This is a genomic window from Paenibacillus dokdonensis, from assembly GCF_004916975.1.
Classification (GTDB): domain Bacteria; phylum Bacillota; class Bacilli; order Paenibacillales; family Paenibacillaceae; genus Paenibacillus_AQ; species Paenibacillus_AQ dokdonensis.
In genome coordinates this window covers 3,426,711-3,542,053 of the sequence record NZ_STGQ01000001.1, presented here as the reverse complement: position 1 = coordinate 3,542,053, position 115,343 = coordinate 3,426,711, and the positions used below count along the sequence as shown (strand labels likewise).

The 115,343-nt window shown below is 48.2% G+C and carries 108 protein-coding genes, 2 pseudogenes and 1 other annotated feature (2 of these 111 cut by a window edge); of the genes and pseudogenes, 89 read left to right on the top strand and 21 right to left on the bottom strand.

From position 1 onward, the window contains the following. Window positions 1–463, top strand: partial view of an NADP-dependent phosphogluconate dehydrogenase gene (gndA, locus tag E6W40_RS16365; protein ID WP_136606430.1) — the 3' portion only. Its footprint begins 950 nt before the window's first position; only the last 463 of its 1,413 coding nucleotides appear in the window; the start codon falls outside the window, past its left edge; the stop codon is at window positions 461–463. 23 nt (window positions 464–486) lie between these two features. Here the strand turns inward: gndA and E6W40_RS16360 are convergent, their stop codons facing one another. Further along, window positions 487–795 carry a hypothetical protein gene (locus tag E6W40_RS16360; protein ID WP_136606429.1) on the bottom strand — a complete coding sequence of 103 codons (309 nt, stop codon included), beginning with the start codon at window positions 793–795 and terminating at the stop codon, window positions 487–489. Between the two features lie 194 nt (window positions 796–989). On the opposite strand from E6W40_RS16360, the gene E6W40_RS16355 reads away from it, so the two are divergent. After that, window positions 990–1,505, top strand: a complete 516-nt coding sequence (locus tag E6W40_RS16355; protein WP_246073026.1) for a shikimate kinase — start codon at window positions 990–992, stop codon at window positions 1,503–1,505. A 98-nt stretch (window positions 1,506–1,603) separates the two neighbouring features. Here the strand turns inward: E6W40_RS16355 and E6W40_RS16350 are convergent, their stop codons facing one another. Further along, the gene (locus E6W40_RS16350; protein WP_136606428.1) at window positions 1,604–1,912 is read right to left on the bottom strand and encodes a rhodanese-like domain-containing protein; all 309 of its coding nucleotides are present in this window, start codon (window positions 1,910–1,912) and stop codon (window positions 1,604–1,606) included. Between the two features lie 128 nt (window positions 1,913–2,040). Here E6W40_RS16350 and aroA point away from each other — a divergent pair, with 128 nt between their 5' ends. The 8 genes from aroA (at window position 2,041) to E6W40_RS16310 (ending at window position 10,704) form a co-directional block, all read left to right on the top strand. Then, window positions 2,041–3,333 carry a 3-phosphoshikimate 1-carboxyvinyltransferase gene (gene aroA / locus E6W40_RS16345; RefSeq protein WP_136606427.1) on the top strand — a complete coding sequence of 431 codons (1,293 nt, stop codon included), beginning with the start codon at window positions 2,041–2,043 and terminating at the stop codon, window positions 3,331–3,333. Window positions 3,334–3,380: 47 nt separating this feature from the next. Then, entirely contained in the window at window positions 3,381–3,818 is a 438-nt protein-coding gene (locus tag E6W40_RS16340) for a CoA-binding protein (protein WP_136606426.1), read from the top strand. Window positions 3,819–4,016: 198 nt separating this feature from the next. Further along, on the top strand, window positions 4,017–5,903 hold the full coding sequence (locus E6W40_RS16335; protein ID WP_136606425.1) for a glucose PTS transporter subunit IIA: 1,887 nt from the start codon (window positions 4,017–4,019) through the stop codon (window positions 5,901–5,903). Beyond that, window positions 5,900–7,675 (top strand): phosphoenolpyruvate--protein phosphotransferase, encoded by a 1,776-nt coding sequence (gene ptsP / locus E6W40_RS16330; RefSeq protein WP_136606424.1) that lies wholly within the window; start codon window positions 5,900–5,902, stop codon window positions 7,673–7,675. Before E6W40_RS16335 ends, ptsP begins: the two co-directional genes overlap by 4 nt. 228 nt (window positions 7,676–7,903) lie before the next feature. Then, window positions 7,904–8,341: a hypothetical protein gene (locus E6W40_RS16325; protein WP_136606423.1), complete on the top strand. Its 438-nt coding sequence runs from the start codon at window positions 7,904–7,906 to the stop codon at window positions 8,339–8,341. 107 nt (window positions 8,342–8,448) lie between these two features. Then, window positions 8,449–8,793, top strand: a complete 345-nt coding sequence (gene ytxJ, locus E6W40_RS16320; RefSeq protein ID WP_136606422.1) for a bacillithiol system redox-active protein YtxJ — start codon at window positions 8,449–8,451, stop codon at window positions 8,791–8,793. 93 nt (window positions 8,794–8,886) lie between these two features. After that, the gene (ccpA, locus tag E6W40_RS16315; protein ID WP_136607036.1) at window positions 8,887–9,897 is read left to right on the top strand and encodes a catabolite control protein A; all 1,011 of its coding nucleotides are present in this window, start codon (window positions 8,887–8,889) and stop codon (window positions 9,895–9,897) included. A 108-nt stretch (window positions 9,898–10,005) separates the two neighbouring features. After that, window positions 10,006–10,704 carry a 5'-methylthioadenosine/adenosylhomocysteine nucleosidase gene (locus E6W40_RS16310; protein WP_136606421.1) on the top strand — a complete coding sequence of 233 codons (699 nt, stop codon included), beginning with the start codon at window positions 10,006–10,008 and terminating at the stop codon, window positions 10,702–10,704. A gap of 90 nt (window positions 10,705–10,794) precedes the next feature. Here the strand turns inward: E6W40_RS16310 and E6W40_RS16305 are convergent, their stop codons facing one another. Beyond that, window positions 10,795–11,427: a GNAT family N-acetyltransferase gene (locus tag E6W40_RS16305; protein WP_136606420.1), complete on the bottom strand. Its 633-nt coding sequence runs from the start codon at window positions 11,425–11,427 to the stop codon at window positions 10,795–10,797. Between the two features lie 387 nt (window positions 11,428–11,814). Between E6W40_RS16305 and acsA the strand changes: the two genes are divergently transcribed. Continuing rightward, on the top strand, window positions 11,815–13,539 hold the full coding sequence (gene acsA, locus E6W40_RS16300; RefSeq protein ID WP_136606419.1) for an acetate--CoA ligase: 1,725 nt from the start codon (window positions 11,815–11,817) through the stop codon (window positions 13,537–13,539). 190 nt (window positions 13,540–13,729) lie between these two features. Here acsA and E6W40_RS16295 read toward each other — a convergent pair whose 3' ends face one another. Further along, entirely contained in the window at window positions 13,730–16,852 is a 3,123-nt protein-coding gene (locus E6W40_RS16295; protein ID WP_136606418.1) for a penicillin-binding protein 1A, read from the bottom strand. A 141-nt stretch (window positions 16,853–16,993) separates the two neighbouring features. Then, window positions 16,994–17,228, top strand: a binding site (T-box leader). A gap of 56 nt (window positions 17,229–17,284) precedes the next feature. Here E6W40_RS16295 and E6W40_RS29525 point away from each other — a divergent pair. Further along, the gene (locus E6W40_RS29525) at window positions 17,285–17,461 is read left to right on the top strand and encodes a hypothetical protein (protein ID WP_168928949.1); all 177 of its coding nucleotides are present in this window, start codon (window positions 17,285–17,287) and stop codon (window positions 17,459–17,461) included. After that, window positions 17,416–18,084: pseudogene (gene tyrS, locus E6W40_RS16290) on the top strand (tyrosine--tRNA ligase); the annotation flags it as partial. The gene E6W40_RS29525 and the pseudogene tyrS, both read left to right, overlap by 46 nt. A gap of 79 nt (window positions 18,085–18,163) precedes the next feature. Here the strand turns inward: tyrS and rpsD are convergent. Then, the gene (rpsD, locus tag E6W40_RS16285; RefSeq protein WP_136606416.1) at window positions 18,164–18,763 is read right to left on the bottom strand and encodes a 30S ribosomal protein S4; all 600 of its coding nucleotides are present in this window, start codon (window positions 18,761–18,763) and stop codon (window positions 18,164–18,166) included. Window positions 18,764–19,267: 504 nt separating this feature from the next. Between rpsD and E6W40_RS16280 the strand changes: the two genes are divergently transcribed. From E6W40_RS16280 to E6W40_RS16260, 5 genes are all read left to right on the top strand, one after another. Continuing rightward, window positions 19,268–21,256, top strand: a complete 1,989-nt coding sequence (locus E6W40_RS16280) for a sensor domain-containing diguanylate cyclase (RefSeq protein ID WP_136606415.1) — start codon at window positions 19,268–19,270, stop codon at window positions 21,254–21,256. 108 nt (window positions 21,257–21,364) lie between these two features. After that, window positions 21,365–22,195, top strand: a complete 831-nt coding sequence (locus E6W40_RS16275) for a hypothetical protein (protein ID WP_168928948.1) — start codon at window positions 21,365–21,367, stop codon at window positions 22,193–22,195. 113 nt (window positions 22,196–22,308) lie between these two features. Continuing rightward, window positions 22,309–23,424, top strand: coding sequence for an aminopeptidase (locus E6W40_RS16270; RefSeq protein ID WP_136606413.1), 1,116 nt, complete (start codon window positions 22,309–22,311; stop codon window positions 23,422–23,424). A 107-nt stretch (window positions 23,425–23,531) separates the two neighbouring features. Beyond that, entirely contained in the window at window positions 23,532–23,777 is a 246-nt protein-coding gene (locus tag E6W40_RS16265) for an HPr family phosphocarrier protein (protein WP_136606412.1), read from the top strand. A gap of 129 nt (window positions 23,778–23,906) precedes the next feature. Further along, window positions 23,907–24,197 carry an Fpa/YlaN family protein gene (locus E6W40_RS16260; protein ID WP_136606411.1) on the top strand — a complete coding sequence of 97 codons (291 nt, stop codon included), beginning with the start codon at window positions 23,907–23,909 and terminating at the stop codon, window positions 24,195–24,197. 87 nt (window positions 24,198–24,284) lie between these two features. Here the strand turns inward: E6W40_RS16260 and cax are convergent, their stop codons facing one another. Further along, complete coding sequence (gene cax / locus E6W40_RS16255; protein ID WP_136606410.1) at window positions 24,285–25,355, bottom strand: calcium/proton exchanger; 1,071 nt, start codon at window positions 25,353–25,355, stop codon at window positions 24,285–24,287. Window positions 25,356–25,505: 150 nt separating this feature from the next. Here cax and E6W40_RS16250 point away from each other — a divergent pair, with 150 nt between their 5' ends. Continuing rightward, the gene (locus E6W40_RS16250) at window positions 25,506–25,892 is read left to right on the top strand and encodes an Asp23/Gls24 family envelope stress response protein (protein WP_136606409.1); all 387 of its coding nucleotides are present in this window, start codon (window positions 25,506–25,508) and stop codon (window positions 25,890–25,892) included. A gap of 61 nt (window positions 25,893–25,953) precedes the next feature. Here the strand turns inward: E6W40_RS16250 and ftsW are convergent, their stop codons facing one another. Then, window positions 25,954–27,183, bottom strand: coding sequence for a putative lipid II flippase FtsW (gene ftsW, locus E6W40_RS16245; protein WP_136606408.1), 1,230 nt, complete (start codon window positions 27,181–27,183; stop codon window positions 25,954–25,956). An 11-nt stretch (window positions 27,184–27,194) separates the two neighbouring features. Further along, on the bottom strand, window positions 27,195–27,542 hold the full coding sequence (locus E6W40_RS16240; protein WP_136606407.1) for a YugN family protein: 348 nt from the start codon (window positions 27,540–27,542) through the stop codon (window positions 27,195–27,197). A gap of 198 nt (window positions 27,543–27,740) precedes the next feature. Here E6W40_RS16240 and E6W40_RS16235 point away from each other — a divergent pair, with 198 nt between their 5' ends. The 7 genes from E6W40_RS16235 to E6W40_RS16205 all read left to right on the top strand — a co-directional run bounded on the left by E6W40_RS16235 (window position 27,741) and on the right by E6W40_RS16205 (window position 35,285). Then, window positions 27,741–28,916: a M20 family metallopeptidase gene (locus E6W40_RS16235; protein ID WP_136606406.1), complete on the top strand. Its 1,176-nt coding sequence runs from the start codon at window positions 27,741–27,743 to the stop codon at window positions 28,914–28,916. Between the two features lie 143 nt (window positions 28,917–29,059). Then, on the top strand, window positions 29,060–30,745 hold the full coding sequence (locus E6W40_RS16230) for a DNA repair helicase XPB (protein ID WP_136606405.1): 1,686 nt from the start codon (window positions 29,060–29,062) through the stop codon (window positions 30,743–30,745). Then, window positions 30,742–32,619: a helicase-associated domain-containing protein gene (locus tag E6W40_RS16225; protein WP_136606404.1), complete on the top strand. Its 1,878-nt coding sequence runs from the start codon at window positions 30,742–30,744 to the stop codon at window positions 32,617–32,619. The genes E6W40_RS16230 and E6W40_RS16225 overlap by 4 nt, the downstream gene beginning before the upstream one ends. 113 nt (window positions 32,620–32,732) lie before the next feature. Beyond that, window positions 32,733–33,173, top strand: coding sequence for a YlbF/YmcA family competence regulator (locus tag E6W40_RS16220; RefSeq protein ID WP_136606403.1), 441 nt, complete (start codon window positions 32,733–32,735; stop codon window positions 33,171–33,173). Window positions 33,174–33,213: 40 nt separating this feature from the next. Next, entirely contained in the window at window positions 33,214–33,477 is a 264-nt protein-coding gene (locus E6W40_RS16215; protein ID WP_136606402.1) for a YlbG family protein, read from the top strand. Window positions 33,478–33,859: 382 nt separating this feature from the next. Beyond that, the gene (locus E6W40_RS16210) at window positions 33,860–34,297 is read left to right on the top strand and encodes a hypothetical protein (RefSeq protein WP_136606401.1); all 438 of its coding nucleotides are present in this window, start codon (window positions 33,860–33,862) and stop codon (window positions 34,295–34,297) included. A gap of 127 nt (window positions 34,298–34,424) precedes the next feature. Next, the gene (locus E6W40_RS16205) at window positions 34,425–35,285 is read left to right on the top strand and encodes a PHP domain-containing protein (protein ID WP_136606400.1); all 861 of its coding nucleotides are present in this window, start codon (window positions 34,425–34,427) and stop codon (window positions 35,283–35,285) included. An 81-nt stretch (window positions 35,286–35,366) separates the two neighbouring features. On the opposite strand, the gene E6W40_RS16200 is transcribed toward E6W40_RS16205, so the two are convergent. Further along, window positions 35,367–37,130: an Rqc2 family fibronectin-binding protein gene (locus tag E6W40_RS16200; protein WP_136606399.1), complete on the bottom strand. Its 1,764-nt coding sequence runs from the start codon at window positions 37,128–37,130 to the stop codon at window positions 35,367–35,369. A 222-nt stretch (window positions 37,131–37,352) separates the two neighbouring features. Between E6W40_RS16200 and E6W40_RS16195 the strand changes: the two genes are divergently transcribed. The 19 genes from E6W40_RS16195 (at window position 37,353) to spoVM (ending at window position 58,132) form a co-directional block, all read left to right on the top strand. Continuing rightward, a complete protein-coding gene (locus E6W40_RS16195) occupies window positions 37,353–40,151 on the top strand; it encodes a calcium-translocating P-type ATPase, SERCA-type (protein ID WP_136606398.1) in 2,799 nt (932 codons plus the stop codon). A 76-nt stretch (window positions 40,152–40,227) separates the two neighbouring features. Continuing rightward, window positions 40,228–41,064 (top strand): diaminopimelate epimerase, encoded by an 837-nt coding sequence (gene dapF / locus E6W40_RS16190; RefSeq protein WP_136606397.1) that lies wholly within the window; start codon window positions 40,228–40,230, stop codon window positions 41,062–41,064. A 186-nt stretch (window positions 41,065–41,250) separates the two neighbouring features. Then, window positions 41,251–43,125, top strand: coding sequence for a bifunctional homocysteine S-methyltransferase/methylenetetrahydrofolate reductase (locus tag E6W40_RS16185; RefSeq protein WP_136606396.1), 1,875 nt, complete (start codon window positions 41,251–41,253; stop codon window positions 43,123–43,125). A 38-nt stretch (window positions 43,126–43,163) separates the two neighbouring features. Then, window positions 43,164–44,060: a YicC/YloC family endoribonuclease gene (locus E6W40_RS16180; protein WP_136606395.1), complete on the top strand. Its 897-nt coding sequence runs from the start codon at window positions 43,164–43,166 to the stop codon at window positions 44,058–44,060. A gap of 59 nt (window positions 44,061–44,119) precedes the next feature. Then, the gene (gene remA, locus E6W40_RS16175; RefSeq protein ID WP_006209218.1) at window positions 44,120–44,380 is read left to right on the top strand and encodes an extracellular matrix/biofilm regulator RemA; all 261 of its coding nucleotides are present in this window, start codon (window positions 44,120–44,122) and stop codon (window positions 44,378–44,380) included. A 16-nt stretch (window positions 44,381–44,396) separates the two neighbouring features. Further along, complete coding sequence (gene gmk / locus E6W40_RS16170) at window positions 44,397–44,969, top strand: guanylate kinase (RefSeq protein ID WP_136607035.1); 573 nt, start codon at window positions 44,397–44,399, stop codon at window positions 44,967–44,969. A 45-nt stretch (window positions 44,970–45,014) separates the two neighbouring features. Continuing rightward, window positions 45,015–45,242: a DNA-directed RNA polymerase subunit omega gene (gene rpoZ / locus E6W40_RS16165; RefSeq protein WP_136606394.1), complete on the top strand. Its 228-nt coding sequence runs from the start codon at window positions 45,015–45,017 to the stop codon at window positions 45,240–45,242. Window positions 45,243–45,312: 70 nt separating this feature from the next. Then, window positions 45,313–45,435 (top strand): hypothetical protein, encoded by a 123-nt coding sequence (locus E6W40_RS30300; protein ID WP_281281461.1) that lies wholly within the window; start codon window positions 45,313–45,315, stop codon window positions 45,433–45,435. Next, complete coding sequence (gene coaBC, locus E6W40_RS16160) at window positions 45,422–46,642, top strand: bifunctional phosphopantothenoylcysteine decarboxylase/phosphopantothenate--cysteine ligase CoaBC (RefSeq protein WP_136606393.1); 1,221 nt, start codon at window positions 45,422–45,424, stop codon at window positions 46,640–46,642. The genes E6W40_RS30300 and coaBC overlap by 14 nt, the downstream gene beginning before the upstream one ends. Next, on the top strand, window positions 46,642–49,188 hold the full coding sequence (priA, locus tag E6W40_RS16155) for a primosomal protein N' (protein ID WP_136606392.1): 2,547 nt from the start codon (window positions 46,642–46,644) through the stop codon (window positions 49,186–49,188). Before coaBC ends, priA begins: the two co-directional genes overlap by 1 nt. 92 nt (window positions 49,189–49,280) lie before the next feature. Continuing rightward, window positions 49,281–49,763 (top strand): peptide deformylase, encoded by a 483-nt coding sequence (def, locus tag E6W40_RS16150; RefSeq protein ID WP_136607034.1) that lies wholly within the window; start codon window positions 49,281–49,283, stop codon window positions 49,761–49,763. Window positions 49,764–49,769: 6 nt separating this feature from the next. Next, a complete protein-coding gene (gene fmt / locus E6W40_RS16145; RefSeq protein ID WP_136606391.1) occupies window positions 49,770–50,702 on the top strand; it encodes a methionyl-tRNA formyltransferase in 933 nt (310 codons plus the stop codon). Window positions 50,703–50,731: 29 nt separating this feature from the next. Next, window positions 50,732–52,072 carry a 16S rRNA (cytosine(967)-C(5))-methyltransferase RsmB gene (gene rsmB / locus E6W40_RS16140; protein ID WP_136607033.1) on the top strand — a complete coding sequence of 447 codons (1,341 nt, stop codon included), beginning with the start codon at window positions 50,732–50,734 and terminating at the stop codon, window positions 52,070–52,072. A 154-nt stretch (window positions 52,073–52,226) separates the two neighbouring features. Further along, complete coding sequence (gene rlmN, locus E6W40_RS16135; protein WP_136606390.1) at window positions 52,227–53,267, top strand: dual-specificity RNA methyltransferase RlmN; 1,041 nt, start codon at window positions 52,227–52,229, stop codon at window positions 53,265–53,267. A 7-nt stretch (window positions 53,268–53,274) separates the two neighbouring features. Beyond that, window positions 53,275–54,051 carry a Stp1/IreP family PP2C-type Ser/Thr phosphatase gene (locus tag E6W40_RS16130; protein WP_136606389.1) on the top strand — a complete coding sequence of 259 codons (777 nt, stop codon included), beginning with the start codon at window positions 53,275–53,277 and terminating at the stop codon, window positions 54,049–54,051. Further along, window positions 54,048–56,237 carry a Stk1 family PASTA domain-containing Ser/Thr kinase gene (pknB, locus tag E6W40_RS16125; protein ID WP_136606388.1) on the top strand — a complete coding sequence of 730 codons (2,190 nt, stop codon included), beginning with the start codon at window positions 54,048–54,050 and terminating at the stop codon, window positions 56,235–56,237. Before E6W40_RS16130 ends, pknB begins: the two co-directional genes overlap by 4 nt. Before the next feature lie 53 nt (window positions 56,238–56,290). Continuing rightward, window positions 56,291–57,208 carry a ribosome small subunit-dependent GTPase A gene (rsgA, locus tag E6W40_RS16120; RefSeq protein ID WP_136606387.1) on the top strand — a complete coding sequence of 306 codons (918 nt, stop codon included), beginning with the start codon at window positions 56,291–56,293 and terminating at the stop codon, window positions 57,206–57,208. A gap of 5 nt (window positions 57,209–57,213) precedes the next feature. Beyond that, on the top strand, window positions 57,214–57,876 hold the full coding sequence (gene rpe / locus E6W40_RS16115; protein ID WP_136606386.1) for a ribulose-phosphate 3-epimerase: 663 nt from the start codon (window positions 57,214–57,216) through the stop codon (window positions 57,874–57,876). Between the two features lie 175 nt (window positions 57,877–58,051). Continuing rightward, window positions 58,052–58,132 (top strand): stage V sporulation protein SpoVM, encoded by an 81-nt coding sequence (gene spoVM, locus E6W40_RS16110; RefSeq protein WP_034273235.1) that lies wholly within the window; start codon window positions 58,052–58,054, stop codon window positions 58,130–58,132. A gap of 201 nt (window positions 58,133–58,333) precedes the next feature. On the opposite strand, the gene rpmB is transcribed toward spoVM, so the two are convergent. After that, window positions 58,334–58,522 (bottom strand): 50S ribosomal protein L28, encoded by a 189-nt coding sequence (gene rpmB, locus E6W40_RS16105; RefSeq protein WP_136606385.1) that lies wholly within the window; start codon window positions 58,520–58,522, stop codon window positions 58,334–58,336. 286 nt (window positions 58,523–58,808) lie between these two features. Here rpmB and E6W40_RS16100 point away from each other — a divergent pair, with 286 nt between their 5' ends. The 5 genes from E6W40_RS16100 to E6W40_RS16080 all read left to right on the top strand — a co-directional run bounded on the left by E6W40_RS16100 (window position 58,809) and on the right by E6W40_RS16080 (window position 64,630). Continuing rightward, window positions 58,809–60,614 carry a DAK2 domain-containing protein gene (locus E6W40_RS16100; RefSeq protein WP_136606384.1) on the top strand — a complete coding sequence of 602 codons (1,806 nt, stop codon included), beginning with the start codon at window positions 58,809–58,811 and terminating at the stop codon, window positions 60,612–60,614. Window positions 60,615–60,674: 60 nt separating this feature from the next. Beyond that, window positions 60,675–61,532: a DegV family protein gene (locus tag E6W40_RS16095; protein ID WP_136606383.1), complete on the top strand. Its 858-nt coding sequence runs from the start codon at window positions 60,675–60,677 to the stop codon at window positions 61,530–61,532. Window positions 61,533–61,546: 14 nt separating this feature from the next. Beyond that, window positions 61,547–63,598: an ATP-dependent DNA helicase RecG gene (gene recG, locus E6W40_RS16090; RefSeq protein WP_136606382.1), complete on the top strand. Its 2,052-nt coding sequence runs from the start codon at window positions 61,547–61,549 to the stop codon at window positions 63,596–63,598. Window positions 63,599–63,664: 66 nt separating this feature from the next. Beyond that, window positions 63,665–63,952 carry a stage VI sporulation protein F gene (locus E6W40_RS16085; protein WP_136607032.1) on the top strand — a complete coding sequence of 96 codons (288 nt, stop codon included), beginning with the start codon at window positions 63,665–63,667 and terminating at the stop codon, window positions 63,950–63,952. Between the two features lie 285 nt (window positions 63,953–64,237). Beyond that, complete coding sequence (locus E6W40_RS16080) at window positions 64,238–64,630, top strand: cupredoxin domain-containing protein (protein WP_136606381.1); 393 nt, start codon at window positions 64,238–64,240, stop codon at window positions 64,628–64,630. Window positions 64,631–64,732: 102 nt separating this feature from the next. On the opposite strand, the gene E6W40_RS16075 is transcribed toward E6W40_RS16080, so the two are convergent. From E6W40_RS16075 to E6W40_RS16065, 3 genes are all read right to left on the bottom strand, one after another. Beyond that, a complete protein-coding gene (locus tag E6W40_RS16075; protein WP_136606380.1) occupies window positions 64,733–65,410 on the bottom strand; it encodes an SOS response-associated peptidase in 678 nt (225 codons plus the stop codon). 92 nt (window positions 65,411–65,502) lie between these two features. Continuing rightward, window positions 65,503–65,853: a YolD-like family protein gene (locus E6W40_RS16070; RefSeq protein ID WP_136606379.1), complete on the bottom strand. Its 351-nt coding sequence runs from the start codon at window positions 65,851–65,853 to the stop codon at window positions 65,503–65,505. Continuing rightward, the gene (locus E6W40_RS16065; protein WP_136606378.1) at window positions 65,850–67,094 is read right to left on the bottom strand and encodes a DNA polymerase IV; all 1,245 of its coding nucleotides are present in this window, start codon (window positions 67,092–67,094) and stop codon (window positions 65,850–65,852) included. Before E6W40_RS16065 ends, E6W40_RS16070 begins: the two co-directional genes overlap by 4 nt. Window positions 67,095–67,374: 280 nt before the next feature. Between E6W40_RS16065 and E6W40_RS16060 the strand changes: the two genes are divergently transcribed. The 7 genes from E6W40_RS16060 (at window position 67,375) to E6W40_RS16030 (ending at window position 77,407) form a co-directional block, all read left to right on the top strand. Then, window positions 67,375–68,568 (top strand): transposase, encoded by a 1,194-nt coding sequence (locus E6W40_RS16060; RefSeq protein ID WP_136606927.1) that lies wholly within the window; start codon window positions 67,375–67,377, stop codon window positions 68,566–68,568. Window positions 68,569–69,215: 647 nt separating this feature from the next. Further along, complete coding sequence (locus E6W40_RS16055; protein WP_136606377.1) at window positions 69,216–71,426, top strand: hypothetical protein; 2,211 nt, start codon at window positions 69,216–69,218, stop codon at window positions 71,424–71,426. 158 nt (window positions 71,427–71,584) lie between these two features. Beyond that, a complete protein-coding gene (locus tag E6W40_RS16050) occupies window positions 71,585–72,781 on the top strand; it encodes a HEAT repeat domain-containing protein (protein WP_136606376.1) in 1,197 nt (398 codons plus the stop codon). A gap of 43 nt (window positions 72,782–72,824) precedes the next feature. Next, complete coding sequence (locus tag E6W40_RS16045; protein WP_211147014.1) at window positions 72,825–74,192, top strand: glycosyltransferase family 2 protein; 1,368 nt, start codon at window positions 72,825–72,827, stop codon at window positions 74,190–74,192. Window positions 74,193–74,243: 51 nt separating this feature from the next. Beyond that, complete coding sequence (locus tag E6W40_RS16040) at window positions 74,244–75,050, top strand: response regulator (RefSeq protein ID WP_136606375.1); 807 nt, start codon at window positions 74,244–74,246, stop codon at window positions 75,048–75,050. Window positions 75,051–75,105: 55 nt separating this feature from the next. Next, on the top strand, window positions 75,106–76,467 hold the full coding sequence (locus E6W40_RS16035; RefSeq protein ID WP_136606374.1) for a nucleotide sugar dehydrogenase: 1,362 nt from the start codon (window positions 75,106–75,108) through the stop codon (window positions 76,465–76,467). Between the two features lie 19 nt (window positions 76,468–76,486). Then, the gene (locus E6W40_RS16030) at window positions 76,487–77,407 is read left to right on the top strand and encodes a hypothetical protein (protein ID WP_136606373.1); all 921 of its coding nucleotides are present in this window, start codon (window positions 76,487–76,489) and stop codon (window positions 77,405–77,407) included. Between the two features lie 53 nt (window positions 77,408–77,460). On the opposite strand, the gene E6W40_RS16025 is transcribed toward E6W40_RS16030, so the two are convergent. Then, complete coding sequence (locus E6W40_RS16025) at window positions 77,461–77,853, bottom strand: YhjD family protein (protein ID WP_136606372.1); 393 nt, start codon at window positions 77,851–77,853, stop codon at window positions 77,461–77,463. Between the two features lie 193 nt (window positions 77,854–78,046). Between E6W40_RS16025 and E6W40_RS16020 the strand changes: the two genes are divergently transcribed. The 6 genes from E6W40_RS16020 to E6W40_RS15995 all read left to right on the top strand — a co-directional run bounded on the left by E6W40_RS16020 (window position 78,047) and on the right by E6W40_RS15995 (window position 81,271). Next, on the top strand, window positions 78,047–78,544 hold the full coding sequence (locus tag E6W40_RS16020) for a Crp/Fnr family transcriptional regulator (protein WP_136606371.1): 498 nt from the start codon (window positions 78,047–78,049) through the stop codon (window positions 78,542–78,544). 1 nt (window position 78,545) lies between these two features. After that, on the top strand, window positions 78,546–78,932 hold the full coding sequence (locus tag E6W40_RS16015) for a VOC family protein (protein ID WP_136606370.1): 387 nt from the start codon (window positions 78,546–78,548) through the stop codon (window positions 78,930–78,932). Between the two features lie 207 nt (window positions 78,933–79,139). Further along, complete coding sequence (gene hxlA, locus E6W40_RS16010; RefSeq protein WP_136606369.1) at window positions 79,140–79,772, top strand: 3-hexulose-6-phosphate synthase; 633 nt, start codon at window positions 79,140–79,142, stop codon at window positions 79,770–79,772. 8 nt (window positions 79,773–79,780) lie between these two features. Continuing rightward, entirely contained in the window at window positions 79,781–80,338 is a 558-nt protein-coding gene (hxlB, locus tag E6W40_RS16005; protein WP_136606368.1) for a 6-phospho-3-hexuloisomerase, read from the top strand. 112 nt (window positions 80,339–80,450) lie between these two features. After that, window positions 80,451–80,840 carry a winged helix-turn-helix transcriptional regulator gene (locus tag E6W40_RS16000; protein ID WP_136606367.1) on the top strand — a complete coding sequence of 130 codons (390 nt, stop codon included), beginning with the start codon at window positions 80,451–80,453 and terminating at the stop codon, window positions 80,838–80,840. A gap of 65 nt (window positions 80,841–80,905) precedes the next feature. Continuing rightward, window positions 80,906–81,271: a YuzC family spore coat inner layer protein gene (locus tag E6W40_RS15995; protein ID WP_136606366.1), complete on the top strand. Its 366-nt coding sequence runs from the start codon at window positions 80,906–80,908 to the stop codon at window positions 81,269–81,271. Window positions 81,272–81,396: 125 nt separating this feature from the next. Here E6W40_RS15995 and hmpA read toward each other — a convergent pair whose 3' ends face one another. Further along, entirely contained in the window at window positions 81,397–82,596 is a 1,200-nt protein-coding gene (hmpA, locus tag E6W40_RS15990; protein ID WP_136606365.1) for an NO-inducible flavohemoprotein, read from the bottom strand. A 518-nt stretch (window positions 82,597–83,114) separates the two neighbouring features. Between hmpA and E6W40_RS15985 the strand changes: the two genes are divergently transcribed. Next, window positions 83,115–83,807 carry a YitT family protein gene (locus tag E6W40_RS15985; protein ID WP_136606364.1) on the top strand — a complete coding sequence of 231 codons (693 nt, stop codon included), beginning with the start codon at window positions 83,115–83,117 and terminating at the stop codon, window positions 83,805–83,807. A 78-nt stretch (window positions 83,808–83,885) separates the two neighbouring features. Here the strand turns inward: E6W40_RS15985 and E6W40_RS15980 are convergent, their stop codons facing one another. Further along, the gene (locus tag E6W40_RS15980) at window positions 83,886–84,305 is read right to left on the bottom strand and encodes a DUF2188 domain-containing protein (RefSeq protein WP_136606363.1); all 420 of its coding nucleotides are present in this window, start codon (window positions 84,303–84,305) and stop codon (window positions 83,886–83,888) included. A gap of 127 nt (window positions 84,306–84,432) precedes the next feature. On the opposite strand from E6W40_RS15980, the gene E6W40_RS15975 reads away from it, so the two are divergent. From E6W40_RS15975 to E6W40_RS15955, 5 genes are all read left to right on the top strand, one after another. Next, window positions 84,433–85,221, top strand: coding sequence for a lipid II flippase family protein (locus E6W40_RS15975; protein WP_136606362.1), 789 nt, complete (start codon window positions 84,433–84,435; stop codon window positions 85,219–85,221). Between the two features lie 123 nt (window positions 85,222–85,344). Beyond that, complete coding sequence (locus E6W40_RS15970; RefSeq protein WP_168928947.1) at window positions 85,345–85,767, top strand: MarR family winged helix-turn-helix transcriptional regulator; 423 nt, start codon at window positions 85,345–85,347, stop codon at window positions 85,765–85,767. Between the two features lie 100 nt (window positions 85,768–85,867). Continuing rightward, a complete protein-coding gene (locus E6W40_RS15965; RefSeq protein ID WP_136606360.1) occupies window positions 85,868–87,487 on the top strand; it encodes an MDR family MFS transporter in 1,620 nt (539 codons plus the stop codon). A gap of 102 nt (window positions 87,488–87,589) precedes the next feature. Then, window positions 87,590–87,934: a helix-turn-helix domain-containing protein gene (locus E6W40_RS15960; protein WP_246072784.1), complete on the top strand. Its 345-nt coding sequence runs from the start codon at window positions 87,590–87,592 to the stop codon at window positions 87,932–87,934. Next, window positions 87,856–88,740, top strand: coding sequence for an IS3 family transposase (locus tag E6W40_RS15955; protein ID WP_168928788.1), 885 nt, complete (start codon window positions 87,856–87,858; stop codon window positions 88,738–88,740). The genes E6W40_RS15960 and E6W40_RS15955 overlap by 79 nt, the downstream gene beginning before the upstream one ends. Window positions 88,741–88,801: 61 nt before the next feature. On the opposite strand, the gene msrA is transcribed toward E6W40_RS15955, so the two are convergent. Beyond that, window positions 88,802–89,770 (bottom strand): peptide-methionine (S)-S-oxide reductase MsrA, encoded by a 969-nt coding sequence (msrA, locus tag E6W40_RS15950; protein WP_136606359.1) that lies wholly within the window; start codon window positions 89,768–89,770, stop codon window positions 88,802–88,804. A gap of 17 nt (window positions 89,771–89,787) precedes the next feature. Beyond that, the gene (locus E6W40_RS15945; RefSeq protein WP_136606358.1) at window positions 89,788–90,456 is read right to left on the bottom strand and encodes a TVP38/TMEM64 family protein; all 669 of its coding nucleotides are present in this window, start codon (window positions 90,454–90,456) and stop codon (window positions 89,788–89,790) included. A gap of 371 nt (window positions 90,457–90,827) precedes the next feature. Between E6W40_RS15945 and E6W40_RS15940 the strand changes: the two genes are divergently transcribed. The 4 genes and pseudogenes from E6W40_RS15940 to E6W40_RS15925 all read left to right on the top strand — a co-directional run bounded on the left by E6W40_RS15940 (window position 90,828) and on the right by E6W40_RS15925 (window position 93,559). Further along, a complete protein-coding gene (locus tag E6W40_RS15940; RefSeq protein ID WP_136606357.1) occupies window positions 90,828–91,520 on the top strand; it encodes a TerC family protein in 693 nt (230 codons plus the stop codon). 85 nt (window positions 91,521–91,605) lie between these two features. Continuing rightward, window positions 91,606–92,550 (top strand): Gfo/Idh/MocA family protein, encoded by a 945-nt coding sequence (locus E6W40_RS15935; protein ID WP_136606356.1) that lies wholly within the window; start codon window positions 91,606–91,608, stop codon window positions 92,548–92,550. Between the two features lie 14 nt (window positions 92,551–92,564). Then, on the top strand, window positions 92,565–92,876 hold the full coding sequence (locus E6W40_RS15930; RefSeq protein WP_136606355.1) for a hypothetical protein: 312 nt from the start codon (window positions 92,565–92,567) through the stop codon (window positions 92,874–92,876). Between the two features lie 83 nt (window positions 92,877–92,959). Next, a pseudogene (locus E6W40_RS15925) lies at window positions 92,960–93,559 on the top strand (short chain dehydrogenase). A gap of 128 nt (window positions 93,560–93,687) precedes the next feature. Here the strand turns inward: E6W40_RS15925 and E6W40_RS15920 are convergent. After that, window positions 93,688–94,506, bottom strand: coding sequence for an AraC family transcriptional regulator (locus E6W40_RS15920; RefSeq protein ID WP_136606354.1), 819 nt, complete (start codon window positions 94,504–94,506; stop codon window positions 93,688–93,690). 169 nt (window positions 94,507–94,675) lie between these two features. Here E6W40_RS15920 and E6W40_RS15915 point away from each other — a divergent pair, with 169 nt between their 5' ends. The 12 genes from E6W40_RS15915 (at window position 94,676) to E6W40_RS15860 (ending at window position 105,876) form a co-directional block, all read left to right on the top strand. Continuing rightward, complete coding sequence (locus E6W40_RS15915) at window positions 94,676–94,939, top strand: hypothetical protein (protein WP_136606353.1); 264 nt, start codon at window positions 94,676–94,678, stop codon at window positions 94,937–94,939. Between the two features lie 93 nt (window positions 94,940–95,032). Continuing rightward, entirely contained in the window at window positions 95,033–95,800 is a 768-nt protein-coding gene (locus E6W40_RS15910) for a sugar phosphate isomerase/epimerase family protein (protein ID WP_136606352.1), read from the top strand. Next, window positions 95,793–96,884, top strand: a complete 1,092-nt coding sequence (locus tag E6W40_RS15905) for a Gfo/Idh/MocA family protein (protein WP_136606351.1) — start codon at window positions 95,793–95,795, stop codon at window positions 96,882–96,884. Before E6W40_RS15910 ends, E6W40_RS15905 begins: the two co-directional genes overlap by 8 nt. Window positions 96,885–97,024: 140 nt before the next feature. Continuing rightward, the gene (locus E6W40_RS15900) at window positions 97,025–97,993 is read left to right on the top strand and encodes a sugar phosphate isomerase/epimerase family protein (RefSeq protein ID WP_136606350.1); all 969 of its coding nucleotides are present in this window, start codon (window positions 97,025–97,027) and stop codon (window positions 97,991–97,993) included. Window positions 97,994–98,006: 13 nt separating this feature from the next. After that, the gene (locus E6W40_RS15895) at window positions 98,007–98,738 is read left to right on the top strand and encodes a ThuA domain-containing protein (RefSeq protein ID WP_136606349.1); all 732 of its coding nucleotides are present in this window, start codon (window positions 98,007–98,009) and stop codon (window positions 98,736–98,738) included. A 169-nt stretch (window positions 98,739–98,907) separates the two neighbouring features. Next, the gene (locus E6W40_RS15890) at window positions 98,908–99,231 is read left to right on the top strand and encodes a winged helix-turn-helix transcriptional regulator (RefSeq protein ID WP_136606348.1); all 324 of its coding nucleotides are present in this window, start codon (window positions 98,908–98,910) and stop codon (window positions 99,229–99,231) included. Between the two features lie 207 nt (window positions 99,232–99,438). Beyond that, window positions 99,439–100,155: a hypothetical protein gene (locus E6W40_RS15885; protein WP_136606347.1), complete on the top strand. Its 717-nt coding sequence runs from the start codon at window positions 99,439–99,441 to the stop codon at window positions 100,153–100,155. A 246-nt stretch (window positions 100,156–100,401) separates the two neighbouring features. Beyond that, window positions 100,402–101,109 carry a hypothetical protein gene (locus E6W40_RS15880; RefSeq protein ID WP_136606346.1) on the top strand — a complete coding sequence of 236 codons (708 nt, stop codon included), beginning with the start codon at window positions 100,402–100,404 and terminating at the stop codon, window positions 101,107–101,109. A 232-nt stretch (window positions 101,110–101,341) separates the two neighbouring features. Next, window positions 101,342–103,795: a nitrite reductase large subunit NirB gene (gene nirB / locus E6W40_RS15875; protein WP_136606345.1), complete on the top strand. Its 2,454-nt coding sequence runs from the start codon at window positions 101,342–101,344 to the stop codon at window positions 103,793–103,795. Window positions 103,796–103,827: 32 nt separating this feature from the next. After that, window positions 103,828–104,178, top strand: coding sequence for a nitrite reductase small subunit NirD (nirD, locus tag E6W40_RS15870; protein WP_136606344.1), 351 nt, complete (start codon window positions 103,828–103,830; stop codon window positions 104,176–104,178). A 149-nt stretch (window positions 104,179–104,327) separates the two neighbouring features. Further along, window positions 104,328–104,804, top strand: coding sequence for a translation initiation factor IF-3 (infC, locus tag E6W40_RS15865; protein ID WP_136606343.1), 477 nt, complete (start codon window positions 104,328–104,330; stop codon window positions 104,802–104,804). 40 nt (window positions 104,805–104,844) lie between these two features. Beyond that, the gene (locus tag E6W40_RS15860) at window positions 104,845–105,876 is read left to right on the top strand and encodes a SepM family pheromone-processing serine protease (RefSeq protein WP_246073025.1); all 1,032 of its coding nucleotides are present in this window, start codon (window positions 104,845–104,847) and stop codon (window positions 105,874–105,876) included. Window positions 105,877–105,946: 70 nt separating this feature from the next. Here E6W40_RS15860 and E6W40_RS15855 read toward each other — a convergent pair whose 3' ends face one another. Beyond that, on the bottom strand, window positions 105,947–106,834 hold the full coding sequence (locus E6W40_RS15855; RefSeq protein ID WP_136606342.1) for a hypothetical protein: 888 nt from the start codon (window positions 106,832–106,834) through the stop codon (window positions 105,947–105,949). A gap of 470 nt (window positions 106,835–107,304) precedes the next feature. Next, window positions 107,305–108,021 (bottom strand): Crp/Fnr family transcriptional regulator, encoded by a 717-nt coding sequence (locus tag E6W40_RS15850; protein WP_136606341.1) that lies wholly within the window; start codon window positions 108,019–108,021, stop codon window positions 107,305–107,307. Window positions 108,022–108,345: 324 nt separating this feature from the next. Between E6W40_RS15850 and adhE the strand changes: the two genes are divergently transcribed. The 4 genes from adhE to E6W40_RS15830 all read left to right on the top strand — a co-directional run. Beyond that, window positions 108,346–110,964 carry a bifunctional acetaldehyde-CoA/alcohol dehydrogenase gene (adhE, locus tag E6W40_RS15845; protein WP_136606340.1) on the top strand — a complete coding sequence of 873 codons (2,619 nt, stop codon included), beginning with the start codon at window positions 108,346–108,348 and terminating at the stop codon, window positions 110,962–110,964. A 280-nt stretch (window positions 110,965–111,244) separates the two neighbouring features. After that, on the top strand, window positions 111,245–113,506 hold the full coding sequence (pflB, locus tag E6W40_RS15840; protein ID WP_136606339.1) for a formate C-acetyltransferase: 2,262 nt from the start codon (window positions 111,245–111,247) through the stop codon (window positions 113,504–113,506). 91 nt (window positions 113,507–113,597) lie between these two features. Then, window positions 113,598–114,338: a pyruvate formate-lyase-activating protein gene (gene pflA, locus E6W40_RS15835; protein ID WP_136606338.1), complete on the top strand. Its 741-nt coding sequence runs from the start codon at window positions 113,598–113,600 to the stop codon at window positions 114,336–114,338. A gap of 259 nt (window positions 114,339–114,597) precedes the next feature. Beyond that, window positions 114,598–115,343: the 5' portion of an extracellular solute-binding protein gene (locus tag E6W40_RS15830; RefSeq protein WP_136606337.1), read on the top strand. 634 nt of this gene lie beyond the right edge of the window; only the first 746 of its 1,380 coding nucleotides appear in the window; the start codon lies at window positions 114,598–114,600; its stop codon lies beyond the right edge, outside the window.

Here is a 115,343-nt window from a genome sequence, read left to right as displayed (position 1 = left end):
ATTTATCGAAAATGTTCGCAAAGCATTGTTTGCGAGCAAAATCGTATCCTATGCTCAAGGCTTCGCGCAATTGCGTGTGGCTTCCGATGAGTATGAATGGGATCTGAAATACGGTGAGCTGGCTAAAATTTGGCGCGGCGGCTGCATTATCCGCTCCCGTTTCCTGCAAAATATCACCGATGCTTACGAGAAGGATGCCGGCCTCAAAAACCTGCTGCTTGATCCATTCTTCAAAGAAATTATTGAAAATTACCAAGGTGCATGGCGTGCCACCGTGTCTGCTGCTGTCAGCCGCGGCATTCCGGTTCCTGGCTTCTCCAGTGCACTGGCTTATTTCGACAGCTACCGTACAGAGAGACTCCCTGCGAACCTGCTTCAGGCGCAGCGTGATTACTTCGGTGCCCATACGTTCAAGCGCGTGGACAAGGAAGGCGTATTCCACCACAACTGGATTCAGGAATAGCAGGCAGATCGGTTAAGTTAAGGCTAATCCTCATCATCTGATGGGATAAGCCCATGCATGGCCTCCTGCAGGCATGCTCGGATTTGTTCGTCCTGGGCTTGACCGCTCGTGATGCGGCTCAGCAGGAGCAGCGCCGCTTCGCCGAAGTATTGAAAGTTCTGTAATATCCGTGGCTTAGAGAGTTCCAGTAATGCTGGTTCTCCCTGAGCCACCTTTTGTTGTACATAATGCAAAACCCAAAGCATGTCTTCCCGGCAAAGAATATGCCGCGGATCCGTTATTTGCTTGATCCTGGCGGCCGTTTCGGGTGAATGGGTACGGGATTCTGGCATGGCGGATACATTCCACTCCTCACGAACTCCTGATTTTCATTTTGTTCAATCCATATTACTAGATGTGTATGATAGACTTGTGGAAAATAGACATCGGTATCTCTTAAAGAGTTTGCGAGATTGTCGAAAGATTTTGGCCTGTGTTATGATATGAAAAAGCTTGAGGATTACGAGGAAACAAAAGGGGTGTAGCGTTGAATCCTAGGAAAGAAAATATCATATTGATCGGAATGATGGGGACCGGCAAATCCACGGTTGGCGAAATATTAGCTCAGAAGCTGGGATATACTCTTGTTGATCTTGATGCGGCTGTCGTTGCCAACGCGGGGTTGACGATTCCGGAAATGTTTGAGCTTCATGGGGAGGCTTACTTCCGCGAAGCTGAAACGGCCATGCTCCAGAAGGTGCTTTCTTCAGGGGGACAGCAGATCTTAGCCACAGGCGGCGGGGCTGTGCTGCAGCCGCTCAATTGTGAGCTGATGGTAAATGGGGGACTGGTCGTTGCACTGACAGCGCAGGCGGAAGAGATCATTGAACGGGTTAAGGGTGACAGCAACCGTCCGCTGTTGGCTGGGAATGCAGAGGAACGGATCCGGACCATTCTTGAGGAACGGAAGCATGCTTATCAATTTGCCCATTTCACGGTGGATACCGGAAGTATGGGTGTGGATGAAGTCGCGCAGTTAATTTTAACGCATTACCGCGTCTAAGCCTTTTTGTGATAAGATATCAGTTAGTTATACTTTTTTTGATAACCATCACATAAAAAATCGGCAAACCCCTAAAAGGCCTGCCGATGAGTCGCTGCTTACGCTTCTTCTTCGTCGTTCCACTGAAGCATGCCGCCTGTCATATTGGTGCATTCAATGCCATGCTGCTGCAGGAATTGGCAGGCTCTCATGCTGCGGCCGCCGCTGCGGCAAATCATGATGACTTCACATTCCTTGGGGATTTCATCCAGACGATCCGGAATTTCTCCGAGAGGAATATGCTTGGCACCGCTGATCTTGCCCTGTGCAACTTCATCGTCTTCACGGACATCAATCATTTGCAGGGATTCACCAGCAAGAAGGCGCCGTCTAAGTTCGGATGGTTCGATTGTATGGATAGGTGTCATTAAGATAACCTCTTTTCAGATGTTTTAATAAGCAATTATGTATATGATAACCAAGCTCTAAATGGGCTGTCAAATGAAGTACATGCCGGTTAGAGCATAAATATATTAGAGAAGGAGACAAGGGGCATATGGATTTGATCGTTAAACCGACTCCACACTTAGAAGGGGAAATTGGGGCGCTTTCTTCCAAAAACTATACAACACGTTATCTGCTCGTCGCAGCACTTGCAGAAGGAACAAGTACAGTGCATTTTCCGGCCCACAGCGAAGACAGTGACGCGATGCGCCGCTGTATTCAAGATTTGGGAGCCGTACTCGTGGAGGATGAAGAGAAAGCGGTAATTACCGGCTTTGGCCGCCATCCGCGTGATGTCAAAGAGCTGAATGTTGGAAATGCGGGCGCTGTTCTCCGCTTTCTAATGGGCGTGGCTTCGCTTTGCCCTGACGTTACATTTGTGAATACATATCCCGATTCGCTGGGCAAACGTCCTCATGATGATCTGATCACGGCTTTGGGACAAATGGATGTTCAGGTAGAGCACAACAACGGCCGCCTGCCGATCCGCATTCAAGGCGGGCAGCCAAAAGGTGGCCAGATTAAAGTATCCGGATCTGTCAGCTCACAGTATTTGAGCGCACTGCTGTTTGTGACGCCGCTGCTTGCAGAGGATAGCGAAATTGAGGTGCTGGGTGACCTGAAATCCAAGGTTGTGGTTGGACAGACGCTGGAAGTATTGGAGCAGGCAGGGATCATTATCCATGCAAGTGAGGACTACATGCGATTCCGGGTTCCAGGCAACCAGTCATACCAAGCCAAATCCTACACCGTACAAGGCGATTATCCGGGTTCAGCAGCCGTGCTTGCAGCTGCAGCTGTTACGCAGTCTGATGTGCTGATAAAACGTCTGCCTGCGGAGAGTAAGCAGGGGGAACGGGCTGTCGTGGATGTTCTGCGGATGATGGAGGTACCGCTAACGCATGACAATGACGAGGTGCATGTCAGAGGAAACGGTAAACTGAAAGCGGTGGAGTTTGACGGCGACGCAGCAACGGATGCCGTGCTGGCGATGGTGGCTGCCGCAGTTTTCGCAGAGGGAACCTCGCGTTTCTATAATGTGGAGAACCTGCGCTTTAAGGAATGCGACCGTATTACCGATTATTTGGCTGAGCTGCGCAAAGCCGGAGCGAATGTGGAGGAGCGTCAGGCTGAGATTATCGTTCATGGTCGACCCGAGGGTGTGGAGGGCGGTGTCGAGATCAATGCGCATTATGATCACCGCGTGATTATGGCGTTGACGGTTGTAGGTCTTCGCGCCAAGGAACCGCTGAAAATTAAAGATGCGCATCATGTGGCCAAATCCTATCCACAGTTCTTTGATCATATGCAAACGCTTGGCGCCCAGGTAGAATGGGTAAAATAATTTCGTAGTGCAATTGCATACGTATATATGGAAAGGCGGGATGAAGCATGTCTTTTGAAAATCCGACTCGCGATGAAATTAAAAAGATTTTGGAAAATGCAGGGAATATAGCCGTTGTCGGCTTATCTGACAAAACGGACCGTACTTCATATATGGTCGCCCAGGCCATGCAAAGCCGCGGTTATCGAATTATTCCGGTGAATCCTGCTGCGCAGGGAAAACAAATTCTGGGTGAAACTTGCTATGGATCGCTGAAAGATATCCCCGAACCGGTGGACATCGTCAATGTTTTCCGCAGAAGTGAGTATTGTGCGGACGTGGCACGTGAAGCTGCTGACATTAACGCCCATGTGCTGTGGCTTCAGCTAGGCATCGTGAATGACGAAGCGGCAGCGATTGCGGAGCAAAATGGCATGAGAGCGATCATGGACCGCTGCATCAAAGTCGAAGAGGCTGTGACGCAGCCTGATAGATCAGGAAAATAGTAAGCATCCGTTTCCAAAAAAGGTATCCCCGGATCGTGCATCAAACCGGGGATGCTTTTTTTGCACGCGGGGGTGTTTTTTCTTTTTGACAAAATCTTGATGAAAGCTTACCATTTGAATTATGTGCGGATTTTGCAGGAATCGGCGAGCGTGAATTTTGCAAACTCTGAAGTGTTTTTTGAAAGGAGAGTGCCTTTCTTGAATTGGCTCGGATCACTGCAGCAGCTCGGAAGAGCGGTAATACTGCCCACGATGGTGCTTCCATCGGCCGCCATACTGCTGAGCGTAGGCAGTCTTCCCTGGACCGCATGGGGCCTCCCTCACGTCGCTGAAGTGTGTACGTGGGCAGGACAGGGCATCTTTTATTTTCTCCCGTATCTGTTTGCGGTTGGCGTAGCCTGGGGACTGGCCAATCAGGCCGGACCCGCAGGACTTGCTGCGTTAGCTGGCATGTTCATTTACGACCAAATTACAAGGCATATGGGAAATGGCGATATTCAGCCTACCACCCTGATCGGCATTATATTCGGTATCTTGTCAGGTGTCGCATATAACCGCTTCAAACATATCAAGCTGCCCGAAATCGTGCAGTTTTTTGGAGGATCAAGGTTTGTCCTGCTGTTTATGGGGCTTTTCTCGGCCGGATTTTCATGGTTACTGTTGTTCATTTCTCCGTTTCTGCAAAAGGGACTGAATGAACTGACATTAATGATGAGCCATCTTGGCGGCTTCGGACTATTTTTATACGGTATTTTATACCGGATTCTGACTGCATTTGGTCTGCATCATCTTCTCAACAATATTTTCTGGTTCCAGGTGGGTACTTATCAAACGCCTTCCGGGAATATAGTACAGGGTGATCTGCCGCGCTTTTTTGCGGGAGACCCGACAGCCGGTAATTTTATGGCCGGTCTGTTTCCGATCATGATGTTCGCGCTGCCGGCCATTGCCCTTGCTATCATTCAGGAAGCGCGCGAGGATCTGAAGCCGAAGATTAAGAAGACTTTTTTGACGGCAGCGCTCGTATGCTTTTTAACAGGGGTGTCCGAGCAGATCGAATTTGCTTTCTTGTTCGCAGCGCCGTATCTGTTCATATTGCATGCGGTGCTCTCGGGAGCAGCCATGTGGCTGACCTATGAGCTGGATATCCATCACGGATTTTCCTATTCAGCGGGAGCCATCGATTATTTCTTGAACCTGCATTTGTCCCATCACGCCTGGCTGCTGATTCCAATCGGCATTGGGTACGGCTTTGTGTATTATTTCTTGTTCAGATGGGCGATTCGCAGGTTCCAAATCCCGACGCCGGGACGCGAGGAAGGATCTACGCTTGAAGATTGGGCAGGCAGTATTCCATATCAGGCACCGCTGATCCTTGAAGCACTGGGCGGAAAGGAAAACATCGTACAGGTGGAATCTTGTATCACGCGGCTCAGACTTACCGTGAAAAATGACAGGATCGTGGACGGCAATGCTTTAAAACTCCTTGGCTCAGCAGGCCTTATCAAGCTTGGAGGAGGGAATGTTCAGGTTGTATTCGGTACTTACTCCGAGCTGATTCGTGAGGAAGTAAACAAGCTTATGCAGCGGGATCTGCCGCAGGTCCTGTTCAGCGCTCCCGTACAGGGCAAAATGCTTCCAATCGAGGAGGTTCCGGATCAAATATTTGCTGCCAAATTGGTTGGCGATGGCGTGGCTTTCATGCCGGATCGCGGAGAACTTGTCTCGCCTGTTTTTGGAACGGTTATGCATATTTATCCAACGATGCATGCTGTCGGCATTTCCACACCGGAAGGGCTGGAAGTACTGCTTCATATCGGTATCGACACCTCTCAGCTAAAGGGAGGACATTTTTCAGCAGTCGTTCAGGAGGGTGATCCGGTCGAACCGGGTCAGCTGCTTGTCAAATTTGATTTGGCGTATATCCGGGAACATGCTACATCTATAGCGACACCGATGGTTATTACGAATCCGGATCGTGTCAAATCCTGGAGCTTTGCTCCATTTAAAGCGGTTAAAAAGGGGCAAACATCAGTCATGTCCGTAGTATTACACGACAGAAATGTTGGGGGTTTGGAATCATGATACAAGGCATCGGAGCATCTGCCGGCATCGCAATTGGAAAAGCATTCGTTCTGCCAAACTGGGAATGGGATCTGCCTGAGACCGGTATAGACGCAGTCGATCTGGCCAGTGAGTTTGAGCGGCTGTATGAAGGAATCCGCACCTCCAAAAACGAGATCGAATATATCAAGAATGAATTCAGGGATATTGTCGGAGAAGAGGAGTCCAGTATTTTTGATGCTCATCTGGCTATTCTAGACGATCCCGTGTTCATGAATGAAATTCAAGGGGTCATTGAGCGGCAATATAAAGCTGCTGAAGTCGCAGTAAAGGAAGCTATCGATCACTTTGTCACCATGTTTGACCTTCTGGATGACGAATATATGAAAGAACGAGCCATGGACATCAAGGATGTCGGCAACCGACTGCTTAAGCATCTGCTAGGAGCTCCAGAGATTACGCTGCCGTCGGATACGCAGCCCTATGTACTTGTCGTCAAAGAGCTGACACCTTCACAGCTTGCTCACTTGAATCCATCTCATGTTCTGGGCGTGGTTACGATGATGGGAGGGAAAACATCGCATTCTTCCATTATGGCACGGGCTCTAGGTATTCCGCTTGTTGCAGGACTTGAAAGCAAGCTGCCGGCACCGATTCAAACGGGGGATCTGATCGTGCTGGATGGTGAATCAGGGCATATGTTCGTGAACCCTGATAAAAGAGTTGTCGAACAATTTGAATGCGTGCGTACCGAGCAGCAGATGAAGAAGGAGCAGCTTGAACTGCTCTCCGCAGTCGAATCCGTCACAAAAGATGGTACACAAATGCGCTTGTCAGCGAATATTAGCTCGGTCAAGGAGCTGGATGTGGCTGTGAAATATGGTGCACTTGGCGTCGGACTGTTCCGTACGGAGTTTCTATATATGGATCGAAGCACCTTCCCGTCGGAAGAGGAACAGTTTGAGGTATACCGGCAGGTCGTTCAGAAGATGGATCGGTGTTCGACGGTGATTCGGACTCTGGATATCGGCGGGGATAAACAGCTGGATTATTTTCCGCTTCCGCAGGAGGATAATCCCTTCCTGGGATATCGTGCCATCCGGATCAGTCTGGAACGGCAGGAGTTATTCCAGACGCAGCTTACGGCTATTTTACGGGCGAGCGCGTACGGCAAAGTCAAAATTATGTATCCGATGATTTCATCGGTGGAGGAAGTCAGACAAGCCAATCAGATTCTCCACAGAGCCATGGCTGATCTGGATGCTCGGGGTATCGCTTATGATGCTGACATTCCAGTCGGAGTCATGATTGAGATCCCGGCGGCTGCGATGATTGCTGATCTGTTGGCGGAGGAGAGCGATTTCTTCAGCATAGGCACCAATGATCTGGTGCAGTATGTACTTGCCGTAGATCGGATGAACGAGCAGATTGCCCATATGTACCATCCGTATCATCCAGCGATACTCCGCATGCTCCGTACGATTGTAGATGCTGCTCGTAATGCAGGTATTCCCGTGAGCGTATGTGGTGAAATGGCAGGAGACGAACGATCCATTCCGCTTTGGCTTGAACTTGGTGTTCATGATCTGAGCATGTCGATCCAGTCGCTGCTTCGGGTGAAGCACCGTATATTGAATACATCGGCTTTGGAGGCGTGCAGCACCGCACAGCAATGCTACAAGCTTCCGACCAGCACGGAAATTGAAAAGCTGCTGACAGACTTTAATGAATCCAGCCGGGCGGAGAACCAAGCGCGGAAGATGGATAAGGGGAAAGACAGCCACGTTTCATGAAACTAACGATTTTGCATAATGAGGTCCACGGCATGCTATTGCATGCGTGGGCTTTTTTGTTTTTATTTTTGCGCGTGAAGGCATGAAGGAGATGGTCTTTTTGGTAAATAAAACAGCAAGCCTCGCGAGGAAGGAATCGGGGGAGGTTGAAGCGAATATCAAACAGCAACTGAAATATTACGCTCATCTGAGTAGATAGATAGAAATCGTTGAGGTGGAAACATGTCCATGAAATGTAACTGCGAGCAAAATTTGAAGCTCGAGCTTCGCACGGTGATGTATACACGGAGTGTCATGATCCGTCATGTACCGGTGCTTGTTTGCGACCACTGTTTAACTTATGAACTTATTCCTTCCATGAGACCCGACCTGAAGAAATGCGTGGATCTGCTTGGTCCGGATCCTTCGAAAACAAGCTTTTCGCTGACCGACTATCATGAATTGGCCAATTTGGTATATGAAGTACTGGATGACGGGGAATATTCCGAAGATAATATAAAGCGCAGATTGGATTATGAGATACAGGAACGCATCAACCTGCTTCTGGATTTATACAGAATGGCAGAAAGCATGCAGGATGAGGTATGGTTTGAGGAAATACGCCTCAGGCTCTCGCAGTTGTCTGTAATTTTGCCGGAAATGAATGTATTTCATGCAGATGTTTGAAACATAAACGGGTTTTCAGAATTATTTTCATAGTAAGTTGGATTTTTCACGAGCTTTTTGATACGATAGAGTAAGGATTTTAATCGAAAAAAGGGGATGTATATCAAATGGCGACGATGACCAAACTGACTACTAGCGACCAGCTGCAGACTGCATTGGAAGCCTCAAAAGATAAGCCTCTGCTTCTTTTTAAACACAGCACGCGCTGTCCGATCAGTGCCGGGGCCCATAAGCAGGTAATGTCATACTTACAAAAAGAGCCAAACGAAGCGGTAGAATACGCTTTAATCCATGTCGTGGAGGATCGTCCGGTTTCGCTTGAAGCGGCGGATGTTCTCGGTGTTCAGCATGAATCCCCTCAGGTGATTCTGGTCAAAAATCAGGCGCCTGTCTGGCATACATCCCATTCCCACATTACTGTGGAAGCTTTGAAGCAGCATTTAGAAAGCTAGTAAAGCGTTATCATTGCAGAATGCGACAATTTGTCGTATCATTATTTTAATGGGTTGACGAATGAAAATTTATTGGCAATGGAGAGAAGGAATTTGACGGTAACCATTTACGATGTGGCGCGTGAAGCAGGCGTATCGATGGCGACGGTATCGCGGGTTGTAAACAACAACCCCAACGTGAAGCCTCAGACCCGGAAAAAAGTATATGAAGCAATTGAACGTTTGGGATATCGTCCGAATGCGGTGGCAAGAGGTCTTGCCAGCAAAAAGACGACAACAGTCGGGGTCGTGATTCCCGATATCTCGAACTCTATTTTCGCTGAAATTGCCCGGGGTATTGAAGATATTGCCAACATGTACCACTATAATATTATTTTGTGTAACGCTGATAAGAAGAAGGAAAAGGAAATCCGTGTCATCAACACATTGCTCGAGAAGCAGGTGGACGGACTGCTCTTTATGGGCGGTACGGTAACAGAGGAACATATTCAGGCTTTCCAAACCTCTGCAGTGCCAATCGTGCTCTGCGCGACGCGGGATGAGAACGGGAATTATCCGTCCGTCGATATCGATCATGAAGCCGCGGCTTACGATGCGGTTAATACTTTGATTCGCCATGGCCACCGTGAAATTGCGATGATCAGCGGCACTCTTCAGGATCCTGCGAATGGCTATTCGCGTTTTCAGGGCTACAAGAAAGCACTGGAGAATGCAGGTATTGAATACCAAGAGGACTTGGTCCGTATTGGCAACTACCGCTATGAATCCGGCGTAGAAGCGATGAAATATTTCCTCGGTCTGAAGAAGAAGCCAACGGCTGTCTTCGCAGCGACGGATGAAATGGGCATCGGTGCTATTCACAGCATTCAGGACGAAGGCCTGAAAGTGCCTGACGACTTCTCTGTCATCAGTGTCGATAATACACGTATGGCTTCCATGGTCCGTCCTTTGCTTACTACAGTTGCACAGCCGATGTACGATCTTGGTGCAGTTGCAATGCGTTTGTTGACCAAGCTGATGAAGAAGGAAAATGTGGACAACCCCCGGGTTATTTTGCCGCATGAAACGATTTTGCGCTTATCTGTAAGCCATGTGAACGAATAAGAAACAAAGTCTCTTGAACACGAGATGAAAAGGTTACGACTGAAAAAAGCTCCTTACGGGAGCTTTTTTTAAGTCTGAAAAGGATCAAAATAAAGGAGAAGTGAAAACATGCCGGAAACAATCGGGATTATCGGGGCAATGGACGAAGAAGTGGAACTTCTTCTGGCCGGAATGCAAAACGCAGAGACTGTCGATAAAGCGGGAATCCGTTATTACAAAGGTACATATCAGCATCAGGATATTGTCGTATGCAAATCCGGTGTAGGCAAAGTAAATGCAGCGGTAACCACGCAGATTCTGATTGATTCCCTTGGAGTATCCAAAGTGCTGTTCACAGGCGTGGCAGGCGCGGTTCACCCGCAGCTGAATATCGGAGACATCGTTATTTCCTCCGAATGCCTGCAGCATGATATGGACGTGACTGCGCTTGGATTTGAGCGTGGGGTTATTCCTTATCAGGAGGTATCCGTATTTCAGGCTGATCCAGCGCTCGTCGCTCTGGCTGAGAAGGCTTGTGGTGAACTTGGTGAGGTGAACTGCAGAGTCGGCCGTGTACTGTCAGGTGACCAGTTCATCGCCAGTATAGAGCAGGTTAACTGGTTCTATGAGCATCTGCAGGGTGCATGTGTGGAAATGGAAGGGGCATCTGTCGCTCAGGTATGCTATATGAATAGAGTGCCTTTTGTCATCATCCGTTCTATGTCGGATAAAGCTGACGGCTCGGCGCACGCGAACTTCGCAGAATTTACCGTTGCTTCCTCACGCCGCTCCCATGCCATTTTAGATTATATGCTTTCTCATATTTAAGTTGATAGCTGTGCTATCTATCCGTAACGAAACAACTCCGGAAGAATCATTTCCGGAGTTGTTTTTTATATAGTGATGATCTAGTAGGAATTAATACATAAAACGCTGCTGAAAACGAATTTGGTCAAACTGCTCCTTAGAGGAGATCGGGACGTCCCGGCCTATTCTGACCATTAGGCAGTTTGCCGGATGTGAGCATATTTCCGGATCATCTGTTGCGTACCAGACCATATCGACAACTTTCATGAGCCGTTCCATCATTTTACGGTAATCCCACACACTAAGACCGCTGGTCTTTAAATCCCAGTGCCAGTAATATTCCGTCGTGAACACGATATATTGTTCCATCTGGCCATCCTCGAAGGTGGTTTTAATCATTTTCTGCCCTAGGCCAAGCGAGCGGTAATCATTGGCGACCTCGATTGCTCCGAGCTCAATCAGATCCTCCATATTGCCCTGGGACCAGCGTTCCTGCTCGTCCGGATAATGGAAGGTCACGTATCCAACAATCATATTTTCTTCCCGGGTTAATATGATTCGACCTTCTTCCAGACCCGCAATCTCAACGAGCGCTTTATGCTGCTCTGCCGGGCGGCGGAAAGCATCAAGGTCGGGGTGCATGGTCAGCTCTGCTAATCTTCCGGGCGGCACCGGCCCTTCAATGACCAGGCAGCGCTCTTCAAGAGGTATGGTTTGTACATGGTACAGTTTAAGGTGTTCCATCTGGACGCTCCTTTCTGCTTCTAATCCTACTTATAGCAAAAAAACAAATAAATGAAAAGCGATGGCAGGAACTTTCATCCTATGCTATAATGATTTCTGACATAAAATAGCCACATCTTTTGATCTTTTTAACCATCTGCCAGACCTGCTGTAACATATGATTTACGCTTACCTAGATAAATTGAAACTAAAGAAGGATAACCATCTTTTTTATCAGCAACATGAATCAAAAATGAAGGATTAAACTTTTGTTCAATTTATATAGCAATCATCAAAAACTTTTGTTTTGAAGACTGATTACGTGTGTATGTTGTCATTATGGCATGAACTCATACAAGATTGTAAGCGCTGCCCTATCAATTGGGAGAACAGAGGGAGGATGAAAGTATGGATCAAAATCAAAATGAAATTTTAAAAAGCGTTGTCAAAGCGTCCAATTTGGGTGATTACGAGGAAGCGCGTTCACAGTTTCAATGGGAAGAGGTAGAAAAGCATTTTAGCTGGTACACAACAGGCAAAGTCAATATGGCATATGAGGCTATTGATCGTCATGTTGAGGAAGGCCGAGGAGATAGAAATGCTTTGCTCTACAGTGATGCTTCGCGTGATGAAAGCTACACCTTCGCTGATCTGAAGGAACAGTCGGATAAATTCGGCAACGTTCTTCGTAAACATGGAATCGGCAAAGGGGACCGGGTATTTATCTTTATGCCACGCAGTCCGGAACTCTATTTCTCTCTCATGGGCATTTTGAAAGTGGGAGCTATTGTAGGACCGCTTTTTGAAGCGTTTATGGAAACAGCCGTCAAGGACCGTCTGGAAGACAGTGGTGCCGTTGCTCTCGTAACGACAAGCCAGCTTTTGGGACGTGTCAAGCGTGACGAGCTGCCTGATTTGAAACATATTATTGTCATAGGCGACAACGTGGACGAAGATGAGCAAATTGCTGACTACGCGAAGGAAATGAAGGAAGCTTCTTCGGATCTTCAAATCGAATGGCTTGATCGCAATGACGGATTGATTATACATTATACATCTGGATCGACGGGTAAACCGAAAGGCGTATTCCATGTCCAGAATGCGATGGTTCAGCATTATTATACAGGTAAAATGGTACTTGATTTACGTGAAGATGATATTTACTGGTGTACAGCCGACCCAGGATGGGTAACAGGTACTTCTTACGGAATCTTCGCTCCTTGGCTAAACGGTGTAACGAATGTGATCCGCGGTGGCCGATTTAGTCCGCAGGACTGGTACGGAACCATTGATAAATACAATGTTTCAGTATGGTACAGTGCTCCGACAGCATTCCGGATGCTGATGGGAGCGGGATCGGATGTCATTTCTCAGTTTAATCTGAGCAGCTTGCGCCATGTCCTCTCCGTAGGTGAGCCTCTGAACCCAGAAGTGGTACGTTGGGGTCAAAAGGTATATGGTCAGCGCATTCATGACACGTGGTGGATGACGGAAACCGGCGGACATCTAATCTGTAATTATCCTTCAATGGATATTAAACCTGGATCCATGGGCCGTCCGATCCCGGGTGTACAGGCTGCGATTCTTGATGATAAAGGCAACGAAGTTCCGCCTTACACGATGGGCAATCTTGCCATTAAAACACCGTGGCCTTCCATGATGAATCAAATTTGGAACAATCCTACCAAATATCAGGAGTATTTCCGGATTCCAGGCTGGTATATTTCCGGAGACTCGGCTTACATGGACGAAGAGGGGTATTTCTGGTTCCAAGGCCGTGTCGACGATGTTATTAACTCTTCCGGCGAACGAATTGGACCTTTTGAAGTTGAGAGTAAGCTGGTTGAGCATCCTGCGGTGGCTGAGGCTGGCGTCATTGGCAAACCGGATGCTACCCGAGGTGAGATCATTAAAGCATTTATCTCGCTCCGTGAAGGTTACGAGGAATCCGAAGAGCTGAAGAATGAAATTTATAAATTTGTGAAAGAAGGACTCTCCGCTCACGCGGCGCCACGCGAAATCGAATTCCGCGATAAGCTGCCGAAGACGAGATCCGGTAAGATTATGCGCCGGGTACTCAAAGCATGGGAGCTCAAACTGCCTACGGGTGATCTTTCTACGATTGAAGATTAATATGGAATTTATAAATATGTATTGATAAAAGGAAGCACCGGATGATTTGTTCCGGGGCTTCCTTTTTTTTATCTAAACAAGCGTCTAAGTTGAGCGTCTGATACTGAGATTCCGAAAGAAGTACATGCATAAAAAGGGAGAGACCCTGCAATGTTGTGCAGGATCTCTCCATCGAAATCAGATATGCAAATTACTTTTTCTCGTAGAAGGAAGCAGCAGAAGGCTGCGATTCACCTAACGCGTTAACGGCTGTAACCCGGAAGTAACCCTTCATTGGGGCTGTTGTGACAAACTGGAAGCCCGCTTCATGACTGGAGCCAATTATGTTATATGGACCCCCAGGTTTTTCACTGTATGAAACGTTATATGCCGTAACCATGTCCTCAGGACGTGCAGGATTCCACTGGAACAGAATTCCGTTATCTAGCGGTGCTATTTGCAGCGCTGTTGGAGAGGAGGGAACGGCTACAGGTCCTTGCCCTGGGTCACCCCCATCCGGAATACCCGGAATATCTGTACCTGGATCGAGATCACCTGGATTGGAAGGATCTCCAATATCTCCAGGTAGATCGATATTTCCGCTGCCCTGACTGTTGACGGTCGCACTTGGTGCAGACTCTTTGCCTGCGACATCCACAGCAGTGACATAGAAGCTTGAACCTGAATCAGCAGCATTACTAAAGTTGTACGCATTGCCTGTAAGCACGACACTTCCTGTATTTTGGAAGGAACCGCCGTTCTGGGAGCGGTACAACCTGTAGCCGACAACATCAGCCTGACCAGACGGACTGAAGGTAATGCTCGCCTTACTGCCATTCAGAGTCATTCTGACGTTTGAAGGAGCCGTAGGGGCGCTTCCGTCGTCTACTCGAGGATCAATGTCGGTCGGCATATCTTCACCGGCATCACGCGGAATATAGGTTGATAAAGGTTCATGCCCACCGCGCATTTTAGCGAATGCTGCTTCAAGCTCTTTGATGAGTTCCTGAATCGGTTTTTCACGTTTGACGACGACTTTTTCCTTTAGCATATCGTCTGGCGTTTCATCCTTCGGTATATAGTTGACTCCGTTATACGTGATATACTTGGCTTTCGCGATTCCATCATCACTATCTTTAGGAACATATTTAATATTAAAGAGATCTGTAACAAATTTATCTGTTAAGGATGTTGGAAGCTTACCGCTATAGGCGGAAACCGTTTTGGATACGATGCCATCTGGCTTTTCAAACTTCGCTGTTTTGAATAAATCGGGTTCTTTATCCGCGACTTCATTCATAATGAGCGCCCATATGGATTGTGCGCGTTTTTTGGCCGGCTTGCTTGTCAGCGTATTGACCGGTTCCTTGTAGCCTACCCATACGCCAAGCGTAACGTCAGGCGAGAAGCCCATAAACCACACGTCCGCATAGTTTTGGGTAGAGCCTGTTTTCCCAACGATCGGTATCGTTTTGAAGTGCTTGTATGTGTCCCGGACTGTACTGCCCGTACCGTCCGTAATAACCGTGCGCAGCATATCCGTCATCAGGTAAGCGGTTTGCTTGGAAAATGCCTGCACGGGTTTGGTTTCATGCTGATATACGATGTTGCCGTTTGAATCAACGATTTTCTCGATCATGTAGGCATCGTTGAACGTCCCTTGATTGGCGATGGAACTATATGCATTGGTTAGATCCTCGACCGTTACACCATATTTCAAACCGCCCAGAACCCCCGTCGATGCCGAGTAGTCTTCTTTTTGAATGGTGTTGATGCCGACCTTCTTGGCAAAGGCCCAGGCATTGTCGATCCCGACGACGTTATTGAACAGCTTCAATGCAACGGTATTCACCGATTTATTGAGGGCAGTTCGTGCTGTCATCAAGCCGCTGTAGCCCGCAGTCGAGTTTTTCGGGATATGGAAGCCTTTCTGGTAGTCCTTTAAAATGATCGGTGCATCGTCCAGGATACTTGCAGGCTGAATGGCTCCGGATTCAATCGCAGGCAGGTATGCCGCAATCGGTTTCATCGTTGAGCCTGGTTGTCTGATCATCTGCGTAGCATAGTTCATTTGCTCTTTGTTGAAATCCCGGCCCTCCAGCATACCCAGGATCGCACCGGTTTTATTGTCGATCATCATGGCAGCTGTCTGCTCCGGACCTTTTGTTTTGCTGTCCGGGCCAAAGTTATCCTTGTTTTCGCCAATCTTATGCATAGAACTGTAAACTCGCTTGTCGATCGTGGTATACACACGATATCCACCGGTCTTCAACTGCTGATTGGCGGCTTCGAGCTGATCACTGGTGTCTTCCTTCCCGGTCTGATCGATTTGATTCTTGCTGGCTTCTTTGTTATTGAGCTCCATGAGAATTTCCGAAGCTTCACGCTCTGTTTCCATCATCAGGTACGGGAAGGTGGCATATGCCTTTTCCGTTCGCGGAGCCAGTGCTTTGCGGATATCAAAAGCCAAGGCTTCCGTGTACTGAGCTTCCGTAATTTTGTTCTCCTCCTTCATACGCCGCAGCACGAGATGCTGGCGATCCAGGGCCCGCTTGAAGGCATCCGGATTGAATTCGCCTTTGGAATTGTAGGCGGAGTATTTGGTTGGAAGCTGAGGGAGACCAGCGAGATAGGCAGCCTCTGCAATGTTAAGCTTGCTTAAATCATTCACATTGAAAATGCCTTTTGCAGCCGCTTTTATTCCGTACAGATTGTATCCGCTGGAGCCTTTTCCGAAAGGAACCTTATTAAGATATGCAGTTAAAATTTCATCTTTCGTCATAAATCTCTCGAGCCGTAGTGAGAGTAAAATCTCTTTGAACTTGCGGTCATCGGTCTTGTCTAGATTCAGAAAGACCCGTCTGGCCAGCTGTTGTGTCAATGTACTGCCGCCCGTTTGCACGGATTCCTTCAGTACCTTTTGTTTGACGGCACGCAGCGTGCCCTTCAAATCCACACCATTATGATTGAAAAAGTTGTTGTCCTCTATAGAAACAACCGCATTGATGACTGTAGTTGGAATCTGCTTGTATTCCACAGGACGTCTGTCTTCGTCCGTACGAATCTGACCGATAGGTGTTGTCTGATCGCGAAAATACGCGAAGCTTGTAATGGAGTTTTCACTCATTTTTTGGTCAATCAGAGCTCTTGAGCGGACGGGGTCATCCTTCACGATGGAAGTGACATAACCCATGGCGGCGCCGCCAGCAAACAGGGCCCCCATTAGACCAACGACAAGCAGCCAGAGAATAACGAGACCGATTATCCGGGCATAGGATCGTTGGCGCCTCGGGGCAGGCTGTTTATCAGGTTTTTTATTGTTATTTTCAACCATTCGCGTGCGTTCCTCCTTTTAACGGAACTATTATAGCATAATTTGCGGCTTTTGAATGCAGGGAACGAATGAGGGCTTTTTTTTAGAATATTTGACATATTTTAAGCGCATATGTTATAGATAATGCTAAAGTTCATATCGTAAAAGGCACAGAAAGACTCAATAGACAGGTTATTTGCTTTGTCAGAGATCCGGTGGGTGGTGTAAACCGGCAGCTATTCCTGTTGAATTACCGTCTTGAGCCATACGGAGGAACGCGGTTTGATCGTTAGTAGTCCGGTACCGGATGTAAGATCCGTTATAGGAATGAAGTGAAATCTGTCTTGAGACAGCTTTAATTAGGGTGGTAACGCGAGTGCTCCTTCTCGTCCCTTGGGATGAGAAGGAGCTTTTTTGCGTTTAAATACAGGAATAGCACTGGAGGAATGAAAGATGAAGCGGGAAGAATTATCACGAAAGCAGCAGCAACTGGTTGAAAAACAGCTAGCGGTAATTTCTAGGGGAACCGTAGATATTATTCCTGAAGAGGGGCTTAAGAAAAAGCTGTTGAAATCTGTGGTAACGCGGATATCGAGCTTGGCGGCACAGACCAGACCTTCAATCTGCTGATGGGACGTACACTTCAGAAGGAATACGGTGTGGAAGCGCAAATCGTAGTTACGCTTCCGCTGCTTGAAGGCATAGATGGCGTTCAGAAGATGAGTAAGAGCCTTGGCAATTATATCGGGATCGATGAGGAGCCGAATGAAATTTATGGTAAGGCGATGTCCGTACCGGATGAGCTGATGCTGAAATACTACGAGCTTGCGACAGATCTGACCCACGAAGAACTGTCTGAGCTGAAGCAGGGATTAGTTGATGGAAACGTACATCCGCGTGATGCAAAAATGCGTCTAGCTGCCACATTTGTCCGTATGTATCATGGAATGGAAGCGGCAGAGGCAGCCCAGCAGCATTTTGTGACGGTATTCCAGCGGCGGTCCCTTCCGGAAGATATTGAAGAGCATGTCATTTCCGCCGGAGAGTTCGAAAATGGAAAAGTACGCCTGATCAGGCTGCTGACTTTGTTAGGTTTTGCTGTATCTAATGCGGAGGCGAGACGCAGCATCCAGCAGGGAGCAGTCAGGCTGAATGAAGTGAAGCTGGAGGATCCTAACGTGGAAGTAATGCTGCAGGATGGTGATGTTATTCAATCCGGTAAACGGAAATTTGCAAAAATTAAATTGGGTTAATTGCTCATAATGCAATAAATCAATCATAGACGGCAAAAATCCCGGAACCAAAGGTTCCGGGATTTGTTTAAAGTAACGATTAACGGTTGTAGAATTCGACGATTTGTTTTTCGTCGATATCTTGGGAAAGCTCAGAACGTTCAGGCAAACGGATAAATTTGCCTTCCAAAGCTGTATCATTATATTCCAGGTAGCCTGGAAGATGGCTGCGGTTTTCCAAAGCTTCTTTAATAGAAGAAAGGCTGCGGCTTCTTTCACGAAGGCCGATTACGTCCCCAGTGTTCACCATGTAAGAAGCAATGTCAACCTTTTTGCCGTTTACAGTGACGTGACCGTGGGATACCAGCTGACGTGAGCCTGCACGGGAGTGAGCGAAGCCAAGACGGTAAACGAGGTTGTCCAGGCGGCTTTCCAGCAGGAACATGAAGTTCTCACCAGCGATACCTTGCATTTGTTGTGCTCTGTGGAAGAGGGTGCTGAACTGCTTTTCACCCAAACCGTACATATGACGCAGTTTTTGTTTTTCAGCGAGCTGCATACCGTAGTTGCTTACTTTTCTCCGTTGGTTAGCACCATGTTGTCCTGGAGGAAAAGGACGCTTCAATTCTTTGCCAGTACCGCTCAGGGAGATGCCCAGACGGCGACTCAATTTAAATTTAGGACCAGTGTAACGTGCCATGTTATAGTAGACTCCTTTAATTTCAAATAATTGTGAAGTAGGGCTCTATTTGCGCCGGGTAAGTTGATTGTGCTAGCCTTATCGGCAAGGCACCTGAGAGAAAAGTTCAGCCGCTGTTCAATCAGTAACAAACCACGTGAGGGTGACACAACGTTACGCCCAAATTTCAGACTGTCTAACAGTCTTGTTCAACAATAGATTTTATACGAAAAGCAAGGGTGAAGTCAAGTCCTGATAAATATCGAGAAACGTCTAATTTTGTCGATAGGGCTTTGGACCCAAAAAAGTAGGACGAATCTCTGAAATATTGATGCAAAATTAGTTTGAAGAGAGTAGAATAAGATTATTAAAACATCAATGAAATTAAGCTTTTTTGAATGCGAAAATAAAGATTAAGATATATGAGTCTAAAGTCTGCTCGTGATTCAATGAGTTCATATTTTATTCCGATCGAATGGTGCCGTGCAAGACACCTTTTAACACGGTGTAAAGGAGCGCCTGCTTATGTCAGAACATCAACAGGATTTTTCCAGACATCAAAGTTTATTTCAGACAAATATTGAGGTGGCGTCTCCTAGCGAGTCTTCTGATTTATGGCTGAAGGAGATGGATATTTCCCAATATGACCTACCTTACGTCCGTGAGGTTCTTCAGCAGTCCTTTGTGGATTGGCGAAAGGAAACCGGCTCTCTGCCTCTATCGAAGCATTCGAAGTGGGCAATGATTGATCATGAGGGAGCGTATACCTCTGGAGAGGAGACGGTATATTCGCTGCTGGAAGGACCGCATGCGGGGCTTCTTCAGCACTGTTTGCAGTCCCATGAACTGGTCTATGACGTGATAGAGCATGCCGACTATCCGATGCTTACTGGACAGGTTCTTTGTATGGTTCCAATCTTGTCACGCAGCGGGCAGCTGGTGATCTCTGTACTGGCATGTTTGCTGCCGAGGCATATTTCAGACAGTTCCGGGCTGGATGCGATCGAAGCGACAGCGCTGCATTATCATTCCTGTTTTTTCAGGCGTTATGAATACATATTTGTCTCCGATGTCATGAAGATTCAAAAGAATACCGAACGAGAAGCAAGCAGAAGGTCGATTCTTTTTCAAATTATGCAGCGCATGCATGATCAGATTGATGTGGATACCGTGCTTACAGAGGTGCTCGACAGTATTGCCATGCTGTATCCGTCCATCCAGCTCAGTCTATTAATGTCCCAGGATCATCAGCACAGCAATCCGAAAGTCAAACCATTGGTGTTTCATCCCTGGGGCGAGGACATAAGTGTACGTGCTTTTATGGACGGACGCCTTATGATTCAGGACTGCAAGGAACCCGGTAAAGAGGATTATGTGGAAATGAGCATACCGCTTGGAGGCAAGCAGGGGATTTACGGCGTATTTCATTTGAAAATGACGCGGGAGCTTAAGGATGATCTTGATCTGCAGCTGATTACGATGATGATCGACACGGCGGGAAATGCTTTTGAAAATGCGAAGCTGTACGAGCAATCCAATCTATTGATACATGAGCTTCGGCTGATCAATGAACTGACGCAACGGCTAAACCAGAGCCTTCAGCTTTCTGATATCTACCAGTTTGCCAATGAAGAGCTTCTGAATATTTTTAATGCGGACTACAGCTGCTTTCTCCAGTACAATGAAGAGCGCAATATGCTTGAGGTTATGTCCTGCAACGTGCCGTCGCTTTCAAAAGATATTTTCAACAGGGATTATGGTTTTGGCGGTCTTGTGTTCGAGAAAAAAGAGCCGGTCATTTTGTCGGACTATCATTTGAACACCAAAGTATCCTCCAAACTGATGGAAGTTACCGGATCCCAATCTCTAATTGCAACACCGCTGACGGTAAACGGAAAGGTTATGGGGGCGATTTTGCTGACACATCGCAGCCCGCATTTCTTTTCCTACGATAACTACCGGCTCCTTCAAACGCTCGCGAGTCATATCGGTCTGTCAGTAAGCAACGCTCTTCTGCATGCGGAGCTGAGGCGGATGGCAAACCGGGACATGCTGACGGATATGTATGCCCGCCATTACCTGGATGAAGCGATCCAGGATTACCAGACGAACGATTTTTGCGGTTCTCTGATCGTCGTAGACATTGACCAGTTCAAGCAGGTGAATGATACCTACGGACATCAAAAGGGCGATAAGATCCTTAAGCAGGTCAGCGAGATTGTGAAGACCTCCATTAGGCCTGAGGATATTCCCGCGCGCTGGGGCGGAGAGGAGCTAGCCGTATATCTGCCGCAGATGGGCGTTCACCAGGCGATGAAGGTGGCCGAGGTCATTCGGTCAAGGGTAGCTCAAGAAACGGATCCGGGTGTGACCGTTTCGAGCGGGATCGCTGAATGGTGCATCATGGATGAACAGGTCAGCGTGGACAGTCTCTTTTACCGGGCTGACATGGCTTTATACCGTGCTAAAAACAGCGGCCGCAATCAGATTCAAATTGAAAATATGAATGAATAATTAGAGTGATCTGTACTGGATACAGGCACTCTTTTTTTCTGCTTATAAGTGCATAATTGCGCAGATGGCAGGCAAGCCTAAGGCAAAATGTTTCTAAAGAGGTATGACATGATGAAAAAACGTAAAATTTGCCGCAGCATGGCTGCCTTGCTGTGGATGAGCCTTTATTTAACAGGCTGCAGCCTGCTGCAAAACGATAGAAATCCGGAGGAATGGTTCAAACAGACGCTCGGCGGACTGGCTGGAAAGGACTCTTTTACATTCAACGGGGAAGCTGCAGTACGCACGCAGTCGAAGAAGGGATTCCGGGAAAGCCTTTCTTATGAAGGAACATTAACTGAACATGACAAACTGACAATCCGAAGCATGCTTCCTTCCCAGCCTGCCGAAGTAAAGACTTCTAAACCGGTGAATATCAAGAATGTCCATGCGGCCGAGTCCGGATTCCGTCGTCAGGATGGGCAGTGGGTGCATTTGTTCAGTGAAGGCAGTACCACGCTTAATTCATCCTTGGCCCGGTTTAACCCTTTGGCACAGCTGGATGCGGTCAGCCGCTTGCCTAAGCGAATGAAAGAGGCTTCTGGGGCTGCCCGAGGTACGAAAGTGCTGCGTATCGAACTTGAGCCTGCAGCGGCCAGACAATGGCTGTCAGAGCAGCTGGAAGCGGAAATGGGAATGATCCGGCAGCAGGCGGATACAGGGGGGCAAGCGGGCTCCGCGCAAGAAAAGCGGCAGTTGGCTGATGTGTGGAATAAAGGGGACACACAGCTCAAACAAATGCTGGATCATTCGGAGGTAGGAATGGTCTACTATTTAACGATTGATAAAAAGACCGGTTTCCCCGTTAAGCTTTCCTCTGAAAGTGTGATCCGCTATCTTAATCTTCACAACCAGGAGGAGGAGGAAACACTGGTGAATGACGTCTCTTTTAGTCCGTGAGGTTTTCTTGGTTTTCGGCTGACTGGAGCGGGTAGAAAGTGCTACAATAGAAGACGACTAAATTAACCTTTGTTCAAAAAAGTATTTGTGCGGGGTTTGGGAGGAATAGACATATGCGTGATCCAAGAATTAAGAAGCTTGCGGAAAATCTGGTGGGCTATTCAGTAAACGTTCAGCCGGGTGAAAATGTTCTGGTCGAAATGATCGGTAATGAGCGCGACTTGCTAAAAGCGGTTATCGAAGAGATACATAAACGCGGAGGTAATCCGTTTGTCGAGTTGACGGACCGTTCGGTTCAGCGCGCCATGCTCATGAATGCTACAGAAGAAATGGTAAAGACATGGGGCGAGCTTGATCTGGAACGTATGAAAAAAATGGACTGCTACATCGGTATCCGTGCCGGTGAAAACGTGAATGATCTGTCTGATGTGCCGGATGAAAAAATGCGTTTGTATAACACGCTGTACAACCACCCTGTTCACAGTGGACAACGCGTAAACCATACGAAATGGGTCGTACTCCGCTATCCGAATGCAAGTATGGCACAATTGTCCAATAAGAGCACTGAAGCTTTTGAGGACTTCTATTTTGATGTGTGCAATCTGGATTATGCCAAAATGGACAAGGCACAGGATCCTCTTGCCGAGCTGATGAGAAAAACGGATAAAGTCCGTATTGTGGGACCTGGAACAGATCTCAGCTTCTCAATCAAAAACATCGGTGCGACTAAATGCGCCGGCGAGAAAAATATTCCTGACGGTGAAGTGTACAGCGCTCCTGTTCGTGACTCCGTTAATGGTACGATCAGCTACAATTCAAGTACGGTTTACCAGGGGATTACCTTTGAAAATATTAAATTTACTTTCAAAGACGGCAAAATTGTCGAAGCTACAAGCAACGAAACCGAGCGTCTGAACCAAATTCTCGATTCCGATGAAGGTGCGCGTTATATCGGAGAGTTTGCCATCGGCTTTAACCCGTATATTTTGCACCCGATGAAGGATATTCTGTTCGACGAGAAAATCGCGGGTAGCATTCACTTCACACCAGGACAGGCATATGAGGATTGCGACAATGGCAACCGTTCGTCCATTCACTGGGATATCGTTTTGATCCAGCGTCCGGATTACGGCGGCGGCGAAATCTATTTTGACGATGTGTTGATCCGCAAAGACGGTAATTTCGTTATTGATGAGCTGAAAGGCCTGAATCCAGACCAATTGGTTTAATCTACAAAAATAACATAGAAATCCCTTGCGCCGGAAAGCGGATTCAATGTATCATGATAGTGGTAAAATGATATTATACCTGATATCAAAGCTACGGAGGGATCACTATGTCCAGTAATAATGCAGCTGTTGTGGAAATCGCCCAAACGGCGGGCCAGTTTACTTCGTCAATCGTGCTTCAGGCTGACAACAAGTACATTGATGTAAAGAGCATTCTGGGTTTGTTTACGACCCTTGTTAGCAATAAAGGCTATGAGCTTCATGTTCATGGACCGGATGCGGATGAGGCTAAAGCGGCTATGCAGGAAGTGTTTGCAAAACACGGCCTCAAAGTTGAGCTTGTAGAAGAATAAACTTGGAAAAGCGTCCTACCCAACACGGTGGGACGCTTTTTTTTGCAGGTTCTTGTATTGGGCACTGATTTCGTCTAATATTAGAGAAGAGAACGAGGGTGTGACTTTTGGACATAGGGGGGAAGATGCATGACTTCTTCTGAGCTGCAGGAACAGTTGAACATGAAAGCAATTAGTCTTCTGCAAGAAGATGCAGATAAAATACAGAAGCTGATCGAAGTACAAATGGAGAATCTGGCAACCCGCTATTGCCCTCTCTATGAGGAAGTGCTGGACACCCAGATGTACGGATTTTCAAGACAAGTTGACTTTGCGGTAAGAGCTGGACTTTTGCCTGAACTTACTGGCAAACAGCTTGTCAGCCAGCTTGAACGTAATCTGGCCATCCTTTACGAGGCCTTGAATAACAAGGAAGCATAATAAGCCTGTTTTACGGGTTTACATGGTAAAAGCATGAACTCCATATGGAGTCCATGCTTTTTTTGTAGGGTAAAGCTGCAACTATTATTACACCATGAAGAAGGAAACACCGAGAATCAGATACACGACCAACAGCAGCAGCCCTTCATACCAGTTGGTCTTCCCGTCCTGGATGATCGACTTGGCAATAAAGACGGCGACTCCGATGGCGAGAAGCTCGATAGTGGTAAATACTAGATTCATGGTATTGCCGAAGAAATAACTGGCAAACACAAGCACCGGAGCCACGAATAAGGCGATCTGCAGGCTGCTGCCTACGGCGATTTCCACGGCTGCACCAATTTTGTTTTTCATCGCGAGCATAATAGCCGCGCTATGCTCGGCTGCATTTCCGATGATAGCCACCAGGAAGGCACCGACAAACAGTTCGCTGAGTCCGAAACGGGTAGTGAATGTTTCAAGTGTGCCGACCAGCCATTCACTCACGAAGGCTACCATCACGGTTGCAATGATCAGATACAGAATGGCCTTGCCCTTGGTCCATTCCGGAGCGTGCTCATGCGGCAGTTCCTCATCGGAATCTTCGGATACGTCGGACAGGTAATTTTTATGTGTGATCATGGAGAAGATAAGCCAGGCAATATAAGCTACGATTAATATACCGGCTACAATCAAACTGAGCGTTTTGGTATCACTTGTGGTAATCGAATGCGTGTTCAGGAATACAGCCGGAACAAACAGGGCAATGACCGCCACAATCATCAGCGAGCCGTTCATACCGGCAAGGGAAACGTTAAAGCTTTGTATCTTGAATTTAGCTCCACCCGCAAAAATGCTCAAACCAAGCACGAGAAGTAGATTGCCGATAATGGAACCGGTCAAACTGGCCTTCACCATATCGAACAGACCCTCTTTGACGAGGAAGATGGCGATAATCAACTCGGCTGCGTTACCGAAGGTTGCGTTCAAGAAACCGCCCAGACGTTGACCTGCGTAATGAGCTACATTCTCGGTCGCTTTACCCAGGAACCCTGCCACGAAGATTACAGAAATGGCTGCCAGGATGAATTGGACTATAGGATCCCAGCCCGCATAATGTGCTATTGCACTAAGAACAAAAAATGCAATCAGTAAAAAAGGGCTCAACCATTTTTTCAATTTTCGACACCTCGGTGATATGTAGGATAAAGATTCTTTTTCAATATACCCAAAACGTATAGGGTTGTAAACAAATCTTGGGTTCAATATTTGCTTTTTGGTCCCTCTAGGATTTACAATAACTGATAATGAGGTGAAGGAGGAAGGGGTATGACTGAACAGCTTCAACTGGAGACGGGAACGATCCGGATATCGGATGATGTCGTATCGAAAATCGCCGGTTTGGCGGCTCTGGAAACCCCCGGCATTGCTGCAATGTCCGGCGGATTATCCGAAGGATGGGCCAAACGCCTGAGCGGAAAAAATGTACAGAAGGGCGTCACCGTGGAAGTGGGGCAGCTTGAAGCTGCAATCGATCTGCGGATCATCGTTTTGTATGAAACTCCAATTCATGAGGTTTGCCGCATGCTGCAACAAAACGTGCGGGAAGCAGTCGAAAGCATGACAGGTCTTCGAGTCGTGGAAGTCAACGTCAAGGTTGAAGGCGTCGCTTTCAAGGATGATGAAATTGAAGACATTCCATCCCGAGCAAAATAAAACACATACGCACAAAGAAAAACATCCATGGATGTTATTACACAACAGGCAAAAAAAGAGACTACACGGACCTCCGGTAGTCTCTTTTAATATTTACGGACTTCACAACCTCCTGCTGAACAGGCTGGTTGCTTTGTCTTGAGATGCTAAGCATGATTCCCATGGCAAACATCATGATGAGCAGGGAAGTTCCTCCGTAACTGATAAAAGGAAGCGTAACCCCGGTCAGCGGAATCGTCTGCGACACGCCGCCAATATTGACGAAGGCCTGAATCGCGAAAAGTCCCATGATGCCGATGCCGACGAGCGTTCCAAAGGGATCGGTACACCTGAGCGCGATGATGATTCCTCGCCATATGAAATAAATGTATACCAGCAGGAAGAGGCTCGTTCCAATGAACCCGAATTCCTCTGCCATGACAGGGAAGATAAAGTCATTGTACGGGTTTTTAATATAATTCAGCTTTTGAATGCTTTTCCCGAAGCCGGTGCCTGTAAGCTGTCCGTTTCCGATGGCGGTCAAAGACTGAATGAGATTGTAGCCGTCGCCCTTCTCATCCTGGTACGGATCAATCCATGCCGTAATTCTTCCCATTTTGTAATTGCTGGACTGCGTCTGGGGCTCATCACTGTGCGCAATCGATTTGATCAAATAATTGGCACCGAGCACCAGGCTGGCTCCTAGGATCAACAGCGCGGCCGAGGCGAGCATATGCTTCAAGCTGGCACCACCTGCATAAATAATGATCGCACTGGTCGCCACGAGAATCAGGGTCGAACCCAGATCCGGCTGCATCATGATCAGTCCTGCAACAAAACCGACAATGACCATAACGGGAATATAGCCTGTCCTCAAATCCCTGAAACGTTCTCCCTTCTTGACGATCAAGGCGGAGAGGTAGAGAATGATCGCAATTTTGGCTAACTCTGTCGGCTGGATTCCCAGACCTGCAATGCCCAACCAGCTTCGAGCTCCATTGACGCTTTTGGTAAAAGGCACGATCGCAAGCATGATCACCGTAACAATAAACAGTGGGACAAAGAGCTTTTTATACTTGCTGTAATGGATGTTCATCGAGACAAACATTACAAATGTGCCAAGCATAGCCCAAACGAACTGCTTTTTCGTGAAATAAAGCGGATCATTATTGAATTTACTGCTGGAAATGGTGAGACTTGAACTGGCACTGAACACCATCACCAGCCCAAAACCGACCAACAAAAAAGTAAGGATAAGCAGTTGGAAATCCGGCGTCCCTCTCTTCTTGGGTTGGGGTTTTTTCTGATTCATAAGAGACCTGCTTAGGCTTCCAGTGCGGCTTTGAATTGCTGGATTTTTTTATTGGCCGTGTTAAGAATCTTGGAAGGAATCGGGGATTCATATTCCAAGCCATGAGGGAAGGTGGCTTTTCCCATGTAAACGGCTTCGATTTCGAGCACGGTATCCGGCTTTTCCAGCTTGCCTTCTATAGCGCGTGTGTTCATGCGCACAAAGTATTCGGAATTGGTATCTGTGTCTTCGATTTTATATTCGTATGTAGCACGGAAGTACTCCCACTGCCAACGTACAAATCCTGTTTTTTCGGCAACTTCATCCATAAATGCCAAGTCGCTTTTCAGTCCGACAAGTCCTGTATTTTCAAAAATCATCCTATAAAATCCTCCTTATTTAAATGCCTGTAGAGTTCTTTACTCATGATATTATGTTTCAGGCACTTGTGCAAGCCTTGCCACTACAGGGGGACATACCCCATTTCAATCGTTTCTGCTACAATAGAAAAAAGGCATTGTGACCAGGTTGTGGAAAACAATGTGATAGGACATTCTTGGGCGAGAGGACGTGTTTACATGAGAGAAGAGGCATTGTTAAATGCACTGCAGCCGCAAATGGTGGAGTGGAGACGCTATCTGCACCGCCATCCGGAGCTTTCGTACCATGAAGAGAAAACATCGCAATTTATTGCCGGGATACTGCGGGAGCTTGGACTTGAGGTTTCTACACGCGTTGGCGGCGGTCATGGCGTTCTGGCCATTTTAAAAGGCGGCAAGCCGGGTAAAACCGTGGCGCTTCGTGCCGATATGGATGCACTGCCGATCCAGGATGAGAAATCCTGTGAATATTCTTCCGAAGTAGAAGGCGTCATGCATGCTTGCGGTCACGATGGTCATACCTCGACGCTGCTTGCGGTGGCTACATATTTTTGTCAGCGTCAAAAGGATGTGCAGGGAGAAATTCGTTTCATCTTCCAGCCGGCAGAAGAAGTATGTCCTGGTGGCGCTCGAGGCATGATTGAAGCCGGGGTCCTGCAGGGAGTCGATGTCATTTATGGGGTTCATTTGTGGACGCCATTTGCGGTAGGTACGGCGGCAAGCGCACCGGGACCGCTTATGGCAGCGGCTGATGAGTTTTTTATAGATATACTGGGTAAGGGCGGCCATGGCGGAATGCCGCATGTAACCGTTGACAGCGTAGTTGCGGGGGCGGCGCTTGTCTTGCAGCTGCAGAGCATCGTCAGTCGTACGGTAGACCCATTAAAGCCGGCTGTCGTGACGATTGGCACCATTAAGGGCGGAAGCGCGCAAAATGTCATTGCCGAATCCTGCCGCATAACAGGCACGGTACGCACCTTTGACGAAGAGACGAGGGAGCTGATCCGCACCCGGATCGAAGAAATCAGCCATTTGACGGCCAAAACTTATGGTGCAGAGGCAAAAGTCGATTATCTGATGGGTTATCCTCCGCTAGTGAATGACGATGACGAGTCCGGGCGTTTTTTTCGGGAAGCACCAAGCATATTTGGAGCAGAAAATGTATCCCAGTGTGAAAAAATTATGCCTGCGGAGGATTTCTCCTACTACCTGCAGCAAATACCAGGCTGCTTTATGTTCGTCGGTGCAGGCAATGCAAGCATCCAAGCGATCTACCCGCATCATCATCCCCGTTTCGATTTTGATGAAACAGCGATGCTTAGCGCAGCCAAGCTTATGGTGACGATGACTCAGTCATATCAGGGCTGGGAGTAGTACCGTTGCAGAGAATGAAATGGAGTCTCGGTGAGAATGATTTGGCGAACATTGGGAAAATATAATGACACGGAACAAGACCGAAAGTTCATTTCCTTCATCAGGGAATGAACTTTTTTCTCGATATAAGAAAGGAGACGAGTATGAACGATCTAAAAGCCTGTATCGTCCAGCGAGACCGGACAGTTCTGCTGGAATGCGGTCATCCCGGATTCGAGGCGGCAAGGGAGAAATTATCCCGGTTTGCGGAGCTTGTAAAGAGTCCATCCGCGTTTCATACTTATAGAATTACACCGCTTTCCCTTTGGAATGCAGCGGCATTAGGCTGTACAACGGATGAAATTGCGGCTGAACTCACATCCCTGTCCAGATGGGGCGTGCCGGCAGGATTACTGCAGGAGATCCGCGAGCTCGTTACGAGATATGGCAAACTAAAGCTGCAAAAAGAAGAGGGAAACGCTAATATGCTGCTTCTGTCGGCTTCAGACAGCCTTTTTCTTAACGGAATATTGGAAGTGCCGGCATTGGCAGCGCTAGGGCTGTCCCGGATTTCACCGCTAGAGGTCCGGCTTGAAGCGGATAAAAGAGGATGTCTCAAGCAGGAGCTCATGCACCATGGGTTTCCCGTGCTGGATTTGGCCGGCTATCATGAAGGACAGGCCCTGCAGCTTGAGTGGAAACATGGAAGCGAGGGTAATGGATTTGCCCTGCGAAGCTACCAGGAGGAAGCAGTAGCGGCTTTCGAAGGAGTGGCGGGCATTGGAGGAAGCGGTGTGCTCGTCCTGCCTTGCGGCGCGGGCAAAACCGTAATAGGCATTGCAGCGCTGGAACGCCAGCAGTGTGAGTGTTTGATTCTAACATCCAATACGACTTCCGTGGAGCAGTGGATTCAGGAGCTGACGGGGAAGACGACGTTACAATCATCCGATGTGGGCCAATATACTGGCCAAAAAAAAGAAGTAAAGCCGGTAACGGTCGCGACATATCAAATCCTGACACATCGGCGCTCCAAAGACGATGATTTTGAACATATGAAGCTATTTAATGAACGGAACTGGGGTTTGATCATCTATGATGAGGTGCATCTCCTGCCTGCACCGGTATTCCGGGCAACAGCCGATATTCAGGCTACACGCAGGCTTGGACTGACAGCAACTCTTGTCCGTGAGGACGGATGCGAGCAGGATGTATTTTCACTGATTGGTCCGAAGCGATATGAAATGCCCTGGAAGGAGCTTGAAGCCAAAGGCTGGATCGCAAGGGTGGATTGCTGTGAAATTCGTGTACCCATGGAAGCGGATTTGCGCGAGCAATACTTATACGCGGAAGGCAAAGAGAAATTTCGTCTTGCTGCGGAGAATCCGGCCAAAATGCATACCGTGAAAGAGCTGCTGAACAGACATGCAACTGCTGGTATTCTCATTATTGGTCAATATCTGGATCAGCTGCATGCAATCGCAGATGCGGTTGAAGCTCCACTTATCAGCGGGAAAATGCCACAGCAGCAGCGTACAGCTTTATATGCTGCCTTTAAAAAAGGGGAAATACCTGTGCTGGTTGTTTCCAAGGTCGCGAACTTTGCTGTGGATCTCCCTGATGCATCAGTGGCGATCGAAATATCAGGAAGCTTCGGATCACGGCAGGAGGAAGCTCAGCGGCTGGGAAGGCTTTTGCGTCCGAAAGCCGGAGACAACCGGGCCTATTTTTATACGCTTGTTTCTGAAAATAGCAAGGAAGAGGAATTTGCCGTCCGCCGCCAGATGTTTCTCATTGAACAGGGTTATGAATATACAGTCCATTCCGCCAAGGAGGTACGATCCGGGACATGAGCAACGAAACACCATTACCACAAGTAAGCTTAAGCCCGCTTGCTGCAACTGATCTTGAACTGCTGCGCATGCTGGTCGGCCGATTCGGCGGAATATCCTTCAGTGAGCAAGCCTGGAAAGAGATGAGCAGCATGAACCGCAGTGGAGCGGAGCTGAAGCTCTCGTTCATACACTTAAGAAAACATGGCTGGGTGCAGGCAGTGAAGAAATCCTGGGGGGAGAGGCTTTATTTTATTCCGGTGGATAAGCTGATACAGCTCTTGCCGGTTTTTTATACGCCTGTTCCAAGACATGTGGATGAATCGGAGCTGGACATCCGGTGTGAGTCAGGGCCGGGGCTTGCCCTCGATCTGCTTCACACGCTTGCCTATGCGGCGGAACAAGGACTTCCTTTGACGGCCAAAGGAACGATTCATAAAAAGAGTCTGCAAAAGCTGCAGGAGCTCATCTACTTAAAGGAAGTGCATTTGGAGCGGCTAGGACTTCAATATGCCCATCAAGAGATGTATGGTCCGGCGTCTGCGGTGATTCTTGACCTGCTGTTATGCATAGGATTGCTTTCTAAAACGGCAGGCTCTCTGATCATCGTGGAGGAACGCCTTCGTGACTGGCTAAGCCTCACGGAACAAGAGATGAATCGGGTGCTGCTTCGTACGGTCAGTGAACGTTACAGCCAGAATGAGGCTGATATGCAGCTGCTTCGTTATTTGATCTGTCTGCCTGCGTTTCAGGAGGGCATGTGGTTTGACATGTCTTCCGTCCTGCAGTGGATGGATACCGAGGGAATGCTGGAAGCGGATCGCAGTATGGAAAGGGCTGCTGCCTGGCTGTATGCCTTAGCTGGCTTTGGTTGGGGAGATGTAGCTGAAATGAATGACGGAAAGTATGCTTTTCGCTGGAATATGGATCCGCGGCCGTTGCTGTTTGAAACGAATGAAGTGCATGAACCGAAGAACGAAAGTTTGTATGTCCAGCCTGATTTTGATATCATCTGTCCTCCCGGTGTGCCATACATCCAGCGCTGGAAGCTGCTTGCTTGTGCCGATTTGGTACAATCCGACCGGATGTCTGTATACAAGCTGACGAGGTCAAGTGTGGCCAAGGCGGTGGAGAATGGGATGCGAACAGTTGAGATCCTAAGCTTTTTAACAGCAAGTTCCGCTCACGAAATACCGGGCCATGTGGAAGCTGCGCTTGAACAGTGGGGGAAAGAGATCGGCCGGACCCGTTTTGACGAGGTGCTATTGTTGTCCTGTGTGAATGAAGATGAAGGGGATGCGATTGCTGCCAATCCTCGAATGGATGGTAGGGTGGATCGGATTGGACCAAAACATTTTATCATACCGGCATCTCATGTAACAGAATCGCGCAAAATATTGGAGTCCATGGGACTTGCCCCACTCAAATCGACGGGAAGCAGAGACAGGGAAGACCCGGAGTATCCGCTGATTCATAATAACGGCGGGATACCTGATACACCGCGTGGGAGCTTGCTTAGCGAAAGGATTTATGAGAATCAGGGAGTGGTATACAGCGGGCGGAATGTCCACTTTTTTGAAGCTGATCATGAAATTCCGGAGCCCGCCTCCTTATTTCCTGGACATGATCAGATCCCCTCCAGATGGCTTCATGATTACAGGAGCTATCACAGTTCAACCGCGCAAAATATTATAGAACAAGCCCAAAGCTGGCAGACCCGAGTGCTTTTACAGCATGCAGGGAAGAGGGTGGAATTTGCCCCGTTAACGATTAACCTGAGTCCATGGCGCGCTGAAGGTATTTTGCATGATGTGGAAAACGACAGGTTCGAGCAGCTGGAGCTCTTTTCAGATGATTTGGGGGAACTGAAGCTGATTCTCCCTTCCTTTGACTGAAATATTCTTGGCAAGGAAGTACAGAAATCCTCTTCTTAAGGAACTCGGGTTATGATATGATAGAAGAGTCCACTCCTAGAGAGTTGAACTTTTATAGAATTGAGATGAATTTCATGAGCGTATCTGAAGTGCAGACGATGGACATGGCTGCCGTACTGATGAACGCCTATGAATTAGGCGATATGATCAATCAGTCCGTCGAGGTATCTGATTATTTATATTGGAAGCAGCGCGTCGACAGCAATCCTGGTGTTCAGGAGCTTGTCCGTATGCTTGCCAAAAAGAAAGAACTCTTTGATGAAACCCAGCGGTTCGGACATTTTCATCCAAACTATCACAGTGCCAAGGATGAGGTTAAGGCAGTGGAAGAACAGCTGGAACAATTTGAAGAGGTTGCCCGCTTTAAGCTGGCAGAAAGAAATTTGGATGACATGCTGCACCAGATGTCCGAGATGATTGCTTTTTCCGTGTCGGACACGATCAAGGTGCCAAGCAATGATCCGAATCCCAAAGGGGGCTGCGGCGGCGGTGGCAAATGCGGCTGCGGCGGTTAATTGACAAAGAGACAGGGAACATAAAGTGAGGTGGGAAAAGATGTTTGCAGAACGGACAGGTTACATTATTTGGGTTACGGATGTGAAAGCGGCCAGAAATCTTGAAAAGTACGGGACTGTTCATTATATTTCGAGACGTATGCATTATGTGGTGATGTACGTCAATGCGGATCGTGCTGAAGAGGTTGCCAAGAATATTCGCAGACTTTCCTATGTGCGAAAAATTGAGCGCTCCTATCGCAATGAGATCAAAACGGAATATACAAAGGATATCCCCGATAAGACAAGTTATTATGGCATGTAGCCAAGCGGTCCGTTCCTTCTGCCACAATTGTGGCCTCCCATCGAACGTTATATAATTTTTACTAGAAGCAGCCCTAGGGCTGCTTTTTTTTGTGCATCATTAATCTCGGTTGTATGATCCCTTAATCGCAATGGAATTCATTTAGTAATAATGATCTATGTACTGGAGAGCTCTTTCGGTCAATTATTTATATTTTAAGAAAACGAAAAGATGAATAGGAATGATGCATATAGTCTATTAAATAGGCTTTTTAATAGAATTACCTGTTTCTGAATCCTATTAATTTTAAGATATTTTTGCTTGTTTAACATGTGATGATGATGTAATATAATAGGTAAATATACTTAGATAAAAAGTCCTATATGGTGGAGAGTGATGTTCCATGCGCGACAAAGGAATGGAAAGATGGAGCACTTATGAACCATTCTATGTTGTTCTGGGTGATAAGAGGGTCGCAGACATTGTCATAACCAATCATGCAAAGACAAGATATAATGACCGTATTCAGAGCGGGGATAGCCAGATTGACGATATTGCAGCATGGATGTGGGAATGTCTGAAGCAAAACCGGATGCTTCCTTATTACCGTAATGAACAGGACGTATACTTGATTGATGAGGATTTGGTTGTTGTCGCTGAATTCACTGAAATCGAGGGAGAGCATGACATCAGTGGCAATCCTCTGCATAAAATGATCGTAGTTACTTTTTTGGGACGAATGTCCGAAACCATCGAGCTGAGAGATTTGAAATCCTATTATTCCTGGCTGCGCCATTCCCGGAGAATGACTTTGATTAAGAACACGCGTAAACGCAGATAGTATACATAACCAATAGCTTTTAGCAGCATGGGATCCGATGATGGATTTCATGCTTTTTTTGTATGCCTTGTTCGGATCATATACAATAAATGGACATAGACAGGAGAATCAGGAGGGATATCAGAAAATGAACCAGACTGAAGGAAGATGCGACCTGCATACCCATACCCGGGCTTCAGACGGAATGCAGAGTCCGGCGGATAACGTGCGGAGAGCTTTTGAAAAAGGATTATCGGCTGTGGCGATCACGGATCATGATACCGTCGCAGGTGTTCTCGAGGCGATGGAAGAAGGGGAACGCTGCGGTATAAACGTAGTACCGGGAGTGGAGATCAGCACCCGTGCAGGAGGGAAAGATATTCATGTGCTTGGTTATTACGTAAGCTGCTCGGATGAGAAGTTTCTGAAACGGCTGGCTGATTTGCGGAATACCAGGGAAGAACGGAATGTAAAAATGATCGCAAAGCTGCAGGAGCTTGATGTCCAGATTACCATGGAAGAGGTTATATCCGGATTGGGAAGAGAGCTGTGTCCAGATGAGAGCGTCGGCCGTCCGCATATGGCGGATGTTCTGGTCAGCAAAGGGTATGCCAAGGATATGAGAGACGCATTCAACCGTTATCTGGGAGAGGATGCGCCTGCATATGTTTCAGTACCGAGGATTTCCCCCCTGGAAGCAATCGAGTGGATCCGCGAGGCTGGAGGAACTCCGGTGCTGGCTCATCCGGGAATATACGGCGATGATGATCTGGTGAGGGAAATTCTGGAGCAGGCCAAGCCCGCAGGCATTGAAGTCTTTCATTCCGACCATGGAAAGGCTGAGGAGGAACGCTATCAGGCTATGGCTGATGAATATGCACTGATTGTTACAGCTGGCTCCGATTATCACGGGGCAAGACAGGGTGTAATATTTCATGGTGATATCGGCAGCCGCTGGGTTCCTGTTTCGGTACTGGAACAGTTGAAGCGGGGCTCTACGGGCAATTGATTGGATCGTGCCCAAAGCCGGATAAGCATGTAAAAAAACCACTGGAGAAATATTCTCCAGTGGTTTTTTTATTGGCGGGAGTTAATTTTGTTTCAGGGTATTCGGAAGACCTTTGATCCGCTCATTGTCAGGCGTGATAACCAATGTTTTCTGATGATCATAGATAACGAAGCCTGGTTTGGCTCCGCTTGGTTTATGGACATGGCGGATGAGGGTGTAGTCCACGGGAACGCTGCTGGATTCTTTAGCCTGGCTGTAGTAGGCCGCAAGCAGCGCCGCTTCCTCTAATGTTTGATCTCCAAAATCGGTGCTGCGTATTACAACATGCGAGCCGGGAATGTCCTTCGTATGCAGCCAGGTATCATTTGAGCTTGCCAATCGATTGGTTAAATACTCGTTTTGCAAGTTGTTTTTGCCAACAAATATTTCAATCCCTTCCGATGACGTGAAAACATGCAGTGTCGGGCGGTCGTTCTTCTTCTTTTTCTTTACCTTTTTACTGCGGTCACGAAGATATCCTTGCTGGATCAGCTCCTCGCGGATTTCGGCAATATCGCTCATGGAAGCGTAGGACAGCTGCTGCAGCAGTTCATCCATGTAACGGATTTCTTCCTGCGTCTTCTCCAGCTGCTCTTTGATGACCACCAGGCTGTTTTTATATTTATTGTATTTTTTGAAATAACGCTGCGCATTGTCCGAAGGCATTAGCAGCGGATCCAGCGGAATGGTAACCGGTTTTTGGTCTTCATCATAAAAGTTGACAAGCACCGCGGCTTTGTCGCCTTTTTGAATCATATGGAGCGAAGCGAAGAGCAGTTCTCCGTAGATACGGTACTGGTCTGCATCGCCAGCCTCGGCCAGATCCTCATGCAGATGATCTAGCTTCTTAATATTTTTGGAGCGTTCGTTTTGCAGGAAACGAAGGAGGTCACTGACCTTTTGCTTAACCGTGTCACGCTCTGCCTTCTCCCCGTAATAATCCTCCATGCATGCGCTCATGGATTCGTAGTGCTTAACTTCGTTTTTTAACAGAGTCAGGTTTACCGCAGAAAAGAGCATCTTGCCTTTGGCGTTTGCTCCCGTAACCGGAGTATATTCGTTTTTCTGGACGGGCTCCATAACCGAGTTGAAAGCATCCCATAAAGCGGAGCAGCGCTGATACACTTCATCCTCACTCGCTTGAAGATCATAAATATTGGGTGTGCCGGAGCGATGAATCATTTCCTGTGCGATGAGCGGGCTAATCCCGCTATAGGTGTCGACGATCCAGGGAATAGGCTCCTCGATTCCTGAGCATTTGGCAAAAAATTCCTTGCGGTCAGCCGTGAGCGGATTTTGCTTATGCTGCTGCGGCGGCTCGGTATAGGCAAAGCCGGGCATAACGATCCGGTAGCTGCTGATGCTTGGCGTGACATGGTGAATTCCGTCCAGGATGGTTCCGCTTGAAGGGTCGGTCAAAATAATATTACTATGGCGTCCCATCAGCTCAATGATAATTTTTTTGGTGGAAACATCCCCGAGTTCATCGCGCTGGCGCACTGTCAGATGAATGATTCTCTCCATCCCCACCTGGCTGATTTCCTCGATAATTCCGCTTTCGCAGTGCTTGCGCATCAGCATACAGAACATCGGCGCCTCCTGTGGGTTCAAGAAGCTCCGGTCCGTAAAGTGAACGCGTGGATAGGTCGGGTTGGCCGACAGCAGCAGTTTGACGTTGCCCTCGCGTGTGCGCAGGTGAAACAGAATATCATGGTCGTTCGGTTGGTATATTTTGCTAATCCGGGCTCCCCGGTAGGCTTCGAGCTCATGCACGATCGCCCTAGTTACGATTCCGTCCAATGCCATTGTTATATATCTCCCATCTTTTATTACAGAATTTAAGTGGATCCTAGCAAAATGCTCATGGTCAAAAACCAGTCTTCTCTATGATGCCATAGTTTGCCCAAAAACTTAAGAGGCGCCTTCTGTGATATTTCAGGTCCTGTCCGAATACATTTACGTTAGAACAGGTGGAAAAGCTGTCGGTATCTTCGGCAGCAGCACAAAGAGCGGGAGGGAAAGGGAAGCATGGAACAAAAAGCATGGCATCAGATGAATGCCGAGGATCTGCAGCAGGTTCTGAGCGTAGAGCCGCAGCATGGCCTTACGGAAGAACAGGCTGACGAACGAAGAAAGCAGCATGGAAGCAATGAGTTGTCTGAAGGTAAAAAGATCTCTCTATTCGCGCTGTTTTTGAACCAGTTCAAGGATTTTATGGTTCTGGTGCTGATGGGGGCCACACTGGTGTCCGGCCTGCTGGGTGAATATCTGGATGCCATTACAATTATCGCAATCATCCTGCTGAATGGAATACTGGGATTTGTTCAGGAATTCCGGGCTGAGCGATCCCTGCGTGCACTGAAGCAGCTGTCAGCTCCGTCAGCTAAGGTGCTGAGGGATGGAAAAACGGTCTCAATCCCGGCTAAAATGCTGGTCCCCGGCGACATTGTCATGCTGGAGAGCGGCGACCGCATTCCTGCGGATATACGCTGGCTGGAGACGAGCAGCTGCTACATTGAGGAATCGGCACTGACGGGTGAATCGGTACCTGTAGGCAAACACAGCCAGGCAATTACCGAATCCGAAGTGCCGCTTGGAGATCAGAAAAACCTTGGCTTCATGGGCACGATGATGACCCGGGGCACCGCTAAAGCCATTGTCATCCGGACCGGCATGAATACGGAAATGGGCAAGATTGCCGATCTTATCCAAAATACGGATACACAGCAGACCCCTCTCCAGCACCGCTTGGAGCAGCTTGGCAAGCTTTTGATCATTCTCTCCCTCGGCCTGACCGTCATGGTTGTCGCAGCGGGGATTTTGCACGGACAGCCAGCGGTAGGCATGTTCCTTGCGGGTGTCAGCCTTGCGGTAGCAGCCATACCTGAAGGGCTGCCGGCAATCGTTACTGTAGCATTGGCCTTAGGTGTACAGCGCATGATCAAGCGGAAAGCCATTGTCCGAAAGCTTCCTTCAGTAGAAACGCTTGGCTGCGCATCAGTCATTTGCTCTGACAAGACAGGCACTCTGACCCAAAATAAAATGACGGTTACCAGGCTGTGGATCGGCGGCCGCGATATGGAAGTGACTGGAGACGGCTATGCGCCAACCGGTCAGGTCCTGGAAAAGGGCAAGTCCATTGATATCCGAAACGATCAGGGATTGCGCCGACTTTTGCAGATCGGTGCACTGTGTAACAATGCCGAAATTTATGAGATGCAGCAAGCAGAACCGAAAGGTAAGCGGAAGGGAAAGGAAGAAACGGTTGGCCCCGTTTGGGGGTTAAAGGGTGATCCGACCGAGGGAGCACTGGTTACATTGTCCTCCAAGATGGGGATGACGTCGGAATCCATGGCAGGACTGTACAAACGGGATCAGGAGTTTCCTTTTGATTCCGAGCGCAAGCTGATGTCCGTCGTGGTCAGCCATCAAGGCGGCAAGCTACTGTGTACAAAAGGTGCACCGGATGTTCTGCTGAATCAATGCACATATATTTTATGGGAAGGGAACGTGGTGCCGTTTACAACCACGTTGAAGCAAAAGGTGCTTGCAGCCAACGAACAGATGGCTTCCGCTGCTTTGCGCGTGCTCGGGACGGCTTACCGGGATATCCGGTCGCATGATTCCTTGAGCAATGAAAAAGAAGCTGAAAGCCAGCTCGTGTTCGTCGGCCTCGCAGGGATGATCGACCCGCCGCGGCGTGAGGTGCGTGATGCGATAAGTACCTGCCGCCGTGCCGGAATCAAAACCGTCATGATCACAGGGGACCACGGGACAACAGCCGAGGCAATTGCCCATCAGCTGGGTATTATACCGCGCGGAGGACTGGCGATGTCCGGGCAGGATCTGGGCCGTATTGATGATGACGAGCTGGATTCTAAAGTGGATAATATTTTTGTGTACTCCCGCGTATCCCCCGAGCATAAGCTGCGTATCGTCAAATCTCTCCAGCGGAAAGGGCATGTGGTAGCAATGACGGGGGATGGTGTCAATGATGCGCCTGCCATCAAAGCTGCCGATATCGGAATTGCCATGGGTATTACCGGCACGGATGTGACCAAGGAAGCTTCCTCGCTGGTGCTCAGCGATGATAATTTCTCCACTATCGTTGCCGCAATCGAGGAAGGCCGGAACATCTACGAGAATATACGCAAATTTATCCGTTATCTGCTCGCATCAAACGTGGGCGAAATTTTAACGATGTTTTTCGCGATGATGCTGGCGCTTCCGCTTCCGCTGCTTCCGATCCAGATCCTGTGGGTGAACCTGGTTACCGATGGTTTGCCGGCTATGGCGCTGGGTGTGGATCAGCCTGAGAAGGACTTAATGGAACATAAGCCGCGGGGGGCGAGAGAGAATATTTTTGCCCGCAGGCTTGGCTGGAAAATAATCAGCCGCGGCTTTTTAATCGGATTATGCACGCTCGGAGCCTTCTGGCTTACGCTTAAGACCGACCCGGGCAATGCAGGCCAGATTGCTAAAGCGCAGTCCGTCGCATTTGCTACTTTGGTACTGGCCCAGCTTATCCATGTATTTGATTGCAGAAGCTCGCGCTCCATTTTCCACCGCAATCCGCTGCAAAACAAATACCTGGTTCTCGCGGTATTATCCTCCGTCGTATTGATGCTTGGCGTGATGTATATTGAAGCGCTGCAGCCGATTTTCAAGACTGTGCCGCTTGGCTTCCGCGAATGGGCGATTTCGATCGTCGCGGCTGGTATTCCTACCTTCCTGATGGGTGCTGGCAGTGTGTGGGGCGGCAGACGCCAAAAGCGCAAAGGCGGCGGTGGGCGCTTCGTGATGAAAAGTACAAAATTTTCAGCATAAAGTTAATACAACTTCGCCACTCCTTACGATATGCTAGTGAGCAGTAAACAAGCCGAACGAAGGAGTGGCAAAACCGATGGAATTTACAAAAATGCATGGTCTGGGTAATGACTTTATTGTGATATATGGTGAGCAGGTTCTTCCTGAAGATGCGGCAGAGCTTGCCGTCAAATGGTGCGACCGTTATTTTGGCATCGGAGCAGACGGGCTGGTGTATATCCTGCCTTCCGAACAGGCGGACTACCGGATGAGAATTATTAATTCTGACGGAAGTGAAGCAGAGCAGTGCGGCAATGCAATCCGCTGCGTAGCCAAATACGTGTATGATCACGGTTATGTGCAGAGGGAGCAAATTACGATCGAAACTTTGGGGGCAGGCGTGCAGAAGGTTTCCATTCACACAGATCATGCAAAGGCGGTTAAGGTAACCGTTGATATGGGCGAGCCTGTGCTTGAGGGGCTCAAAATTCCGACGATGATCCATTCCACACCCGTTGTGAATGTTCCGCTTGAGTCTGATGGATCTTCATTCCAATTCACAGCGGTATCTATGGGCAACCCGCACTGCGTGATCTATGTGGATGATGCGGTAAACTTCGATCTGAACACATGGGGGCCCAAGCTTGAAGTACATCCTCTGTTTCCGAAAAAAGTAAACGTGGAGTTTGCTACGGTTCTTAACCGCCAAACCGTCGACATGCGCGTCTGGGAACGCGGAGCAGGCCCGACGCTGGCTTGTGGTACCGGAGCGTGTGCAACACTGGTATCTTCGGTACTGAACGGCAAGACAGACCGTGAGGCGGAAATTCGCCTGAAGGGCGGCAGTCTCTTTATTAAATGGAATGAACAGGATAACCGGGTGTACATGACAGGTCCAGCGGCTTTTGTATACACAGGGAAGGTAACAGCATAAACCTGGGCCGATGGTATTTGATCAAAAGAAGCTTGCTAATCTGCCTGCGGGCATGGGTTGGTAGGCTTTTTTCTGCCCTTTGGGATGCTATTTTTAAAATTCCGTTAATTCCATCCTAACTTGTGGGAATATATAAGGTTTTGTGATACATTAGTATGAAACTACGGTCAGGTTGGGGGAATTATGATGAAGCCGGATTTGCGCAAGGCATTGGATACTCAAGTGCTTGTCGGGGATGGAGCGATGGGCACTTTCTTATATCAAATGGGTTTTCCCGTAGGGATTTCGTATGAAGAGTTAAATTTGACCTCACCGGTTGTCATTCGGGATGTTCATCGGCGCTACATGGAAGCAGGCGCACAGGTACTTGAGACGAATACTTTTTCTGCTAACTTTGACAAACTGTCCAAGTACGGATTGGAATCCAAGGTTAATGAAATTAACCGTGCAGGCGTACGCATCGCCCGTGAAGCCGCCGGAGAACAGGGCTATGTGGTCGGAGCTGTGGGCTCGATCCGGGGCGGGAAGCGGACGAATGTATCCACCGGAGAACTGAAAAAGTATTTTGAACAGCAGCTTCAAGTGCTATTAAGTGAGGGTGTAGACGGAATTCTGCTCGAAACCTTTTATGATGTTGAAGAGCTTGCGCTGGCTTTGTCCATCGCACGGCGTTTAACTGCTGCACCTGTCATCTGTCAGTTCGCGGTAGAGGATGTGGCCAGAACTCTCGATGGATACACGATGCCGGAAGCCTTCCGGATCATGCAGCAGGAAGGGGCCGATGTAATCGGCTTTAACTGCCGCACCGGTCCAAACGGTATCATGGGCGCAATGAAGACGCTTGACGGCCATCTGCCGGCTCCGATGTCGGTCTATCCGAATGCGGGTGTTGCCGACTACGTAGACGGGGAATATCAATATGGAGCAGGCCCGGAGTATTTTGGTCAAATGGCTGTAAAATTTGCTGATCTGGGGGCGCATATCATTGGCGGCTGCTGCGGCACCACACCGGCGCATATTGCGGCCATTGCCGGAGCGCTTGAAGGCTACACACCGCCAGTTTTTGCGTATGAGCCCATTCCTGAACAAACGGCGCCTCTTGTTATCCATGAGCATCTGCCGCAGGAAGAGAATGAGGAGAAAATAGAGCTTAACCTGGTAGATCTAGCCAAACAGCGTCATACCGTGATCGTGGAACTTGATCCTCCCCGCGATCTGGATATCGCCAAGTTTATGCAGGGTGCTGAAAGATTGAAGCAAGCCGGTGCGGATGCGCTTACGCTTGCTGACAATTCCCTTGCGGTTACGCGGATGAGCAATATGGCACTCGGGCATTTGGTCCAGGCACAAACGGGTTTGAGACCGCTCGTGCATATGGCCTGCCGGGATCGCAATCTAATCGGCACGCAGTCACATATGATGGGATTTGATGCGCTGGGCATTGATCATGTGCTGGCTGTAACTGGTGATCCTGCGCGATTTGGGGATTTGCCAGGCTCAAGCTCGGTATATGATCTGACATCCTTTGAAGTAATCCGTATGATCAAACAGCTTAACGAAGGCATTTCCTTTTCAGGTAAGCCATTGAAACAAAAAGCAAAATTCGTGGTAGGCGCAGCTTTTAATCCCCACGGCAAACATCTGCATAAAGCCGTAGCGCGTCTGGAACGGAAAATAGCTGCGGGAGCGGATTACATCATGACCCAGCCTGTGTATGATCCCGAGCTGATCCGCGCCGTCAAAGAAGCGACGAGCCACCTGGAGACTCCTATATTTATGGGGATTATGCCGCTGGCGAGCGGAAGAAATGCAGAGTATTTACACAACGAGGTTCCGGGCATTCAGCTCTCGGAAGATGTCCGCGGCCGGATGGCCGGGCTTGAAGGGGAAGAGGGCAGAGCCATGGGGGTTCAGATCGCCAAGGAACTCCTGGATGTAGCGATGGACCACTTTAACGGCATCTATCTGATGACTCCATTCATGCTTTATGAAATGAGCGCCCAGCTCATCGAGCATGTTTGGGCCAAATCGGGCCGCCAATTGTCCCCCTTGTTTCGTTGATCGTAATCAATTACAATAGTGTAATGGATGTGGTGCCGATGTCTTTTAGCATGACCGGATATGGTCAATCTGCCCTCCAGCACGGAGGGTATAAAGTAGTATTTGAAGTGAAGTCCGTCAATCACCGATACTGCGAAGTTGTCCTTCGTCTGCCGCGTGAGTGGACATGCTTTGAGGACTCTTTGCGAAGAACGGTGCAGCAGTATGTAAAACGCGGACGGGTTGACGTTTACGTCAATAAGGAAGAGGGCGACGAGCATGCTACGCATGCCCTGCTGAACGAGCATGCCATACAAACGTATTTGCAGGCCGCACAGGATCTTTCGCAGCAGTATGGCCTTGATGGCGAGCTGACTGTGAAGGATTTGTTGTCTCTTCCCGGTGTGTGGATTGCCCCCGAGCACATTGCCTTGCCGGGTGCTTCCGATTTGGATGAATGGGGTCCGGTCCTGGAAAATGGCCTGCGGAAGGCTATGGAAGGACTCTCGGCCATGCGAAGTCTGGAAGGCAAACATCTTGCCACAGATGTGGAGCAGCGTTTGATCAAGCTTCAGCATCTGCATAGTGAGATGATGCAGCTGGCACCAACAGTAGTCGAGGATTACCGCAATAAGCTCAAACAAAGGCTGTCTGATCTTAATGACGGTTCGTTTGCCTTTGATGAACATAAATTTGGCATGGAAGTTGCTATATTCGCAGACCGTTCTAACATTGATGAAGAACTGATACGGCTGCAGAGCCATTTTGAGCAGTGCAAGGGATTGCTTCGTGCGGATGAACCGGTCGGAAGAAAACTGGATTTTCTGATTCAGGAAATGAACAGGGAAGTCAATACGATTGGATCGAAAGCCAATCATCTGACTCTGGTAAACCGTGTTGTCGAAATGAAGGCGGAACTGGAAAAAATTCGCGAACAATTGGCCAATATAGAATAAACAGGCAATTTCGACAGAAAACAGGCAAGAGTCAAATGTATAGGGGGATTAACCTGATTATGGCAATCAAACTCATTAACATCGGCTTCGGGAATATTGTATCGGCTAACCGAATCATTTCCATTGTAAGCCCTGAATCAGCACCCATTAAAAGAATCATTCAAGAAGCAAGAGACCGTCATATGCTGATTGATGCGACCTATGGACGCCGGACGCGTGCCGTGATCATTACCGATAGCGATCATGTCATCCTGTCCGCGGTGCAGCCTGAAACGGTAGCGCACCGACTCTCAAGCAAAGACGACGATAATGACGAATAACGAGTTGGGGAGTAATATGGCAAAAGGAATATTGTTTATATTATCCGGACCTTCCGGGGTCGGGAAAGGCACCGTATGTACCGCGCTGAGAGGCAAAATTCCGGAACTCGTTTATTCCGTTTCGGCAACGACCCGGAGTCCGCGGCTTGGCGAGGAAGACGGAGTGAATTATTTTTTTAAATCCCGTGACCAGTTTCTGAATATGATGCAGAACGACCAGCTTTTGGAGCATGCGGAATATGTGGGGAACTATTATGGTACACCACGTGATTTCGTGGAAAAGACGCTCCTGAGCGGCAATGATATTATTTTAGAGATCGAGGTGCAGGGTGCGTTGCAGGTGAAGGAAAAGTTCCCTGAGGGAGTTTTTATCTTCCTGCTGCCGCCATCACTGGATGAACTGAAAGACCGGATCCGCGGACGCGGTACGGAGAATCAGGCAACGATCGATCACCGGATGTCGGTTGCAGTCGATGAGATCAATTTGATGGAGCATTATGACTATGCTGTCGTTAATGATCAGATTGATTCCGCGTGCAAACGAATAGAATCTATTATTGTAGCCGAACATTGTAAGGTGAAACGATAGGACGAGATTAGTTTAGACTTTTGATGAAGAAGAGGTGGCGGTTACATGTTGTATCCTTCGATTGATGAAATGATGAATAAAGTCGACAGTAAATATTCGCTGGTGGTCGCTGCTTCAAGACGTGCAAGACAACTGCGCGAAGGCGAGAAGACCAGTCTCAAACAGCCTAGATCACATAAATATGTGGGTGTAGCTCTGGAGGAAATCTACGGTGACCTTCTTCGTGTTATTCCTGAACCTGCAACAGAAAAAGACGAACTCAAGAAACGTTAAATTGCGGATTATAGAATTTTGAAGGCTTCAGCGGTGCTGAACCATTCTATAGTCGCAGGAGGAGGCGAGCATGAGTGATGCCGGCCTGCTTCCTGTCCTAGCGTCAATAGACGCTGTACCGAATACAACCGCAAGGTTGTATTTTTTTCTCTATTTCTGGGTGGAAGAGGGGGATTCGCATGTTAAGCGGTAAAACAATCGTACTTGGCGTTACGGGAGGAATTGCAGCATACAAGGCGGCAACTCTATGCAGCAAGCTGGTCCAAAAAGGGGCGAATGTGCATGTTATTATGACTTCCTCGGCCAAGCAGTTCATTACGGAATTGACGCTGCAAAGCCTGTCCAAAAATGCGGTGTTCAGTGATACTTTTGATGAGAGGGACCCATCCGTGGTTTCCCATATCCGTATGGCAGACGCGGCAGATCTTGTGCTGATCGCTCCGGCGACAGCCAATGTGATTGCTAAAATGGCTCATGGACTGGCCGATGATATGCTGACCACCACACTTCTGGCGACGATGGCGCCGGTAATGGTAGCTCCCGCGATGAATGTTCATATGTATGGGCATCCCGCTGTAATGGAAAACATGAAAACGCTGGAGCAAAGAGGCGTTATGATGATCGAGCCAGGCGAAGGACTGCTTGCCTGCGGCTACGTCGGAAAAGGACGCATGGAGGAGCCGGAAAGCATTGTGGCCGTGGTCGAACGTTATTTTGACGAGGAGAAGAAGGCAGAGCCAGGGCTTTTGCATGGAAAAAAAGTGGTTGTCACATCGGGGGGCACTATCGAGCGTATTGATCCTGTGCGCTATATTACCAATGATTCATCCGGTAAAATGGGCTTTGCCATTGCCAAAGCCGCGCGTGAGATGGGAGCTTCGGTCCACCTGATTCATGGTCATACCGATACTGCTCCACCGGCTGGAATTGATGCTGAAGCTGTCCAATCGGCGGATGATATGTACCAGGCTGTTCTGAAGCATTGGCATGATAGTGACATGGTCATCAAAGCGGCAGCAGTAGCAGACTACCGTCCAGCCGAAACAGCGAGCAGCAAGATCAAGAAAATGGGAGATACGATGACGCTCGAACTCATCAAGACCGTGGATATTCTGGAGCAGCTTGGCAAAAGCAAAACAAACCAGTTTTTGATCGGATTCGCCGCTGAGACTCATAATGTGGAAGTCTATGCCAAGGACAAGCTGGTCCGTAAAAATTGCGATCTGATTGTAGCCAATGATGTGACGGCGGAGGGAGCGGGATTCCGTTCGGATACCAACGTCGTGCAGGTTTATGATGCTGACGGTTTAGTGGAGCAAATGCCCGTGATGTCAAAAGATGAAATTGCACGGCGGCTTCTGACCATTGCTGCGGCGCGGATGAACGGAGCAGGTAACTGATGCAGCCGCAAGTGGCCAAGGTCATCGTTGATGTTCCGGTAAAGGATACCGACCGTCCCTTTGATTATCTAATCCCTGAATCCATGCGGGCATGGATTGAGATAGGAAGCCGGGTTGGAGTTCCTTTCGGCCACCGGACGGTTCAGGGCTTCGTCGTGGCGCTGCAGGAGGAGCCTTCCGCTGGTGGAATGCGTCTGAAGGCTATTCAGGAGGTACTGGATGTAGTTCCTCCGTTATCTCCTGAACTGGTGAAGCTGGCAGAATGGATGAGTCAAAAGTACGCCTGCCGGTTTATCACAGCTCTTCAGGTCATGGTTCCGACAGCGCTGAAAGGAAAGGCCGAAAGGTATATCTCACTCGGAGATGCCTCTGAACAAGATGAAGAAGAGGATGAGTATTCAGGGACACTGGTCCGAATTGCGTTAGAAACAACGGAAGAAGTCCGAACGATCCTGGCTTATGTCGGGCAAAAAGGTGAGGTTCCTGCCCAGCATCTCAGTCGCATTTTCCCGGATAGTGCACATACAATTAAATCTCTGCTTCGCAAAGGAGCTCTGCAGGAGAATCAATCGATAAAGGACAAACTTCAGAAGAAAACGCTAAAGGCAGTCGATCTTGCTGTGGAGCCGGATGTAGCAGAAGCAGCGCTGGAAGACTTTCCGGCTAAGGCACAGCGTCAACGGGAAGTGCTGCAGTTTATTCTGGAAATGAAGGAACTGCTGCCGCTGCCTTTAAAAGAAATTCTGACCTCGCTTCAGGTATCGGCTGCTACCGTCAAGGGGCTCGCAGACAAGGGTTTTATTTCGATCGAAGATCAGGAAGTGTTCCGCGATCCATACAGGGGACGACGCTTCAAGCCTTCGGTACCACTGCAGTTGAACGATGAGCAGCAGCAGGCCTATGACCGTATACAGGACACACTGGATGCCTACCGTCATGGCGTGTTTCTTTTGCATGGCGTTACAGGCAGTGGTAAAACCGAAATTTACCTGCAAACCATTCAGCACTGTATAGAGCAGGGGCGGCAGGCTATTGTCCTTGTACCGGAAATATCGCTGACACCACAGATGGTTGAACGCTTTAAAGGACGTTTCGGCGATCTGGTGGCGGTCATGCACAGCCGGCTTTCCGGCGGCGAACGCTATGATGAATGGCGGAAAATCCGCGAAGGCAAGGTGAAGGTAGCCATCGGGGCACGTTCTGCAGTATTTGCACCATTTGAGCAAATCGGACTCATTATTATGGATGAAGAGCATGAAACTTCATATAAACAGGAGGAAAGTCCCAAGTATCATGCTAGGGATGTGGCAGTCAAGCGTGCTCAGCAGCAAGGAGCGGCTGTGATTTTGGGTTCAGCAACGCCTTCACTGGAGAGCTACTATGCAGCCCGCTCCCAGTCGGATGATAACTTCTCGCCTATGCTGCTGGAAATGAAGCGCCGGGCGCTCGGCAACGAGCTTCCAGCTGTAGAGATCGTAGATATGCGGGAGGAGCTGAAGGAAGGTAATCGTTCGATGTTCAGCCGTTCCTTGCATCAGGCGATCGAGGTTCGGCTGGAGCGGCAGGAGCAAACGGTGCTGCTGTTAAATCGGCGCGGGTACTCTACTTTCGTGATGTGCCGCAGCTGCGGCTATGTGGCGGGGTGTCCGGAATGTGATATCTCCTTGACCTATCATCAAAAATCGAACAACCTCCGCTGTCACTACTGCGGTTATGCCGAGCCGGCACCATCCGTATGTCCGGACTGCGGCAGTGAGCATATCCGCTATTTCGGAACAGGCACGCAGCGGGTGGAAGAGGAATTGGCCAAGCTATTTCCCGGTATTCGGGTCATCCGTATGGACGTGGATACAACGACAGAAAAGGGATCACATGAGAAGCTGCTTAAGCAGTTCCGTGATAAGAAGGCGGATGTTCTTCTTGGCACCCAGATGGTGGCCAAAGGGCTGGATTTTCCGGATGTAACGCTCGTTGGTGTTATTACCGCCGATTCCGCCCTTAATTTGCCGGATTTTCGTGCTGGTGAGAAAACCTTCCAGCTGATGACTCAGGTAGCAGGACGGGCGGGACGCCATCAGCTGCCGGGAGAGGTGATGATCCAGTCCTATACGCCGGATCACTACTCCATTATCCATGCCAGCGGGCATGATTATCATTCCTTTGTGAGGGATGAACTGAAGCACCGCCGTAATCTTCACTATCCTCCATACTGCCGCCTGATTCTGATTACTTTAACTCATGAGCAGCTTCCACTGCTGGTTCGAATGGCTGAAAACATGGTGTCGGTGCTTCAGGGGAAAGCAAGACAGCGCGGATGGTTCGGCAGTTTGGACCGGCTGACGGCCGATGCGTTCGATGTGCTTGGACCTGTAGCTTCACCCATTCCGCGCATAAAAAATAGATACAGATTTCAATGTATGGTAAAATGGCGTGGGAATATCGATGCCGTCGGGCTGGTACGCGAAGCGGCCGAACAGCTTGAGGACACGGCACATAACCAAAAGCTTCAGATCAGTATCGATGTGGATCCGCAAATGCTGATGTAATCCCCGTCATATGAAATGAAACTACGGATGTAACCAAATACATGAGGATTATGCAAAATCCTGACATGAATACCCATAAGGAAGGTGTCATCATGGCAATTCGCATTATCGTAAAAGAACCTGATGCAGTACTGCACAAAATAGCAAAAGAAGTAAAGGAAATTACACCTAACGTTAAAAAACTACTGAAGGATATGGCGGAAACCATGTACGACGCGGAAGGCGTCGGCCTTGCCGCTCCCCAGGTCGGAATCCTGAAACGGCTGATTGTTGTTGACGTGGGCGATGATCACGGGTTGATCAAGCTTGTGAATCCGGTGATTGTTGCGAAGGAAGGCGAACAGTTTGGTCCCGAAGGCTGCCTCAGTATTCCCGGATACAATGGGGATGTGCGCCGCGCCGAGCAGGTTACGGTCAAAGGATTAGACGAGAACGGCAAAGAGGTAACGATTACAGGTACCGGATTATTGTCCCGCTGCTTTCAACATGAGATCGACCATTTGGATGGAGTCCTGTTTACCGACATTGCTGAAAAAGTATACGAATACGTACCAGAACGTCCCGGAAAGGAGTAATGCTTCATGAAAATCGTGTTCATGGGGACACCGGCCTTTGCCGTTCCCAGTCTGCGTATGCTTCTGGACGAAGGATATAACGTCGTTGCAGTGGTAACTCAGCCTGACCGGCCTCAGGGACGCAAAAAAGTGCTGATGCCAACCCCAGTTAAAGAGGTTGCTCTGGAGCAAGGGATTCCCGTTCTTCAGCCCCAGCGCATGCGCAGTCCTGAAGCGGTAGCGGAGCTTGCAGCTTACAAGCCGGATTTGATCGTGACGGCAGCATATGGGCAGATCCTTCCCAAAGATGTACTTGAACTGCCTGCCAATGGCTGTGTGAATGTTCATGGATCGCTTCTTCCCCAATATCGGGGCGGGGCACCGATCCAGCGCTGTATCATCAATGGTGAAACCGAAACGGGCATCACGCTGATGTACATGGCAGAAGGACTGGATACTGGAGATATGATTGCCCAGGTGAAGATCCAGATCGATGAAGAAGACACCTCGGGAACGCTGTTTGAGAAGCTGAGTATTGCCGGAGCAGCGCTCTTGAAAGAACAAATGCCGCGTCTGGACAATGGACGCCTGGAGGCTGAGGTGCAGGACGAGCAGAAGGCTTCGTATGCGCCCAATTTAAAGCGCGAGGATGAAAAGATAGATTGGAACGCGTCAACGCGCGATATCTATAATCAGATTCGTGGTTTGGTTCCTTTTTCTGGTGCCTTCACGCTTTGGAATGATGAGGTCTTTAAAGCGTGGGCTTCCCGAAAAACAGACAAAGCTTCCAAGGAAGTTGATCCTGGAACGGTGCTTCAGCTTACTGACCAGGGGATTGAGGTAAAAACAGGGGATGCGTCACTGTGGCTGACTCGGATTCAGCCTAGCGGCAAAAAACAGATGGAAGCGGCTGAATTTGTCCGCGGCAATACGATGACTCCCGGGACGGTGCTCGGGTGAGCGCAGGTAACCGCCAAGGCAAAGGAAGAATGTCGGTGCGGGAACTCGCCATGGAAGTATTGACGCAGGTTGAGCAGAATAAAGCCTATAGCAATTTGCAGCTGAATTCAGCCTTGCAGCGGGCTTCATTGTCCAAAGAAGACACGGGTCTCGCAACAGAGCTGGTATATGGAACGGTCTCCCGGCTCAATACGCTGGATTATTTTCTGGAACGTTTTGTAGCCAAAGGAGTGAAAAAGCTGCAGCCTTGGGTAAGAAATTTGCTGCGGCTCAGCTTGTATCAAATGATGTACCTGGACCGGATTCCTCCGCATGCCGTGGTCAACGAGGCGGTTAATTTGGCAAAACACCGGGGACATCAAGGAATATCCGGAATGGTGAATGGAGTTCTGCGGAACATACTGAGAAACCGCGAGGACTTGGTAATCCCTGAAGGTCTTTCGACGGCCGAACGTATTGCGCTTGAGCATTCCCATCCGCAGTGGCTGGTGGAACGCTGGATCAGTCAATATGGCGAAGCCACAGCAGAAGCGATATGCCGGGCCAATAATGAGCCTCCTTCCGTAAGTGTCCGGGTTAACATCACGATGATCAGTCGTGAAGAGATGTTGGCTGAAATGAAGGAGGCAGGACTTGAGGCTGCCCCTTCGGTACTCTCACCGGAGGGAATTCTGGTGCGCAGCGGCGGCAATATGGCTCTTAGCGGTTGGTACCGGGACGGGCAAATCTCGGTACAGGATGAGAGCTCCATGCTCGTGGCAGGCGCTGTCCGGCCGACGCCAGGTATGAGGGTGCTGGACTGCTGCGCCGCACCGGGCGGCAAAACAGCGCATATGGCAGAGCTTATGAACGATCAGGGCGAGATTATAGCCAATGATCTACATGAGCATAAGCGCAAGCTGATCGGCGAACAGGCTGAAAGATTGGGGTTAGACAGCATCCACACCGTGACGGGGAACGCGCTCGAACTGGCTCAAAGGTATCCAGCGGGTTCATTCGACCGGATTTTGCTTGATGCTCCCTGCTCGGGTCTAGGCGTCATCCGGCGCAAGCCCGACCTGAAATGGACTAAAACCGCCGAAGATATCGGCGAAATCGCCAGCCTGCAGCTTGAACTGTTGAATTCCGTTTCTTCTTTGCTGCGGGTCGGTGGGATTCTGGTGTACAGTACCTGCACAATTGATCCGGAAGAGAACGAAGGAGCGGTACAGCATTTTCTGAAGACCCATCCCGGTTTTGGGATTCCGGAAAATTCCGGTGAGGAGTGGAGCAATCTGCATTCCACAGCCGGGGGAGCGGGTGTACAGATTCTCCCGCAGGACTATCATAGTGACGGCTTTTATATTGCCAGACTCCAAAGATTCTCTTAAACTATCGCAATAAGACATGACTGATACAGCTTAAATGATCCCGCTGGGCCTTTAGCTTGGGCGGGGTTTCTCTTTTACCGCTACTTTTTTTTGTGTTAAAATAGGAAGAATGAGAAATAATACGCATAGAATGATAAAAGACAGGTGTGGTGAAATGAAGCCTTTTATATATGATTTGAATTTGGATGATCTCCAGGAATGGGCAAAGGAAAACGGAGAGTCCGCGTTTCGGGCCGGACAGATTTTTGACTGGCTGTACGTTAAGAGAGTTAATAATTTTCAGGAAATGACGAACCTTTCTAAAGAGCTTCGCCAGAAGCTTGAGGACCAGTTTGAGTTTGTAACCCTAAACGAAATTACCAAGCTCGAATCAAAGGATGGAACGGTTAAGTTCCTGTTTGGCCTGCATGATGAACATGCAATCGAGACGGTTATTATGAAGCACAGCTACGGAAACAGCATTTGCGTGACGACCCAGGTAGGCTGTCGCATCGGATGTACGTTCTGCGCCTCTACCCTTGGCGGACTTAAGCGTAATCTGACAGCAGGCGAAATTGTTGCACAGGTTGTCCAGGCCCAAAAAATACTGGATCAAAGGGGCGAACGTGTCAGCAGCATTGTTATCATGGGCTCCGGCGAGCCGTTTGAGAATTACGAAGCTACGATGAAATTCCTTCGTATCATGATCCATGAGAAGGGTCTTAACATTGGCCAGCGGCATATTACCGTATCCACCAGCGGCATTGTTCCAAATATTTATAAATTCGCTAATGAGGATACCCAGATCAATCTGGCGATTTCCATTCATGCTCCGAATGACATGCTCCGTTCCAAGCTCATGCCGGTTAACCGCCGATATCCTTTCGAGGACGTGATGGAATCCCTTCGCTTCTATCTGGCTAAGACAGGGCGCCGCATCACTTTTGAATACGCCTTGATTGGCGGGGTGAATGATCAGCCGGAGCATGCTCTTGAGCTGGCCAACGTACTGAAGGACATGCTTTGTCATGTCAATTTGATTCCGGTAAACCATGTGCCTGAACGTAAATACATTCGGACATCACGCAATGATATTTTCAAGTTTCAGAAAGTACTCGCAGAAAACGGTGTGAATGTAACGATCCGCCGTGAACAAGGCCACGATATCGCGGCTGCATGCGGACAACTGCGTGCCAAGCATATGGAGTTGAGGTGAGAGAAACTTGATCAAAACAGTTCAGGCCAGTAACATCGGGCGGGTTCGAACGGTGAATGAGGACTCAGTCTGGATCGGTCAGCTTCCGCAAGGATATACAATCGGCATCGTCGCTGACGGTATGGGTGGCCATCAGGCTGGAGATACCGCGAGCAGACTTGCCGTGGATACCATTGCGGGAGATCTGACCGCGCTGGAAGAGAACATGTCTGCCGAGGGTCTTAGCGCTGCTGTTAGTGATGCCATATTGCATGCCAATAATGTCATCTACAGCGAAGCATCCAAAAATGAAAAATATCACAACATGGGAACGACGGTTGAGGTGCTGCTGCTGCATGACGAGTCCGGAATTATTGGACATATCGGAGACAGCCGGGCTTACAAGATTATGAATGGTGAAGCCATTCAGCTTACGGAAGATCATACGCTTGTTAATGAGCTGTTTAAAAGCGGCCAGATAAGCCTCGAGGAAATGAAGACCCATCCGCGGCGCAATGTGATCATGCGCGCTTTGGGCACGGATCCCGAGGTATCTGTCGATCTGTATCCTGTCACACTATCTGCCGGGGAAGTTCTCCTTTTATGCAGCGATGGACTCAGCAGTCTGGTTAGTGGCGATCACATCGCCCAAATTACCGGAATGCAGGATGTTCCGCTGAATGAACGGGCGGACCGACTTCTGCAGCTGGCACTTCTCGCCGGAGGCGATGACAACATTACCGTCGCCCTGTTTGAACTTCAAGATGAAGTCGCCGGGCAAAGTATAAAGGAGTGGGATTCATGATCGGACACGAATTGGGCGGCCGTTATGAAATTATTGAACGAATTGGCGGCGGCGGGATGGCTCTCGTCTACAAAGCCCATGATTTGCTACTGGGCCGCAACGTCGCTGTCAAGGTGCTGCGCCAGCAGTTTGTGCACGATGAGGAGTTTATCCGCCGCTTCCGCCGTGAGGCGCAATCGGCTGCTTCGCTCTCGCACCCTAACGTTGTAAGCATATACGATGTGGGTCAGGAAGACGAAGTTCATTATATCGTCATGGAGTACGTCGAAGGGCATAACCTGAACGAAATTATCAAGGAGCGGGCACCTCTGCAGATTGATGAGGCTGTGCGAATCGCATCCCAGATTTGTGATGCGCTCGATCATGCCCACCAAAATCAGATTATTCATAGGGATATTAAACCTCATAATATATTGATCGGGCGTAACGGCAGAGTGAAAGTAACGGATTTCGGGATTGCCCGTGCCGTAACCTCAACGACCATAACCCAGACCGGGTCTGTGATCGGTTCTGTACATTATTTCTCTCCGGAGCATGCCAAAGGTGTGGTTACTGGAGAAAAATCGGATTTATATTCACTTGGTATTGTACTGTATCAAATGCTGACGGCTAGCCTCCCGTTTCTTGGAGAAAGCCCGATCAGTGTCGCACTCAAGCATTTGCAGGAGGAGTTTGAGGAGCCTCGCGAAGTGAATCCTCTCATCCCGCAGAGTGTGGAAAATATTATTCTCAAATCGATGCGCAAAAATCCGCAGGAACGTTACCAAAGTGCAAAAGAAATGCTGCAAGACCTGGAAACCTGCCTCTTGCCGGAGCGCAGAAACGAGAAGAAAATTGATTTTACGGATATCGATGATGAGGACCGTACGCGCGTCATTCCCGCGATTAAGCCGCAGCATATCGGAGCAAGTCCCGTTCGATCCAGACCAGCGCCCGTGGCAGCCGAGTCTGAGCGTGAGGAACGGCCGGCAGCTGCAGATAAGCCGAAACGGTCCAAGGGGCGCCCTGCGCTGTGGATCGGCTTGACACTGCTTCTTCTTTTGGCTATGGGGGGGCTTGCTTGGTACGTCAATCATGCACTCACGGTTCCGGATGTGAAGGTGCCGGGCGTGATCAATAAGACGGAAGAAGTAGCCCGCTCACAGCTAACTGCACTTGGCCTTGTTGTGGATGAGAACGTAATCCGCAAATATAAGGAAGGTGTGAAGGAAGGCGTTGTGTTTGACCAGAGCAAGGATGAGGGAACCGAGGTCAAGAAGGGTTCCACCATTCAGCTTTCCGTCGGCGCAGTTAAGCCGAGCAAGCCAATGCCGGATGTCAAAGAATCTTCTTATGAACAAGCAGTAAAGACCTTGGTGGCTGCCGGATTTAAAGAGGTTAACATCCAACAAGGTGAGCCTCAGTTTAGCGATAAGGCGGTCAACACCGTAATTTCTCAGGATCCTGGGGCCAACTCCGAGGTGGATCCGGAGACAGCTAAGGTCACGCTAACGGTTAGTAAAGGCCCGAATCAGGTGAAAATGCCAAGCCTGATCGATTTGACGCAGGATAAAGCGGTACAGAAGCTGAAAGCGAACGGCTTCACATCAGATCCGACGATTGAACAGGAAGCAAGCTACACCGTTGAAAAAGGTAAAGTAATCAAGCAGTGGCCTTACGATCCAGGCTCGGATGCGAATCCAGGAGACAAGGTTGTCTTGACTGTCAGCTCGGGATATCCGCCTGACGTCCTTAAATATACGTTTAATTTGCCGGTGGCCCCAACAGTCGAAGGACAGAACACCAAGATCAGCATCGAATACAGCGATGCGCGTACTAGTGGAGAGCGCAAAGTGTGGGGCACGAAAACCATTAACTCAACGCAGGTATTCCCTGTGGACCTGGTGCTTTCCCCAACCGTTAACGGGATTGTAACGGTGAAACAGGACGGACAGATTTTCGACACCTATACGGTTACCTATGAAGATGCCAAGAATGGCACGGTGCCTGCAATTACTCTTCCGGATAACAGTGGTAGCGATCAGGGGTCTCAAGATGATAATGGTGACGGAAACCATGACGGCAATAATGATACAACCGGTATGAACTTTCCTGGGAACGGGAACGGGAAGAATAATGGTAATCCAGGCAAGGGTAAAGGTAAGAACAAGGATAACCAAACTGCAATATACAAACATGACCATTAAAGGTTCCGATGCTTTGTTCGTGAGCCTGTCAGAGAAAGTGAGGCCTTTCATGTATGCCTGAAGGAGTGATCGTGAAGGCGTTAAGCGGATATTACTACGTCAAACCGCTCGAAAACGGAATGGCTGCTTCGGGAGGCGAGAACGCCATCCAATGCAGAGCACGCGGCATTTTTAAGAAAAAAGGCGTGACTCCATTGGTTGGGGATCATGTTCTTTATTCTCATACGGAAAACGGGGAGGGCATGGTGGATGAGGTTCTACCGCGCCGCTCTGAATTGATCCGTCCTCCGGTTGCCAATGTTGATTTGGCAGTTCTGGTATTTTCGGTGCGGGAGCCGGATCTTAACCTGCAGTTGCTCGATAAGTTTCTGGTCCACATTGAGCATTCGGGTCTGGATACAGTGATCTGTCTGACCAAGCATGATCTTCTGCCAGATGAAGCGGGTACTGATAACCCGGCCGATCTAGTTAAAGCTTTATATGAAAACATCGGTTATCAAGTTATCGTATCAAGCTCACGCTTAGGGCTGGGAACGGATCTGCTGAAGGAAACATTGAAAGGCCAAATCAGTGTCTTTTCCGGTCAATCCGGTGTAGGTAAGTCGTCGCTTCTTAACCGGCTTGTACCGGGGCTGGATCTTGAAACCAGCGCGATCAGCATGAGACTTGGCCGCGGGAAGCATACCACACGCCATGTGGAGTTGATTGAGCTGGAGCAGGGTGGGTTTGTAGCTGATACGCCAGGTTTTAGTCAGCTGGATTTTCTGGAACTAGGCGTGGAGGAACTGTCGACATGCTTCAGGGAGTTCTTCTCCTATGCGGAAAATTGCAAATTCCGGGGCTGCAGCCACACCCATGAACCGGGCTGTAAAGTGATCGAAGCAGTGGAAGAGGGGAAGATTGCAGCGAGCCGCTATGAGCATTATGTGTTGTTTTTAACGGAAATGAAAGATAAAAAGCGGAGGTATTAACGGAAATGATTAAAATAGCGCCATCGATATTGTCAGCGGATTTTGCCCAATTGGGCCAGGAAATTTCGATCGTGGAAGCAGCGGGAGCCGATTGGATCCACGTGGACGTGATGGACGGGCATTTTGTGCCCAACATCACACTGGGGCCGCCTATTGTCAGTGCCATTAAGCCGCATACGAGCCTGCCTCTGGACGTGCATTTGATGATTGATAATCCGGAACAATATATCGCTGACTTTGCCAAGGCCGGCGCAGATATGATTACTGTACATGCCGAAGCCTGTATTCATCTGCACCGCGTGATCCATCTGATCAAGGAGCATGGGGTGCAAGCAGGAATCGCTATTAATCCGGGAACACCGGCAGCAGTCATTCAAGAGGTTCTGGAGGATATCGATATGGTTCTGATCATGACGGTTAATCCGGGCTTCGGAGGACAAGCATTTATTCCGCGGGCAGTTCAGAAAGTGCGCCAAGTGCGTCAGTGGCTTAATGAAGCTTCTCTCTTCGATGTTCATATTGAAGTGGATGGCGGCATTACGAGCGAGACGGCGCCTTTGGTTGTAGAGGCTGGAGCAGATGTATTGGTTGCAGGAAGTGCCGTGTTCGGACAAAAGGACCGCGAAGCAGCGATTCAGGCCATTCGCAGCAGCGTACAAAACGGATAAATATATTGGGCGGGCTTCACTTGTCTGCCTGAGTCATAGGTCACGCATTTGGCGCATACATTGGTTACATGAGCAAGGTTCTCATGTAACCTTTTTTTGTCCGTTTTCTGTAGCAAACACGCTCAGGCATACCATACGTGATGACATGAGAATGATGGGGAGGGTGGAATGGAATATGAAATTTTACACATTTAAGCTGCCAAAGTTTTTGGGAGGATTCGTAAAAGCTATTTTAAACACATTTCATAAAAGCTGAAGACTCCTTATGGTATGCCGCTTAGTGCAATAAACCTCTGACGCAGGCGGCATGAAACCCCACCGAACAGGAACAAAGGCATTAAAAAAAGCACCTGCTGCAAACAAGGTGCTTTTTGCTTATATGCTATACTTAAGAAATAATCTCCCGCATGAAGCGGTCTTTCTACTGTGTAAGTAAAACGATACAAGTTTGTTTCTATTATACGCGGGTAACTTTACCTGCTTTGAGCGCACGAGTGCTCACATAAACGCGCTTTGGTTTGCCGTCAACAAGAATACGAACTTTTTGCACGTTCACACCCCAAGAACGACGGTTACGGTTGTTAGCGTGGGATACGTGGTTACCGCTACCTGGCTTCTTGCCAGTCACATAACATTGGCGAGACATAGATTACACCTCCTTGTTCCAAACACCTGCATAAAACAATACTTGTATATAATATCACAGCAAAAAATGCTTCGTCAACCATCGTGCAAAAACATTTATTTCTCATGCTTCTTATAGTACAATGATGAATAGCCCATACTGGATTATCATGGGGTGTTTATATGTTTAATATAAGGATAGAGCAAAATACGATTTTAGAACGCAAATGGCGAAACGAAAACGTGAATGATACGTATGTATAAGAACGCCAGTGGCTTAGGGATCAAGCTAGGAAGGGGATTTATCATTGAGTAAGCGTTCTTTGAATGGGACAGATTTTACCGCCATGGTATTGGCCGGAGCTGAAAAATTGCAGCAGCATGCAGAACATGTCAATTCCTTAAATGTGTTCCCGGTGCCTGATGGTGACACAGGGACTAATATGAACTTGACGATGAGTGCAGGTGTAACTGAGTTAAAAAGAAATAATTCCGAATCGATCGGACACAGTGCGGGTGTGTTGTCCAAAGGACTGCTGATGGGGGCACGCGGAAATTCCGGTGTAATCACATCACAGCTGTTCCGCGGGTTTGGACGTTATGCTGCACCGTACAGCGAGCTGAATGCGATGCAGTTTGCCGCTGCCCTGCAAACAGGTGTGGATGCTGCATATAAAGCTGTTGTAAAGCCGGTTGAAGGCACGATTTTGACAGTGGCAAAAGAGGCTGCCAAGCATGCGGTTTTTTATGCCCGTCGGACAAATGATATTATCGAATTGATGGAGCAGGTTCTGCTTAAGGCGCAGGAAACACTCTCTCAGACTCCTGATATGCTGCCTGTTCTAAAGCAGGTAGGTGTAGTTGATTCAGGGGGGCAGGGACTTGTCTACATTTATGAAGGCTTCCTTCGCTACCTGCAAGGAGCGCTGAGCTCGCCTGATTATGTGGCTCAGCCAGCCGCAAGACAAGCATACGAGGTAAATGATCAGGAGACGGCGTCTGCTGCTGTAACGGGACCCGCTGCTTCTGTATTTGCAAACCGCTCTGAGCTTGCCCAATCCAAAATTGAAACAGAAGATATCGAATTTTTGTACGATATGGAATTTTTTATTAACCGACAGCTTGGTGGCGTTACTGAGGCGCATTTTGATGAGGATCTTTTCAGGAAAGCGCTATCAATTAATGGTGATTCCATTATTATTATTGCCGATGATGAACTGATCAAAGTGCATGTCCACTCCAAAGCTCCGGGAGAGGTGCTGAATCTTGCGCTTCGTTATGGTGAAATTACACAAATTCATATTTTGAATATGCGTGAACAGCATCGGGATCTTTTAACTACCGGTCTGGATATTGCTCCAATGCCCGAGCTCTTTGCTGAAATTCCAGTCGATCCTGTAGCTCATTCGTGGGAGCAAGCTCCGGCTACGCCTCCGGCGGACGAACTGGCACCGTATGGCTTTATCGCGGTGGCTTCCGGTCAGGGCATCGCGGATATTTTCAAAAGTCTCGGCGTGGATGCAGTGCTGTCCGGCGGACAGACCATGAATCCGAGTACCGAGGATTTTGTCAATGCCATCGGATCGATTTCGGCACAGCATGTATATATTTTACCGAATAACTCCAACATTGTGCTGGCTGCTCAGCAGGCTGCAGAACTGCTTGAAGGCGAACGCAGTGTAACTGTTATTCCGAGCAAGAGCATTCCGCAAGGCATCGCTGCCGCTTTTGCCTTCTCCGAAGAGGAGATCCAGGACATCAATACGCAAAATATGATGGACGCTGTTGTGCGGATCAAGTCCGGACAGGTGACTTATTCGGTACGCGATACCCAGATTGATAATCTCGATATTAAAGCCGGTCAGTATATCGGCATCGAGAACTCGAAGATTGTTACTGCGGCTGAAGGGCTTTTGGGTGCATGCCAGGAGCTTTTGTCGAAAATGCTTGTGAGCGGAGATGAAATCGTCACGGTCCTCGCTGGTGAAGAGACACAGTCTGAGATGACGGCTGAGCTCGCAGACTGGCTCGGCGAGAATTATCCGAATGCTGAAGTGGAAGTGCATCAAGGCGGACAGCCAGTTTATTATTATATTTTCTCTGTAGAGTCCTAGTTCATATTGAAAATTTAAATTGAACTAATATAGTTAAATCAGTTAAAGGAGGCCACTCGCATGACCCATGCGGTAATTGTGACGGACAGCACCTCTGACATACCTGAAGAGCTGGTCAGCAAGTATGATATTCATGTCGTACCGCTTCGCCTGATGTTTGGTGAAGAAACTTTTCAAGATGGCGTGGATATCTCAGCTGAAGCGTTCTACAAAAGGCTTGTTCAGTCGGAGCAGCTGCCTACCACGTCGCAGGCTTCCCCTGCCGATTATATGCAAGTCTATGAGAATATTATGACTCAGCATCCCGGCAGCCCGATTATCTCACTTCATATTTCGTCGGGACTGAGCGGCACATACCAATCGGCGGTCCTGGCCAAATCACTGATGGAGGATCCCCCGGAAATTACGGTGGTAGATTCCAAATCAGCCTCCTACGGTTTTGGTCTGCTGGTTGTCCATGCAGCCCGGCTTGCCGCCGAAGGCCAAAGCGTGGATGAGATCCTCTCATCCGTAGAAAAAATGCGTCAGCAGCGCAAGCTCTATTTTCTCGTAGATACTTTGGAGTATTTGCAAAAAGGAGGGCGAATCGGCAAAGCGGCTGCCATCATCGGTAACCTGTTGAGCATTAAGCCGATCCTGTCCATCGATGAAGAAGGCATTATATATGCAGTGGAAAAGGTTAGAGGCCGCAAAAAGGCAATAGCACGCATGATTGAACGTTTTCAGGAGGATCTGGGCGGGATTCAAAACATTAATGTGGCAGTAGGCCATACGGCAGACCCGGCTTCAGCCGATCCGGTATTGGAAGAGCTTTCCCGGCGTTACAGCCTGGGTGAAGTCGTGCTCACCAATGTCGGTCCGGTTGTCGGAACCCATGTCGGACCCGGGACTTTGGCCGTATTTATATGGCCAGCTTAAAATGAGGGATGGAAATGAGTCTTAGTTTGGATCAAATTTCAATCCGGCAGGTGCGCGGCGTGAGTGCTCTCAAAGAAGGAGAGCTTCACGCCTTTGGCATCTCTACGGTGAAAGAGCTGCTGGAGTATTACCCTTTTCGATATGAAGATTATCGTCTGCGTACACTTAGTGAAGTCAAAGACGGAGATAAAATAACGATACAAGCCAAAATCATGGGCATTCCCGTACTGCAGCGTTTCGGGCGGAAATCGAGATTGTCCTGTAAGATGATGGCAGAGCAGTGGATGTTTACGGCGACTTGGTTCAACAGGCACTTCCTGCGTGATCAGTTGACAAGCGGCAGAGAGATTGTGCTGGTGGGCAAATGGGATCAGCGGAGAATGCAGCTGACCGTGTCTGAATCGGAATTTCCGGATCAGGGAGCCTGGCGCAGCGGTACGCTGCAGCCTGTCTACTCCGTCGGAGGCAAAATAACGCAGTCTTGGATGCGGAAGACGATGGGACAGGCACTTACCCAATACGGGGAGATGATCCCGGAGATTCTGCCGCAACAGATTATGCAAAAGTATCATTTTATGCCGCGCAAGCAGGCGATTGCTACAATCCACCAGCCCCAGGATACTCGCGAAGGATCACAGGGGCGGGAACGGATGGTTTATGAGGAATTGTTTTTGTTCCAGCTAAAAATGCAGGCTTACCGAGCGCTTAACCGCAGCCGGATGGATGGGATTGTGCATACCGTGGACAACAAGACGATGCGGGAGTTTGTACGGAGCCTCCCCTTTGAATTGACGGATGCACAAAAAAAAGTAGAACTGGAAATTTTGCAGGATATGCGTTCTCCTTACTGTATGAACCGGCTGCTGCAGGGCGATGTAGGCTCAGGGAAAACCGTGATTGCGGCGATCGCTCTGTATGGCGCGGTTCGTTCCGGGTTCCAGGGAGCTCTGATGGTTCCTACAGAAATCCTGGCCGAGCAGCATATGCGTTCCTTGCAAAAGCTGTTTGAACCGTTTGGTATCTCTGTGGGTCTTTTGACAGGCAGCGTAAACGGGCGGAAAAGGAAAGATCTGCTGGGTTCGCTGCAAATGGGTATGACCGATATTGTGGTGGGAACACATGCATTGATTCAGGAGGATGTTTTCTTCCGCCAACTGGGTCTGGTTGTTACGGATGAACAGCATCGCTTCGGTGTTAATCAACGCAGCATTTTGCGGCGGAAGGGCTATAATCCGGATGTACTGACTATGACGGCTACTCCGATTCCGCGGACGCTGGCGATTACAGCTTTCGGGGATATGGATGTTTCGACGTTATCAGAACGTCCAAAAGGGCGGATTCCGATTACGACGTACTGGGTCAAGCATGACATGATGGACCGTGTGCTCGGTTTCATTTCCAAAGAGATTGACCAGGGAAGACAGGCCTATCTCATTTGTCCTTTGATCGAGGAATCCGAGAAGCTGGATGTACAAAACGCGATTGACCTTCATATTCAGATGCAGCAGGCTTTTCCGAAATATCGGGTTGGTTTGCTGCATGGCCGGATGACGCCGGCCGAGAAGGAAGAAGTAATGCGCTCCTTTAATGAAAATGAAGTTCAACTGCTGGTGTCTACTACCGTTATAGAGGTCGGTGTGGATGTGCCCAATGCGACGCTGATGATCATCATGGATGCTGACCGATTCGGCCTGTCCCAGCTGCATCAGCTGCGCGGCCGGGTCGGCCGGGGGCAGCATGCTTCCTACTGTATACTCATTGCCGATCCAAAGTCTGAAGTTGGACAGGAACGCATGAATGTCATGACGGAGACTGACGATGGCTTCGAGGTGTCGCGCCGGGATTTGGATCTTAGAGGTCCGGGTGATTTCTTCGGGACGAAGCAAAGCGGGCTGCCGGAGTTTCGGCTTGCGGATATGGTCAGCGATTTTGAAGTTCTGGAGAAGGCGCGGGATGATGCGTCACAACTGGTGGGGGATCGTATTTTCTGGACTTCACCAGCATTTGCTGCCCTGAGGGAATATCTTCAGCAGGAACAGATTTTTCAGGGAGATTTGGTAGATTAGGCACTTGGGACAGGCACCCCGTCATATACTTAGTTGAATTGGAATTTGACGGGAGGTGCCAATGTTTTGGGTTATCAGCAGTATGGAATCAGTCCTGCACTAGTGGCAAGAATCAAGCAAAAAATGAAAAATCCTGCGACCAAGGAACGGATCAAAGGAATCATCGAAGGTGTCAGCAAGTATGATCTTCAGGATCCAGCAAAGGTTCAGCGCCTGGTCAAATCAGCGACGGGAGTATTGAAGGAGAATTTATCACAAGCCGAGGAACAGCAGATCGTGCGCTTTGTGGTGGCTCAGAAGATTGATCCGAATAATACATTTCATTTAATCAAGCTTTGGGGCATGTTCCGTTGATCGTACGAATGAATAATGGAAAAATGGATGGGATCTTTAGGGAGGATACCGCTGCGGTATCTCCTTAAAGGTCTTTTTTTTATACAGAAGGCCTTCACCTTGCATAGTTCGCGCTTTCTCGGTCAAAAATAAGACAGGTGAAAGGAAGCCGTTTTTCAGGAGCCGGCAGCTGCCCATGAATGACGAGCTGAATCGAGATAGCCGGAAGAGATCTGATTAACATTATGTAAACTGGTTTAAGTAATACGTGTTACATTCATAATTACTTTACTGGAGGTCTTACGCATGAAGAAATGGATGACACTGGGGTTAACATTGCTATTGGTATTTGCGCTGAGCGCTTGCGGAAGCAAGACCAACAACAACACTACGAATAATTCGGCTTCTTCCGGCGGTACTAGCACGGGTGCCGGGGGAACTCAGGAAATTAAAGTTACAGCAACGAATTTCCAGTTTGAACCTGCCGAGATTAAAGTTAAAAAAGGCGACAAGGTTAAAATTACGCTTGTCAATAAAGAAGGCGCACATGGTTTGGAAATTCCAGACTTCAAGGTAAACCTGCAAAAGGATGGTTCCGCTGAATTCACAGCGGATGCAGCTGGGGAACATGAATTCCATTGCTCCGTTATGTGCGGTGCCGGTCATGACAACATGGTGGGTAAAATCATTGTAGAATAAGCATTTAAGTTATCACACGTAAGGACAGTAAAATACCGCCTATAACCTCCATTGAGGCCATCAGGCGGTATTTTGCGTTGCATTTTTAGATGTAGGATACAACTAAAACGAGCTCTTTTCAATACAAAGCGGAGAATCATTCTTAACCGAATTCACCGTACTGCTTACCGGATAAGCTTCCATTTCACCGGCGGGATATGGGATTAGAAGCTCTTGCAGTTCCTCTGTATTTACGGCTCCCCGTTCGATCCAGCGCAGCTCGTCCTCTGGACGAAGGATAACAGGCATTCGGTCATGAATCGGCTCCATCAGGGAATTCGGTTGGGTCGTGATGACGGTACAGGTCGCAAGCTTGCTTCCATCCTCTCGGACCCAAATATCATACAGTCCCGCCATACTGAACAGCTCGCTGCTTTTCAGCTTGATCCGGTAGGGTCGCTTTCCGTTACCTGTCTTTTGCCATTCATAAAATCCATCTGCTGGAATGAGGCATCTTTTCCGTTCGAAGGGCAGCCTGTAGGCCGGCTTTTCAATCAGGGTTTCGCTCCGTGCATTGATCATACGGCTGCCCATGGTGCTGTCTTTGGCCCAGGAAGGCACCAATCCCCATTTCAGCTCACCAAGCCGGAGACGGCTTCCGTCATGGATAATGGATAGAACCATCTGCGTCGGCGCAATATTATATTGCGGACGATGATAGGGTACGGAATGTCCTGGATCCAGCTCATACCGCAGCATAAGTTCCTCCAGCGATACAATCAGTGTAAAACGCCCACACATGCGGCATCGGCCCTCCTTGGCTGGCTGCCGGTACTTTTCTAATGCTCCTAAAGCACAGAAGACGGAGCAGCCTTATTATATCCAGTGTACCGCTATATTTCGCTTTCCGCCACTGCGCCGATGATTTGATCCAGGCGGATCCATTCAGGACCTTCGCCATCATTTCCGTCCCACCGGATCTGCCGCCGGGAGGCGTCGATCCGGAGCACATGCCCCGTAAGCTGTATATCTGCGGGTTCGTCAAACAGTGTGATCGTAACCGGTGAACCGCTGTACCATGCTGCCGCCATCACTCTGGTCATTTCCTCCTCGGCCTGAGGATCAATGAGCGGCGGATGGCGGTGTACCAGATGCTGCTGATGCTGGATGTATGCTTCCCGGTGCTCGGGCAGCATCATCCGCGATGATTCAAACAACCCGTTTCCTTGCAATTTTTTGCTCATTTATAGTGGCCTCCAATTCGAAGAGAGCGTTCCTGCGCTTGGCCGGAATCCTGAAGCGAGGAAGCGCGGAGAATGGCGGTTTCGCCAAACTTGCGCTTGATACCGTCTGTGGCCCGCTCCAGCTCCCGCTTCCGGTCACGGTCTCCGAACAGCGTCAGCTGAACGAGGGAATCTGCGCTGAGATCGGATAAGGAGATGCCGATTTTACGGACCGGAAGTCCGTTCCAGTGCCGATGAAACAAAAGGCAGGCCGCGCTGTAAATTTCATCGGTTATATTGGTGGGGTCAGAAAGCTTCATTTGTCTGGAAAAGCCGGTGGGGCGATCATAGTCTGCCCCTTGACAACCTACACTGACGACGAAGCCCATCAGTCCCTTTTCCCGGCAGCGCCGGCCGACCTGCTCGCATAACTCCAGCAGCACGACCCGAAGTTCTTTCCAGTCTGTATAGTCACGTGGAAGTGTCATTTGATGTCCTACGCCCTTTTGCTGCTGGAGCTGGCTATGAGGTGTGACAGGGGAAGAATCCATGCCGCGGGCAATGCGCCACAGCACCTCGCCGTTCACGCCCCAGCGCTCAGTCAGCCGAGGCAGCGGCGTTTGCGCCAGATCTCCGATGGTGTGAATCCCCATCTTGAATAAGTGGCGGGTCATCCGCGAGCCGACCATGAACATTTCATGCACTGGCTTTTCCCACAGGTCTTTGGCCAGCTCCTCACGCTTCAGTGTGTAGATGCCTTCCTTGTTCTTTTTGGCAAAAATATCGCAGGCCATTTTACTGAGAACCTTGCAATCGCTGATTCCTACCCGCACATAAATGCCGGTTTCATACATTACCCGATGCTGGATCCGGCGTGCGATTTCATCCGGGCTGCCAAACAATCCGAGACTGCCGGTGACATCCAGATGCTGTTCATCAATGCTGTAAGGCTCCACAAGATCCGTGAAAGATTGCAGAATTTCCGTGATATGCAGAGATACACGGATATATTCCGCCATCCGCGGGCGGACGACAATCAGATGTGGGCATTTGCGCAGCGCATCCCCGAGGCGCTCGGCCGTTGTCACCCCAAATTTCTTGGCAAGCGGGCATGCGGCAAGAATGATGCCTGAGCGGCGGGCCGGATCCCCGGATACGACTAAAGGCTTGCCCTCATATTCGGGATGGGCAGCCTTCTCGACGCTGGCATAAAAGGACTGGCAGTCAGCCAGCATAATGACACGGTTTTTTGCCTTGACCATGGGACTCGCTCCTTATCATTTCACAATTGCAGGAACACATGTTCTTATTATTATTAGCATAACGGAGAAATATTCTATTTTCAACCGGAATTATTTGCAAAGAAGGCTTATCCGCGGTTTGAATTTCTGAGATCATCAACCATATTCCTAGTTGAGTGTTTTGCATAAACTTGATCCCTTGATACACAAGGATTTCTAAGCATAAAAAAGGGACTTCACCCCAACTTGGAGAAGTTTTTCGGTGACCAAACCAAAAACCCCAAGAACGGAGGAAGTCACCTTGTATATTCTACAAGAAAGTCTATTTTCCTTTGAAGATATGCTAAAAATGAATTCAAAAGATCGATTGCCAATCTTCTTTGGCGTCTTGGATCTTCGTCCTTACGCCAAACAACTGAGAAGTTGTTCACCCCGAGGTGCTGATGGTCATTGTAGAGAAGGGATTTTACGTGCACTCTTAGCCGCACCACTTGAGCATATTCAAACTTTTACGGGCTTGCATCATCGTTTGGATACCGATCTTCGATTTCGCTATCAGTGTGGACTTCCGCTAGATCGCGAAGTCCCTTCCATCTCGACGTTAAGCCGAGTCTTCAGCGAGCTGACTAAGAAAAACCTGGCTAAGCAACTCTTCGAAGATCTGGTCAAACGCTGTCAGCAAGACGGCATTATTGATGGCAGCCACGTTGCAATCGATAGCGCCGCCATCCATGCTTTCGAAAAGAAGCAGCCCAAACGAAAAAGCGAGCAGACCGGCAATGCGAATTGGGGTGCGAAATTTGACTCCTTCGGAAACAAGGTGACTTGGTTCGGTTACAAGCTCCATTTGGCTGTGGATACAAAAAGCGAATTGCCGCTCGCACTGGAAGTCACGCCAGCGCATGTCAATGACGGGGAAATGGCACCGGGTTTGATTGAAAAGGCGGCTGTCAAAACAAAGGCGCGATTCTTTATGCTCGATGCGGGCTACGACCAAATGAAAGTTTACGAAGCCGCTCGAAACGTGAAGGCGCAAGCCATTATTCCCCTCAACCCCCGAGGAGAGAAAGAACCTCCTGCTGGGATGACATCAAACGGAACGCCTTGTTGCTCGATGGGATTCGCGATGACTTATTGGGGTGCTGACGGTGATTACTTGAAGTTCCGATGTCCTCACGCCACGGGTAAAGTTGATTGCCCGTTAGGAATGTCCGCCTGTTCGCCTTCCAACTATGGCATGGTCGTCAAAGTAGATGCAAAGGACGATCTTCGGCGATCTAGCAGCCCGCATCGGGATACCAAACGCTGGAAGGAGCTTTACAACGAACGTACCAGCGTGGAACGATGCAACTCCAGAATGAAAACCTATCTTACTGCAGATGACATGCATGTCTGGGGCATTCAGAAAGTAACGACTCACCAGTATCTGAATGCCATCGTCCTGCTTGTATCCGCTCTTTCTGCTACCACTAGAAAGAACCAAAACGCAGCTTAAAAATTTGCAAACGCTGAAATTCTGCAGGTCTGCCCATTTTTAGAATTGAGCCACTACAATTCCCCGGATGCAATTAGATTTTGCTGCCTTTCTAACAAAAACGGAATTATGCAAAATGCTCAGTTATAAAGGAGCGGAAACCAACGGGGGCCTACTTTAATAGTACCCGGATAGTCATGCCAATTTTATCCATATATATCCATTTGATACACATCCGGGACTGTTTGTCCCGTCCGGGACTCTCTCCTTATTTTTTGAAAAATGTGATTTTCGAAAAACGCTGTAGGGACGCGGTTTTTCGCTGCTGCTTTATCGGACTATAGTATCAATTTTGTAATCTTTATGGATAAAGATGTTAAAACGACCACAACTTTAGCAATTTTTCGACGTATACATAACCAGTTGTCGCTTCGGCCAAGGGAAGATACCGCTGCTTAACTATCCATGCAGACGTCAGTGCTGAAGTTTGGCCACTGCCGTTTTTTTGTTTCTTAACATCAGCGGGATAGGTCGCCAGGTTCTGAAAAATCCTTCCAGCAGCCTAGTTTACAGATTGCTAATCTTCGTTAAAAATTAAGTTATGACAAAAAACGAGAATGCCTGGCCAAGGAGAGGCCAAGCAAAATAGAGGTGAGAACTTTCAGGCGATGATCAAACGTAGAACACTATTCATCTGGATCACAGCAGCCGTCGTTCTCATTGCCGGAGGAGTTGTTGCCGGATTTACGGTGAACAGCTCGTCGGTGACGGCATACAAAGATCAGGATGGAACTAAATTCACATTTAAGACCCAGAGCGACCGTTTTATGCGATATGACAAGGATGGGAACTGGAAGGAAATATTTGTAAAAGGCGTGAACCTGGGTGCTACGGTTCCCGGACATTTTCCGGGAGAGCTTCCGGCTACCGAAGAGGATTACCTGCGCTGGTTCAAGCAGATCGATGAAATGGGGGCAAACGTCATCCGTGTCTACACCGTGCATCAGCCCGTGTTTTACTCGGCGCTTGTGAAATACAACAAGGATAAAGGCGACGATCCTTTGTATTTCATGCAGGGCATCTGGTCCCCGGAGGAAGAGTTGATAGAACGTCAGGATGCCTATGCGGAAGATATCAGCAAGCAGTTCAAAGCTGAAATAAAGAAGGCAGTGGCTGCGGTATATGGTGATGTCGACGTGCCGCAGAAGCAGGGAGCATCCAGCGGAGAATACACAGCAAATGCAGGCAAGTATTTGATGGCTTGGCATGTAGGGACCGAATGGGATCCGGAGATGGTCAAGAACACCAATAAGAAACACAGCAACGTTCCGGTGTACAAGGGTGAATATTTCTCGGGTACCCAGGATGCCTCTCCTTTTGAAAGCTGGCTCGCAGGATTGCTTGACTACACTGCACAGCAGGAGAAGCACTACGGATGGGAGCATCCCGTGACATTTACAAACTGGGTCACCACCGATGTGCTCAGCCATCCGGGAGAACCGCTGTTTGAAGAGGATATGGTGAGTGTGGATGCCAGACATGTCCAGCCGACGGGCTGGAAAGGCGGATATTTCGCCGCATATCATGTGTATCCCTATTACCCGGATTTTTTCCGGACGGATTCCACGCTGCAGACGATCAAAGATAAGCAGGGTGACTTCAATACCTACAAAGTTTATCTGCGGCAGCTGAAGGCCAAGTTCAAGGACATGCCGATCATGGTCACCGAATATGGGGTGCCATCTTCTGTAGGGGTTTCCCACTTTGGTGCCGGCGGCAGGGATCAGGGCGGGCATAACGAGCAGGAGCAGGGAGAAATCGATGCTTCGCTCACCCAGGATATTTATGACGAAGGTTATGCGGGAGCCATTTTGTTTATGTGGCAGGATGAATGGTTTAAAAAAACTTGGAATACCATGCCGTTTGAAATACCGGCCGACCGCCGTGCCAATTGGATTAATGTGCTGACCAACGAGAAGTTATTTGGGGTTCTTGGTATGTTTCCGGGTAAGGAAAAGCAGATTACGATCGATGGCAAGCTGAACGATTGGGATGGTCTGGCACAGAACGAAGTCAAACACTGGCAAGGAAAAGTCCCAGGCATTCAGGATATGAGGATTACGCATGATGAGGGGTACCTTTACCTGGGAATCCAGTTGGATAAAAACTTTGATCCGAAGACCTCCAAGCTGTATATCGGTGCTGATACGATTGCGGGCGGGAATGAGCCTTCCGCATTACAGCTTCCAGGCAAAAAGCTGGAAGGAGGAGCGCCTGAAGCGCTGATCGAAATCGGAAAAGACAAGGAAACACAGGTAGAGATTGCGGCTGACTATGATTTTCATACAAGGCTGTACGGCAAGGACGGCTATTGGATGCTGCCGGAGACGACAAAAGGGCAGGATACACCATTCCATCCGTGGAAGCTGGCGATCAGCCTACAGATGAATCCGCCGGATACGCGCTTCGCACATCCGTTTATCGATAAAACAGTAGGAACTTTGAAAAGGGGGACAACGGACCGCAGCAAGGCCCAGTTTGACTCTCTAACTTCTTGGCAGTACAACGGTAATGTGATAGAGATGCGCATTCCTTGGATGCTTCTGGGCTTTTCCGATCCGAGCTCACTTCAGGTTATCGATTACAGTCCGCTCAAGGAAGGCCGGGCATTCAGCAGCGTCAAAACGGATGGCATCCGCCTTATCCCTTGGGTTGTCGAGAATGGAAGCACGGTAAGCTGGCCTGGAGGGACGGCGAATACAATGGACGTCAACGATATTCCCCCCTATACGTGGAAGCCGTGGGACACGGTTCATTACAGCGAGCAGCTGAAGCAAAGCTATTACAAGATGAAAGATCTGTACAGCCATATCGAATGAAATAACAAAAAGACTTTCCAAATATACAGACCGCGGTTAGCGGAAACTTTTCTTGCCATTTAGGATAGGAAGAATTCATTCGAAGTAGAATTTTGCAATCGTCCAATGAGCACTGGCATTGGATTATCGCAAAAAGACTGAAAGGAGGAAACTGCAACATGTTCTCGCATTTAATGGTCGCATATATATTTATCTATGTATGCCTCGGATTGATTGGCTTGGGAGTTGTACTTCTGTTTCAGATGAAAATCTCACATAACAAAGAACAGAAGCGCAGAGAAATGTATGAGCAAAAACATCATGATTACTTTATGTATATCCAGGCTCATATTGAGGATAAGGGGGCGCTACGGCTGCCCCCGGGTAAGCTGAAGCCGCTAGAGCGCAAGGTAATTCAGGATAAATACATGGAATGGATTGAGCAGTTTAAAGGGGAATACCGTACACATCTCATCCAGCTCTGCAGAGACGCGGGATTCGTGGAAGCTGATCTGAAAGGACTGAGCAGCTTCCGCTTTGGACGCCGACTTGAGGCGGCTTATCGTCTCGGGGGCATGCGTGCCGAAGAAGCTGTGCCAGCGCTGCTGCAGATGCTGCAGAAAGGCAAATACACCTCGCTTTCCATTGTTATAGCACGTTCCATTGCCAAGAGTGCAGAAAACGCCGAGGATGTCCTTACAATGCTGAGGAGCTTACTGTCTCACGGCAAGCCCATCCATCATTTGGCAGCGGATATTATGCTGGAAACAGGGCTGGATGCGAGCAGCATTCTGATGAAGCTGCTGGATGATTCGGATCCGGCTCTCGTCAAGGTTGGGCTGGTAGCCATGTGGGGACAGGCTGTTCCCGAAGTTATGCCTGTTCTGGGAAGACTGGTTGGCTCCGAAGAGAAGGATGTACGCGCCGAGGCGGTCAAGCTGTATCTCAGCTCGAACCCTGCGCTTAAGGATGAGACCATTGTCCAGCTGATGAGCGACCGCGACTGGGAGGTTCGGGCTGCAGCTGCCAAAGCGCTAGGTCCACTGCATGCTGCAGGGAGCATACCGCTTCTGGTCAAGTCACTTCAGGATGCAAACTGGAGGGTGCGGCATAACAGTGCCGAGAGCTTGGCAGCACTTGGCGAAGCTGGATTTGAAGCCCTGTGCCAGGCCGCGCTCAGCGGAGCAGGAATCCAGCGCGAGGCCGCATTGCAGCGCATTGAGCTTGTAATGGAGAAGGTAGAGGAGCACAGCGCAATTGAACAAATGGTGGCCTACAACAAAAATCGGCTTATTCACGACCGTTATTTCGGAGTGAAACAGCCGATTAGACGAGTGACTGGCGTAGCTGCAGTAGGAGGGGATTACACTGCTTAGAGAAACATTACTTGTTTACGGCATGGTTGCGATTTATTATGTCATGATCGTTAATATTCTGTATTTTGCGATTATGGGATTGTCATACCGTAACATCTCAACGATTTTCAGAAGATCCAAGTATTCCAGCTATAATACGCTTTCTGGCTCCGAGCTGGTGCCATCGGTATCACTGCTGGTTCCGGCCTATAATGAAGAGCTGACGATTATCGAGAATGTGTACTGCCTGATGACACTGAATTATCCGAATTACGAGGTTATCGTGATCAATGACGGCTCAAGCGACGAGACGCTGTCAGTTCTAATCTCGGAATTCAAGCTTGAGAAGATGTCCAATCCGGAAATCAGGGGGACCATCGAGACGAATGACATGAGAGGCATTTATCACAATCCCGATTATCCACAGCTGTTTATTATAGATAAAGTAAATGGAGGCAAGGCGGATTCGCTGAATGCCGGCATCAACTTTTCACATTATCCGTTGATATCTTCCATTGATGCGGATTCGCTTCTGGAGAAGGATGCACTGATCCGAATGGCCCGCATGTATATGGAAAATCCGGAGGAGATGGTGGCCATCGGCGGCGATGTCCGCATAGCGAACGGCTGCCTGATCGAGAATGGTGCGGTAAAAAAAGTTTCGCTGCCGCGGAAAATATGGCCGATGTTTCAGTCTATCGAATACTTAAAAGCATTTCTAGGCGGACGGATTGGCTGGAGTCATATAAATGGTCTTGTTATCGTCTCTGGAGCCTTCGGGCTGTTCCGCAAGGACTATGTCATTGCCGTCGGCGGTTACCGGGGCGGTTATCCCGGTGAGGACATGAACATTATTATCAAGCTCCACCGGTATATGCTAAGCCATAAGCTGCCGTATAAAGTAGCCTTTTGTCCCGAGGCGGTTTGCTGGACCCAGGCTCCTGATTCTTACAAAATCATCTCCAACCAGCGGATGCGCTGGGGCCGGGGAAATCTCAAGAACATGATCGAGAACCGCGGGATGCTATTTAATCCAAAGTATAAGGTCATGGGCATGATCACGATGCCGTACAACGTTTTGTTTGAAACATTTAACCCTTATTTTAGAATCACGGGCCTGTTGGCTCTGATAGGATATACGCTTTTGGATATGACGCATTGGCGCATACTGCTTACTTTCTTTCTTCTGAACTTCCTGAGCGGCTATCTGCTGAGTGTGGGTGCCATTATTTTGGAGGAGATTGCTTTCCGCAGGTTCAAGAAACTTTCCGATCTATGGAAAATGCTGCTCTTCTCCGCCCTCAAATTCGCTGGCTACCATCAACTTGGCGTTATATGGCGTGTACAAGGCCATATTCAGTATCTCCGGAAAAACAATTCCTGGGGAGCGATGACAAGACAAAGCTGGAAGGAAGAAAGCAAGACTGCCTAACCGGCGTGATTCATTATTCATAACTAATTCTTTGAAAGGTGGGAATTGATAATGCCCCAATCCGTAACATTGCAGCGCGAACAGAAAACCGACGTGTATCACAATCTCGGAGAACGTCTTAAGGAGACCTCACGGGAGCTTTGCGGAATCATGTTTCTGTACTGCAGCGGCAATCCTCCACAGCTGGAGAGCCGGGTGCGCGACTTTCTGCAGCATGAATCCGGGTTGGAAATTGAAGTGCTGAAAGACAGCTCCACGCAGACACTTGCGATTCTGCTGCCGGGATTCACACTCGATGCGACCCATTACCAGGCGCTGCTGCTCAAGCAGTATCTACAGGAAACCATGGAGGACGCTGACCCGCGGATCACATTGACCGTTTTTCCGGGACAAGTTGATCCAACGCCGGGGGTACTAAAGCAGATGTCCGAGTCAACCAGGCTCAGCACATCATCGGACATTCATATTTTCACCAAAGAAGAAGCCATCCAGGAGCCTGGACGCATTCTTATAGTCGATAATGACGATACCATCCGCGAGTTCTTGACCATTCGCCTCAAAATGCAGGGATTTGAAACCCTCGAGGCGCTTGACGGCACATCGGCTCTGGAACTGATTGAGAAATGGGAGCCGGATCTGGTGCTGACAGAGCTTAATCTGTACGGCATTGACGGATTGCCCTTTATTCACCAAATCCAGCAGCTGCCGGTAGAGAATACGCCTAAAATTGTCGTTCTGACCGAACAACGGGTGGAGCGAACCATTAGCCAGTGCTTTAAAAACGGCGTTGACGACTATGTAACCAAACCTTTTTCTCCGGTCGAGCTGGATGCCCGAATACACCGGTGTTTTCACTAAATAATCATCCGCTTTAAGCGCATAACCAAACTACATCATATGGAGGTTGAAGCTAGTGAATCAGGAATATGAACAACTGTTGAGTGGAATTGAGAATAAGAAAGCTGTATTGGGTGTTGTAGGTCTGGGCTATGTCGGACTTCCACTTGCTGTCGAAATGGTCAAGCAGGGATTTACAGTCATCGGGATTGACGTGGATCCGTCCAAAATCGAACAAATCTACCATGGGGAATCGTATATTACCGACATCTCTTCGGAAGAGCTCAAGGCATGTGTGGCCAGCGGCCGCTTCAAACCAACAACGGATTACAGCATGATTACTGTCATTGATGCACTCAGTATCTGTGTTCCGACTCCGCTCAGCGAGAACCAGGATCCGGACACTTCCTATATTACAAGCGTGGTTGATCAGATTAAGCTGCATATGAAAAAAGGAATTCTCATCACGCTGGAAAGCACCACGTATCCAGGAACCACTGAGGAATTGATCCAGGAAAAAATCGAGGAGCTTGGTTTCCGGGTAGGCGAGGATTTCTTCCTTTGCTTCTCGCCTGAACGCGTCGATCCTTCCAATGTACGCTTCAATACATTCAATACCCCTAAAGTTATCGGGGGAACAACGCAGGCCTGCCTGACACTCGGTACCGCGCTCTATTCGAAATATGTGGAAAAGGTCGTACCGGTCACATCACCAAAGGTTGCTGAAATGTCCAAATTGCTTGAAAATACATTCCGCAGTGTCAACATCGCGTTCATTAACGAAATGGCAATGATGTGCGACCGCATGGGCATCGATATCTGGGAAGTCATTGATGCGGCTGCGACGAAGCCGTTTGGCTTCATGCCGTTCTACCCAGGTCCGGGAATCGGCGGACATTGCATCCCGCTGGATCCGATGTATCTTTCCTGGAAAGCCAAGGGCTTCCGGTTCTACAGTAAATTTATTGAGCTGGCGCAGTCCACCAATGACAATATGCCGTATTATGTGATTAACAAAACATCCACCATTTTGAATGAATATGCCAAGTCCATCAAAAAATCATCCATTCTGGTGCTGGGTATGGCATATAAACCAGACATCAGCGATTTGCGCGAGTCTCCGGCACTAGAGGTATATGAACTGTACAAAGAGAACGGAGCCAATGTAGAATACTATGATCCGCATGCTGTCAGCTTCCGTGACAAGCATGGGGAGACCGTTCACAGCGTAGCCTATGATCTGGCGAAGTTCAAGACCTATGATTGCATTGTTCTGACCACAAACCACAGTGGACTGGATTACGGCGAGATCGCAGCCATGGGCGTACCGATTTTGGATACACGTAATGCGTTCAGCAGCTTTAACGAGCCGCATATTTATAAAATCGGACATTCGGTTCAGCATATTGAAGAGCCAAACATGGCATTGATTGTATAAAACCAAAAGGAGGGGAAGGATGGGAGTGTTATTGGCAAAAGCAAAAGCGAAACCTAGCATCGTCCTGGTTGTCTGCTGCCTGCTGCTCCTGCCCTTCCTGTTTAAATCATCTTCCATGGATGAACAAAAAGCGACCTGGCTGTGGGATGCCTCATTGATTGAAAATCCGGGAAAGGTTCTTGACTTCTGCAAGGAGCAGGAAGTTAACGTTATTTTTCTGCAGATACAAAAAAATGTGGAAGCGGAGCAGTACAGGAAATTCATCAGCGCAGCCCATCATGAGGATATTTCAGTCCACGCACTGGATGGAAAGCCGCAATGGGCGTATCAGGAACAGCAGAAGGAAGCGGATCAATTTATGGACTGGGTTCTTGATTATAACCGTAAGGCATCGCCGGAGGAACGCTTTGCTGGAATTCAGCTTGATGTCGAACCCTATCAGCTGAAGCGGTGGGAGCGTGACCAGACCAGCGTGGTAAATGAATGGAGCCGCAATATGGAAGAATGGACGGACAAAGGCCGAAATGGCGGGCTCTATATGAGCGCTGCTGTGCCGTTCTGGCTGGGAAAAGTTGAAGCGGCTGGCGGAAGCGGTAATTTGAGCCGCTGGATGCTGGGCCGGTTCGATGCTTTGGCCGTCATGTCATACCGTGACAGTGGTCAAAAAATGGTCGATTTGTCCAAGGAAATGCTGAATGAGGCTGACCAGCTCGGGAAATCCGTCTGGATCGGCATGGAACTGGGAGATACGAAGGAAGGAGATCATGTGAGCTTCTTCGGCAAATCACTTCCCGTTATGGAGGAAGAGATGAAGCAGGTATACCGACTCAGCGATTCCTATTCTTCCTTTGCGGGACTGGCAGTGCATCACTATGAAGCCTGGCATGAAAAGATAGCTTCGGCAGATCCGAAGCAGGAGCAAAGCAGCATGAGAAACTGACATCAGGACAAATGGCAAAGGCGCATTCTATGAGCATTCATAGGATGCGTCTTTTATTTGCCATCCTCCGAGGTCAGGCTGATTCCCAGGTAAACGCAAAGCTCGGAAGCCGTCTCCGCTTTTACATAGGACCACAGCATGAAAAACCGTCGCTGATAACCCCGGCATAAATAAAGAGCTTCTACGCCTTTCGTATTCCGGTTTTCTTCATACACCCGAATACCGCGGTTTCGCATATCCTTCCGGATGGCTGTGAGTCGGTAAATGACTCTGTTTTGCACACCGGATAGCCCGCGGATGTAGACATCAGGCAGCTTCAGGGCAAGGGTACCCAGCGTGCGGATATCCCGCTCCAGTACATCCAGCAGAATTACATGCAGCAGATAGGTTTTGACCAGCAGAGTGTCCTCTTCGGCCGGGGTTGGGGGAAGGGATGATGCTTTCATGGAAGCACTTCCTTGATACAGGAATAAGAATACGGAACATATGTTCTATTTATATTCATGTTACGTGAAAAGTATGTATGATGACAAGGGTTAAATCACTGGAAAAGATGCCTGATCTTTCTGGTATAATAAATGAAGAATTGGCGGCCCGAGCCAGCAGCACTTTATATCAGTATCGGGGGGAGGATATTATATGATTTTGCATAAAGGGGAAATATTATTCCACCAGGGTGACGGAGGAGAATATTTATACCATATCAAGAGTGGGCTATTTAAAGTCACACGTCTTCACGAAAATGGAAATATGGTACTTTTTAATATATTGTATGCCGGGGAAACAGTGCCGCATCATTCGCTGATTACCCCCAAGGAAGCTCATGGAACGGCGATCGCCCTGATGCGAAGCGAAGTAGAGAGGATTCCGGCTGAAGAATGGTACCGCGATGTGAAGGAGAATCCGGGGAAGGCGCTTGAAATCGCGCTCCTGCTTCAGGAGAAGGTTCGTTTTATGCAAAAAAGGCTGGATCATCTGACGGTAGGGACACCCGCGGAGCGTCTTGAGCTGTTGTCCGAGTGGTTGGACGATTATTCGCATGGCGTTCATTTTACCGAGCTGTTAACACAGGAGGAGATTGGTCAATTGATCGGAGTGCGGCGAGAAACCATAAACCGCTTGCTGAGGGGGCATTAGTATGTTGCATCATGTGGAGCTCAATGTATCAGATTTACGGCGCAGCCGGGAGTTTTGGGAATGGTTTCTGAGCGGGCTTGGCTATAGTATTTTCCAGGAATGGGAGCATGGGTTCAGCTTCAAGCAGGGAGGGACCTACCTGGTATTTGTGCAAACGGAAGAACGATTTAAGAACGTTCCATACCACCGGAAGGCAACTGGACTCAATCATTTGGCTTTTCATGCAGAGTCGCGCAGTCAGATCGATGAGATGGCCAACACACTTAAGGAAAAAGGCATACCTGTCTTGTATGAGGATAAATATCCATATGCTGGCGGCCCGGAGCATTATGCGGTGTTTTTTGAGGATCCGGACCGGGTCAAGGTAGAGCTTGCCTGCGGAGTCTAGGGACTTGCAGGGTCAAATTACATCTGAATATCGAATAGAGGTAATGGGGATCCCGATAGGATCCCTTTTTTATGCCAATCAGGGTCCAATAGTATCGTCCAGGTAACTTCCTTACTAAATAGTGCCTACTTACGAAAAAGAAAATTAGTATTTAAAATGAGGTTGTGGTTAATGACCAAGTAAATAAATGAGGAGAGAAACAATCATATGGAACTTCAATTGGCACTCGATCTTGTAGATATCCCAGGCGCAAAAGAAATCGTAAATGAGGTAGCAGAATATATAGATATCGTCGAAATTGGAACTCCAATCGTCATTAATGAGGGACTTCGCGCCGTGAAAGAACTGAAGGAAGCTTTTCCTTCTCTGCGTGTGCTGGCTGATTTAAAAATTATGGATGCAGGCGGTTACGAAGTGATGAAGGCATCCGAAGCGGGAGCGAGCATCATTACGGTGCTGGGTGTGTCGGATGATTCGACGATTCAAGGCGCGGTTGAGGAAGCCAAGAAGCAGAACACCAAGGTAATGGTGGACATGATCAATGTCAAAAATATCGAGGAAAGAGCCCGGGAAATCGACCAAATGGGCGTGGATTATATTTGCGTGCATTCCGGGTATGACCATCAAGCGGCAGGTATCAGTTCTTTTGACGACCTGCTTACGATTAAGCGTGTGGTGAAACTGGCCAAAACGGCTATCGCCGGCGGCATTAAGCTGAGTACGCTGCCTCAGGTTATCGCTGCAGGTCCAGACCTTATTATTGTTGGTGGCGGAATAACTAGCCAAGAGGACAAGCGGGCAGTGGCGTCCGAAATGAAGCAACTGGTAAGCCAGGCGTAAACAGTTTGATGAAAACGGTGAAATATGCTGCCGAAATCGTGAAGGAGCTGCAGCGCTCTGTCACACTCATTTCGGAGGAAGAAGCTGAACGTTTGGCAGACGTGATCCAGATGGCAGGAAAAGTGTTTTTCGCAGGCGCCGGAAGATCCGGTTTTATGGGACGGGCGTTTGCAATGCGTCTTATGCATATGGGAATTAACGCTTTTGTTGTGGGTGAAACGGTGACACCGGGTATTGGTCCTGACGACCTGCTTATCATTGGTTCTGGCTCAGGCGAGACTCAAAGCCTGGTCGCAATGGCCCGAAAGGCGAAGCAACTGGGAGCAACGGTGGTTACGGTAACCATCCAGCCTGATTCGTCGTTAGGCAGCTTGTCTGATTTCTCGGTAAAGCTGCCCGGATCGCCGAAGGATCAGGCAAATGCGGGTGATGCAACCATTCAGCCGATGGCATCGCTGTTCGAACAGACACTCATCATTTTATATGATGCCGTTATTCTCAGATTAATGGATCAGAAGGATCAGAGCTCCAGGCAAATGTACGGAAGACATGCAAACTTGGAGTAAACCGCAAATTCTGAAAAAAGATAGATTGGAAAACTCCACTGCTTGCAGTGGAGTTTTATTGCATTAGATTTAGGAGCAATAAATGTAGTATCCTAATGAGGGAGGTGGCATCATGGCAACAGAAATTAAAGACCGTATCAATCTTAAGGAAATTAACTGTGAGAAGGAATTGACGCTTGCCGTCATCGGCGGCAAATGGAAATTGATCATACTGTGGCATTTGGGACTGGATGGAACAAAGCGATTTGGCGAGCTTAAAAAGTTAATCCCGCATATTACGCAAAAAATGCTCACCAATCAGCTTCGCGAACTGGAAGATGATCAATTGATCTCGAGAAAAGTGTACCCTGAGGTTCCGCCCAGAGTGGAATACACGCTGACAGAATACGGCCAGTCTCTAATGCCGGTGCTGCGGATGATGTACGATTGGGGTAAAAATTACGGTGAGAATGTCATATGGAAGGATGCTAGTCCGGTTGAAACGTTCGTGATGAGCAAATGATCTCACAAAAGATATGCAGGCACATATAATGGGTTATCTGTACACACAGAAAGGAGATAACTCAGATGAGTTACCCCCCAAATTACGGATATTCTGTTTTCCCCTATTCATATCCTCATACCCATTATTGGATTCGCGAGTACCCGCAGGTAAAGACCGATATCTTGAACCACTCGATACAGGACTATTACAAGCTAATGGAAGAGGGCTACCGGATCTTGAACAAACTGTCCGAGCATTCGTTTGCAGTTCAGGTCATGACTGCGGCCCAAGCAGGCAATAAGCAGGAAGTTGACCGGTTAATGAAAACGATCAGCTCCAATGCGACAATCCAATCCGAATTTTCTCCAAGCGGGATTGGAATTACGGTGGACCCCAAAGTTCAAAACACCCCATGCTGCAAGTTGGCTATGTTTCTGAAATGGGGATAAATATCGTGTAGCACAGGGCAATATGACAACATTCAGACAAGAGCATACTTAATAAGGGATACCTGTCCGTATGAGGAGAGGTATCCCTTGATTTGTGTTTCCAATCACTTGCTTAAGAGCCTGCGTTACAGGCTTCCGGCTGGCCCGAAGAATTCATAGTGAATCCGCTCGGCGGGAATGCCCCAAGCCTGCAAGGCCTGATTCACTGCACGCATAAATGGCACAGGACCGCAGAAATAGAAATCTGATTCTTTGGAAGTGACCTTTTGAAGCCAAGGAAGATCGATGTAGCCAATCTTATGGCAAAGGCTTTGATCCAGTGGTTTCTCATAGCAAACATAAGATTTCATAGGTTGATGCGCCGCATCCAACTGCTCGATATGCTCTCTCATCGCATGGAATCCTTCATTAATAGCCGCATGGATAAAAGTAACCTCACGTTCAGGCTGTTCTTTCAGCACAGTTTCCAGCATGCTGATCATTGGAGTCAAGCCAACGCCGCCGCTGATCAGAACAAGCGGGATGTTCTGATCTTGATCCAATGTGAATGATCCGGCCGGAGCGCTTATCTCCAGCACATCTCCTTCATTCACGGAATTATGCAAATAGGTAGACACGAGCCCTGCAGGTTTACCGGGAGCTGCATCTTCACGCTTGACCGAAATCCGGTAGTAATCCTCACCGGGAGCTGCAGACAAGCTGTAATGACGGATATGGGTATAAGATTCATTGTCGGGCTGAACTCGTACAGTAATGTACTGGCCCGGAAGGTAGCTTGAGATCGCGCCGCCATCCTGCGGTTTTAAATAGAAGGAGGTGATCACGTCGCTTTCTTTGATTTTGCGTTCCACCACGAAAGGACGGAATCCCCGCCAGCCGCCCGGAGTATTCTCGGCTTCCTGGTACATCTCGGCTTCTACACTGATAAAGGCATCGGCGATCATACCGTAGGCCTGTGCCCATGCATCCAGAATTTCAGGCGTAGCAGCATCACCGAGGACCTTCTTAATGGCGCCAAGCAGGTTCTCCCCGACAATCGGATAATGCTCTGGCAAAATATTCAGCGCCCGGTGCTTTTGCCCGATTTGCTTGACGACAGGCAGAATATCCTCCAAATGATCGATATGAGCAGCGGCTGCATACACCGCATTCGCAAGAGCTTGCGGCTGTTTGCCTTCTCGTTGGTTGGCATGATTGAATATGTTCAGCAGTTCAGGATGACTATCGAACAGCATTTGATAAAAGGTAGTCGTAATCGTTTTACCGTGAATTTCCAAGACAGGAACCGTTGATTTTATAATGTCGATGGTCTCTTTAGATAGCATGCGAATTCCTCTTTCCTTTGTTATGTTTCGGTGCTTTCTTATTCAGTATAGGAAAAGTGAAAATACGTAATTGTGATTCCGATCACATTAAAGTTAGACAATATGTGAACTCAGGAACTTGGCAAGGACATGTCTCACAAATCACTCAGATGGTGAGTCGGTTTGATGAATTTTAAATGCAAATTTTGTTTTTTTTCAATTACAGCAAGCAAGTTGTTTAGCACCTGCATGGATTGTGTTATAATAAGAGAAGAAACTAAACAAACAAAGAAAGGATCAGGATACCATGTGTCCCCGAAGGAACAATCCCCAAAGGACGATTTGGAAACGTTATGATCTCTCTTACACTTAGCTCCCTTTCGTAGAGTATACAGTCAACTAGACACTCCAAGGACGTATGACAAACTCTGCGAAAGAAGGAAGCTCAAGATGCGAAGGATTCGGTCCTGCAGGTTTCTGCCTTTTCACAGTGGTTTGTCACATCCATGACTAACCTACTGCGATGAGAGGGAACCTGTATGAGGAAGAAAGACCATTTTATTTCTAAGCTTGCACCAATCGTTATAATGCTGTTCGGAACATTTTTGCTAGCATTTGCGTATTATCACATCAATTTTCAAAATCATTTATCAGAGGGCGGATTCGTAGGTTTGTCCCTGCTTGGTAAGTATGTGCTGGGTCTGAATCCCTCGTTAAGCATGCTGATCCTGGACATACCGGTTATTCTGATCGCCATGTTTTTGAAAGGCCGTAAATTCGTGATGAATACACTGCTCGCGACCTTTTCGTTTTCTATCTTTTACGAATTATTGGAACGCTATTCAGTGCTGGTCATTGACCTGCACAACAATCTGCTGCTGGCTGCGCTGTTGTCCGGTTTGGTCACAGGGTTCGCCACAGGACTGGTTCTCCGATTTGGGGGAGCCACCGGTGGAGATGATATTTTATCGCTGCTCATTAGCCGCTGGAGTGGTTTGAAGGTAGGTACCGTGTTTATTTTAATGGATGCCGCCGTGCTGCTGCTGTCTCTGTTCTATTTACCGCTGAAAGAAACATTGTTTACGATTTTGGCGGTTGGCATTGCCGGGCAGACCATAACATTTACATTCACATTCCGTATGGGAAAAGCGGATGTTACCGCGATACCCGAACCGGCTCAATCCCAGAAAGCTGCCTCTAAACCCGTTCATGCGGTGCGGAGTGCTCACTAACAGATAACCGCCTGATTCTTGTTCTTCTGAGAATCAGGCGGTTTTTTTTGGAATACAGAATATCTTATGTGTATTGGTCTACGAGCTCTTTGTGGTCTGAATACGTCCATCTTCACCATGAATAATCGTATTGACTCCGTTTTTCGATGCCTGCTGTTTGGCTTCCTCAAGAGCTTCCTTTTTTGTGTCAAAAGTGGACAGAGGCTTGTCGCGGCCTTCTTCCTTCAAAGCCCAGCCTTCATCCGAGGAGACGACATGCAGATTGGGTTGACTTCTTCGCCCTGAATTGCCTGATTTCGAATCCTGAAGGCCTGAATCATGATCTGAACGAGGGTGGTCTTGATCCCATTTTTCGGCCTGGGCTGTGGCAATCGCAATGGCACGGCCTTCCTCATAGCCTTCATCCAGCAGCGCATTTGCAATATCAACCGCTTTATTTCTTATTCTGGCGTCCAGATTTTTCATAGAGACAGGGTAGTCGTGTTTATTCCATGGCATATGGTTTCCCTCCTGATTGGTGTTTGCTTTTACCCGTATATTACCCGGGGCAGGATGAATCAAACGGTAGATTTTTGTAACGATTGGTTTATAATGGAAAAATAATTTGATGAAAAGGAGCTTCCCCATGATACAACTGTTCATGATCCTTATGTTTACGGTAGTGATACATACAGTAGACAGTCTTTCTTATGCTTTGCGATTAGGTGGACTCCGCAGCCGGCGGATTACGCTCGCTTTGTCACTCTCAGGACTGCTTGTTCTGGTGTCCCGGACTTCCAATATAGCTCAAGGGCCGATGGTCGGAAACATGGTGGATAAAGCGTTGAAATCCGCTGCTTTTCATCTGGAGCCAAAACTTCATGGTATTATTGCTGCTGCGACTGCAGGATCATTGCTGGCCATGTTTCTGTTTCCCAGTGTCGTTAGGCTCTGCTCTAGAATGATTGTCCATCTGGAAGCCGCCGGTTCTATACCGAAAATGACCAGAAATCTAATGTCCTTCTCCAAATGGAAAAATGGAATGACTTATTTCAAACGGCCGACCTTCCGGATGCTGCATTCTCTGTTTGATGGACCCTTGCCAAGAAGATTGATGCTGCTCAATATGACGGTAACCGCGATCTACACTGTGGGGGTTCTTTCTTCCTTGTATGCAGCATATTTATGGCCTGCCTTCAGGCTGACTGCTTCGACTTCTTCGGGATTGATTAATGGACTGGCAACAATTCTACTGACGCTGTTGATTGATCCGCGGATTGCATTGCTTTCGGATAAAGCCTTGCGCGGGGAGGAAGGACTTGGACGCATCAACCGTGTATTCGGACTTATGATGGTTTCGCGAATGGCGGGGACGATGCTCGCCCAACTGCTGCTGGTGCCTTGTGCGTATTGGATTGGCTGGATCATAGGATGAGCCCGAAACAAGTTGAAAAAATTTACATATAACAGGGTTGACATAAGCCCTTAAAGATTTTAATATTTAAACCATTGAAATAATAGTTAACCTTACTAATTGGACATGAAAGGGGGATCGGGAATGGACGCGCTTGCGAACCGGCTATATGCTGCCGTGAAATCATTCTGGCGGAGTCTGGAGACGGATATCTGTAAGGAAATGCAGGATTATCTGACCGGACCGCAATTATTTATGCTCAACTACATCCATGGAGAACAAAAATGCAATCTGACACAGGTCGCAGATCGGCTGGAAGTGAAACCTAGCGCTGTTACCGTTATGGTGGACCGTCTGGAAAAGGCCGGTTATGTTTCGCGTTCCCATGATCCTGCAGACCGTAGAGTGATTTTGGTAGAAGCAACGCTGCAAGGCGAAGAGGTTCTGGCACAAGCCGTCCAAAAAAGGGATGCATGTCTTAAGGAGCATTTATCCCGTCTTGAGCCTGACGAAGTGCGTATGTTCACCGAATTATGTGAAAAGATGGTTGGACAGCAAATGAATTAACGCTCAGGCTGCATTTATAGCAGCAGGGCATCTGCAGCTGTGAGATTACATAAGAGCAACAAAAAATATACATTCATTGAAAACAAGGAGTGGAGTACATTTGGAGGATTTATCCCAAAAGAGGAAAGTGACAATCATGATTGCGATCATTGCTGCCATGTTTTTCTCCGCAATCAATCAGACCATTGTCAGTACGGCTATGCCGCGCATTATCGCCATTCTCGGCGGCATGGACTACTACACGTGGGTCATCACCATTTATATGTTGACCTCTACAATCGCAACGGTTCTCGTTGGTAAGCTATCGGATATTTACGGGCGCAAGCCGTTTATATTAGCGGGTATCGTATTTTTTATCATCGGTGCATTTCTAAGCGGTTTTTCCAGAGATATTTTCCAACTCATTACGTACCGGGGGATTCAGGGGATCGGTGCGGGGATCATTATGGCATCCGCTTTTACTGCTGTGGGTGATTTGTTCTCTCCTCGCGAAAGAGGAAAGTGGACGGGGATTATGATGGCTGTTTTTGGCTTCTCCAGCGTACTCGGACCAACGCTTGGCGGCTGGCTTGTCGATAATATGGAGTGGAAGTGGCTGTTCTGGATTTTCCTTCCACTCGGGGTTGTGGCATTTATCATGATTATGATGCTGTTTCCAAAAGGTGTGCGCAAAAAGTCCGAGAAAATCGACTATTTCGGCTCCTTGTTCCTGACGTTGACCATTGTACCGCTGCTGCTCGGCTTCTCCTGGGCAGGCACGAAATATGATTGGGGATCATGGCAGATTCTGAGTCTGTTCGGTGGAGCGGTTGTGTTCCTGATTCTATTCATACTAGTGGAAAGAGTTGTGAAAAGTCCGGTTCTTCCATTGTCACTGTTCCGCAATGATATCGTAACCATCTCGAACACAATCGGCTTTATCATGAACGCAGGCATGATGGGAGCGCTCATCTATCTGCCTTTCTTCGTACAGGGCGTTGAAGGCATTTCACCGACATATTCCGGTTATGTAACCATGCCGATGTCGATATCCATGGTTATCGTAAGTACGATCATTGGCAGGATGATTACCAAAACAGGCAAATACAAAAGATTTGCTCTGGCCGGTATTCCAATCATGATCATTGGTATGCTTATCATGGCCCTCATGAACAGCGTATGGCTGGCCGTCATTGCCATGATCGTATTCGGACTGGGACTGGGTATTGGCATGCCGGTATTCTCCCTGACCGTGCAAAATGCGGTCAGACCTGACCAGCTTGGTGTTGCTACCGCTTCATCACAGTTATTCCGGAATTTGGGCGGTACCATTGGGATTGCGGTTATGGGAACCATTATGACATCAAGTCTTACGGGGCATATGAAGGATGCGATGACATCCGGTAAAGGTGTCGACATGAAGAATCTGGATCCGGAGCTGGCCAAACAGCTGGCGCCATTCCAAAATCCGGAAATGCTGCTTGATCAGCCAAAGCTTCACAAACTGCAGGAAACGATGCCGCAAGAAGTGCAGTCGGTGCTGACGCAAATGATCGATACGCTGAAGCATGCACTAAGCTCTTCACTGACGACAGTTTTCTTGTCAGGAGCAGCTCTCGTGGCCGTAGCGCTCGTGCTGACCTTCTTCCTGCGTGAAATTCCGCTGCGGACCTCTAATAAGCTTCCGGAAACGCAAAAGCAGGGACAGACTGACAAAGCAACAACCGCATCATCCGTGTAAGCAAGCAAAAAAGCCTGGGGCTCAAAGTGAAGTGCACCCCTTAGAATAGACATTGGAAAAACCCCTTGGTTTAACCGATGAATTCTAGGGGGTGTATTTTTTATGGCTATAAAAGGTCAAAAGTTTAAGACGTACTCTGAGGAACTCAAGATGGAGGCAATCCGTTTGCACGTAGAGGAAAAATGGACGTATCGGCAAATCAACGATCATTTGGGAATCCAAGACCAGAGTCGGATGAAGCGTTGGATGCGAAAATACCGTGAAAAGGGTGAGTTTGGTTTACTGGATCAACGAGGAAGGCGGAAGGAATATTTAGATCAAGAGCGATATGTTCAGCAGTTGAAACGGGAGAATACGATGCTAAAAAAGTGTTTGGAAATCTGGATGCAGGAGGGAAAGAACAGCGCTTCAAGCTTATCGAACAAGCAGCGAATGTCGGCCAAGTAGCCGAACACTGCAAGCTCCTTGGCGTCTCTAGAAGTGGCTATTACGCGTATTTGAAGAGGAAGAAGAATGACCGAGATGCCGAGGCTAAACGACTCCTTCGCACCGTGTATCAACGCTACGAAGGAAAGTATGGCTACCGTCAGATCCAACTTTTCTTGTGGCAGGATGAAGGTGTATGGATGAATCACAAGAAAGTACTGCGCCTAATGCAAAAGCTTGGTCTTCAAGCCAGCATTCGCCGGAAACGTCGATTTAATATGACATACCAGGCTGCCGAGCGCGTGGCTGATAATCTGCTTAAGCGAAATTTCACAGCCGAAAAACCAAACCAGAAATGGGTGACGGATGTGACTCAATACCGGATAGGCGAGCGCTGGCTGTATCTTTCGGCAGTGAAAGACCTATTCAATAACGAGATTGTGGCCTACCAACTTAGCGAACGTAACGATAATGAACTGGTACTTCAGACGTTCGCTAAAGCATTTGCTAAGCGAAAAGACGTGTCCGGATTGGTCGTTCACAGCGACCAAGGGTTCCAGTACACGTCTCATGCTTACCACGACATGCTGCCAAAGGTTAGCGCCCAAATCAGCATGTCTCGCCGGGGCAATTGCCTAGACAACGCCTCCATGGAGAGCTTCTTCTCGCATCTCAAAACGGAAGGGCTCTATCCCTATGATATCCGAAATCTGGCAGAGGCACAAAGGAGAATTGAGAAGTACATACAATTTTACAACCAAAGGCGACCGCAGCGTAAATTAAACAAACTGACGCCGGTACAGTACCGGCGCCAGTTTGCAGCCTAGGTGTTTTTTCAATGTCCACTAAATGGGGTCTTGACCAAAGACCCCAGGCTTTTTTGAATTCTTAATTAAACAACACTTTATATTCGCCGTAGCCCTGCTGCTCCAGTTCTTCCTTTGGAACGAATTTAAGAGCTGCAGAGTTGATGCAGTAGCGCAGACCATTAGGTCCGGGACCGTCGTCAAACACATGACCCAGATGGGAATCGGAGCCTTTACTGCGAACTTCTGTCCGCACCATCATATGGGTGAGGTCCATCTTTTCCTTGACACTGTAATCACGGATTGGACGGGTGAAGCTTGGCCAGCCGCAGCCGGAATCATATTTGTCCTGCGAACTGAACAAGGGCTCTCCGGAAACGATATCCACATAGATTCCATCCCCATGGTGATCCCAAAAATCATTTTGAAATGGCGCTTCGGTGGCATTGTTTTGGGTAACCTCATATTGAATCGAAGTCAAACGCTGCTTCAGCTCAGCTTTGTTCTTTTCAGGAGTCCAATGACTTTCCAAATAGTCATCCCGGCCGGAGCCTTTACGGTAGCGCTTGTAATGTCCCGGATTTTTTTTGTGGTAATCCTGATGGTAATCTTCAGCTGCATAGAAGGGCTTCGCAGGCAGAATCGGCGTTACGATCGGTTTGTTGAAACGTCCGCTCTCCGCCAGCTTGACCTTGGAAGCCTCGGCCTGAACTCGCTGCTCTTCCGTATGGTAAAAGACTGCAGTCTGGTAAGAATGTCCACGGTCATGGAACTGGCCGCCTTCATCTGTAGGGTCAATCTGCTGCCAAAAAAGCTCCAGCAGCTTTTCGTAAGGAAAAATATCCGGGTTGTAGGTAATCTGCACAGCTTCGACATGCCCGGTTGTATGGGAGCAAACTTCTTCATAGGTAGGGTTCTCGGTATGGCCGCCCGTATAGCCTGATTCAACTTTGATAATGCCGGGCAGCTCTTCGAACGGGGCTACCATGCACCAAAAGCATCCGCCTGCAAAGGTCGCTTTTTCCTGATGAACCGCTTGTGAATCGCTCATGATATCACTCCGTTTCTTTATTTCTCTTCTTCATTATAATCGATCTGCATGGTGGAACCAAGAACCCGGCCATGCGAGTGTGTTGAACGTCCCTTTTTCCTGTATAGGATAAACATCAATCCGAGCAGTAATATATAACCGGCCGCGACCAGAATGGAAACCATCGGATGACGCCCGCCTTGTCCGCCAAGAAAAGCATACAGAAAAATACCTGGAAGCTTTCCGATGCCGGAAGCAGCCGTATAAGTCCAGAAGGGAATGGAAGCAACGCCTGCGAACACATTCACAGCCATTTGTGGAATAAAAGGAATCAAGCGTCCAGCGGCAACGCTGACAAAAGGACGGGACTCCACCCATGAGGTGAATGTCTGCAGGGATTTAAATCTGCCCAGATATTGCTGTCCCTGTTTCCGGAAAACCGTTCTTACCAACGCGTAAATAATTGTCGCGGCGATCATCGTACCCAGCCAGCTGATGCCTGCAGCCCAGACCGTCCCGAAGGAATAGCCAAGCGCGGCAATCACCAGCTTGTAAGGAATAATCGGAAACAGGGCAATCAGGGTTGCCAGACCCACGAGGACAGGAAAGGAACCATGCTGATGCATATAGTCCACAATCGGATTCCGGTATATATAAGTAATCATAAGAACAACCGCATACAAGGCGGCGAGCATCCATTTGTTCATGCTGTTTCCTTTCTGCTGATCATCATTGTTTCTAATGTATATCATACCAAATGCAGAAGTGAAAAATAAAACCATGGAAATTTCCAAAGGTGTTTGCTATAATGATTCCAATAAGTGAATAGTTCCCAAAGGGGAGTAGCTCATGCAATAAAGTCGTCATTACGGGATCGTATCCCCGGCTTTATTGGCAACTTAAACGTTGTTTTGCGAGACCTTTGCCTGATTTTCATTAGGTAAAGGTCTTTTTTGGTGGGATTAAAAGCGCCATTACCTAATGAAGGTAAGGGGCGCTTTTTTTAATGCGGCGGGCTAGTCATAGCAACCATTTTAATCCGGGATGAATATCCCAAAACAGGAGAGGTGGAAGAAAAATGGAGTTGTTAACCATGGCATTTTGGACAGCCTTGTTGTCTATTGTCGTCATCGATCTGGTACTGGCTGGAGACAATGCCATCGTGATCGGTCTTGCCGCACGCAATGTCAGAAAAGAAGATCAGAAAAAGGTAATACTGTGGGGGACGGTTGGTGCGGTAGTCATACGGGTCATCGCGACATTGCTTGTCGTTCAGCTGCTCTTGATCCCAGGCCTGCGTTTAGTCGGCGGGCTGGCGCTGATCTGGATTGCCTACAAGCTATTAATCGATGAGAAAAAGCATGATATTTCGGCAGGAAACCAAATATGGGCAGCTATCCGTACCATTATTATCGCGGATGCCATGATGGGACTTGACAATGTTCTGGCTGTAGCCGGAGCGGCGCATGGTGACTTTCTGCTCGTCATCATCGGGCTGGCGATCTCTGTACCGATTATGGTTTGGGGGAGCACGATGATTGTTAAATTAACCGAACGTTTTCCTTTCATTATTACCTTCGGGTCAGCCGTACTCGCTTGGACCGCTTCAAAAATGCTGGTGGAGGAGCCTATGATTCACAGCATGTTTACAAGCACAGTCCTGAAATATGCTTTTGAACTCGTAGTGGTAGCAGCCGTAGTTTTGGTTGGACTCCGAATGAAGAAGAAGAAAGCCGAGGCTGCCAAAGCTCAGGCAGTAAGGATGAACTAAAGCCGTTCGTATTCAGTTTCTTTCTTAAAGAAGGTATAATGTGTATCGATCCTTGCGTGCGAAGGTGAAAGGTGGGTTGTGCACAATGAATGACAACATCCGTAAGCGACGGGTCGCCATGATAGGCATCGGAGATATTGCGAACAAGGTATACCTGCCGCTGCTTGCTCATCATGAGCATGCCGAAGTCGTCGGTGTGATGAGCCGCTCAGAAGAAACGGTGCAGCATGCAGCAGCACGATTCCATTTTCAGAATGCAACTACGAATTTGAATGAATTGTTGTCATGGGATGTGGACGCGGTTTTTGTTCATAGTCCGACAGCGGCTCATTACGAAACGGTAAAGACTTGTTTGATGCATGGTCTGCCCGTGTATGTGGATAAACCGCTTAGCGGTGATCTGTCCGAATGCAGAGAGCTTGCAGCGCTGGCAGAAAATAAGGGGCTGCTCCTGGCCGTTGGGTTTAATCGGAGATTTGCCCCGCTGTACAGGGAAGCAAAGGCATGGATGCAAGCTGCCGGCGGTTTTGACCAGGTGACGGCGCTTAAGCATCGTACACGGCAGCAGTCCAGCTCCGGCAGAGAAACGGTATTTGATGACCTGATTCATATGCTCGATCTTCTTCTATGGCTTGGCGGGGATGATTACAAACTTGCTTCGCAGCAGCTGGCACTGGATAAGGAAGGACGCATGCTCCATGCATCGGGTGCGATGAGCTTTCAGGATGCGCGTTATGGAAGCTACGGTATGGTCCGGCAATCCGGGACAGATCTTGAAAAGTTAGAGCTTCACGGAAGCGGCCGTTCTGTCGAGGTCACCAACCTTGAACAGGCAGTTTTGTATGAGAACGGCGTGCTTCCAGTTACCAAGACCTTTGGCAGCTGGGACACGATACTGGAGCGCAGAGGATTTGCCGGAGCGGTTGATCATTTTCTGGAGTGTATCGGAAGCCCCGAACACTGCAGCATCCGGGCTGATCAGGTGATGTGCAGCCACGAACTGGCCGCAAAGGTCTGCGATAACAGGTAAAGGGGAAATGGGAAATGGATGAGTACCGCAAATCAATCGAAGACGGGATCGTGGAAAGCTACCGGCAGGATGAGGACATGATGATCATGGTATTTGCCCAGTGGTGTATCAATGAGGGATTAAATCCTGAGGAATTGTATATGCAGGCCTATCCTCAGCAGCAAAGCAATGAACGTCTGCAGCGTGTACTGGAGCTGACGGTCTCGAAGGAAGAGGCGGGTCCGATTCCGGATGATACCGTTCTCGGCGTATTATCGTTATTCGGCAATGAGGATCTGGCATTTATCGTGTCAGAGGCGATTTCAAGAAGAGCCCAAAAAAATTAATCTGCAGAAATGATTTCATCGTATTGGTCTATACTAGATTTAGCTCATCATGAGTGTAGATTCGGGTTATGGAGGATTCATACATGAAGATTCTTATTGTAGGTGTGAACGGGACGCTTGGGAGCGCGGTTCGTAATGAACTGGCTTCAGATCATGAGGTGATCTCAGCAAGCCGCAGTGAAGGCGATGTTAATGTTGACATCACATCCGTGGAGAGCATTAAGGCGATGTATCAAAAGGTGGGAAAAATGGATGCCGTGATATGTGCCGCCGGAAATGCTTACTTCGGCCCGCTGAACGAACTTACTCCGTAAAATAACGAAGTTGCTGTTCAAAGCAAGCTGAAGGGACAAATCAATCTGGTTCTGCTTGGACTGGATTATGTTAATGATCGTGGTAGTTTTACGTTGACAACGGGCATTATTATGGATGATCCGATCATCGGCGGGATATCTTCTGCGATGGCAGGTGGAGCGGTTAGAGCGTTTGTTCAGGCTGCTGCGATTGAATTGCCGCGCAGCATCCGCATCAACAACGTAAGTCCGAATGTCCTGGAAGAGTCCATGGACAGTTATGGTCCTTTCTTCCGGGGCTTTGAACCGGTTCCTGCAGCCAGGGCGGCCAAGGCATTCCGCAAGAGTGTCGAGGGTGCGCAGACTGGACAAACCTATACCGTATACTAAGATTCGTCACATAGAAAAGGCAGGCCCATGAGAGGGGCCTGCCTTTTCTTGTTATTTGAAGTGAAGCGGATGAAATAGTATTCGGAGACTTTTACGATTAGAGCGTTCGCCACGGGCAAAGTGTCCTACTATATCTGCTCCCTGTTTGCGATGCGAAATTCCTTGGGGGATTTTCCAAAGCGGGAGCGGAACACGCGGTGAAAATACGTATAATTGGCAAATCCCGAAGTTTCGGCGATATTTTCAAGGGACATCGGGCTGAAAATGATCCGCTCGTGTGCCATCTCAAGCCGGACGTCCAGTGTGTACTGCATAATACTTGTGCCGAAGGCGTCCTTAAACAGATGGACGGCACGTGAAACGCTAATTCCAACATAGGCAGCAACATCCTCCAGTTTGAAGGATACGGACGCATGCTCTTCAATGTAATGCTTGATCCGGTATGCAAGGTATGTCTTTGGGGTTGTGGATGGATGCTCCCGCAGCAAGCGGTCTGTCTCCAGACATAAAATGCGCATGTAATATCCCGATATTTCGGGAAATGGATTGGACATCTTGCGCTGCTCCAGCACAATCTGCCGGAAGAGGCCCAGGATGGTTTCGTTCAAGGGTACTTTGATTCTTGTAGGGCGTTTCTGACTGGACCACCACTCATCAATCCAAGCCCCGCCAAAAAAGATATGATAATCGCCGCTTTCAACCGAAAGCTCATTCTGGGCGTTAAGTTCCTCTTCAATCTTCAATTCATAAGGCTCATCCGGCGAAAATATGAGCAGGTCTCCCGCCTCAATCTGTACCAGCTCGCCGCCGACACGCGCCCGGCATCTTCCATCTGTCTGGAGGCGCATCAGATAGTTATTGACACCGTTCATCTCGGTCATGTAAAAGGGTTTGTGGTGAAAAGAGAATCCTGCTGTATAAATGTGTACTGTATCTTGCGTGGACATGAAATGACTCCTTTTACAACGTTGAATGTAAGTAAATCCGGCCCTTTGAAAAATAATGACCAGATTGTTCATGTTTTAATCATATTATTCATTTTAATATAAATGAATTCGGAATACCATGGGTACTAGATTGTTGATTCCACCTTCTTCAACACGGGGGATTGACCGCATGAAAACCAAAATGAAGGCTGGTATTATCGGTTGTGGAAATATCAGTGCGATTTATTTGGGGAATTTTTTAAAAAAGCGATACCGTGGAAGTGGTGGCCTGTACAGACATGGTGCAGGAACGTGCTGCGGCGCGGGCAGCAGAGTTTGCGCTGCAAACGCATTCAGTGTGAATGAACTGCTGGCGGATCCGGAGGGCCGACATGTGGTTTTGGAGAGTAAGTACGAATATGACATACAGCTTTTGACAAGCGAACTCGTATAACTCCATCCTATATAAGGATTTTTCCTGGGAGAATCCTAGATCTACTGAAATAAACTGATCTTCATCAATCCAAAAAACAGGAGTGTGGCAAACATGTTGAAATTGGGTTTGCAATTGTACACCGTTCGTGATCAAATGGAGCAGGATTTTGAGGGTACTTTGAAGAAAGTAGCAGAACTTGGATATCAGGGTGTGGAGTTCCACACTTTCTTCGGACGTCCGGCCTCTGAGGTCAAGGCATTGCTGGATCAATACGGTCTTGTTGCCCTTGGAACGCATACCGCGTATGACCGCATGCTGAACGCCCTTGATGAGGAAATCGCCTACAATAAAGAAATCGGCAATACCAATCTGATTGTTCCTTATTTGGGCGATGACCAGCGCAAATGGGACGAGGTGTTCGCAAATCTCAAGACGATTGGTGAACGCTGCAAAGAGCAGCAGGCAACGCTGCTGTACCATAACCATGATTTCGAATTCACCGAAAAGATCGGGGATAAAACGGTATTTGACTCCATGTATGATGCCGTTCCTGCGGATCTGCTCAAGGTTGAGCTGGACACTTGCTGGACTCACTTCGCAGGATACAGCCCTGCTGAGTATATCGAAGCCTACGCTGGACGTCTTCCAATTGTCCATTGGAAGGATGTGCGCAGACAAGAGGACGGTTCACCACTAACGGTAGAGCTTGGTGAAGGCGAAGTGGATTTGAAAGCCGTTGCTGAAGCTGCGGACAAAGCGGGAGTCGAATGGATTGTTGTAGAGCAGGATTTCTGCCAGAATCCACCGCTTGAAAGCATTGCAAAAAGTATGGAATGGATTAAAAATTACGCCCAAAATGGAGGACCTGTAAATGTCTAATTCGAATCAAACATTGAAAATTGCAATCATTGGCTGCGGAGGAATCGCTAATGGTAAGCATATGCCAAGTCTGGCCAAGCAGCCCAATGCTCAAATGGTGGCTTTCTGTGATATTGTAAAGGAACGCGCTGAAAAAGCTGCTGAGGAATTCGGGGCAGAAGGTGCTAAAGTATACACGGATTTCCACGAACTGCTCAAGGATGAAAGTATTGATGTTATCCATGTATGTACACCGAATGATTCTCACTCGGAGATCTCTGTGGCCTCGTTGGAAGCCGGCAAGCATGTAATGTGCGAGAAGCCAATGGCCAAAACTGCTGCTCAAGCACAAGAAATGGTAGATGCTGCAAAACGTACAGGTAAAAAGCTTACCATCGGTTATCAAAACCGCTACCGTAATGACAGCCAATATCTGAAACAGCTTTGCGAAGCCGGAGAGCTCGGAGATATTTATCTCGGCAAGGCTTTGGCAATCCGCCGCCGTGCGGTTCCAACATGGGGCGTGTTTTTGGATGAAGAAAAACAAGGCGGAGGCCCGCTTATCGATATCGGTACGCATGCACTGGACTTGACTCTCTGGTTGATGGACAACTACAAGCCGAAGAGCGTGCTTGGTTCGACATTCCATAAGCTTGGACACCGTGAAAACGCGGCGAATGCATTCGGACCATGGGATCCGGAACAGTTCAAAGTGGAAGATTCCGCATTTGGTTTCATCACGATGGAGAACGGGGCAACGATTATCCTGGAATCCAGCTGGGCATTGAATGTCGTGGAAACCGGCGAAGCCAAAACCATTCTCGCAGGTACCGAGGGCGGCGCAGATATGAAAGACGGACTGCGTATTAACGGTGAGAAATTAAGCCGTTTGTATGATACCAATATTGACCTCAATGCGGGCGGGGTTGCATTCTACTCCGGTGCAGCGGAAAATGAAGCGGATCTGGAGCAAAGATTGTGGCTGGATGCCATTCTCGAAGACAAAGAGCCTGTCGTCAAACCAGAGCAGGCATTTGTGGTAACACAAATTTTGGAGGCTATTTATGAGTCTGCCAAAACCGGTAAAGCTGTTTATTTTGAATAGTATTTTCGAATAAGTTAATCATGGAATCATCCACTTCCTTTCCCCATGCAGCCAGGGCTGTATGGGGTTTCGGATTTCAAAGCGATCGTAACTTGGAAGTATCTACTAATAAATGAATCAAGGCTAAGGAGGAATTTTCGTTGAAACTCGGCGTATTTATGGTGTTGTTTGGTGAACGCAAGCTGGAGGATGCACTGGATTATGTGGCTTCCAAAGGTTTAAAGGCAGTAGAAATTGGTACGGGTGGTAATCCCGGCAAGGCTCACTGTAATCCTGCTGAACTATTGGAAAACGAAGCAAAGCTGAAAGAATTTAAACATGCGGTGGAATCCCGCGGTTTGATGATCAGTGCCCTCAGCTGCCACGGCAACCCGCTCCATCCACAGAAGCATCTGGCACAAGCGGATCACGAAGATTTTGTGAATACCGTTAAGCTTGCGGAGAAGCTGGGTGTACAGGTGGTTAACACCTTCTCCGGCTGCCCGGGAGATCATGAGAATGCGAAGTATCCAAACTGGCCAGTCGCTCCGTGGCCGAATGATTACCAGGAGATTTTGGCTTGGCAGTGGGAAAACAAAGTTATTCCTTACTGGACGGAACAGGCTAAATTTGCGGCAGAGCATCATGTGAAAATTGGACTTGAGCTGCATGGCGGCTTTTCGGTGCATACGCCGGCAACACTGCTACGCCTGCGCGAGGCAGCAGGGGAAACCATCGGTGCCAACCTGGATCCAAGCCACATGTGGTGGCAGGGCATTGATCCGGTACAGGCAATTCACATTTTGGGCCGTGCAGGAGCGATTCACCATTTCCACGCGAAGGATACTGTGATCGATCCGATCAACGTGAACCGTTATGGTCTTACAGATATGCAGCCTTATACTAACATGCTGGATCGCGCATGGCAGTTCCGCAGCGTTGGCTACGGCCATGATGTGAAGACTTGGGCTGATATCATTAGTGCACTGCGTCTGGTTGGATATGATTATGCGGTCAGCATTGAGCATGAAGACGGTCTGATGTCTATTGAAGAAGGCTTCTCGAAAGCCGTAGCTAACTTACAGCAAGTACTCATTGAAGAGTCGCTTGGCGACATGTGGTGGGTCTAGGGGGATACAAAAAATGATTAACGTAACGATCTGGAACGAATTTGTCCATGAGAAGATTCATGATGAAGTAAAGGCTGTTTACCCGGAAGGCATTCATACGGTATTGGCCGAAGGTCTTCAAAGCAGCGGCTATGCTATCACGACTGCAACGCTCGATCAGCCGGAACACGGCTTGACAGAGGAAGTTCTGAATACCACCGATGTTCTGGTCTGGTGGGGGCATATGGCGCATGACCGTGTTAGTGATGAAATTACTGCCCGGGTGGTCAAGCGCGTTCAGGAAGGGATGGGGCTAATCGTCCTGCATTCCGGACATTTCTCCAAACCGTTTAAAGCTTTGATGGGAACATCATGCGATCTGAAGTGGCGTGAGGTGGGAGAACAGGAAATTTTGTGGAATGTGAATCCGTCCCATCCGATTGCTGAGGGAATTGACGCGAAAATCATCCTGGAGCATGAAGAGATGTATGGAGAATATTTCGATATTCCAACACCGGATGAGCTGGTATTTATCAGTAACTTTGAAGGCGGCGAGGTATTCAGAAGCGGTTGTACGTTCCGCCGCGGACGGGGGAAAATCTTTTATTTCCGTCCAGGACATGAGACATACCCAACCTATTACCAGCCTGAAATTATCAAAGTCATTTCGAATGGTGTCAAATGGGCTAATCCGGCCTCCGGAAACGCATTGCAGTTTGGCAATATGCAGCCGGTAAGAGCATTGGGTGAGGTACCCATGGCATAAGCAGGTAAAGCGGTGGCTGTCAATGCTGCCGCTTTTTGCTATTTACGCGGATTCACTTGCAGATGAGTTTTCTTTTAGCATGAAATGTGTTAAAATGAAACAAACTAACTTAATGTAAGCTTTCATGAGACGTAACTGTTTACATGGATCCTGTAAAGAGGTGAAGATCATGAACAGTCAGGATTTCAGTATGTGTCCGCGGTTTGAAACAGCTTTTTCCGTTCTCGGTAAACGTTGGAATGGATTGATTATTTACTCGTTGATGACCGGACCGAAACGGTTTAAGGATATATCCCATATCATACCTACCATGAGCGATAAGATGCTTTCCGAGCGTATGAAGGATTTGGAAACCGAAGGTATTTTGGTACGCCATGTCTATCCTGAAACACCGGTCCGGATTGAATACGAATTGACGGAAAAAGGCAAAGCACTGCAGCCCGTTATGGACCAGGTTCAAAACTGGGCGGAGCATTGGGTTGACCTTGAATAGTCAACTGAAAAACCAACTGTAATGACAGACCTTCCTTGTATTTGCGAGGAAGGTTTTTGTTCCATGTAAAGGTAAAGAATGAGGGTGAAGATAGATTTCCATTTGGATTTTTTTGCTAAATTTAGGCAGAGACTTGCACCTTACCGCGGATTCTGTAGTATAATTGGTAAAAAACTGCCTTTTCGGCGCTTAAGGAGGCGGACGACGATGAGAAAAAGAGTACTTTCCCAGGGAATCAGGTATGGCAAAGAGGATGTTAATGAACTTGAAAGCGCTTCTATCAAAGTGCGTGATATTTACGATAAAGCGATCACGATGCTAATGCGTAATTTGCCGGAATCGATGTGGAAGTCATGGGCCGTTCAGAGGCCCACTCAGGAGTCGCTTTCTGCAGGCGGAGAAAACAGCAGTCCCGTTTTTCAAAAATGGATTCAAAGCCCGTCAGGCTGGAAGTGTATAGGTTGTGAACGACATTACGTGGAAAGTCTCACACCTGCCACGGAGAAGGAAGTGCCCGATAAACGGGAATATATATTCCATAACGGCAGGTTCCAGAGCATGCTTTTACAAGTTCTGATCTGGTCACAGTTTGAAGAAATTGCATTGTTCCACCCCTTTTTGGGAGATTCCCCCTTCTATAATGAAGAGGAGATGGAAGTCATCTCCACGTACTTCGTTCCTACGTATGTCAGTGAAATCCCTTTTCAACAATCAGGTAAACCCTTCAAAAAGCATGATATGCGTATTCCCGTTTTTCAAGAATTTATCTCTGCTCCACCACTGCTCGTACACTTGGATGGCGAGGTGCTTGAGGGTACCTGGATGACGGGAGTTTATGTGGACCGGAGTCATTTTTTGGGGCTCGGACCCTATCTCAAAAACACGGATGGCAGCAGAACATTTATGCAGGCGCTCATTAACTGATATTTTTCGTCAAAAACCGTTCCTTTCTGTCGAAAAACCTTGTCCGCCTATGGTAAAATAGAGTTCTCAGGGTGAGAGCTCTATTTTTTTGAGGATTTTAAGATAAGTAGCATGTGATATATATATGGATTCCTGATCTGGTGAGATACTTCAGCTAAAATCGGTCTGTCTGCGGTGGATAGAGGTCGGTAGATGTTTTTCATACCGGGCAGAAGCATGAAATGAACAACTGAAGGTGGTGTTAGGGTGGAGAAAGGAATAAAAAGAGCAATCGCTTTCATCATAGCAGTTTCGCTTATCCTTGCGGGCTGCAGCAATGACAAATCCAAGGAGGCAGCAGCCAAGGTCTATGCCGGCGACGTCTCTACGATATTGATTTCTGAAAAGGATGATTTTTTCTCTCCTGAAATTATCCGGGATCTTGAAAAATATTTGCAGCAGGGAGAAACGATTCATGAAGGCCTGCAGAACAGCGGGATTGTGATCTTTGCAGACGACGGATCCATCCGTTCGATCAGCCAAGTCTCGCTTTCACCTGCATTCGCATGGGGACTGGAGCTTAACAAGAAAAAGCTTGGAAAGGACAAGCTGGATACTGTTCTCAAGGAAAATGATGAGATCGGTATTTCGATTGAGCCTACAGAACAGAAAAAGTCAGATAACAATCTGCAGTTCACAGTTCTTAAACTGAACGGAGGATCAATCCAGCCGGGAATATCGCACACGTATATTCTTCCTTATGTTGAAAATCAAAGCGTACGTGATATGCTGTTAAGCACGGATTTCATCAAGCTGTCCATGAATAAGCGGCTTATCGATACCGTGAAAGGTTATAGTCCAAAGTCCATTGAAAAATGGGTGATTAAAGTGAACAGCAAGGAGCTCGTTGAGAATGGTCTCGATATGAGGCTGACACCCCAGGATGAGGTGGAAATTCGATTGGACAGGTCTTAGCTGTTGAAAATACATATGAATAACGGACGAATTGAAAAAAAACAGTTAATAAATAATAAATGTGTGACAAAATAAGTGAAATCATTCATAACTAATGTGAATTAAATCACATTTCAAATTTTAACAATCCTCTATAATGAAGATATCCAAAGAAAGTATTTAGCGCAGAACTTGAAAACGATCATAAATTATTGGCTGATTGCTGCTGCAACATTGGAAGGAGGCTTTTGTGATGAAAGCGGACAAGGAGAAATTGATAGTCATCGGAAACGGGATGGCTGGAATCAGTACGGTAGAACAGATATTAAAGCTCAGCGGTTCATATGACATTACGGTATTTGGCAGTGAGCCTCATCCCAACTACAATCGGATTATGCTTTCTTATGTTTTGGAGGGCAGCAAAACCATCAATGATATTATTCTGAATGACCTGAACTGGTATGAGGATCATGGAATCAAATTGTATACAGACACGACAGTGGCAAGGATAGACAGTGTAACAAGACGGGTCATTACCGAGGATGGGGCATCTATGCCTTACGACAAGGCCATTATCGCTACCGGTTCGAGTCCACTAATCCTGCCGATTCCAGGCTGCGACAAGCAAGGAGTGGTGGGTTTCCGAAATATTGAAGACTGCAACCAAATGATTGAGGCTGCACGGAGCTATCGCAGTGCCGCAGTTATTGGTGGTGGACTGCTGGGGCTGGAGGCCGCGAAGGGACTTGTCAGTCTTGGAATGCAGGTTACAGTCGTTCATTTGATGGAGGATCTCATGGAACGGCAGCTTGATCATCAAGCGGCTTTGATGCTGAAGGATGAACTGGAGCGTCAGGGAATCGGATTTGCGATGGAAAAAAAGACCACGGAGCTGATTGGCGGCAAGCGGGTGGAAGGGCTGCGATTTAGTGATGGAACGGAGCTAGCTTGTGACTTTGTAGTTATGGCTGCAGGGATTAAACCCAATACAAGCGTAGCCAAGGCGAGCGGTATTGCTGTCAAAAGAGGGATTGTCGTGGATGATTTCATGAGAACCTCCATGCATCATGTCTACGCGGTGGGCGAATGCAATGAGCATCGCGGCGTATGTTATGGTCTCGTGGCGCCATTGTTTGAACAGGGCAACGTGCTGGCCAAACATATTTGTGGTGTGGCAACTCAACCGTATGAGGGTTCAATCGTATCCACCAAGCTGAAAATTTCCGGTGTTGATGTATTTTCTGCCGGTGAGTTTATTGAGGGACCTATGCACACCGTTATCGCAGCGCAAAACGACTGGAAGCATACGTACAAAAAAATTCTGCTGCAGGATGGGAAAATAGCAGGTGCGGTATTGTTTGGTGATGTGACAGAAGCAGCTCCACTGCAAAAGCTGGTCAAAGAGCATGCTTTGATGACAGACGACATTTATAACGAGATCATGGGAGGGGGCTGCTGTGGAAGCAGCGGTGCGAAAAAGAGCCTCTCTGTTGAAACGATGGCCAGTGAAGAAATTGTATGCGGATGTAACGGGGTAACCAAGCAAATGATCGTGGAAGCCATCACAGAACAAGGGCTGACGACTGTGGAAGAAATCAAGGCATGTACAGGCGCTACCCGGTCATGCGGCGGTTGTAAGCCTGTAGTTGAGCAAATCCTGCAGTATGTGCTTGGAGATGGCTTTCAATCGGAGAGCAAGCAGGGAATATGCGGCTGCACAAAGCTTAGCCGTGACGAAATCGTTGCTGAAATCCGCGGGAAAGGCTTGAAAACGATACGTGAGGTTATGAACGTCTTGGAATGGAGCCATCCGGAAGGCTGTTCGAAATGCCGTCCTGCCCTTAATTATTATCTTGGTATGGTCTATCCAGCCGAGCATGAGGATGAGAAGGCATCGCGTTTTGTAAATGAACGGCTGCATGCGAACATTCAAAAGGACGGCACATATACGGTGGTTCCGCGAATGTACGGGGGAGTGACTACACCTGAGGATCTAAAAAGGATCGCTGACGTATCCCTGAAATATGATGTGAAGGTAGTAAAAGTCACAGGAGGACAGCGGCTGGACTTGATCGGAGTCAAAAAAGAAGATCTGCCCAAGGTATGGGAAGAGCTTGATATGCCATCGGGGTACGCGTACGCCAAGTCACTCCGCACTGTCAAAACATGCGTAGGATCCCAGTTCTGCCGGTTTGGCACACAGGATTCGATGGCCATGGGAGCTTTACTGGAGCGTAAGTTTGAACGGCTGGATTTTCCGGCAAAGTTCAAAATGGCGGTAAATGGCTGTCCGCGCAACTGCGCAGAATCCTGTACCAAGGATATCGGCATCGTAGGCAATGATGGCGGCTGGGAGATCTTTGTTGGTGGCAATGGAGGTATTAAACCTCGAATTGCAGACTCCTTCTGCAAAGTGAAAACCGACCAGGAGCTGGTAGATATCTGCGGAGCGGTCATTCAGCTGTACCGTGAAACGGGCAAATATTTGGAGAGAACATCGGAATGGGTGGAACGGATGGGCCTTGAAGCGATTCAAGCCGCGGTACTGGAGGATGAAGAGCAGCGCATGCAGCTCCTTGATCGCAATAACTTTGCTCTTCAACAGGTCGAAGAGCCATGGAGCCAAGTGCTGAGACAGAATGGAACACGGCGGGTGATGTATGGAGAGGTAATCGGGGATGCTCCGCACAATCAGCTTGAAGTATAAGAGCTTTTGTATGGGAAGGAGGAGAGAGCAGCATGGATAAAACGGTGAAATACTATCCGGCAGGAAGCTTGGAAGATTATTATGTACAAATGGGCCGTGTAGTGCATATTGAGGGGCAGGAAATTGCTGTTTTTCGTACCACCAGTGGAGAATTGTACGCGCTTGACAACCGTAGTCCTCATCCTAAAGGAGGACCGCTCGCGGAGGGAATGGTATCCGGACATTTTATCTATGATCCGCTTTATGACTGGAAAATCGATTTGCGGGATGGACTTGTACAAGCGCCGGATCATGGCGAAGTTCAAACACATCAGGTGCTTATTGAAGAAGGTACGGTTAGCATAGGTATGAACAGCAGGCATGAGCAGGGCATCGGGACATAACTGTAATTGCCGCTGTACCTGTGCGCACATGGAACAAAAGCTTGCATCCGGTTCAACGGATGCAAGCTTTTTTAATATCTACTCATGATATGGTATGTTCAACAACCACCTGTCCGTTGTAAAATATGGATGGACAGGAGTGTATGCAAATGATAATGAATGAAAAAATCAAAGCGGCGGAAGTCGCTCTTACCGGTTTGAATGGAGAAGATCTTGGTATAGTACCGATCTCTGAGGCACTTGCCATGGCAAAGAAGCTGAAGGTTGATCTGGTGTGCATGTCTCTGATGAGCAGTCCGCCTCCGTGCAAGCTGATTGGAGCGGGAGAGGCGAAGAGAGAAAAGCAGCAGGCCAAAGCCTCTGAGCGTCAGATGAAAGTCAAGGAAATTCGTCTGACTCCCCAGATTGAGGAGCATGACTATGACACAAAACAGCGACAGGCAGAGAAAATTTTGGAATCCGGTGACGCGGTTCTTCTAGTGGTTCGTATCAAAGGCAAAGAGGGAGCGGTTGCCAAAGAGCTGCTGGAGCGTTTGATGAAGGATTTGAGTCATGTGGGACGCAAAACCACAGGAGTTCAGCTCAGCGGCAAGCAGGCCGCAGTACAGCTCAATCCGGATAAATAAATAACCTATCCCATCATAGCTAGGAAGGATTCGTTTAAACGTGAGCTCAACTAAAAAAACGAAAAAGTATATATGGAGCGCAGGGATCGCCGTGGCCCTGCTGGTCGTCCTGATGATTCCGATGCCGTATTATTTGTATCAGCCAGGTGATGTGGAGCCACTTTCTCCGGTTATCACCGTTGAGAACGGACATAAATCGGAGCAGGGGAATTTTTATCTAACTACCGTTTCAACCATTAAAACCTCTCATCTGTACTACCTGATCTACGGCTGGTTTGCACCGGATACACAGATTCGCAAGGAAAAGAGCGTCAGCGGAAATCTTTCCGAGGATGAATATGATTTCTTGCTCAGGCATATGATGACCTCTTCCCAGCAAAATGCCGTTATTGCAGGTCTGCGTGCTGCAGGAGAAGTCGTACCTGTGCAGAACAAAGGTGTTTTCGTCACCAATGTTCTTCCCGTTTCCAAGGCCAAGGGCAAAATATCCGTGGGCGATATTATTACGGAGATCGATGGGAAGGAGATGAAGAAATCAGCTGATGTAATCGCCTATTTGAGTGCGAAAAAAGCGGGTGAATCGGTGAATATGGTGTATTTGCATGAAGGGAAACGGCAGGAGCAATCGTTCGAACTGACCGTCATCAATGATCAAGGTAAAGTAGGCCTTGGCATCCAGCCGGAAGATGAGTTCGATATCCTTCCACCGCGTCAGGTTAAAATCAATACCCGTGACATTGGCGGACCTTCCGCTGGATTGATGTTCTCTCTGGAGATATTAAACCAGGTTCTACCGGAGGATCTGACGAAAGGCTACCAGATAGCAGGTACTGGTACCATTGACCAGGAAGGGAATGTCGGCCAGATTGGAGGCATTCGCGATAAAATCGTAGCAGCACATGATGGAAAGGTGGACATCTTCTTCTGCCCAGCTGATGTGCAGCCGGGTGACACCAACGCCAAAGATATCATGGATGAAGCCAAGAAGAGAAATTATTCTATCCAAATCGTGCCGGTTCGAAATAATCAGGAAGCACTTCATTATTTAAAGCAGCTTCAGCCGAAATCATAGTATCTCTGCTCATAAAAAGGGGTGCCCTCCGGTCTAATGACCTGAAGGGCACCCCTTTTTTTATAATAAATTATTTGAGATCTTTCCAGCCGTCAAAATCATGGATTGCAATACCGGCATAAGACGGATTCACTTTGGCAAGTTCATGAAGCTGGACGAGCTGCTCATTCATATAGGCTGCCCCTTCTTCATAGAACGTGAGAAAGTCGCCTTCATTGCTAGGTTTGGTTTCGACAGCAGCAAAGGCTTGTTTGCCAAGAGCAGTGGCATCCTCAAGCTCTTTTTTTGCGATGCTGTTAATAGCCGAAGCAGTGTCACGGTACGACATGATGGTGACAGAATCATATTGGCTGATCATAAACCGGCTCAGTGATGTTGTGCCGTCGGCAGCGGTGTAATTGCCTAGCCAGAATGGAATATCAGCTGCGAGCGGAAGGTTGAGCTTTTCGGCTTCCGATCTCAGATACAGGACGTTGCTCTGCCACTGACGTATGACATCCTCTTGGTCTATCTTCCATTGGGATAGGACATGAGGCTCAATGTCCACATGAATACCGCTGAATTTCTCTGCAGCAGCAGCGCCATTTTGATAAGCCTGAATCCAGCTCAGGAAGTTTGTAATTTTGTAGCGTTCGGATTCAAGACCCCAGAGCGGAGCACCATTCAGTGCTTCAACATGGATTCCGAGCTCATTGGATTCTTTGATAAAGCTTTTATAATAAGATACCGGAATATCGATATTAATCTGCAAATAAACGAGATTGACCTGATTCTGACTCAGAAACGATAAAACCTCCTGCGGATTTTTCCGAATCCGTTCGGTATTCCACAGCCAGGTGGCTTTCTGATAATAACCTTGGGCTTTAGCCTCTTGAGGAGAAAACAGTCCGGTTCCGGACAAAATAACACTGCAGAAAACGGTGATCAAACATAAGCGGGTTAAAAATTTTGCTGCCATATGGTTTACACTCCTTAAATGATCTGTACAGACGTATGATTCATTATGCCCTTTTACATTGGGTGAATTAGACTTCAGACCTTTGATCTTCGGCGACAAGTTTGGGTGTATGTAGTTCTTATCGGGTACAAGCCTAACCTCCTTGTATCGGGCAGTGCTCAGTTCCTTAATTGATTTATAGGAAGAACTGCGCAATCGAATGAGACTTGGGAACGGGTTATAACATAATTTTCGGTTCTTTTATCCGTAAGTTTCATAGGACTTAAGTCCTTATATTGAGGATTATAGTCATTTCTGTGACATTAATAGGTATATTGAGGGGGAGAAAGAGGAATTGATTTAAAATTATTCAGTTCAGGAATAGATTGGGCCTTTTTGCGCACAAAAAAACTCCCGCAAAACCATGCATCGGTTACGGAAGTTTTTTAACAGGTGTATATCTAAGCCGGAAGGGATCAATGAAGCAGCAGCTAGATCCGGCAGATTTCATTTGGACACATTTCACAATGGCATATATCCTGGAGCATTCCAAGATCTTTAATAACTATCATACCATTCTCGTATTCCACAGCATCTTTTTTGCGCAGATCGCTGAGCATTCGGTTTACGCTTTCGCGGGTTGCTCCGATCATGTTCGAGAGGTCGGTGTGGGTAATTTTTTTATGAATAAGGATCGTATCTCCATGTTTTTCACCATACGTATTGCCGAGTCGGATCAGAGTCGAGCAGAGTGCCCCAGGTTTACCGTACATCATCAGATCACGGAATTTGGTTTGAGTCAGGCGGTGGTGGATACCCATCCATTTCATGAAATCGATCGCGAAATCACAGTGCTGGCAGATCAGCATCTCCAAATCCTTTTGATCAATAACTCCAATTTCACTTTCCTCAAGTACTTCCGCTGTAAAGCTGTGCTTGCTGCTGAAAAAAGGATCCGCTTGACCAACCATATCTCCCGATTGATACATATACAGAATCAGCTCTTTACCTTCATCCGTCGATTTGGTCAATTTAATACGGCCGCGTTTGACATAAAACAGCTTATCGGAAAAATCACCTTCCCAGAACAGATGCGAGCCTTCAGGCACGATGCGTTCCTTCATAATGACCATTAGACGATCTATGTTTTGTTCTGTAAAGCAGCTTGTATTCCCACGGGCTTCGATAACATTCAGTTGGTTGCTCATACTCGTTATCCCCTTTGTATCTTCAATTTTCAGTAAATTTTAAACTAATTATAACCCGAAAAAATCTGTTTTTGGGGGGAGAATAGCCCATAAAAGTGTCGAAATTCCGACATTGTGATTAATTTCACTTTTAAATGAATTTCTATATTCAGATTTTTACATAACACCTTACAGAGCAGTAAATCGGTAATGAAAGCGCTTTGAAAATAAATGTTGAAAGTATTCAAACTTTGTGAAAGTTTTCACTTTAAATCTTTTCATGATTATGTTATGATCAAACCGAGAGAGAGATAAAACCAAAATTTACCTGAGAGGATGAGAGATATGGCTGTAAAAAATGATATTGTTGCCAATACAAAACAGCAATCAGCCGAAGAGTACATCCAGACCCTGATCAACAAGGCAAACAAGGCGCAGGAAAAATTTATGAGCATGACCCAGGAGCAAATTGATGACATCGTTCAGGCAATGGCCCTGGCAGGACTCGACAAGCATATGTACCTGGCAAAGCTTGCGGTTGAAGAAACGGGAAGAGGCATCTACGAAGATAAAATCACCAAGAACATGTTCTCAACGGAGTATATTTACCACAGCATTAAGTATGAAAAGACCGTTGGCGTCATTGAAGACAATCCATATGAAAGCTATCAGAAAATAGCTGAGCCGGTCGGCATTATTATGGGGATAACACCCGTAACGAATCCGACATCAACAACGATGTTTAAAGCACTTATCTCTATTAAAACACGTAATCCTATTATTTTCGGTTTCCACCCTTCAGCCCAGCAATGCAGCAGAGAAGCGGCTAAAACATTACTCGAGGCAGCTGTGAAGCATGGAGCCCCGGCAGACTGCATCCAGTGGATTGAAGAGCCGAACATGGAAAAAACCAATGCTTTGATGAATCATTCGGATGTAGCCCTCATATTGGCAACCGGAGGTTCGGGCATGGTGCGCGCTGCATACAGCTGCGGTAAACCGGCTCTTGGCGTTGGGCCGGGCAATGTTCCATGCTTTATTGAAAAATCGGCAGATATCAACCAGGCGGTTACGGATCTGATTCTGTCCAAGTCGTTTGATAACGGCATGATTTGCGCTTCGGAACAGGCTGTAATCATCGAGGAGCCGATTTTCGACCAAGTTAAAAAGAAAATGATCGCTAACGGCTGTTACTTTGTGAATGAGGATGAGGCAGCCAAACTGACAGCCGGAGCTATCAACGTGGAAAAATGCGCCGTCAATCCGGCGATCGTCGGCCAATCGGCTGTCAAGATCGCGGAAATGAGCGGCTTTAGTGTACCGGCCGGAACGAAAATACTGGTCGCTGAAATCGAAGGCGTAGGCATGAAGTACCCGTTGTCGGCCGAGAAGCTGAGTCCGGTACTGGCCTGCTACAAGGTGAAGAATGCTGCAGAAGGCATCGAGCGGGCAGCTGAGGTTGTAGCCTTTGGCGGAATGGGACATTCGTCGGTCATCCACTCGCATAATGAGGAAGTTATTTCGAAATTCGCGGATCGGCTGCAAACGGGTCGTATTATTGTCAATTCGCCATCGACTCACGGTGCCATTGGCGATATCTACAATACGAACCTGCCGTCGCTGACGCTTGGCTGCGGATCATATGGCCGGAACTCGACATCGTCTAACGTGACTGCAGTCAATCTCATTAATGTGAAAAGGGTGGCTCGCCGTACAGTGAATATGCAGTGGTTCAAGGTACCGGATAAGATTTATTTTGAAAAAGGCTCGACTCAGTATCTGGCTAAAATGCCGGATATCAGCCGCGTGGCAATCATTACGGATGCTGTTATGGTCAAACTTGGTTATGTGGAAAGAGTAGAACATTATTTGCGCCAGCGCCAAACACCGGTTGTCATTGAAGTCTTCTCGGATGTAGAGCCCGATCCTTCGACAACTACGGTAGACCGTGGTACAGAAATGATGAACCGGTTCCAGCCGGACTGCATTATCGCGCTCGGAGGCGGCTCGCCGATGGATGCTGCGAAAGCGATGTGGCTGTTCTATGAGTATCCGGATACTGATTTTGAGAGCCTAAAGCAAAAATTCATGGATATCCGTAAACGGATTTACAAATATCCGCGTCTTGGACAAAAAGCGAAGTTTGTCGCGATTCCAACAACATCGGGCACAGGCTCGGAGGTTACTTCGTTCGCTGTTATCACAGACAAAAACCAGGGTAATACAAAGTATCCGCTTGCGGATTACGAGTTAACACCGGATGTGGCGATTGTGGATCCGGAATTCGTATACACTTTGCCGAAAACGGCAGTCGCCGATACCGGTATGGATGTATTGACACATGCGATTGAAGCTTACGTTTCGGTTATGGCCAGCGATTACACGGATGGGCTCGCAATTAAAGCGATCCAGCTGGTGTTCCAATATTTGGAGCAATCGGCATTGGTAGGCGATCATTTAGCACGTGAGAAAATGCATAATGCCTCGACGCTGGCAGGCATGGCTTTCGCCAACGCGTTCCTGGGTATCAACCACAGTCTTGCGCATAAGTGGGGCGGGGAGTATCACACAGCACATGGCCGTACCAATGCGATTCTGATGCCGCATGTCATCCGTTATAATGCGAAGAAACCAACGAAGTTCGCTTCGTTCCCTAAATACTCGCATTTTATCGCCGATGAACGTTATGCTGAAATCGCCCGTATTCTGGGTCTGCCAGCCCGCACAACAGAAGAAGGCGTGAACAGTCTCATTCTGGCGATCCGCAAGCTGAATAAAACGCTGGGAATCGAGGAATCGTTCCAGGAGCTGGGCTTCGATGCCAAGGATTTTGAAGCACGCGTCGACTATTTGGCGGATCGCGCATTCGAAGATCAGTGCACGACGGCCAATCCTAAGCTTCCGCTTGTAACAGAACTCGCAGAAGTATATCGGGATGCCTTCTACGGGCGCTTCGAGGGTTAACATGGACAGAAAATGATGGAAACTGTGACAAATATCACCCGCGAAGTGATATTTGTCACAGTCATTTTCAGAAAAAAACAGTAAACTGAACTTGTAAAAAGAACATCGCATATGAAGCGGAAGCTGCATAAAGGCGCAGGGTATAAGGCATTAATAAAACTGCATTTGTGAAATTAGTCACAATACTTTAGTCCTAACAGCGGATTCATGCGGGTTCAGGAGATTTGAGATTTCCTTCAAGCTCATGATCTCTATTAAATAAAAAGATGGAGGGATTCAGATGTCGGTGCTAGAAAAAGATGTGCAAAACATGCAATCAGGATGGAAAGGTTTTAAGAAGGGAAAATGGACGAAGGCAGTAAATGTGAATGACTTTATTGAAAACAACATTAATCCATACCAAGGCAATGAAGAGTTTTTGGCTGGGCCTACGAATAACACGACTGAGCTTTGGAAGATCGTTTCTGATCTTACCAAAAAAGAACGGGATAACGGCGGTGTGCTTGATGTTGACGTGAACACGGTTTCGACGATTGTTTCTCATGAGCCGGGGTACCTCGACAAGGACAAAGAGCAGATCGTCGGCGTACAAACCGATGCTCCATTCAAGCGTTCCATTCAGCCTTTCGGCGGAATCCGCATGATGATTGATGCTTGCAAGGCATATGGCTTTGAACTTCCCGAAGAAATGATTAAGACATTTACGGATATCCGCAAAACGCACAACCAAGGTGTGTTTGATGCATATACAACAGATATGCGAGCTGCACGTAAAGCAGGAATTATTACGGGTCTTCCTGATGCATACGGCCGCGGCCGGATCATTGGCGATTACCGCCGCGTATCTCTTTATGGAGTAGACTTCCTGATTAAAGAGAAAAAGCAGGAACTCATGGAGCTGGAAGTCGATGTCATCGATGAAGATGTGATTCGACTGCGTGAGGAATTATCTGAACAAATTCGTGCTCTTGGCGAGCTGAAGCAAATGGCTGCCATGCATGGATATGATATTTCCAAGCCGGCGCAAAATGCCAAAGAGGCCTTCCAATGGCTTTACTTCGGTTATTTAGCAGCTATTAAGGAACAGAACGGTGCGGCCATGTCGCTTGGACGCGTTTCCTCGTTCCTCGATATCTATATTGAACGTGATTTGGCGGAAGGCGTACTTTCGGAAGATCAGGCGCAGGAGCTTGTGGACCATTTTGTTATGAAGCTCAGAATTGTAAAATTCCTGCGTACGCCTGATTATAATGAACTTTTTAGCGGTGACCCAACCTGGGTTACTGAATCGATCGGCGGCATGTCTTCGAACGGCCAAACCCGTGTGACGAAGAACAGCTTCCGTTTCCTGCACACCCTGTATAACCTGGGACCTGCGCCGGAGCCAAACTTGACCGTGCTTTGGTCCGAACAGCTGCCTGATGGTTTCAAAAAGTACTGCTCGAAGGTATCAATCGAAACCAGCTCGATTCAATATGAGAATGATGACCTGATGCGTCCGATCTATGGCGACGATTATGGTATTGCCTGCTGTGTATCTGCGATGCGTATCGGTAAGCAGATGCAGTTCTTCGGTGCCCGTGCGAATCTGGCCAAGTGCTTGCTGTATGCCATTAATGGTGGTATCGATGAAAAGTCCGGTGATCAGGTTGGTCCGGAATATCCGTCCATTACTGATGAGGTGCTGGAATATGATGTGGTCATCAAACGCTTTAAACCAATGATGGAATGGCTCGCCAAGCTGTACATGAACACACTGAATGTCATTCATTTTATGCATGATAAATATTCCTACGAGCGTATTGAAATGGCGCTGCATGACCGTGATATTCTACGCACGATGGCCTGCGGCATCGCCGGCTTGTCTGTAGCAGCTGACTCGCTGAGTGCCATCAAATTCGCCAAGGTTAAACCAGTCCGTAACGAAAAGGGGATAGCGGTCGACTTTGAAATCGAAGGTGAATATCCTTGCTATGGCAACAATGATGACCGTGTAGACAACATTGCCGTTGAATTGGTTGAGACCTTCATGAGCATGATCCGTAAGCACAAAGCGTACCGGAACGCCATGCCGACCCAATCGGTTCTGACAATTACGTCTAACGTGGTGTACGGCAAAAAGACAGGAACAACACCGGATGGACGCAAAGCGGGAGAACCGTTTGCTCCTGGCGCCAACCCAATGCATGGACGCGACAAGAAGGGAGCGCTCGCTTCCCTCAGTTCGGTTGCCAAACTTCCTTATGAGGACAGTCTTGACGGCATTTCGAATACTTTCTCGATCGTGCCTAAAGCTCTTGGCAAGGAACCGGAGGTTCGTAAATCGAATCTGGTTGCCATGCTGGACGGGTATTTCGGAAGCAAGGCGCATCATCTGAACGTCAACGTCTTTGACCGCGAACAGCTGATGGATGCGATGGATCATCCGGAAAATTATCCGCAGCTGACCATCCGTGTATCGGGTTACGCCGTTAATTTTGTGAAGCTGACACGCGAACAGCAGCTGGATGTCATCAACCGTACATTCCACGGTTCGATGTAAAAAGCAAAGGGTAATGAATTATCTGTGGAAAAGACTGGATGTTTATATATTAAATTTTAAAGAGAAGCGGATGCGGAAAGGGTGACTTCATATGATCAAGGGACATATCCATTCCATGGAGACCTTTGGAACAGTAGACGGACCGGGCATCCGCTTTGTCCTTTTTATGCAAGGCTGCTTGCTGAAATGCGAGTACTGCCATAACCCGGATACCTGGGCACTGAATGAGGGCAAAGAGATGACGGTCGAGGATGCTTTAGCCGAAATTGAGCCTTATTTGAACTACTACCGTTCCTCGGGCGGCGGGCTAACGGTTTCTGGTGGGGAACCCACGTTACAATCGCATTTTGTAGCGGAGTTATTCAAGGAAGTGAAGAACCGCTGGAATCTGCATACCACGCTCGACAGCAACGGCTTTAACGAGGCGGAGCGGATACATCAGCTGCTTGAAGTGACAGATCTCGTGCTGCTGGATATTAAGCATATCGATGATGAGAAGCATATCAAGCTGACGGGCAAGTCCAACGAACGTACGCTTCGCACCGCGCGTTGGTTGTCGGATCATGATCGTAAAATGTGGATCCGGCATGTGTACGTTCCGGGTATTCACGACCAGGAAGAAGATCTGATCAATCTGGGCAGATTTATCGGAACCCTAAAAGGTGTGGAAAAATTCGAAATCCTGCCCTATCATCAAATGGGAATTTACAAATGGGAGGCTCTTGGCAAAGAGTACCCGTTACAGGGTGTGCCGAGCCCCACAGAAGAAGAAGTACAGCGGGCATACCGTTTAATAGAAGAAGGACGGAAGCAAACCGCTGCCGTGTCTTAAAATTAACAAAGAGCCCTTTTCCGAAACCGGGAAAAGGGTTCTTTTTGTATGTGAGAATTCCCCTAAAGCCCCTGGCGGCCATTGACCATAAAAAAACAACTTTTATGATGCAGTTTCACTTCAATAAGCATTTGCCGAATGTCGTTTTTTTGAAAATTAGTAGAGGATTTTATCCCCTAATTAGCAGATTATTACACTAACGATAGTGTATACTCATTCTTATAATGAGAATTGTAAGATGTTTCGAGGGGGATCAACAATGAAGATAAAGAGAAGTTTGATTCTTTTGATGTCGTTTTGCATGGTATCTTCACTTCTGTTGTCAGCCTGTGAAAACACACAAACAAATGTAAACGCATCCACCAATGCCAAAACCAAAGACGAAGAGTCACATAAAGCAGAACCTTTTGAATTGACACTCCGTCACACCCAGATTGGTAAAGATAAGGAAAAACGCTTTGCCATTTTGAATGATGTGGTGAAAAAGGTGGAAAGCGAAGTGGAAGGATTGACATTCAGACTGGATGGCGTGGAATCGGATGTGAACCGCAAAGAAAAGCTGCGCGGCGAGATGGCCGCAGGTAATCCTCCGGATATATTTGACCTGTTTGGCAGTCCGGACTCCAGAATATACGCCAAAGAAGGCAAACTGCTGGATCTGACACCCATTATTGAAGAGCTTGGCATCAGAGACAAATTCTCTTCTCTGGAACCATTTACTTACGAAGGCGAGGTTTATGGGCTTCCGATTGGCGGGTCGGCTGAAGGCTTCTTCTATAATAAAGAGTATTTCAATAAAAAAGGCTGGAAGCCGCCAACCACATTTGCCGAGCTTGAACAAATGCTGGCCGAAATCAAGGCAGACGGCAGAGTGCCGATTGCAGCTGCTTCCAAAGACGGCTGGGTGCCATTGATGCTCACCAATCACCTTTGGTCGCGTTATGCGGGTCCGGACATTACAGCCAAATTCGCTTCAGGCGAAGCTAAATGGACGGATCCGAATGT

Bases quoted from the DNA above. Each gene is read 5' to 3' on its own strand.
- E6W40_RS16360 (WP_136606429.1), bottom strand. From the start codon at position 795: ATGCCAGAATCCCGTACCCATTCACCCGAAACGGCCGCCAGGATCAAG.
- E6W40_RS16350 (WP_136606428.1), bottom strand. From the start codon at position 1,912: ATGACACCTATCCATACAATCGAACCATCCGAACTTAGACGGCGCCTT.
- aroA (WP_136606427.1), top strand. From the start codon at position 2,041: ATGGATTTGATCGTTAAACCGACTCCACACTTAGAAGGGGAAATTGGG.
- E6W40_RS16340 (WP_136606426.1), top strand. From the start codon at position 3,381: ATGTCTTTTGAAAATCCGACTCGCGATGAAATTAAAAAGATTTTGGAA.
- ptsP (WP_136606424.1), top strand. From the start codon at position 5,900: ATGATACAAGGCATCGGAGCATCTGCCGGCATCGCAATTGGAAAAGCA.
- E6W40_RS16325 (WP_136606423.1), top strand. From the start codon at position 7,904: ATGAAATGTAACTGCGAGCAAAATTTGAAGCTCGAGCTTCGCACGGTG.
- ytxJ (WP_136606422.1), top strand. From the start codon at position 8,449: ATGGCGACGATGACCAAACTGACTACTAGCGACCAGCTGCAGACTGCA.
- E6W40_RS16310 (WP_136606421.1), top strand. From the start codon at position 10,006: ATGCCGGAAACAATCGGGATTATCGGGGCAATGGACGAAGAAGTGGAA.
- E6W40_RS16305 (WP_136606420.1), bottom strand. From the start codon at position 11,427: ATGGAACACCTTAAACTGTACCATGTACAAACCATACCTCTTGAAGAG.
- acsA (WP_136606419.1), top strand. From the start codon at position 11,815: ATGGATCAAAATCAAAATGAAATTTTAAAAAGCGTTGTCAAAGCGTCC.
- E6W40_RS16295 (WP_136606418.1), bottom strand. From the start codon at position 16,852: ATGGTTGAAAATAACAATAAAAAACCTGATAAACAGCCTGCCCCGAGG.
- E6W40_RS29525 (WP_168928949.1), top strand. From the start codon at position 17,285: ATGAAGCGGGAAGAATTATCACGAAAGCAGCAGCAACTGGTTGAAAAA.
- rpsD (WP_136606416.1), bottom strand. From the start codon at position 18,763: ATGGCACGTTACACTGGTCCTAAATTTAAATTGAGTCGCCGTCTGGGC.
- E6W40_RS16280 (WP_136606415.1), top strand. From the start codon at position 19,268: ATGTCAGAACATCAACAGGATTTTTCCAGACATCAAAGTTTATTTCAG.
- E6W40_RS16275 (WP_168928948.1), top strand. From the start codon at position 21,365: ATGATGAAAAAACGTAAAATTTGCCGCAGCATGGCTGCCTTGCTGTGG.
- E6W40_RS16270 (WP_136606413.1), top strand. From the start codon at position 22,309: ATGCGTGATCCAAGAATTAAGAAGCTTGCGGAAAATCTGGTGGGCTAT.
- E6W40_RS16265 (WP_136606412.1), top strand. From the start codon at position 23,532: ATGTCCAGTAATAATGCAGCTGTTGTGGAAATCGCCCAAACGGCGGGC.
- E6W40_RS16260 (WP_136606411.1), top strand. From the start codon at position 23,907: ATGACTTCTTCTGAGCTGCAGGAACAGTTGAACATGAAAGCAATTAGT.
- E6W40_RS16250 (WP_136606409.1), top strand. From the start codon at position 25,506: ATGACTGAACAGCTTCAACTGGAGACGGGAACGATCCGGATATCGGAT.
- ftsW (WP_136606408.1), bottom strand. From the start codon at position 27,183: ATGAATCAGAAAAAACCCCAACCCAAGAAGAGAGGGACGCCGGATTTC.
- E6W40_RS16240 (WP_136606407.1), bottom strand. From the start codon at position 27,542: ATGATTTTTGAAAATACAGGACTTGTCGGACTGAAAAGCGACTTGGCA.
- E6W40_RS16235 (WP_136606406.1), top strand. From the start codon at position 27,741: ATGAGAGAAGAGGCATTGTTAAATGCACTGCAGCCGCAAATGGTGGAG.
- E6W40_RS16230 (WP_136606405.1), top strand. From the start codon at position 29,060: ATGAACGATCTAAAAGCCTGTATCGTCCAGCGAGACCGGACAGTTCTG.
- E6W40_RS16225 (WP_136606404.1), top strand. From the start codon at position 30,742: ATGAGCAACGAAACACCATTACCACAAGTAAGCTTAAGCCCGCTTGCT.
- E6W40_RS16220 (WP_136606403.1), top strand. From the start codon at position 32,733: ATGAGCGTATCTGAAGTGCAGACGATGGACATGGCTGCCGTACTGATG.
- E6W40_RS16215 (WP_136606402.1), top strand. From the start codon at position 33,214: ATGTTTGCAGAACGGACAGGTTACATTATTTGGGTTACGGATGTGAAA.
- E6W40_RS16210 (WP_136606401.1), top strand. From the start codon at position 33,860: ATGCGCGACAAAGGAATGGAAAGATGGAGCACTTATGAACCATTCTAT.
- E6W40_RS16205 (WP_136606400.1), top strand. From the start codon at position 34,425: ATGAACCAGACTGAAGGAAGATGCGACCTGCATACCCATACCCGGGCT.
- E6W40_RS16200 (WP_136606399.1), bottom strand. From the start codon at position 37,130: ATGGCATTGGACGGAATCGTAACTAGGGCGATCGTGCATGAGCTCGAA.
- E6W40_RS16195 (WP_136606398.1), top strand. From the start codon at position 37,353: ATGGAACAAAAAGCATGGCATCAGATGAATGCCGAGGATCTGCAGCAG.
- dapF (WP_136606397.1), top strand. From the start codon at position 40,228: ATGGAATTTACAAAAATGCATGGTCTGGGTAATGACTTTATTGTGATA.
- E6W40_RS16185 (WP_136606396.1), top strand. From the start codon at position 41,251: ATGAAGCCGGATTTGCGCAAGGCATTGGATACTCAAGTGCTTGTCGGG.
- E6W40_RS16180 (WP_136606395.1), top strand. From the start codon at position 43,164: ATGTCTTTTAGCATGACCGGATATGGTCAATCTGCCCTCCAGCACGGA.
- remA (WP_006209218.1), top strand. From the start codon at position 44,120: ATGGCAATCAAACTCATTAACATCGGCTTCGGGAATATTGTATCGGCT.
- gmk (WP_136607035.1), top strand. From the start codon at position 44,397: ATGGCAAAAGGAATATTGTTTATATTATCCGGACCTTCCGGGGTCGGG.
- rpoZ (WP_136606394.1), top strand. From the start codon at position 45,015: ATGTTGTATCCTTCGATTGATGAAATGATGAATAAAGTCGACAGTAAA.
- E6W40_RS30300 (WP_281281461.1), top strand. From the start codon at position 45,313: ATGAGTGATGCCGGCCTGCTTCCTGTCCTAGCGTCAATAGACGCTGTA.
- coaBC (WP_136606393.1), top strand. From the start codon at position 45,422: ATGTTAAGCGGTAAAACAATCGTACTTGGCGTTACGGGAGGAATTGCA.
- priA (WP_136606392.1), top strand. From the start codon at position 46,642: ATGCAGCCGCAAGTGGCCAAGGTCATCGTTGATGTTCCGGTAAAGGAT.
- def (WP_136607034.1), top strand. From the start codon at position 49,281: ATGGCAATTCGCATTATCGTAAAAGAACCTGATGCAGTACTGCACAAA.
- fmt (WP_136606391.1), top strand. From the start codon at position 49,770: ATGAAAATCGTGTTCATGGGGACACCGGCCTTTGCCGTTCCCAGTCTG.
- rsmB (WP_136607033.1), top strand. From the start codon at position 50,732: ATGTCGGTGCGGGAACTCGCCATGGAAGTATTGACGCAGGTTGAGCAG.
- rlmN (WP_136606390.1), top strand. From the start codon at position 52,227: ATGAAGCCTTTTATATATGATTTGAATTTGGATGATCTCCAGGAATGG.
- pknB (WP_136606388.1), top strand. From the start codon at position 54,048: ATGATCGGACACGAATTGGGCGGCCGTTATGAAATTATTGAACGAATT.
- rsgA (WP_136606387.1), top strand. From the start codon at position 56,291: ATGCCTGAAGGAGTGATCGTGAAGGCGTTAAGCGGATATTACTACGTC.
- rpe (WP_136606386.1), top strand. From the start codon at position 57,214: ATGATTAAAATAGCGCCATCGATATTGTCAGCGGATTTTGCCCAATTG.
- spoVM (WP_034273235.1), top strand. From the start codon at position 58,052: ATGAAATTTTACACATTTAAGCTGCCAAAGTTTTTGGGAGGATTCGTA.
- rpmB (WP_136606385.1), bottom strand. From the start codon at position 58,522: ATGTCTCGCCAATGTTATGTGACTGGCAAGAAGCCAGGTAGCGGTAAC.
- E6W40_RS16095 (WP_136606383.1), top strand. From the start codon at position 60,675: ATGACCCATGCGGTAATTGTGACGGACAGCACCTCTGACATACCTGAA.
- recG (WP_136606382.1), top strand. From the start codon at position 61,547: ATGAGTCTTAGTTTGGATCAAATTTCAATCCGGCAGGTGCGCGGCGTG.
- E6W40_RS16080 (WP_136606381.1), top strand. From the start codon at position 64,238: ATGAAGAAATGGATGACACTGGGGTTAACATTGCTATTGGTATTTGCG.
- E6W40_RS16075 (WP_136606380.1), bottom strand. From the start codon at position 65,410: ATGTGTGGGCGTTTTACACTGATTGTATCGCTGGAGGAACTTATGCTG.
- E6W40_RS16070 (WP_136606379.1), bottom strand. From the start codon at position 65,853: ATGAGCAAAAAATTGCAAGGAAACGGGTTGTTTGAATCATCGCGGATG.
- E6W40_RS16065 (WP_136606378.1), bottom strand. From the start codon at position 67,094: ATGGTCAAGGCAAAAAACCGTGTCATTATGCTGGCTGACTGCCAGTCC.
- E6W40_RS16055 (WP_136606377.1), top strand. From the start codon at position 69,216: ATGATCAAACGTAGAACACTATTCATCTGGATCACAGCAGCCGTCGTT.
- E6W40_RS16050 (WP_136606376.1), top strand. From the start codon at position 71,585: ATGTTCTCGCATTTAATGGTCGCATATATATTTATCTATGTATGCCTC.
- E6W40_RS16045 (WP_211147014.1), top strand. From the start codon at position 72,825: ATGATCGTTAATATTCTGTATTTTGCGATTATGGGATTGTCATACCGT.
- E6W40_RS16040 (WP_136606375.1), top strand. From the start codon at position 74,244: ATGCCCCAATCCGTAACATTGCAGCGCGAACAGAAAACCGACGTGTAT.
- E6W40_RS16030 (WP_136606373.1), top strand. From the start codon at position 76,487: ATGGGAGTGTTATTGGCAAAAGCAAAAGCGAAACCTAGCATCGTCCTG.
- E6W40_RS16025 (WP_136606372.1), bottom strand. From the start codon at position 77,853: ATGAAAGCATCATCCCTTCCCCCAACCCCGGCCGAAGAGGACACTCTG.
- E6W40_RS16020 (WP_136606371.1), top strand. From the start codon at position 78,047: ATGATTTTGCATAAAGGGGAAATATTATTCCACCAGGGTGACGGAGGA.
- E6W40_RS16015 (WP_136606370.1), top strand. From the start codon at position 78,546: ATGTTGCATCATGTGGAGCTCAATGTATCAGATTTACGGCGCAGCCGG.
- hxlA (WP_136606369.1), top strand. From the start codon at position 79,140: ATGGAACTTCAATTGGCACTCGATCTTGTAGATATCCCAGGCGCAAAA.
- hxlB (WP_136606368.1), top strand. From the start codon at position 79,781: ATGAAAACGGTGAAATATGCTGCCGAAATCGTGAAGGAGCTGCAGCGC.
- E6W40_RS16000 (WP_136606367.1), top strand. From the start codon at position 80,451: ATGGCAACAGAAATTAAAGACCGTATCAATCTTAAGGAAATTAACTGT.
- E6W40_RS15995 (WP_136606366.1), top strand. From the start codon at position 80,906: ATGAGTTACCCCCCAAATTACGGATATTCTGTTTTCCCCTATTCATAT.
- hmpA (WP_136606365.1), bottom strand. From the start codon at position 82,596: ATGCTATCTAAAGAGACCATCGACATTATAAAATCAACGGTTCCTGTC.
- E6W40_RS15985 (WP_136606364.1), top strand. From the start codon at position 83,115: ATGAGGAAGAAAGACCATTTTATTTCTAAGCTTGCACCAATCGTTATA.
- E6W40_RS15980 (WP_136606363.1), bottom strand. From the start codon at position 84,305: ATGCCATGGAATAAACACGACTACCCTGTCTCTATGAAAAATCTGGAC.
- E6W40_RS15975 (WP_136606362.1), top strand. From the start codon at position 84,433: ATGATACAACTGTTCATGATCCTTATGTTTACGGTAGTGATACATACA.
- E6W40_RS15970 (WP_168928947.1), top strand. From the start codon at position 85,345: ATGGACGCGCTTGCGAACCGGCTATATGCTGCCGTGAAATCATTCTGG.
- E6W40_RS15960 (WP_246072784.1), top strand. From the start codon at position 87,590: ATGGCTATAAAAGGTCAAAAGTTTAAGACGTACTCTGAGGAACTCAAG.
- msrA (WP_136606359.1), bottom strand. From the start codon at position 89,770: ATGAGCGATTCACAAGCGGTTCATCAGGAAAAAGCGACCTTTGCAGGC.
- E6W40_RS15945 (WP_136606358.1), bottom strand. From the start codon at position 90,456: ATGAACAAATGGATGCTCGCCGCCTTGTATGCGGTTGTTCTTATGATT.
- E6W40_RS15940 (WP_136606357.1), top strand. From the start codon at position 90,828: ATGGAGTTGTTAACCATGGCATTTTGGACAGCCTTGTTGTCTATTGTC.
- E6W40_RS15935 (WP_136606356.1), top strand. From the start codon at position 91,606: ATGAATGACAACATCCGTAAGCGACGGGTCGCCATGATAGGCATCGGA.
- E6W40_RS15930 (WP_136606355.1), top strand. From the start codon at position 92,565: ATGGATGAGTACCGCAAATCAATCGAAGACGGGATCGTGGAAAGCTAC.
- E6W40_RS15920 (WP_136606354.1), bottom strand. From the start codon at position 94,506: ATGTCCACGCAAGATACAGTACACATTTATACAGCAGGATTCTCTTTT.
- E6W40_RS15915 (WP_136606353.1), top strand. From the start codon at position 94,676: ATGAAAACCAAAATGAAGGCTGGTATTATCGGTTGTGGAAATATCAGT.
- E6W40_RS15910 (WP_136606352.1), top strand. From the start codon at position 95,033: ATGTTGAAATTGGGTTTGCAATTGTACACCGTTCGTGATCAAATGGAG.
- E6W40_RS15905 (WP_136606351.1), top strand. From the start codon at position 95,793: ATGTCTAATTCGAATCAAACATTGAAAATTGCAATCATTGGCTGCGGA.
- E6W40_RS15895 (WP_136606349.1), top strand. From the start codon at position 98,007: ATGATTAACGTAACGATCTGGAACGAATTTGTCCATGAGAAGATTCAT.
- E6W40_RS15890 (WP_136606348.1), top strand. From the start codon at position 98,908: ATGAACAGTCAGGATTTCAGTATGTGTCCGCGGTTTGAAACAGCTTTT.
- E6W40_RS15885 (WP_136606347.1), top strand. From the start codon at position 99,439: ATGAGAAAAAGAGTACTTTCCCAGGGAATCAGGTATGGCAAAGAGGAT.
- nirB (WP_136606345.1), top strand. From the start codon at position 101,342: ATGAAAGCGGACAAGGAGAAATTGATAGTCATCGGAAACGGGATGGCT.
- nirD (WP_136606344.1), top strand. From the start codon at position 103,828: ATGGATAAAACGGTGAAATACTATCCGGCAGGAAGCTTGGAAGATTAT.
- infC (WP_136606343.1), top strand. From the start codon at position 104,328: ATGATAATGAATGAAAAAATCAAAGCGGCGGAAGTCGCTCTTACCGGT.
- E6W40_RS15855 (WP_136606342.1), bottom strand. From the start codon at position 106,834: ATGGCAGCAAAATTTTTAACCCGCTTATGTTTGATCACCGTTTTCTGC.
- E6W40_RS15850 (WP_136606341.1), bottom strand. From the start codon at position 108,021: ATGAGCAACCAACTGAATGTTATCGAAGCCCGTGGGAATACAAGCTGC.
- adhE (WP_136606340.1), top strand. From the start codon at position 108,346: ATGGCTGTAAAAAATGATATTGTTGCCAATACAAAACAGCAATCAGCC.
- pflB (WP_136606339.1), top strand. From the start codon at position 111,245: ATGTCGGTGCTAGAAAAAGATGTGCAAAACATGCAATCAGGATGGAAA.
- pflA (WP_136606338.1), top strand. From the start codon at position 113,598: ATGATCAAGGGACATATCCATTCCATGGAGACCTTTGGAACAGTAGAC.